This window comes from Leptospira kmetyi serovar Malaysia str. Bejo-Iso9, from assembly GCF_000243735.2.
Lineage (GTDB): Bacteria > Spirochaetota > Leptospiria > Leptospirales > Leptospiraceae > Leptospira > Leptospira kmetyi.
In genome coordinates, this window is the sequence record NZ_AHMP02000003.1 from 114,196 (window position 1) to 229,538 (window position 115,343).

Sequence of the window (115,343 nt, forward strand, 5' to 3'; positions counted from 1 at the left end):
TTCGCCGGACGTCGTGGATCGTCTTCTCGAACAAAAGAACGAAAACTTTTCCGAGTTCAAACACGTATGCGTGATGTTCTTGGATATCCGTAACTTCACTCGATTCTCCGAAAAAAGATCTCCGGGAGAAGTGATCGATTATTTAAACTACATCTTTTCCCATTTGATCGATATCGTGAATATGAACAACGGTATGATCAATAAATTTCTCGGAGACGGTTTTATGGCGGTCTTCGGCGCGCCGATTTCGGACGGAGGAAACGACGTTAAGAACGCGGTGATGGCTTCCTTGGAACTGTTGAAGAAGGTCGAGTTTTTGAATCAGGAAGGAAAAATTCCAGAAACACAGATCGGAATCGGTTTGCATTCCGGCGAAGCGATGACGGGTAACGTTGGTTCCGAAGCGAGAAAGGAATATACGATCATCGGAGACGTGGTCAATCTCGCTTCGAGAGTCGAATCCTTAAACAAGGAATTCGGAACGAAACTTCTCGTAACACAAGCGGTTTACGAAGAGGTCAAAGCGAACGTTCCGGGAAGACATTTATCTTCCATTCAAGTTAAGGGAAGGGAACAACCCGTAGACGTCTACGAGTTGGGTAAGGTTTAAGTTTCGATTTAGTTCATCCAGAACTCGAGGAATTCTTTTTGATGTTTGACCGGATTCCATTCTATGATTTGGTATTCGGCGACTCCGTTCGTATAAAACGGATCCTGATGACAGAAGTCTTCGAGTTCTTTGCGGGACTGCGCTCTCGCGATCAGAATTCCTCCGGTTCTCGGTTCCTGTGGCCCGGACGCGAGCAACATTTTTCGTTCGAACCCTTTGGACAAATGTTCCCTGTGTATGACGACGTATTGATCCACCGTTTCGATCGGCGTAAGATAACGAAGAACTACGATAAACTGTTTCATGTTATTACCAGGATTTTCTAAGCTCATGAAATTTGCAAACTTGTCGTAGTTCCTACGATCCGCCGTGAAATTTTTTGGCGCCCCACCCTAGTTTTGGGTGGGGGGTGCGGAGGTGGGAACGTTCGTGCCGATTCCCCTCTATCAGAAAAATCTCCGGTCTACAATCGCAAAACGTAGATCTTGTCGGAACCTTTTGCAAATTTTTCGATTTTAAGTTTTCTATTGAGACTGCGAAGATCCTTTGTTGGTTTTTAAATTTTTAGGAAAGGGAAGAATTCTTTCCGCTTTTCAAAATTCTTCCGATGATTTTTCGAACCGCAAAAACGGAAAAAGAAATCGTTAGAAGAGGAATCCAAACGACCGAAAGTTCCGATTTTAAAACCGCGATTCCGCGTTCGGTTAAGAAGTTTTTGACTCCGATGGGCGAAACCCGGATCGGTCTTTGTTCGAAAAAAAATCTTTCGGAAGAATAGGGGATGAGAAACCCGACTCCGAGTCCGCCGCTCGTCATCGCGTCGAGAACTCCGTGAGAAAGAATCGAAACGAATAAAAACGAAAGTATGATTTCCATTCTCGCCTGAAACCAACGAACGAGAATACACGCGAATACGCTCCAAGAAAACGCGAACAAAACGGAATGACTGAATCCGCGATGGCCCCAATCACTTTCATAGGGGATTCCGAATTTAAACGCGATCACGTCCGCGTCGGGGAGAATCGAAAAAAGGATTCCGATTAGAACCAAACGAATCGGAATGAATTTATTTCCGAACGCGATCCAGAACGAAATCGGAACCGCGGTATGCGTCATGATCGTCGGCATTCTTTATAACCTCGTATCCATCGGATGATGAAACTAGTTTTCGCAAAAGCCCGAATTCGTATTTCTTTTTTTGAAAAACGTCTCCGAAACGCAAATCCGATACCAATAGTGTCGAAAATGGGAAAATCGTTCCTCCTCGGTCGTTTCGAAAATTCTTCCCTTCTTTAAAATCTTAGGACCCGTTTTGACTTTTCCATTTGACCGAAAAGTGAGTCTGCAAAACTGTACGTATAAAACCCGATCCGATACGATTCATTTTCGGAACGGAAGTAGGATTCAAAGATGAGCGATAACCTGAAAAAAAGAAGTTCTATGACGACCGACGGAGACAACCGCGCTCCGAACCGTGCGATGCTTCGCGCAGTCGGTTTTACGGATGAAGACTTTCACAAACCGATGATCGGAATCGCTTCCACTTGGAGCGAAATTACTCCCTGCAATATTCATATCAATCGTCTCGCAGAAAAAGTCAAGGAAGGAGTCCGCACCGCAGGAGGAGTTCCCCAAATTTACGGAACGATCACCGTTTCCGACGGAATCATGATGGGACACGAAGGAATGCACTTCTCCCTTCCTTCCCGAGAAGTGATCGCGGATTCGATCGAGATCGTTTCCAACGCGATGAGACACGACGGTGTGATCGCGATCGGCGGTTGCGATAAGAACATGCCCGGTTGTTTGATGGCCCTTTGTAGAATCGACGTTCCCTCCATCTTCGTTTACGGCGGAACGATTCTTCCCGGTAACTGCGACGGACACGACGTGGATATCGTTTCGGTTTTCGAAGCCGTCGGTCAGATGAACGCGGGAAAAATTTCCAGAGAACAATTTGTCCGTGTGGAACAAAGCGCGATCCCGGGCGCGGGAAGTTGCGGCGGAATGTATACCGCAAACACGATGTCTTCCGCGATCGAAGCGTTGGGTATGAGTTTGCCGGGTTCGGCTTCCATGCCCGCTGTGAGTTCCAGAAAATCGGACGATTGTTTCGAGGCCGGTAAGGCTTTGATCGAACTCATCAAAAAGAACATCACACCGAAACAAATTCTCACCAAAAAGGCGTTTGAAAACGCGATTACCGTAGTTCTAGTGTTAGGCGGTTCTACGAACGCGGTTCTTCACTTGATCGCGATCGCAAAAGAGATCGGCGTGGATCTGACTCTCGAAGACTTCGATCGTATCAGTAAAAAAACTCCGCACCTCGCTGACTTAAAACCGGGCGGTAAATACGCGATGACCGATCTCGACAAAGTCGGCGGCGTTCACGGCGTTATGAAATATCTTTTAAAGGAAGGAATGCTCCACGGAGATTGTTTGACCGTTACCGGTAAAACAATCGCTGAAAATCTAAAGGACATGCCGGATCTCGTTCCGAATCAGACCATCGTTCGCAAAAGATCCGAGGCTCTGCATCCTTCCGGTCCTCTCGTGATCTTAAAAGGAAACCTCGCCCCCGACGGAGCAGTTGCGAAGATCTCGGGTTTGAAAAAAATTTCCATAACTGGTCCCGCGAAAGTGTTCGAGTCCGAAGACGATTGTTTTCAGGCGATCATGAGCGATCAGATCAAAGCGGGCGACGTGATCATCATTCGTTACGAGGGTCCGAAGGGCGGTCCGGGTATGAGAGAGATGCTCGCGGTCACTTCCGCACTCGTGGGTAAGGGGCTCGGAGAGGATGTCGGTTTAATGACGGACGGAAGATTCAGCGGAGGGACTCACGGTCTTGTTGTCGGTCACATTTCTCCCGAAGCGTTCGACGGAGGTCCGATCGCGATCGTTCAAAACGGAGATACGGTGACCATCGATTCCACGAAGAATCTTCTTCAGGTGGAAATCTCTCAGGAAGAAATCGACAAACGTTTGAAATCCTGGAAACCGATCGAGCCGAGATATAAATCCGGAGTTCTCGCAAAATACGTTAAACTCGTTCAATCGGCGACTAACGGAGCGATTACGAACCTACTTTGAAAACGATCTATCTTGCAGGACCGGAAGTTTTCTTACCGGACGCTTTTGCGGTTTTGCAAGATAGAAAATCCCTCTGTACGTCCTTCGGTTTTAACGCATTTTCCCCCTTCGATTCCGACATTCCTCCCGATCTCAAAAAAGACAAAGACCTTGCACGAAGAATTTTTTTCGGCAATCTCGATCTGATCCGTAAATCCGATATCGTATTAGCGAATTGTAATCCGTTTCGAGGTCCTCTCGTGGACGACGGCACCGCGTTCGAGATCGGTTTTGCCTTTTCTTCGGGTAAGAAAATCTATGGTTATACGAAGGAGATTCTTCCTCTTCCCGAAATCGTAAAAAAGAAAATTCCGGTCTCGCCGCATTCTTCCGGTTATGAGATCGACTCCGACGGTTTTTTGTTAAACGAAGACTTCGGTAACTGTCTCAATCTGATGTTGGAATATTCGATCGAAAAATCGGGCGGACTTCTTGTGGAAGGCGGATTCGAGGATTGTTTAAAACGAATCGCGGAAAGGGAGAATCGTTAGGAATGCTTTTAGAGATTTTGTAGTGTTTTGCTTAGAAAAGCCGAGGTTTACCCTATGTCAGATCCAAAAAATGAAATTCAATACCCTATTAAAGGGTTTTTAATATGTTTAGTGATTGGAATATTGTTTTTGTTCGTTTCAATTTTAGTGGTGGTCTTGAATTGGAATCAATTCAGTGACTTTGCGATTACGGATTTAGACTTTCTTTTTTTCAGTCTGCTATGCTTTTACGGAGCTTGGGTCAATTTTTTAAGATACGAATATCAACCGGGACAATCCATAAAAATAAAACGAGCTTTGTTGAGCCAAGAGTTATAAAATTGAATGATATTTTAGGATGGGATTTTGTCGATGTGGGTTATGGAAGGTCTGTTACTTTTTATTTGAATCGAAATGAAAAATATAAGATTTCCATAGAGGGAGATCCTTGCATCAATATGACCGAATCCATAATATCTGATATTATTGAATCTAGAAAATTTGATTTTTATCGTGGTGTTGAAAATCACGGCGTAAACCACGATACACTTCTAACTTCTTACAAAATATTTGGAAACATGTTCGAGTTTAAAAGATTTAGTAAATCTCAAGTGATTTATTTTGCAGAATGCAAGGATCTTGAGTTAGTCAATAATGGAGGGAGAATTGTGGTTTCTTTTACGACAAAAGGAAAAGAATACGTTCTTAACTCTTTTTCTTTTAGAAAGAATATGCTTTTATTTGAATATTTAGTAAATAAATTGAATAATGTGCCGGTTTAAATGTGGATTGTTTCACGTTTTTTGAAGCTTAACTTAAGGTATGTTGGTTCGGGATTGTGTTGTTTTTGATTTTCTATCCCTTAGTTTATAATAGTGAAGATTTAATGTGTTCTTAATTTAGGTGGTTTTTGCGTAAATGATGTCTTTAATAGAATATAATAAATATCTTTTTTCGAAAATTAATAATATAGGTGAATCCGAAAAATTAATTAAAGAAAGTTGCAATGCGATTTTATTGCTTGCATTAGTGCAGTTTTTGTTTCTTTTTCTTGAGGGCGTCACCCCTGGTGTAATCGTTGAAATAGTCTTAAACGTAATGACGGGATTGTTGGTGAGAAAGTATAAAACCATATTTCCTTCGGCGATTTTTTTGATAGTTTATACGGTTGCTCTTGTTATTAGTTTTGCGAGTGGAAAGGCTTTTGAAGTTTCACAAAGACTAAATACATTATTGTTTGTTATACTAATTACGATCGGTATCGTATTGGTTCGCGCTGTATATTTTAGAAATAATTATTTCAAGATTCGGTATGAAATAGGTAAAATTTTGATTCGAATTGTATTTTCCGTTGTCTTATTCGTGGCGACTGGATTGATTCTGGTTCTTTTGTCCGTATTTTTCGGCTATGAAGGTCCGAGTGCTGGACAGGAATTTTTGGCAACAGAGTATTTTTTTGCAACTTTAATATTTTCTTTAATGATATTGTTTGGTGGATTGTTTCCTTATTATAGTTCACAAAATGCTTAGAGAACAGTCTTAATAAAGACGTTAAGAAGCGTTTTTGACATCTCCCGTTTCCAAAATTGCGATCGTTTTTTTCGATAACAGATACCGATAATCCTTCAATAAAGACGGAATATATCGTTTTCTGCATATTCCTGCATCGTAAACCTGCCGATTGTTTGCGGAACGTTTGAGAAGTTCCTTGATCTGAGACTTTTTCATTTGAGACACATAAGGGAGAATCAGCTGAAAGTTTTTTTCGGCCTGCCGGAACGAATGCGACTTTCCGATCAGATCCACGATCAGATTCGTTCCGAACGAAAAATTACAGCGAATGATTCCGGGGATAAGGTCGCAGATGGAAAGAGTTTCCTCTCGGACTTTTGCGGATTGTGTTTTGCCCACGAAACCTTTCGGAATCGTCCCGTCCAAGGAAAGAAACACGAGGGTCATTTCCCGAAACGCGGCTATGCCCGCTTCCTGTTCGCACCAGGGAGAAGTTTCGTAATCCTTGCTGAGAAGCGCGACAAAAAGATCCGATCGTTTCAATTCGTTTAGAATCACGCTCTGCCATTCGGAGGAGACTTGAATGTCTTCGTGCGCGAGAAAGGATTCGATACCGAAACGATCGAGTATGTTTTGGATTTTGGCCGCGACGTATTTGTCTAAGGTGGAGTAACTGATAAAGGCTTTCATTTTTCGACACTCTTACGAACGTTTCATTCATGATACCCGTGTTAGCCGACAAATTTCGCATCCCTAATCCTTAGACAAGATTCGAGAGATGAAATGGATTCGACTAACTACGGATAAACGATCGTAGGAGCGTAAGGAGACGTAAGAAAGCCCGTCACATACTTCTGCGATATTGGCCGCCGACCTCGTAGAGCGCGTGTGTCATTTGTCCGAGGGAAACCTTTTTGGAAGTTTCCATCAGTTCCTCGAAGATGTTTCCGTTGGAAAGACTTGCCGTTTTCAATTTGCGAAGACGATCCTCGAGGTCGGTTTCGTTTCGTTTCTGAAATTCCTTCAGAGCTCCGATCTGGGCCTGCTTTTCCTCGTCCGTGGAACGGATCACTTCTTCCGGAATGATCGTGGGAGAGCCTTCCTTGCTTAAGAAAGTATTTACGCCGATCACAGGAAATTCTCCGTTGTGTTTTAGGGATTCGTAATATAAGGATTCTTCCTGAATCTTGTTTCTTTGATACATCATCTCCATCGCTCCGAGAACTCCGCCTCTTTCGGAAATTCTATGGAATTCTCCGAGAATGGCCTGTTCCACGAGATCGGTGAGTTCTTCGATGATAAAAGAACCCTGGCCTGGGTTTTCGTTTTTGGCGAGACCGAGTTCGCGGTTGATGATGAGCTGGATCGCCATCGCGCGCCGAACCGATTCTTCCGTGGGAGTTGTGATCGCCTCGTCGTATGCGTTCGTATGCAAAGAATTGCAATTATCGTAGATCGCATAGAGAGCTTGCAGAGTCGTTCGAATATCGTTGAACGCGATTTCCTGCGCGTGCAAGGACCTTCCCGAAGTTTGAATGTGATATTTGAGCATCGCCGAACGGTCGTTCGCTCCGTATTTATTCTTCATCGCCTTGGCCCAGATCCTTCTCGCGACTCTTCCGATCACCGCGTATTCGGGATCGATTCCGTTCGAAAAGAAAAAGGAAAGGTTCGGAGCGAAGTCGTCTATCTTCATTCCTCTGCTTAAGAAATATTCCACGTAGGTCAGACCGTTTGCAAGAGTGAACGCGACCTGAGTGATGGGGTTGGCTCCGGCTTCGGCGATATGATAACCCGAAATGGAAACCGAATAAAAGTTACGGACCTGATTGGTGATGAAGTATTGTTGAATATCCCCCATCATTTTTAATGCGAACTCGGTGGAGAAGATACAGGTGTTCTGCGCTTGATCCTCTTTGAGAATGTCCGCTTGTACGGTTCCTCGAACGACCTTTACGGTTTCCTTTTTTATGTTTTCATAAACTTCTTTTTCGAGAACCTCGTCTCCGGTCACGCCTAACAACATAAGACCGAGTCCGTCGTTTCCTTGCGGAATCGGAGCGTTGTATTTCGGAACCGGAAGATTCTTCGCTTTATAGATGGCTTCTATTTTTTGACGAACTTCTTTTTCCAGTCCGTTGGCTTTGATGTATTTTTCACAAGCCTGATCGATCGCGGTGTTCATAAAAAACGCGAGCACCATCGGCGCGGGTCCGTTGATCGTCATGGAGACCGAAGTCGTCGGATTGCAGAGATCGAAACCGGAATAGAGTTTTTTTGCGTCGTCCAAGGTCGCGATGCTGACTCCCGAGTTGCCGATCTTGCCGTAGATGTCCGGTCTTACGCCTGGATCTTCTCCGTATAAGGTGACGGAATCGAACGCGGTGGAAAGACGTTGTGCGGGCATTCCAAGGCTGACGTAATGAAAACGCGCGTTCGTTCTTTCGGGGCCGCCTTCTCCTGCGAACATACGAGTCGGGTCCTCTCCCGTTCTTTTAAACGGAAATACTCCCGCGGTGAACGGAAATTCTCCCGGAAAGTTTTCCTGAAGGGACCAACGTACGATTTCTCCCCAATCCTGAAACTTAGGAGTCGCCACTTTCGGAATTTTTAAATTGCTTAAGGAAAGGGAAGTGTTCGCAACCTTGATTTCCTTGTCGCGGACCTTATACGTGAAGTTTTCTCCCTGATAGTTTTTCAATTTTTCGTCCCAAGTGGAAAGAATTTTTTTGGCCTCGGGAGAAAGGGAGTTTTCAATTTTAGAATATTCTAATTCTAGAATATTCGTGTCCTGTCCGGCGCTCTTTAAAATTTCGATCGCGCCCTTGAGCTGAAACAGTTTTCTCGCTTTTTCCGATTCTTTTTCGGCGTTGCGGTCGTAACGATCGCATTCTTCGCGGATTTCCGCGAGATAACGCACGCGATCGGGTGGAATGATGAATATCTTTTCGCTCATTCCGTTCTCTTTTCCGTAAGAGGATTCCCAACCGAGATTCATCTTTTTGGAAAGCGCGCCGATTACGTTTCCGTACAGACCGTTGGTTCCGGGATCGTTGAACTGAGAAGCGATCGTTCCGAACACGGGCATCTCGTCCAAATTCTTATCGAAAAGTTGTCTGGATCTTTGGTATTGTTTTTTTACGTCTCGGAGAGCGTCGAGCGCTCCTCGTTTGTCGAACTTATTGATCGCGATCAGATCCGCGTAGTCGATCATGTCGATCTTTTCCAACTGCGTTGCCGCTCCGTATTCGGGAGTCATGACGTATAACGCGATATCCGCGACTTCCGTGATCTCCGAATCGCTCTGGCCGATCCCGGCGGTTTCCACGACGATCAGATCGAAACCCGCGCTTTTTAAAACGTCTATACTTCGTTTTACATTTTTGTTAAGCGCAATGTTCGCTTCTCTTGTCGCGAAGGATCTCATATAAACGCGTTCGTGAGAAATCGAATTCATCCGAATTCTATCTCCTAAGAGCGCGCCTCCGGTTTTTCTTTTGGACGGATCGACGGACAGGATCGCGATCGTTTTGTCCGGAAAGTCGATGAGAAATCTACGAACGAGTTCGTCCGTAAGAGACGATTTTCCCGCGCCTCCGGTTCCCGTGATTCCGAGAATCGGAACGGTTTTGGTTCCGGGTGGGAAATTCAATTTTTCGGTTAACGCCGATTTTTCGAGTTCCTCTCTTTCGAACGTGTTTTCGACAAGGGTGATCGTCTGCGCGATCGCCAACGGATTCTTATCCTTCAAGGAAGAATGAAGCGTTCCGTTGAACGTCAACGGCGGAATGAAGTCCGATTTGCGGATGAGATCGTTGATCATTCCCTGCAGACCGAGTTCTCTTCCGTCGTCCGGAGAATAGATGCGTGTGACTCCGTAGGCTTCGAGTTCTTTGATCTCGGAAGGAAGAATGGTTCCGCCTCCGCCTCCGAACACCTTGATATGACCCGCGCCTTTTTCCTTCAAAAGGTCTATCATATATTTGAAATATTCCACGTGGCCGCCCTGATAACTCGTGATCGCGATTCCCTGCGCGTCCTCTTGGATCGCACATTCCACGATTTCGCTCACGGAACGGTTGTGGCCCAGGTGGATCACTTCCACTCCGGACGCCTGGAGAATTCTTCTCATGATATTGATCGAAGCGTCGTGTCCGTCGAAGAGGGAGGCCGCCGTGATAAAACGGACCTTGTGTCGTGGGGTATAAATTTGCGTTTCCATATAGATTCTTCTATTCTAAAATTATAAAATTCTAATTTAGCTTTCCGGCGTATCGATGAGTTTTCTCACCCGATTCTCCAGTTCCTCGGTCACCATCTTTGCGGCTTTTTTCAAAGGTTCCTTCGGAAAATCCTTCGGGTAGATCGGCTTACCGATGTTATACGTGATTTTCGCGCCGAAGGCCTTGCCGGTTAAAAAGGCCTCGGGTTTCATCATTCTCCAAGCGCCATTGATCGCGCTCGGTATGATCGGAACTCCCGCGCGAATCGCGAGTTTCGCAGAAAGCGCCTTGAAGGATCCGGGCGTTACGCTTTCGGTTCGGGTCCCTTGCGGATAAACCGAAATCAATTCTCCCTTTTGAATGAGTTCGACCATATAGTTTTCCAGGTCTTCGTAGTAGACCGCGGCGGACTTCGCGTCCTTCACGTTATGCGCTCTTAGGATGGGATGGCCGCCCCAGTGCATGAGTTGTTTTCCCTGCATATCTCCGAGTGCGTTCAAAGCGGCGACGAGGGTTTGTTTCATCAGGCTCAACGGGAAATTGTTCAAGGGAGAAGCGGGGTTGTTTAGGAAGTCCAGAACGGTTTCCTGCGGATGAAACAATTCGTATTTTCCGAGATAAATCACTTTTCTTAAAACGGAGGTTCCCTGTACGATTACATCCAGGTTGTCCGTATGATTCGAAATCAGAACGGCGCCTCCCGTTTCAGGAACGTTTTCAAGACCCGTAACTTCCACCGAATACACAAGGTGAAGAAGCGTTTTTAAAAATTGTTTCACGGGTTCTCTTGGAATCAGAAAGAGGCTGTCAAGAAGGTCGGATTCTGTTTGGGTTTCCATCAAGGTCTGCTTTTCGAACGAGTGTTCAATAAATATTGGATTTAGAATTCATTGTACCGAATGGAATCGAATCCATCAAGTTGGATTTTTCGGTTCCGAATGCGAGTTTATAAAGAACCTGTCCTCCAACGGGGACAAAACCTTACCGCTTGATTTTTTTGATAAAGTATCATTCGGTTTTAGGACGCGCCGTAATCAAAGTTAGGAGACATTGCGAGATGAGCGGAAATATAAGTTGGTTTCAGGATTCGTTTTGGTTCGGCGAAACGTTTTTACAATCGTTGCGGGGATCTTCTTTGGATCCGATCTTTGCTCCGATCACGTTGGTCTTTCATCATCTGGGCGGAAATACTTTCTTTATGATTCTTCTTTCCACCGTTTACGTTTTTCTAAATCGCAAACTCGGAATCCGACTCGGTGTGGGTTTGCTTACGACCGGAATCGTCAACGGAATCGCCAAGGCCTTGTTGGAAAGTCCGAGACCCACGCTTCCTTGGATGGGGCCGGGGGACTTAACCGAATTTTCGTACGGATTTCCATCGGGACACGTTCAAACATCGGTGGTGATTTGGGGTCTGCTCTTTCTTCACGTAAAAAACAAAACGATCCGAACGTTGGCCGTTCTCATTCTTCTTTTTATGCCTTTTTCCAGAATGTTCGCGGGAGTTCACTTTGCGGGAGATACGTTGGGAGGTTTTATCCTCGGTTTGCTCTCTTTGGTTTTGATCGAAATTTTATTTCGTTCCTTTCCCGAGTTGGAATCTCCGAAGCCGTTCGAGTCTCAGAATTTTTCGAATACGAAAACGATTTCTTTGATCGTGGTCGTATTGACTTTGCCTTCGGTGCTTCTGCATTCTCATTCGGATTCTTTGGAAAAAATAAAGTCGTACGAAAACGTGATTTCCGCGAGCGGCGCCTTGGGCGGATTTACGATCGGAATTCTTTTGTCCAAGTTTTATTCCTTGGATTGGAATAGAGCGGATTCTTTTTCGGAAACGATTCGAAGAGCGGCGGTTTTGATTTTGGGAATACTCGTTTTTTATATTCTTCCCGGCATCGTCGTTCAAAAGCTGTTTCCCGAAAATCCGGTTGCAAGATACCTCAGGTACGGGATCGTTAGCAGTTACATCGCTTTTTTCTCGGTATATATTTTGGATCGTTGGAAGGGAAAAGCCGATTTAAAAAAATAGAATGGCGAATCTCTCGGGGAAGATGCAAAAAATTTCGAACCTTTTGGTTCAGTTCCGTAAATCCGGAATGTTCAAGTCTTCCCTTTTTGTAAGTGTATCCAAGGCGATCTCTTCCTTACTCAACCTCGTGTTTATGGTTTATTCCGTAAACATACTCACAAAAAGCGAGAACGGACTTTTTCAATACTACGCCGGATTTCTTCCCGTGTTGCTTGCGATCGCCGAGTTCGGACTTCCCGCGGCTCTCGTAAAATTTTTAGCGCCCGTAACCGAGAACAAACAAAAGATCGGAATTCTTTTGTCCTCTTCGATGCTCATCAAACTCGGCGCGCTCGGAGCCCTGGCCTTGATCAGTTTGATCGGAGCGGTTTTGTTGAAGGAAAGTTCGGTCGTGGTCGCGTTACTCGTGCTTGGAAGTTTTATACTTTCCTTCAATTCGTTTTTTGAAAGTATCTTTATCTGTTTCGGAAATTATATCTCTTTGTCGTTTTGGAATCCTCTTCCGAATTTAATCCGACTTCTGGTTTTATACGGAGCCGATCATTTGAGCGAACGCGCTCTCGGTCATTTGGACATACTCGCGATCTTCACCGCTTCTCCTATGTTCGTATTGGTTTTGTTCTTTTTCGTCTTTCCGAGAAAACAACTCTATTGGAGCGGAGAAAAAAACGGAATTCTGGAGATGACTTCCACGCTGACTTCGTTCAACGGGTACGCGTTTCTCGCGTCCATCTTCGCGATGATCTCGGATCGAATGGAAATTTTCTTTTTGAAGTGGTATCATTCTCAGGAATCGGCCGCCGTCTACGGAACCGCCTTACAGTTGTTCAGCGGCTTTGTGATTTTGTTTTCCGTCATCAATTCATTGATCTATCCGAAACTTTCCAGGCTCGTCGATTCGGAAGAATTTCCCAAGTTTCTCTGGAAATCCGTGTTGCTCGCGGTGGGAATGGCGGTTCTTTTATCACCCGGATTTTTTCTCGCGGAATGGATTTTAAATCTTCTCTTTCGCGGAAAATACGCGGATTCGATCGGGGTTTTTCAAATCCTCTATCCGAACTATATGTTGCAGTTGGTTTTTTCTCCTCTCGGGATCGCCTTATTCGCGTTAGGTCAACCGAGAATGCTCGCGTTTCTCGCGCTTCTCCGTCTTGTCTGCGGATTGGTGCTCGCCAATCTTTTGATTCCCGAATACGGACCGACGGGCGCGGCTTCTTCTTACTTTTTGGGACAGATCGTATCTTGGTTGATCTTGACGGGATACTTTTTAGCCTTCTTTCGAAGATGATCCGGCGGCGATTTCTTTTTAAAAATTGCAAGGGCGATTCCGCAGAGCGGACCGGGCTCTCCGCTTCGGACAATAAATTTCAAAACGGTCGAAAATTGCAATGCGGAGAAAAAAGAAATTTATTGTCCCCGCCTCGATCCCTATCGCGTCAAAATCAAAAACTTCAATCCGTATTTCCGGCTCGAATTGTATTTTCTTTTATTGTTATATTCCAAATATTGCAAGTTTCCGTAGGAGCGGAATCCTACTCGCGATATAAACTCGACGATTTGTTGCTTCTGAAGGACGGAAAAAAGGAACTGACCGGAAAGGGAAGATTCGACGAAACCGAAAAGGAAATCGAAACCAAACCCGGAAGCTTTTACTTCAACGCGACGGGGCTTTACAGAGGTTTGACCCAAAAGGGAGGAACCCAGGAAGAACAGGCAGATCGAAGTTTTTCCAGAGGAATCGCAAGTCCCGAAGTCGGTTTTCGAAACAAGGGAGAACGAGTTTATCATAAAATTCTAATATCTCCTTTTTTGCAATATGAGGAAAACGTAAACGGAACCAAAACGACGACAAGAGGTGCGGACGGAGAATTGTTGTGGGTCACAGGTTGGGAATCACCGTCGCTCCGGGTCGGGATCGAAGCGGGAAGGGGCTATCAACGACTCGATCGAAACGGATTTTTATTCGTAGGATTTTTAAACTACGGAGAATTTCAATTTCACTGGAAACCCGTCGGGATCACCGCGTCCGCGATCGGAGCGCAACTTCAAAATTCTCCCTTATATACGGAACGGGATCGGAACGAATCGCCTCGGCGGATTTCCGGCGGAAGCGTTCAGGTTCTTGAGAATTCCATAGTTCAGAATTTTAGAATATTCTACTATTTGTATAAGGAGTCCAGACAGGAAATCGTAAAAGGCGATCTGTTTTTAAACGCGTCGCCTTTTCGGCCCTACGGACAGTTTCAATACTACGGTTTTGAATTTGCGAGCGCGAAATTTTTCGGGTTGAGGTTCGATGCGGACGCGATTCACGTAACCGGCTCGAGACAGTACGGACTCGACGCGTATCGAAGTTATCAAACCTCGCAATCCACGAACGCTAATTTGTTCGGAACAAAACTCGTATGGGAAAGACCCGAAGCCTCTTACTTTTTGGGAGGATTTTATTCTTCCAAGGACGGAGACCTGAGAACGGACCGAAACTCGGACGGATACGCGGGAATTCGAACGGATCCGAGAGGATACGGGGGAAAAACTTCTTTCCTGTTGATGGAAAGTCTTCTATTGCAGGACGGCGCCGTTTTTTCGGAGGACGGAACCGCTTCCAAACCGAATTTCGAGAACAAGGGAATTCGTCTGGTTCAACTCGGAATCCAAAAAAGCTGGGAACAAAAATGGACGGCCCAAGGAATGATCCTTTCTTCCTCGTCACCGATGGGTCACGGTTGGGAAGGGATTCTTACCGGCGGTTATCAATCCGAATATTCGTATATTCTAATGAGCTTATCCTATGCGTACGTCGATCCGCAACGAGAAAAAAGGATTCTTTTCGAAGAATGGAGAACCAAGGAAGAGATCCGGGAATATTCGAGAATTTATCTTTCAGCCGGTGTTTACTTTTGAAGGAGTTTGAAGCGCCTTCTTCAACGTTTTGCTGAAACTCACTTCGTTTCCGACTTCGTTGTAAACGAGTTCGTCCACATTCATTCTCACCAAAAAAATTCCGCGGCCCGAAAGATGACTCGCGTTCGGATCGGTGACCGGATCTGGAACCTTAGCCGGATCGAAACCCGCTCCGTGGTCCTTTAGAGAAACGTAAACCTTTTGATTTTCGAAACTGATCTCGAGTTGAACGGATTCGTTCAACGCCTCGCAGATCCGATCCACGTGATCGAAGTAGTTCACTTCCGAGGAAAGAAGTTTCGATTTGTTTTCGTAGTTGATCCCCGCAGATCCGTGTTCGATCGAGTTTCCGAGAAGTTCGTATAAGGCGAGTTTGATCGCGAGAATATCGTCCGTATGAATTCCAGGAATCAAGGAAATGGAACGCATCACCAAGTTCACGTATTGGTTCAGATTTTTAAGACTGGGTTTGATCGAAAACTGTTGTCTGGACTGAGTGAGTTGAAAATGATTTTTGCCGATCAGTTCCTGACTGGAAATAAATAAATTCTCGAATTTTTGCAGAGAATGGCGGATCGCGTCCATCCGGAAGGGTTTGATAAAAAAGTCGACGGCGCCGAGTCTCAGCGCTCGGATCGAAACGTCTATGTCCTGATTTCCGGTGATAACGATAAAAGGAGTGTTGACTCCTATGTCTCTCAATTTGGAGATAAAGTCGATTCCGCTCATCTTAGGAAGACGAACGTCGGTTACGATCAGATCGAAACTTTTATTTTTGCAGATTTCAAGAGCTTCTTCGGCGGTTCCCGCCAAGGTAAGATCGTGAAAGGTTCCGAATATTTCTCGGAACAAGTCTCGGATCACTTCTTCGTCGTCTAAAAAAAGAATTCGCATTGGATCTACCGTTCTCAAACATTACATTTCCCGAATAGATCCGTCAAGAGATTATCAGTCTAAATTGTCTAGTTTGTCCAGGTTATAATTTGAGAGAATTTTCTGATTCAGGCTTTGGAGTTGTTCTTTTTCAAACGTCGCAATCCGATTTCCTGAAAAACGAAATACGATATGTTCGTCTCGATTCTCCTTTAGAATTTCCTTAAGATCGGAAAGAGAACGAACCGCTTTGTCGTTCACCGATTCCAAAATCTGATCCTGAAAATCGTGAAAGCCCTGATTGGAAGAATCCGGAAACACTCTGCTGATGAATACGAGTCGATTTTTTTCGGGATGAATCTTCTTGTTGAACGATTCGTAGAGATACAGAAGTTTTTTATCCGAATTCTCGCGGTATTTATCGCCCGATTCCTTCAAATACGCGCCTGTAAGTTCCGTGAAAAAAAGTCCGCCGCTGATCAGATAAGCCGGCGGTTTGGTTCCGGACTTGGAAGGGATAAAGAAAAATTCTTCGGTATAACTTTTTAAGGAGTAGGTGATCTCGCGTCGTTTTCCGGCGCGAAACACTCCGAGAGTCACCGAGGTTCCGGGAAGCGCAATATGATGATTTTTGAATAGGATTCTGGAAAGAATTTCCTGTTTATCCGGTTGATGCGAAAATCCCTGACCGTTGATGCTATAGATCGCGTCGCCCGGAAATAAGTTGTGAACCGGACCGACTCCTGGTAAAACCTCGGAAACGACCACCCCGTACGAAGAATCCGGAAAATAAAATTTTCTTTCGGGAACCGTAAGCGCGTCGTCAAAGGAGAATCCGGGATGTGAAATCGGATTGCTCGAAGCTCCGTTTACGAACGCGGAAAGATATTCGGAAGGAACGTTCCAACGTCCGTCCGAATAACCGCAAATTATGTTTTTTGAATATAAGAATTTTCTTTCTCCGCCTTCTTCCCTGGATTGTCTGCTCATCCTAAGGATCGAGTTGGAAAAGTCGGGATGACTCCATTCCAATTTCGGAAAAAAGCCGGAACAAGAGGAATGATGGGTTCCTCCCAGATGAACCTTTCGTTTCGAAGAGAATTTTCCCTTATGAGAAAAAAGAGCGAGGCCGGTTTCGGGATCGTGTTTGAAAATATACAAACGTGTTCCAGGTCTTGTATCCGGATTCATTTCGGAAAAAAGAGGAAGTTCGCCCGGAGGCAAAAGCGCGAGTAAAAAGTCGGGATCGACGACAACGGCCGGAACCTTTCTTTCATAATATGAACCCTTTTGCCAAGGATTCTGATGCGAGAATTTTCTAAAATGTACGAGGATCGTTTCCGCTTCGAGAGACGCGGGCGCGATAAAACCCGAAATCAAAACCGCGACCGCGGAGATTTGGAAAAAAGAAAATGCGCGTTTCAACCAAGTGGAAATCATTCGTCCGCCTCCGCGTCGAAGCGTTTTTTAATGCGAACATTGATTTTGTCGATCGTATCCTGATCGATTACGATCGGAAGATTGAACCCTCTGAATTTCAAAGTGATCGTTCCTCCGTAGAATTTTTTCCAAAGCGATTTGAAATCGTCCAGATTGGAAGGGGTTCTATCGTTGATGGATTCCAAAATCTTATAACGATAACCCGCGTATTTCGAGTTCAACGGATCGGGATAAATTCCCGAAAGGATGATGTCCCTTTCCGTAAAACGATACAACTCGTCTTGGATGTAATAACTGTAATGATAACGAAGAGAACTTTCGAGACGTTTGGAATCTCCGCCTGCAAGCGCTCGGTTGACGGGTTGAAACAAAAAACCGCCCGATAAAAAACTCGCGTTGGTTCCTTGTTGTCTGTAAAGATCCATCGTCGGAACGCGTTTGAGAGTTCCTTCGACTTTGTAGTTTTTGCCGTTTCGATAAAAGAAAATCTTAACCTGATCTCCGATGAACTTGTTTTCGATCATCTCGCCGATAAAACCGCCGCCGCCACTCGCGTCCATGATCCCGCCTTCGTCGTTGAGATAGGATTCGTCGATCTTATAAACGAAGTCTTCCGGTTTTAAAAGATCCGAAAAGGAAGAATCGGGATAAACCGTATTGATCAGAATTCCGTTCAAACCTTCCGGAATTTTAAGATACGATTTTAAGGAGGAAGAATAACCGTTTTGAAAACTAAAACCCGGAAACGGAAACCCGTGATACGTTTCGTCTTCCACGTCCTTTAGAAAATGATTGATGATCTCCGGAGGAATCAAATACGCGATGTTCCCTTGGGATTGACTGACTTGAAACGTGATTCCGGCGACTTTTCCGTTTTGAATCGCGGGACCGCCCGAATAACCGGGAACGATGTTCGCGTTTACCCGGATCGCCTTTCTATAATCCAAACCGGTAAAGGAATAACGGATTCTTTCCAGTCTGGAAACATTACCGTTTTCTAATGTGATATTGTCGTCCCCGCCGGGATAACCGAGAATCAAAAGATTGCTTCCGAGCGCGGGAGAAGAATCTCCGATCTCCAGAGGTTCGACGCCGTTGAAAAATTCTTCCTCTTCCACTTTTAAGATCGCGAGATCGCAGTCGAATCCGAGGTATTGAACGCTCGCCTTATAAAACTTGCTGGAGTTAAAATGTTTCACCTTCAGATAACCCGAGTTGGAAACCACGTGCGCGTTGGTAAGAATCCGATTTCCCGCGATGACCATACCCGTACCTGCGTCGCGATTGATGGACTTATCGGAATAACCGGTCGAATCCTCTTTTTCGGAGAACGTGTCGCTTCGGATGATGACGACGCTGTCGAGCAAAGCCTTCAGATCCGCGGAATTCCCGTTCTGCGCCGAAAGGGCGGAGCCGAAAAAAACGCTTAATAAAATTAGAATATTCTGAAACGATTTATTCATTGTAGATTTCCGCTTCCTGTTCCCAGAGGATTTTATCCGCCTCGATGGAATGGATTTTGAGTTTTCCTAAATACTTTGCGCCTTCCTGAATCTGATCGCTGTCCTTGTCGTCCAAGCGGATCTTTCCCAAAAAGTCGGAGCGAATCCGTATAAAAGAATAAGGCGAAGAGGGAACACAACTCGCTTGAAAGGAATAATAAACCGCCTTTTCCCAATAAAAGTCCGAATCCTTTTTCAAAAAGATCAACGGACAATTCGAATCGAAAAAAATTTCCTTTCCGCTTTTCAAATCCCGTTTGGCCGGATGTTTGGCGATGCTTAAAAAATAACGAAGACCGAAGTTGTCCTTGTATTCTTTGGGAGGTTGGGGGCGGATCGGGTCCTTGTCCTTCTTACCCTGTTTTTTAAAATCCAAGGAAGAATCTTCCCTATACCATTCTCCATAAGAAGGTTTTACTTCTAAGAATACTTTCTTGCCGATCTCCAAAACTTCTCCGAACGAAATTCGAACGGAAGAATTTTTCCAAAACTCCGTTCCCGTTCCTAGATAAATAAATCCAGGCCATTTTTGATCCTTACAATGATAAGAAAGATAAACCACCTTTTCGAAACGACCGGTTTCTTCGAAGCCGCAGGACTTGGGAGGCTCAAAGGAAGAATATCGGGAACGAAACGAACGCGCCAAGGACGACGAAGGATGTTTTTGAAATTCCTTTAAGAAAGAATGAAAGTGTTCCGAAAACGAATCCGAAGATTCGTTTTCGGCGCGGAGGTTTCCGATTGAAAAAAACGAAAGAGCGAGAACGAACGCGCAGACAAACCGAATCGTCCGCGGGACATCGGGAAAAAATCGGGACAAAGTACAGTCTTTCCTGAGTTCTCTTCTCATTGTTTAGAATATCGGCCCTTCGCCCCCCCGATGTTGAATGCTTCCTTAGAAAGAAACGCTTGGAAATCTTTTCCGAATCCGGTTCGGGGAAGAATTCTCGTTTTCATTTTTATAAAGTCTTATGTCCCAAATTTACGATGTTTTTTAAAAAAAAGTACATCGGAATTCTCAGGCTAAAAATAATGGTTAAATTCTGAGAATGACTCATTTCGAATCGATAGGGTAGGTTTGCTTGTCCAGCTGGAATTTTATAAAAACTGAATTGAACGATAAGGATTTTTTAATCGATTGCCGCTCGGCTTCCGGTTATCAGGAATCTACTCTGAAAGGAGCGTATAGTTTTCCTTTTATCAAAAAGGCTTTCGCTTCGGATCCGGAATCTCAAAAGAAGATGACCGGTCCGTTGGAAGAAATTTTAAAGCTCGTACAAAAAGACGGCTCGACTCGGGTGATCGCCTTCGACGAAGGAATGGGAATGTTCGCTTCGAGAATGGTATATCTTTTGAGAGCGGCCGGTTTTCAAAACGCGTTCTTATACGGAAACCGTTGGCCCGTGGAAGGAACCGCTCAAGAAAAAGGTTCCAAGGAAATGGAAATCGGACCCGGAGATAAACCGAAAAAACTCGAAGGCGTAGTGGACAAGGCCTTTCTCGAGAAAAATTTAACCCGACTTCAGATTTTCGATACGAGAACCCAGGAAGAATACGAAGGAAAACTTCCGAGACTCACCGCGCCCGAACCGGGATCGTTATGCGGTCGTTTGCCCGGAGCTTTTCTTTGGGACTGGAGAATTCTATACGACGGTCAAGGCAACCTGATCGAAAAAACCCAATTCAATAAAAAGTTGAGATCCTTTCCGTTTATGCCGGAAAGAACCACCGTGATCTACGATTACAACGGAGCGAGATCCTCTCTTTTGGCTTTGATGTTAAAAGAAGTGGGATATCTGGACGTTCATACATACCAAGGTTCTTGGTTTGAATGGAGAAGATCCAGTCTTCCCAAACAAGCGGTTTCGGTTTACGGACAAGCCGGAGCGGGCGGCGCGGCTCCGAGAGTCGGCGGCGTGGATCGTAAATAAATTCTTTTTCGTTTTCAAAAGAAGACGAACCCAAATCAAAAGATCGAAAACTGAACAAACGTTCCAAGGAACGTTTGACTTTCGGAAACTTTCTCTTTCTTCAATAAGAACTCGCTTTTTCGGAGGAACCTTGTAATTCGGTATCTATTCGTTTTATAAGGAGAACTGAATGTTCTTACGATGGGTTGTATTGATTTTCTTTTCCTTGGGAATTCTCGTTTGTTCCGGACCATTTTCCAATTACACAAAAATCTCACTTCCCGTTGAAAAAGAATTCTCCTTCGGGAAAGGATATCGAACGATTCAAAAAGAAAACGTTCTGGAAATCCGTTCCTCTTCGGGAAGTTTTCTCGAACTTTCCCTCACAAAACCGTTTTTATCCGCGGCCAAAGGCCAACAAAACGTAAAATCCAAATTCGCGACCTTCCACATAAAGGATCAGATCTCCGCTTTCTGCGATTCTCAGAGTATCGAAAAGATTCTTCCGTCCGCGATCGATCTGAAGATCGCCGGAAGATTGGAAGGAAAGGATTGTTCTTCCGCTTACGAGGTCGTATTTCGTCCGTTAGACGAAACCTCTCTGGAATTTAAGATCAAGATCGAGAATTCTTCCCTGAATCGGACTTACTTGAGAATCGCTTCGGACGAAACCGAAAATATTTTCGGACTCGGGGAACAGTTCAGTCATTTGAATCTCAAGGGCAAAACACCGTTTTTGTTAAGCGAAGAGCAGGGAATCGGAAGAGGGGATCAACCGATCACCGCGGGCGCGAACCTTACGGCGGGCGCGGGTGGAAACGAATATTCCACATACGCTCCGATTCCGTTTTTTCTGACTTCCAAAAACAGATCCGTGTATTTTGAAAATTCGTCTTATTCTAAGTTTGATTTTTCCGAGCCCGATTCGATTACGATCGAGTTTCGTGAGAACGGTCTTGCGGGAAGAATTTGGAAGGATTCTTCCCCGGTGCGTCTCGTTCAAAAATTCACCGAAGCGACGGGAAGAGTTCCCGAACTTCCGGATTGGGCGTACGGAACCTGGCTCGGAGTTCAAGGCGGAAAGGAAACCGTTCTCAAACACATCGAATCCGCAAAGAAGGAAGGCAATCCGATCACGGCGCTTTGGATTCAGGATTGGGTGGGAAGAAGAAAGACGAGCTTCGGTTCTCAACTTTGGTGGAGATGGATCGCGGACGAAACTTCCTATCCCGATTTCAAAAAATTCTGCGCCGATCTGAACGCACAAGGAATTCATGTATTAGGATATTTGAATCCTTTTTTGGCTACGGAAGGACCTCTTTATACGGAAGCGGTTCAGAAAGGTTATCTCGTAAAGGACCCAAACGGAAAGGATTATGAAATTCAAACCGCGGGATTTCCGGCGGTACTTTTGGATCTTACGAATCCGGAAGCCGTAAAGTGGATTCAAAACGTAATCCAGAAAAATATGATCGGAGTTGGACTTTCCGGTTGGATGGCCGATTTCGGAGAATGGCTTCCTCTCGACGCAAAACTGCATTCCGGAATTTCCGCCGAGGTTTACCATAACGTGTATCCCGCGGAATGGGCGAGGATCAACCGCGAGGCGATCCGCAAAGCGGGCAAGGAAGGAAAGATCGTATTCTTTACAAGATCTGGTTTCAGCGGATCCATGAAACATTCGACTCTCTTTTGGGAAGGGGATCAGATGGTGAGTTGGGGGGAACACGACGGAATCGTCTCCGCGGTCACGGGACTTTTATCGGGCGGACTCAGCGGAATCTCTCTCAATCACAGCGATATCGGCGGATACACAACGATCAACAATCCGATTCGAAACTATCATCGTTCCAAAGAACTTTTTTTGCGTTGGGGGGAATTGAACGTATTCAGTCCGGTTTTTAGAACACACGAAGGAAACCGTCCCGAAAAAAATCATCAACCGTATACGGACGAAGAAACCGTAAAAGAATTCGCGAGATACGCGAAGATGCACTTCGCATTGAAAGATTATCTCAAATCCCTCGTAACGGAAGCTTCGAAAACGGGACTTCCGGTCGTTCGTCCTTTGTATCTGCACTATGCAAACGACGATCGAACTCATTCTATCCAAAGGGAGTTTTTACTCGGAGAGGACCTTTTGGTTCTTCCCGTTTTGGAAAGGGGAGAATCCTCCGTTTCCGGTTATCTTCCCGAGGGAGAATGGGAACATCTCTGGACCGGAAAAACTTTTCTCGGTAAAAGCGAAGTCGACGTAGAAGCGCCGTTAGGCGCGCCCGCGATTTTCTTAAAGAAGAACGGGGCTTGGTATGGAAAGTTGAAGGCGGCTCTTCTTCCGTTCAAACGATAAGAGATCGTGGTGATCGAGAACGGCAAATGGATCGTTCGTCGAAAACATTGAGTCTAAGAATAGAATGAAACCTTCCACCGGCGATATCCCCGAATACCCGATCGTTTTCTTTGACGGAGTATGCAATCTTTGTAATGCGGCCGTTTTATTCTTCATCGATGCGAACGCCCGCAAAAATCTGAAGTTTGCGAGTCTTCAATCGGAAGCTGCGGCGCGGATTCTCGGGAAAAAAACGGAACTTGGAGAATCGCCGAACTCGGTTTTGTTTTTGGAGAACGGAATTCTCCACCAAAAGTCGAACGCGGTTTTGAAAATCTGCGCTCATCTTTCGTTTCCCTGGAGAATTCTTCCTTTCTTTCGTTGGATTCCGGGCGGGATTCGAGATTTCGTCTATGATTGGATCGCAAGAAATCGTTATCGATGGTTCGGACGTTTGGACGCTTGTCGTATGCCCGATCCGAGCTTAAAATCCAGGTTTTTGGAAGAATAATAACAGAACGTACGACCCGCTCTTGTTGCGGTGCAAAATTTTTTTCCCGAGAATGTGGGAACTCATACGCGATCGATGCTCGGTCCGTGTCCTCATCGGAAAATGTAGGAACTACTACATTTCCAAATAAGAATCCATTCTCAGTAATCATGGCCTCGGACCACCGAAAACGTAAAAAATCGCCTAAAAGAATAAAATATCGAAAATTCAGATAAAAATAAACAAAAACCATTCTAAACTATTCAATATCTTCCATTTTCACTTTGGAAATTCCGACGAAAAATCCTTGAATGGAATCCCGAAACGAGAAGACTGACTTCAGAAGTTGTTTTCCGTTGCCGACGTTCAATTTAGGTCTCGGGATTCCGAGGTTTTTGTTGGCGACATATTTTGGAATAAACGAAATGAAAAGAAAAACTGGCTACATTCTGGCGGGATTGCTTGTTCTCGTTCTATTTTTCAGCATTAAATCCTTTGCCAACACCAATCTCGAAGAAATCAAACTCGATAACCAATATCTTCAGACTTACAGAGGTCTGGAAGGAATTTGGATCGTTCCGAACCGCGTTAAGGAATCCGTAGGCGATCTCGTTCATAACTTCGGAACCACGGAACACGAGATCAAACGGGTCAACGGGATCCCGGACAACGAAAGAATTCCCGTAAACGAACCCGTATTCTTCCCTTACAACGATAACTTTACGAGAAGCCTTCTTCTCGAAGACAAAGGACGCGAAATTCTCCGCACCGATCAAAGAGAATTCATTTGGCCGATCAGCTTTAAACATTCTTTCGTGACTTCCCGTTTGGGAAGAAGATGGAACGCGATGCATTCCGGCGTGGACATCGCTTGTCCGACCGGTTCGATCGTGATCGCGGCGGCGGACGGAATCGTTTTAGAATCTAAAAAAGACGGCGGCTACGGAAACAAGGTCCTTCTTTCTCATCCGGGAATCAACGGAATCAATACTCTTTACGCTCACAATTCTCTTCTTTACGTAAAAGAAGGGGACAAGGTGAAGAAAGGGCAGATTATCGCGCTTTCCGGTAACACGGGACATACGACCGGTCCTCATTTGCACTTCGAAGTTCGTTATCAGAATGTCGTATTAAATCCGGAACACTATCTTCCGGTTTTTCAATCTTCTTCCGAGGCTCGTGTGGCGATCGCCCGGGAGACAATCGAACAGTAAGTGTCGATTACGCGGGATTTTTGGAATCCGCCTATCTATGAAATTCTTTCCCGGAAGGAACCCGGGAAAGCAGCATTCGATTTTGATAATACTCTTGTAAGAAACGATTTCGGCGAAGCCGTGATGGAACTTTTTCTTTCCGAAGGAGTTCCCGCTTACAAAGGCGATCTTTCCGAATTTTTTCCAAGGGAGAATGTCGAGGAAATCTTAGAGATCCGTTTTCGAGATTCTTCCCGGTTTCGTTCTTTGGTTCTTTCCGAATACGAATCGATCCAATCCAAGTCCGGACTTGAGGCTTCGTATCGCTGGAGCTCTTGGATTTTTTCGGGACATTCTCCGGAAGAATTGAAAAAAATCTCCAAACAGGTTTGGAACGATCACGCTTCCGATCCGGGTTCTCATTCCGTAAAAATTTACAAACCGATGAAGGAACTCGTGGATCATCTTCTTTCCGGAGGTTGGGACGTTTGGATCGTAACCGCTTCTCCTCAGGAGATCATCGCGTCCGTTTCTCCTTTGTTCGGAATTCCGGAAGAACGCGTTTTGGGTATGAATCTTCTTTTGGAAAACGGAATTCATTCTTCGAAGATCGTCGAACCGTTCACCTACGGAACGGGAAAGGTGGAAAGGCTCAAGGCCGCGACGGGTGCGTTTGCGGATCTTGCGTTTGGGGATTCGATCAACGATTTTCCTTTGCTCGAATCGGCTAAAGGAGCGGGAATCTTTTTGGATCGAGGCAAGGGAGTCGTTCCTCCGAAGTCGACCAAGATTCAATCCATCGGAGAATGGGCCGTTTTGGATCGCATTTCCGTTTAAAAAAACATTCAATTTTCAGAATATTCTAAAAAATGAAATCTTACGAAAAAGGAACGCTCGTATTAGTCTCGGTTTCCCTGGGAAATCCCGGAGATATGACCTTCCGGGCTAAGGAACTTTTGGAACGTTCCGATTTGGTCATCGGGGAAGAATCCAGAACGACTTCCACTCTTCTTAAATCTTTTTCCATCGTAAAAGAATTTCTACTTTGTAACGAACATACTACCTCCGAAGAAATCGTAAGTCTCGGTGAAACCGTGATGAATTCGAATCTTACGGTTTTGATTTCCGACGCGGGAACTCCCGGTATCGAAGATCCGGGCCGAGAACTCGTTCAGGAAGTTTTGAGAAGGGGCGGTCGCGTTCAAAGCGCTCCCGGAGCGATCGCGTTCGGAGCGGCTTTGAGTATTTCCGGTTTTAAGATTTCTCCGTTTACGTTTTGCGGTTTTTTTTCCCGAGAATCCGCGGATCGTAAAAAGGAATTGGAACGTTATCTGAAACCGGGTCATACGATCGTGTTTTACGAAACGCCTTATCGGTATAAGGCGGTGCTTCACGATCTCGACGCGGTTCTCAAGGAAACCGCAGACGAACGCCAGATTTTTCTTTGTCTGGATTTGACTCTGGAATCCGAGTTCCAATTTCGCGGAAAACTAGGGGAACTTTTGAAAATCGCGGACAACCTTCCGAAAGGAAATCCGGTGATCGTGGTTTCTCAGAGAAGGGGAAAATCGCAGTTGAAATCTCATTCTAAGGAAGAGAAAAAATCGACGAGGTTTTTCTCGAAGGATCGTAAAAAACCGAATTCAAAATCGTTCGGAAAGGGCGATTCAAAAAATTCTTCGAAAGGTTTTCCGGGAGAAAAATAAAAGACCGATTCGAATATTATAAATCCAGCATGTCGATCGTCTTTAGGAATTTCGATCGATCGTTAAAGATGGATTCGGAGAGCGGAAACGGGGAAATGTCCGAAATCCTTTGACAAGGATCCGAAGGTTTTGATGAGAACGCGGTTATATTTTGAGTTTGTATTGCCGGTAAGAAGCCTACTTGTTTGGAACCGGTTTTTGTATTGGAGAAGTTTGAGATTAAGATTTTTACTTTTTTATCTTTCAAAACGTTGATTCTAAAACTTCCGTCTGAGCCTACATTCGCATAACTCGTCCCGTAGTAATCGAGCCCGATCGATTGAACTGAAAAGTTCTGACTATTCTTCGCATCCACTTTTCCTTCGAGGCAAGTGAATTCCGGTTTCGGTTTGTCGAAATTCCACCAGCCGGAAGATTGAATCTTGGAATAGATCTGAATAGGAAATCTTTCGATCGATGTTTCGAAATTTTCTCTGGCTCCATTCGTCTTACGAGTCGTATCGGTAGAAACTAAGTTCCAGGTTCCTTTGGAAAAGCGATAGACGTTGGAATCCGTCGGGTCCGCTAAGGATTGGACCTCCACGGTAAGAGATTTTTTGGGTTCGATTCGGTTTCCTCCTTCGTCATAAAAGGCGAGATAAAACATGCCCGTGGATTCTAAAAGAAGATTTGGCCCTATCTGCGTGGGGATTCCCGCAAAGAGAAAATCCGCATGGTTGTTCAAGATTGTGATCCTTGCTTCCACTTTTTGAGAATTGGAAAAGGCGCCCGCGGGGATTTTGAGTCTTAAATCTCCCGCGTCTAAAATCGTTTCTTGATAAGAAAAAAAGGATTCGATAAACGGCTTTAAAATCGAAAAACCTAACGAACTTACGTTCGAAGAAGATTTGGATATTTCCCAACGATCTTCTTGATTTGCTATGATTCGATTTCTCTCTTCCTGACTCAATGAAGGATTGCTCGGATCTTCTTGTGCCTTAATTCCCGCGACGACGAACAACGGAATGAAGAATAGAGATGAGACGTACGTTGAAAATCGATTCATAAGAAGGCTATCGATTTTTTATTCAACTAACTTTAGGCTCGTGCTCTTTAAAATTTCCGCAAATATTCGGGCATTTCCGGAAGCGAGGTTTCCGTCCAGTTCCAAGCGCCGACCAAAGAAACGATCGGAGCGGGTTCCCCGTTTAAGATCCGGACCAAAGCGTCCTTTAGATCGTCCGAAGACGTTAGACGAAACGGAATTCCCGGAAAACGATCCAGAAAGGATTTTTCTTCCTGTTTGGCGACGTATTCTAAAAAGAAATCCGGAAAACTTAGACCCGATTCTTTTTGAAGTTTCAAAAGGTTTTGTAGATCCTTGTCCTGGGATTTTTTTCCCATTCTTTGGAGAATGATCGTAATCCCGCGAACGCTCTGACTAAAAAAAGAACCGGCTCGAATGATCTTTCTTTGCTTCGGTTTTTCCAAAGCCCATTCTTCCATTTTCTTTTTTACAAAAGCGAGAGAACCGTAGAACGGTTGTAGATGAGGTCTGTAATAATACGCGGAATAGCCCACGGTCAACGTCGGTTTTAGTTTTTCTTCGACCGCGATCATCGGATCCACACAGAACTTCAAGGCGTCTTTGACGTCCTGTTCCGGAGTTTCCGAAACGGGATAGCCGAGGTTTCCTCTCGCGGGCGTATAAACAAAAAGATCGAATTTGAATATTCCATTTTTTGCAAGTTCTTCGTAAAGACGAGAAAGCGAACGATTCGGATCGTCCAAGTTGATTTCGGTGATCGTTAGATCCACATCCTGTAAGGGAGAATCCTTACTCGTAGTCGCCACGATCTTCCAAGTTTCGTTTTTGGATTTCGCGTATTCCCGGATGGCGTGAACGGCGCTCTGTCCAGCGACCCCGCTCGTTCCGATGATCAATGCGTAATGATTCTCCATAGGTTTCTCCCGTCGGGAGGAAACCATCTCTTAAGTGCCGTTCTTTGTCTTTCTATTTTACGGAGAATTTTGAAAAAACGGAAGAATCCAAAACGATCCCGTCTAGGAATTTTTGAAAGTCGGAAGGAGGAGGGCAAAAAATTCTTTCCTCTTTTTCATCCTGCGTCCGAAAGGAAATCTCTAACGCGTGTAAGAGGGAACGTTTCGCATGGGGTGTTCTTTTGTTTTCGATCGAAGCTCCGTAGACGAGGTCCCCCAAAATCGGATGACCTTTTTCGCTCAGATGAAATCGGATCTGATGTCTTCTTCCCGTATGAAGTTTGGCGAGAAGAACGGAATATCCGTCCCGTTTTTCGTTTTTGAGAGTGATGAATTCGGTGATTGCCTTGTCTCCGCCCGAAAAAACCTTTCTGACTTTTTTATTTCCGTCCTTGATATAACAGGTTTCCGTAAAGTGTTTTTCCTCGACGATGCCGGAACATACGCAGAGATAAATTTTTTCGGAGGCCTTGATAATCGCGTCGGCTTCCTTGTTCTTATCCGGATCCTTGCAGAAAAAAACGAGACCGCTCGTATCCAGATCCAAACGGTTTACGGTTCTTAAGTATTCGAGGGAAAGTTGCGCTTGAAGACGATCGGTGAAATTCTCCCGTTTGGAATCCTTGGTCGCGTGTACGGGAATTCCGGGAGGTTTTTCCGCGATCAGATAAGAATCGGTTTCGTAGAATATTCTAATATTCGAATGTTTTTCAGGCATTCTTCTGTCTTAAATCCAATAGGGAACTTCTGAAGTTTTTTTCGTCCTGAAGAATGGAGAAAAAAAGTTTGTCCGTGGATTCCACGATATGAACCGCCTTACCTACGAGTTCTTTTCCTTCCGAGGTCAGAAAAAGACAGTTCGCTCTGGAATCTTCGGGGTCGGGTTGTCTTGTCAGGAGTTTTTTGGCTTCGAGACTTCTCAAAACCTTGGAGGTCATCATCACGTCCGTTTTGGCGTGTTCGGCGAGGCGAACCTGAGTCGCCTTTTGTGATGCCTCTTCGAACCAAGCCAGACTCGCCAACAACACAAATTGAACGTGTGTTAGGTCCAAGGCCAATAGATTCTCCCGAATTCTCTTTTGCCATAGATTGGTGATCTGCCAAAAGAGAAATCCTGTGCTTTCTTCCGCCTTGGATTCTGTGAATATGGATTTCGGTTTCATTGCCTTTTTCTCGGGCTAGGTTTCATTCTATTTTTTTAATCCCCGATTGTAAAGTTGGAATGTATGCTTCCTTTCCGATTTTCAAGACGGATTTCTGTATCTTTGGCATGGATTTTTAATACGAAGGGTTAAAATTTGCGGGCGGAATTCGGTTTATTCTTTTTTCTGAAAAAAGAATTTTGGAAATGGGTTATATTATAAAGAGACAATTATGAAAAAAGATATTTCCATTTTGTTTTCAGTTCTCTGGTTATTATCCTCTTGCGCCTCGGCCGATAAATTCAGTCTGGATACCTCGAATCCTTTGGCGCTTTTGGTTCAAATCGCGTGGAGCGTAAATTCCGTTCCTTCCACCTCGAATACGATTCATTTCGTGGCAGTGGGAGAAAAATGCTCCTCCTGGACGAGCAAGGACGGGAAGACTTGGACTTACAGCAATTCTAAATTCTCCGGTTGTACCGACGGCTCCGTCAATTCGATCGCTTTCGGAAACGGAACCTGGGTGGCCGTCGGCGCGTTGAACGCGAACGGCGGTTGTGGAATCTGGTCGAGCAAGGACGCGGACACTTGGACCGCCGCTTCTTGTGCGCCCAATCCTTCTCCGCCGAACGGAACTTCCGCGCTTCACAACTTGAATACGATCGTTTATGCCGGTACGAATTTTATCGCGGGAGGTCCGCATAACTATTCCACAACGGGCGTGGGTTTTTTCGGTCAGATTTCAAGCAACGGATCGACTTGGCAGTATCTTTCTCTTACAGACGGTTCCACCTATATCGGTTCGGATTATCTTTATTCTTCTTCGTATAACAGCGTTTCGTCGGAGATTTATTTTAGCGGAATCCACAACGTGAATCCGGAAGTCGTAAAACTTACGGTTCCTTCTTTGACTCAAACCTCGGTTTCGGTCAACATGCCTTCTTCGAGTTACGGAGTTCTCGCACTTAAGTCCGGTAAGATTCTTTTGTATGGAGACGACAACTATACGAACCCGACCGTAGGTATGGTGAAGATCGGAACTCCGATCACATCTCTGGGAAGTACGGCGTCCGCCAACACAGGCGTGGGAAGTCATATCAATGTCGCCGTGGAAGGAAAGGATAAGATCGTCATTCTCGGGAATCAATGTAAGATGGATTACTACAGTCTGACCGCTCAGGTTTGGCACGTAGGAGCCGCTCCCGATATGGTCGGATGTTCTCGTCTGGACTGGATGTCCCTTTCCTACAATTCCACGTTAGATCTTTTTGTAGCGGGAGCGAAGGTGGCCGGAACCGTTCCGACCGCGTTTGCTTATTCCACAACCGGTCTTCCCTCCGATTGGACCTTAGTCACTCAAACCGATGCGGGATCGCCCGGTCCAGGTATATTAGGAATCGCTACACAATAAAAATCTGATTTTATATCTCTTTTCCGAAGTCGGTTTATTCCGTTTCATATGACGTTGGTTCCCGACGTTTCGATTTGGATGTCTGCCCGATCGTTCCGTTTGTTATAGGATATAGAGACCGAAACGGATTGTTTTGTAAAAGGAATCCGCAAAACGATACCTGTGGTAACGTTCCGTTTTCGGTTGAACGGGAGCGTCCAGTGAGCGTCAGATATTCTTCCTTTTTATTCTTTATGGGATTTTTAACCCAATGCGCCCAAGCGGATAAGTTCAGTTTGGACGCTTCCAATCCTATGGCGCTTTTAGGACAGATCAGTTGGAGCGTAAGTCATACTCCCGTAAACTCGGGCGCCGGAGTGACCGGAACGCAGTTTGTCGCGGTGGGGGAGGGTTGTTCTTCATGGATTTCTGAAGACGGAATTTCCTGGAAATACAGTTCCACTCGATTTCCGGGATGTAATACGGGAGGTTCCGTAAGAGGAGTCGTATACGGAAAAGGAACCTGGATCGCGGTGGGAACCTTGGACGCTCCGAACACCTGCGGGATTTGGTCGAGCCAAGACGACGCGCTGAGTTGGAGTTTGCATGCTTGTGATCCCGGTCTTGTGAATTCCGTTCCGACCGTAAAGGCTTTGTACGGGATCGCATTCGGAGCGAATCAGTTTTGGGCCATAGGAGGACACAACGCCGCCGGAACCGGATCCGATTATTTCGGACAACGTTCTTCGGACGGAATTCACTGGCAGTATTTCGGAGTGACGGACGGTTCCACCTATATATTAGCGGATTATTATAATACGGTTTCGTATAACGCGGCGGACTCCAAGGTTTATTTCAGCGGGGTTCACAGCGTAAATTATGAATTTGCGACGCTTGAGCTTCCTTCTTTTACGGATACGCCCGTCAATCTTTCGATGAGCAGCTCGAACAATCAAGTGATGGCCTTGAAGTCGGGACAGGTCATGGTATACGGAGACAACGATTACTTGAATCCCACTTCGTCGAACGTTAAGATTTTTTCCTCCGCTACTTTGGATTCTTCCGCGGTAAGCGCTTCCCAGACCGCCATTCAAGTTCACGCGAGCATCGCCGTCGAGGGTAAGGATAGAATTTTATTGTTCGGGAATTCCTGTTCTATGGATTATTATCAATTCGGTTTAAACGTCTGGCACCCTTCGAGCGGTAGCGTCGTAAGCGGTTGTTCGTCCAAAAATCTATTGGGTGCGGCTTACAACTCGGCGCTCGATCGTTACGTTGTAACGGGAACTTCCAACTTCTTCGCGTATTCCACAAGCGGTTTACCGTCCGCTTGGACCGCGGTCGTTCCGAGCCTCGGAGGAGAATCCGCTCGAAACGCAAACGCGGTCGCTTCCAAACAATGACGGAAGCTTGCGATTAAAAACGAAACAAACGCCTAATCGGAATTAGGCGGCTTCGGCGAGTTTCGCAAGATTTTTCATCGCGCCCGGAAGTTCTTCTCGGATTTTATTTCCGATCACTCTGGAAAATAAAAAAGAAAGAGGGCCGGTAAACGTTACCGTGTGGATGAACCTGCTTCCGTTTGCTAAGGGAAGAATTTCGTGTCTGAATTCCAACTTACAAAGAGGAAGATTGGTGAGATCGGAAAAGAATTCTTTTTCGCGGACCTCTGTCAGTTTGAACCAAGTTTTGGGACCGCCCTTCGGTTTCAGCATTCCCTTGCTTCCCACTTTGAATTCTCCCTCTAAAAAAGAATCTTCCACCTCGTGATCCCAGGTTTTCCAATTGGATACGTCTTGGTAGACTTTCCAAAGTTTTGCCGGGTTGGCTTGGGTGATTTCTTCGTGTTGTATGCGTTTCATTTTCTTTCTTCCTTTTGAAATAATAACTAAATTTATAATAATCATGATTATTAATCAAGTCTATTTTTTTCACATCGGGAGTTTTAGATTGACAGAATTCTGCTATATTAGACAAAAAAAGTGAAATGAACCCAGCTATGGATGAATTGGAAGCAGGGAAAGAATCTCCCTCCAGCGAACATATCACAGAAGTCGTCAAAGAAAATCTCAAACTCATTCGCCATACAAAAGGGTTTTCCCTGGATAAACTGGCGTCCCGATGCGGGGTCAGTCGCGCGATGCTTTCGCAAATCGAGCAAGGAAAGAGCGTTCCGACCATTTCAGTACTTTGGAAGATCGCAAACGGTTTGAACGTTCCTTTTAGCGAACTCTTAAAAGAAAAAGGCACCGAAGGTGTGATCGTGATGAAGGCGGAAAACACAAAGGTTTTGTTTTCCAGTTCGAAAGTCTTTTCAAGCCGCGCTCTTTTCCCTTATAACGGAAATCGCAAAACCGAATTTTACGAACTCATTTTAAAACCCGGCGGAATCGAAGTCGCCGAATCCCATCAATCGGGAACCACCGAAAACATCGTAGTCGTTTCCGGTAAACTTCGTCTTCGAGTCGGAGAGAAAGTAGTGGAACTGGAACCGAAAGATTCCGTTTTTTTCAGAGCCGATATTCCGCACGAATATTCCAATCCGACCGATCAGGAAACCCTGATGTATCTCGTGATGGATTATAGGGACGAAATCAACTAAGTCCTAAAAAAGATCTTTTCATTCTTTGTCTGCAAGGGAGAATCCTTCGGATAATTCCTTTTAGGACTTGCAAAGAATGATGAAACTTTTCGTTTTCCGGGAACGTTTTCCTGTTTCGATCCGATTCGATTTTCCTAGAACCGCCCTATTCCATTTCGTTTTTTCTTTTTTCTTCGGCGTTCTCGGAGTTTCACAAACGTTTGCGGAAAGTATTTCTTATTCTCCGCCGCCGGATCCTTCCGATTCGATTTACGCGGAACAAATCTCTTGTCATCCGAACGACTGCATCACTTTAAAACTCGAAGACATTCTTGCCGAAGGAGTTAAGTCCAAGATCTCCGATCTCATGTCGCAGAACGCCGGAAAAATTTTGATCGATACTTCCAATTCTCCCCGAAAGATCGATTCCGAAGATCTAGACGATATCAGAACCGTTCTCGAAGAAATTTCAAAACGAGACGGAAAGGTCGCGATCGAAAAACTGCATATCGCGATCCGAGCGTTTCAACTTCCCGATCCTCCCTTTTTGAAGGACGTCGGCTTCGTAGGCTGGGACGTTTTCAAAAGAATTTATAAAAAAGTCTATTACAGAAGAACTTCCGATTATCACGCGAAGGTTTTGTATCATCCCGAAAACCTGAACATCTTTCTCGTTTATTTCGTTCACCGCAAATACGGAGATATCTGTAACACCGTTTTTTCAAGTTGTAACGAAATCGAATATCTGGATGACGATACGTTCGACTTACAGCTTTCCGGCGCGCTCAAGGAATCGAGGGAAAAAAAAGTTCCCGTCAAAGTCGCGTTTCGTCAAACTCCGGCTCTCCTTCCCGAAGCGAAGATCGATCTGGATTATTTAAAGGGAGTCAATCGTTCCGCTCGGATCTACAAATGGATGGCGGCCAGTAAGGAAAGGGAAGTCAAACCCGTCACCAAGTCTCGGTTTCTCGTTTTTCAAGCGGTGGTCACCGCGATCGATTATTCTTTGACCGTGTATGACATGATTTCTTCCTTAATTATGTATAAGCCCGCGACCGAAAGAAAGATCGAAGTGAATTACGTAGATACGGATCAGGGAAAGAAGATCGATTCCGTGATCTTTCTTCCGCCCGACGAGGAAAAAAAATGATCGATTCCTTGGAAATGCGCAGAAGAATTCAGAAAAACGTTTAGGATCTTTTTTGAATATCAAAGCCATTATTTTCGATTACGACGACACGTTGGTTCAGACTCGAAAGGTGCGTTATAAAACCTTAAAGTCTCTCGCATTCGAAAAATTTAATTTCGAACTGAAGGACTCTAAGATCGACGAGGCCTGGGGTTTGCCCGGAGACGATTTTTTAAGAAAGGTCTACGGAGAGTATTCTCGGGACCTGGAATCTCTTTGGGAATCGTACAATACATTCTGCGAACGAGATCCGAATCTTGTGTTCGACGGAGTCAACGAGTTCATTCGGGACCACGGTTCCATTCTCCCTTTGGGAATCTTATCCTCTTCGAGCGGAAGAAGGGTTTTGAAAGAAATCGAGTCGATGGAATTTTCAAAGGATTCTTTTTTTGCGGTTCAAACCGCGGAAGATACGAAGGTGCATAAACCCGACCCGGCGGTCTTTTTGCCGATTTTGGAAACCACAAAACGAATGAATCTGGATCCTTCTTCCATTCTGTACGTGGGAGATACGATCGGAGATCGGATCGCTTCGGAGAAAGCGGGTCTTCTTTTTTTAGGAATGGCGCACGAGGAAAAAACGGAGGATCTTTTTCGATCGTCTAACATCGATTTTGTGAGTTCTTTCGCCGAACTTCGCGATAAAATTCGTTCGTTTTAATGCGAAACCCGTATCGTTCGATTTAAAAAGAGGGGAAGGCGGCGCGAGCCCGAAGGAAAACGCCTCCCTTCTTTCGAAGAGAGGCGACGTTCTTCTTAACGAAAGAATATAAAGGTCAACAAAATGAATGTCGGGATCAATATTCCGAAAGAGTAAAGAACGTATCCGCCGAAACTCGGCATCTTCACGTGATTCTCTTCCGCAACCGATTTCACCATAAAGTTCGGTGCGTTTCCGATATAAGTCAAAGCTCCCATAAACACGGCTCCCACTGAAATCGCTTTCAAGATGTTTTCCGCGTGTGCGTCCGCAAGAATCTGCGCGACGTCCGTCATTCCCAAAGTTCCTTTCGCTAAGGATAAGAATGTTAGATACGTCGGAGCGTTATCCAAAACTCCCGAGAACAATCCGGTTACCCAGAAGAACTGCCAGGTTTCGGTTACGCCCAATTCTTTTCCGTGGTGTTCCAAAAGAATCAACGCAGGAATCATCGTGATGAAAATTCCGATAAACAAATACGCGACCTCTTGGATCGGATGTAAGGTGAACTTGTTGTGTTCTCTTACGTGACCTTTGGTCGTTAACTTGGAAAGAACGATCAATCCCACGAGAACCCCTTCGCGGATGAACGCGAGATACGGATTTTCCGCGATCGCAGGAATGTAGTTTTGATTTAAGAAAGCCACGGACAAAACGATCCCGAGCAACCAGATGAAGTTCACCTGACCTTCGAGACTGATCTTTTCGCGATGAACGTGATCCTTTTTGATGTCTTTGGAAGTTTCCTTTTTATACGCGAACGTATCCCAAACGAAGTAAATGACCAAAAGAAGAATTCCCGCAACGAGTAACTCCGGTAAAAGTTTAAACGTCCAGGTAAAAGGAACTCCGATCAGATAACCGAGGAACAAGGGAGGATCTCCCAGCGGGGTTAAGGAACCGCCGATGTTGGAAACCAAAAAGATAAAGAAGATAACCGTGTGAACTACGTGTTTTCTTTCCGAGTTCGTTTTTAAAATCGGACGGATCAGAAGCATGGAAGCTCCGGTTGTTCCGATAAACGAAGCGAGAAAGGTTCCGATGATGAGGAAGATCGTGTTGTTTAACGGAGTCGCTTCGATATCTCCTTTCAAACGGATTCCGCCCGAGATATAAAAGAGCGAACCGAGAAGAATGATAAACGGAACATACTCGAAAACAAGCGTGTGAACGATCTTGCCGAACCAACCGTGAAGAACCAAAATGATAAACGAAATCGCTCCCAACGCGAGCGCGAGAATCAGTTTGTTCGTATTGCTTTCCCACCAATGAGAGGTCGTATGCGAAACGATCGGTAAAAGTGCGATGCTCAAAAGCATAAGAACGAACGGAATTACGCTCCAATACGGAAGGTCTTCGCCGAGGACTTCGTGATGGCCGGAGGAAGCCTCTTCGGCATGAGAAGAATCATGAGCCTCTGTGGTCTGAACCGGGGTTTGTGTTTCCCCGGCCGGTTCGTCCGCTAAAAGCGCGGTCGCCGGTAAGGTCAGAAGGATCGCCAGAAGGACGGATGTTAGTTTTTGTTTCATTGCTCGTATCATCTGAAGAATTTTTAGACATTCTCGGGACTTGGAAGAAAGAGTTAAAGTAAAAAGACTTTCTCCGGCTTTTTTTTCCCGCGTTATGACATTGTATTTTGCGAACTTTTTTAGATTGCAGAATTTTTCAAGAAAGAGATGCTTTCCTGAGAACTCCTCGAATAAAATTGTGCGAAAACGCGGTTTGAGGATGTCTTATGGATAGAAGGGTTTCCCGAACGGGATTCTAAGAAGTATGGAAGCGTTGTTTGCAAAAAAAGTCTGTCTTACTCCGGTCGAAATCGAACAGAGATTGAAGTCCGTTTCTATCCAACCCACGATGCAGAGAATTTCGATCTGTCAGTATGTTCTTTGCGAGGCCGATCATCCCACCGCGGAAGAGGTCAAAGAATGGGTCGATAGTCGATCTTTCAAGATGAGTTTGGCGACCGTCTACAACACGTTAAACATTCTTGTTGCGGCGGGGCTTCTCCGCGAATTCAAATTCTCCTGTCTGGGCAAATCCGTATACGACAGCAATATCGTGGATCACTATCATTTCTTCGATGAAAAAAGCGGGAAGTTTCACGATATAGATCCTTCTTTACTTTCCCTCAGCTCTAAACTTCCGCCCGAGTTTTTGGTCGACAAGACCGACATTCTCCTGACCGGAAATCTGACACGCGATCCATAGAGAGCGTGTCAGCCAACGAGTACCGAAAGCGTTACGAGTGGCTTTCATGCAAGGCATGGAAAATTAATGCGGTCTGTCGAGCGCCCCGTAGGAAGCGAGACGCTGAGTTTAGAGAGCGCGTTATTCCAACGAATGCTGAAAAAACGTTCTGAGTGATTTTCCAAGAAACGAAGAAAACTCAAAAGCCGCGATCAGAGATTGATCGCTTCTCCGAGGGAAGCTCCGAAAGACTCCATTACGGTTTCTGAAAGTGTTGGATGCGCGAAGATCGTGGATGCGATTTCCTTTGCAGTCAATTCTTGCGTAATTCCCAAAGCGACAGCCGGTAAAAGTTCCGTTACGCCGGGGCCGATCAAATGCGCTCCCAAAATTTCACCCGAAGATTTATCGATGACGACTTTCGTAAAACCGCCCGCGTCTCCCATCGCCTGCGCTCTTCCGCTCGCGATAAAGGGAAACTTTCCGACGCTGATCGTATAACCCATGTCAGTCGCTTTTTTTTCGGTGAGACCGATGGATGCAACTTCGGGATGACAATAGGTGCAACCCGGAATCGCGTTGTAGTCGATCGGAATATAATCGAGACGATGCGGATTTCCCGCGTGAATTGAAATCGCTTCCGCGGCTTTGATTCCTTCCATGGAAGCTACGTGCGCCAGAAGAGGAGGGCCGTTGCAATCTCCGATCGCATAGATATGAGAGACGCTCGTTTTGTATTTCGTATCCGTTTTTACAAAACCCTTTTGTAAAAAGATTCCGATCTCTTCCAAGTTCATCGAGTCCGTGTTCGGAACAAGACCGATGGAAACGAGAATTTTTTCCGCCTCGAAAGATTCACCCGTGGGCGGAAGATTGTTTCCTTTGAGAAGAACTTTGACTTTTCCGTTTTCCAGTTTCGGTTCGGAAACGCCGACTCCGGTGAGAACCCGGATTCCTCTTTTGAGAAATGATTTTTCCAAGAACGAAGAAATTTCCCGATCTTCCACGGGAAGAATCTGATCGAGCATTTCGACTAACGTTACTTTGGTGCCCATCGCCGCGTAAAAATCGGCGAACTCCACTCCGATCGCGCCCGCGCCAACGATCAAAAGGGATTCCGGAATTTTTTCCTGAATCATCGCGGTCTTGGAGGAAAGAACCGTTTGTCCGTCGAAGGGCAAACCCGGAAGTTCACGCGCGCGCGCTCCCGTCGCGAGGATAAAATATTTGGAAGTGATTTCTTCTTTGGAAGTATCGGGAAGCCAAATCGTATTCGAATCTTTGAATACTGCGGTTCCTTTTTTACGGGTGATCTTATTTTTGTTTAAGAGGAATTCGACGCCGTTTGCCATCGTGTCCGCGACTTTTCGAGAACGCGATATGATGGAAGGAAAATCCGGTTTTGCGCCGGAAAGATCGATTCCGAATTCTTTTGCGGAATGTATCTTTTCCAAAAGATGAGCCGATTCCAAAAGAGCCTTCGTGGGAATACAACCCCAGTTCAAACAGATTCCTCCGGGTCTTTCCTTTTCGATGACACAAACGTTCATTCCCAATTGAGCGCCTCGGATTGCGGCGACATAGCCGCCCGGTCCCGCGCCGATGACGGTAAGATCGTAGGATTCTGGCATAAAATTCTCCGGAACTATTAGAGTCTAGTTCGGAAAGGTTCGGCAAGAATTATTTTAAAAAACGAAATTAAGGTGAAGCTAATGCATCTTTGAAACATTTTTATAACGTGTTATAAAAGTGTTTTTTTAAGAATCGTTTCAGCCCAAAGGAACGTTTGTTCTGCGAGCAGAACCGCTTCCATATATTCTTTTTCAAAAATTTCCTCATAATCTCCCGGATAACGGGTCGATACGGCGTAATCGGTAAGAATGGGTAGCTCTTCAAAAAAAATGGGTCTTTCGATTTCTTTCGGTAAGGATGAAATTAAATTTTTGATATTATGAGTGAACTCGAATTGGGTTTGGTGTTGAATCAATACGGCCTTTAAGGATTTCTCGACGGCTTGTTGCGCGTGATAGCAAAGGGCATTGAGTAGGACTTCTTTTTGAACTCCCAATTTGGACAAAAGCAAATCGCTTTTTGCATGCGCCAACCAAGTTAAAGAGGAACTCGGATTTTCAGGCGGCATACAATTCTATCCCGTCTTTGAGCGCATGAAAGTAAACAAGATGGGGAATTTTAGAATAGTTTTCAAGAGTTTCTTCCGTAGCGACGATTAGGTCGTACGGTTTGTTTATATTTTCGATTTTTCGATATAGGAGTTGCGCGGTTTCTCGTTTTTTAGTTCCTTTCGGCATTACGATCAGAATGTCGTAATCGCTTTGATCGTTCGAAGAACCCGTAGCCCGCGAGCCGAAAAGAATTATTTTCAACGGACTTACGAGTGAAACGATTTGATTTTTCAGATTTTCTAAGTCCCGATCCATAGGTCAATTTTTCCATATCGGATTTAAAAAATCAAGTCATTGGCGGCAACGAAGAATGCGATCTGAATCGAGATAAAACGAATATTCGGAGGCTACGGTTTTCTTTTTACTCTAAGCGCTCTTTTTTTTCAAAACGAGAATCATTCTTCCCGCCGAATTCTTAAACTTGGTTTCGTTAAAACCGGAATAGACGTGCATGATATCGAACTTATGCCTGAGAATCATTCTTTCGATTTCGGGAAGATAGAAAACGCGCATAACGTGTTTGTCCCGAATTTCTCTCGTGTTGATCTGGTAGATATAATTCACTTCTACCATCGTCGAGGTATCGGCCCTGACCAGACGAAAGCCCCTGTTTCTTTGAATCGTCGCGTTTTGGGATTTGATCTGAGCGACCGGAGTGATCGGTTTTCTTTTGATCGTCCGCAGAGGTTCCGCGTTCCAAACTTCCAAAATCGCAAGACCGGCGGGTTTCAAATTTTGTTCGATGAGTTTGAGGGTCGCGTCGATCTCCTCGTTCGTTAAAAGATAGTTAAACGAACCGAAAAGACTGATCACACAATCCAAAAGAACGCCGGATTGATACGTCTGCATAGGCGCGACGTCGAACTTACAATGAGAATATCTTTTTTTGGCGACGTCTATCATTCTCGAGGAAGCGTCGATTCCCTTGGGTCTGTAACCGAGGGATTGAAAGTAACGGACGTGTTCTCCCGTTCCACAACCCATATCGAGAATGGTCATGATTCTATGTTTGCGGAAAAGGCGATCCAAAAACTTGGCTTCGGAATCGATCTTGCGCGCGGGCTTTTCGATATCAAAGTAGAATTCTGCGAGTTCGTTGTACAACTTCATAAAAAATCGGTTTAGAGGTCTTGGAATCTGCCCGTTAAATATATTAACGGCAGTCCGCTTATGAAAATCCAATATTTCGGAATCATTTTCGTTTTTTTTAATTGTTCTCTCGGTTTTCTGGAAAGACAGACGAGCGCGACCAAAACCCTCTTTACCGGCGACACTTTGATTTTAAGCGGAATTTCGATTTCACTTTTGTTTTTGTTCGGTTTGGTCCTTAAGGAAAGCGTTCAAAAATCGGCGAACTCGGAAACGACTTCCCAAAAGTCTCAGACTTTTTTCGAAACGGAAACGAAGACGGACAAAAAAATCGAAACGACAACGGGAACGCAAGCCCGCTTAGAAGACGCGAATCTACGACAAAGCGCGACAACGTTTCGTTCCGAAAGAATCCAAAGAACACCGGCCCGAGTCGTTTGGAAACGGGAAGTGCCCACACATCCCGAGTTGATTCTCGCACACGGAAAATTTTTGGAACAACTGGGGGCTCATCTCAGCGGTGCGGAAATTTATTTTTTAAGCGGAAACGTTTCCATTCTTTTGGCTTCTCGAAAGGGAAAGTTGTTTCATCTTCCGGAATCGCCCGAGGAAATCGAGTTGTCCGAAAAAAATCAGGAAGAGATTCAAGAGGGGAGAATCTGCTTTTCAAACGAATCGGCGCTGATCCCGTTATCGACCGGAATTTTACCGTTCGGATATCTGAAGGTTTCCTTAAACGAATGGAACCGATTGAATCCGAGAGAATTCCAAACCTGGAAAGAGGAATACGAGGAACAGGTCTCGATTCAATTCGAATCCTCCGATCCCGAAACCGGTTTCGGAAATCTGCACGCCTTCGAGCTGGATAAGCTCCGAGCACATGAGAATATTCTAATTTTTGCAAGTATTCTGACCGATTCTCCGCATCCATATATTCTTAAATGGATTTCGCTATGGACTACCAAGATTCTGAAAAAACAGGTTCGATTCTATAGAATCCGAAAGGATCGGGTTTCCTTTTTTATCTCCGCGGAAGAATGGGAAATCTTCGCTAAAAATCTAAAGGAATTGATCGAATCCCTGCAAAAGGAAAGTCACCGAGTGGATATCAACTTGGGAGTTTCCATTTTGGAAGAGAGCCGGGAAGAATGGATTTCCAACGCGAGAAAGGCTCTCGCTCTGTCGATCGAACAAGGGCCGAACCGGTATATCTGTCTGTGAGCATCGATCCTTTACTCGACGAAAAATTCATCCTAACGATCTCTCAGATCTTTCCGGAATATTTGGATAAGACGTTGAACGTTACCGCGATCCGCGAAGCCTTCGGCCCTTCCAAAAACGAAGGACTCTGTTACGAGAACTGCACGATGGTCGAGTTCAAAGGGGAAATCGAAGGAAAGTTATTTCTTGCTATGGACGGTTATACGAAACTGAAACTGCTTCCGATGATCGCAAGATCGTTTCATATCGATCCGACCGTGAGAGCGGATGCGCCTTCCATTTTGATGGAGTTCGCCAATCAGATCTGCGGTCTTTTGATCTCGGAGATGAGACTCGGAAGATTCGAAAGCGATCTTCTTCCGCCGGAGATTTTAAATCACAAACTTATACCGATCGATCTCGAATCGTATCGACAATATATTCTGATCTATTTCATCAAAGATTCTCAGGCGAAACAATATCTGGGGAGAGTTTATCTCATCCTTTTGATGAAAAAATTTTAGAACGCCGAATCTTCTTAAGCCGGGACCCTTCAAAAAATCGCGTCCAAGATAAAAATGTGGTAGAGATTTTTACCGGACTTTAAAAAACTTTTATGTCCATGAATTCTTTCGACGTACTGCGCGGACTTCCGTTTTTGATCGACTTTTCCGGAATCAAAAAACCGAAACAAGCGCGCATAACGGAAATCCTTCTCGACTTACCGAACTCCGTTTCTTTAAGAACGAAAGTTCTCGAACAAGGGAAGAATTCTTCGGCGCCGATCGTTTATCTACAGCACGGAATGAGCTTTAAAGGAATCGACGATCCTAGAATTCTCGCGCTCGGAAACAACCTCGCCAATCGCGGCTTTAAGGTTTATCTTCCCGAACTTCCCGAAGTAAAAGGATTGTTGATCCGTTCCGAAACGGTCTCGAACATTCGCTCCGCGTTTTTAAGAATCCATTCTTTGGAAAAGAAATCTTTGTCCTATCTTTCCGCGAGTTTTTCGGCTGGAATGGGCTTTGTCGCATTAGCAAATTCGGAATGTCAGAACGCTCTCACCTCAGCGCTTTTGATCGGTGGGTATTCCAACTTCGGTAAAACGTTTCCGTTCGTATTAAAGAATTACGAAATAGAAAGTTACGCGGTGAACGTGATGTTGTACAATTACGTTCATCTCATACGATCCAAACCGGAAGGTTTAAAGGAATACTTTTTGGAATCCGCTTTGGACAACGGGTTGTCGAGAGAAGGGGACGCGCTTCGTGGTCCGAAAATTCTCGCTTCGTTAAGCGAAGACGATCGAACCTTTGTGGCCGAGTTTTTGGAAAGCTCCGATTTTAGAATGAAAGCCTCGCTCGCAATCAAGTCCGCCGTAGGCGAACCCTTTGTGGAAGAAACTTCGCCCGAATTCTTTTCCGATCGTTTTACCAAACCTTGCTTCTTACTGCACGGAGACGACGATCCCGTGATTTCTCCGCAAGAATCCAAGGATCTACGCGACTTGATTCTTAAGAATGGAAATCGAGATGTTTCCTTTTTGGAAACAAGTCTATTGACGCACGGGGATCATCTTCCGTTTTACACCCGTTTGTCGGAGATTCTTCCCATGGCGGAGTTCTGGGGAGATTATATTTTTTCCGCGAACCCTTGATTTCCGTCGTGGTTTTTTAAAATAGGCTTCGTCTCATACCCCGCCGAATCGGACTTTGTCTTCCTTGTTTCCATCGAATGTCCGTTCGCAAATGGTACAAAAAACGGGCAAGTTTTGTGAGGAAATTTCTTCCTGAGCTTGTTGATTGAAATGAGACCTTTTTTTTATTGATGATTTCAGCGAATTATAAGTAAAAAAAAGTTTCATTTCAAGGGAACCTTATATACTACATTAAGTTCCTTCTCTTTAGGTCGAAATTAAAAAGAGAAACGGATCTTGGTCCATGACTGAAAGATTGAAATATTATGAATGCGAACGACGAATCTATGAATACACCCACACCAGAATCCCAAATCTCTCCCGTTTCCGTTGAGTCCGCTATTACCATAGGCGTCTCACCGGATCAACTCTCCGCGATCATGACCGTCAGACCTTACAATCTGAAAGGTGAAACCGTATCCAAGGATAAACTTTGGAGCATCGTCCTCGAGTGGGGGATCCACAGAGAACGGATGTTAGTCGACGAGATCCGAAGAGTTCTTTCTCTTTTGGACGAAGCGGGTAAACGAGGGGACTTCACTCCCATCAAGGTTGAAATCGCAAAGGGCGTGGCCCCGACTCCGGGTGAAAACGGTTGGGTTCGTTTTTATCATCCGATGGCGAAACGAGTCAAACTACTCGAAGACGGTAGAGCGGATTTCAGAAACATAGATCGTTATATCAACGTAAAGATCGGAGAAAAACTCGCGACTAAGTTCGAAGGAATTCCCGGTAATCCGGGCTTCGATGTTTTCGGAAACATCATTCCCGCTCCCGCGATCAAACGTCCGAAGCTCGTGATCGGCAAGAACATCGAGGAACGAACCGGTTTGGAAGACGGAAAAGAACTTCAAGAATACTTCGCTTCCAGCAACGGAGTGATCTTCGTCACCGAAACTTCGATCAACGTTTCTCCAGAACTCCAAATCGCGGGGAACGTGGGACTTGCAACGGGGAACATTCAGTTTGAAGGAAACGTAATCGTTCGAGGGGATATCGAACCAGGCTCCGTCGTGGAATGTACGGGCTCGCTTGTGATCTACGGAAATTTGGAAAGCAATACGGTGAAGGTCGGTCAGGATCTGATCGTTCACGGCGGGATCAAAGGCTCCGGAACGGAAATCATTCAAGTTACGGGAAGAATTCAAGCGAAGTTTATCGAGAATGCGCATCTTGAAACGGAAGGCGATATCATCATCGAAGGTGCGATTTTGAATTCTACGGTCGATACGTTGGGTTCCGTCATTCTCAGCGGATCCAACGGCAACTTGGTTTCCAGCAAGGTGAGAACCAACGAAGGAATTTCGGTCGTCTCTTTGGGTTCGAGCGCGGAGTTGGACGTTTCGATCGAACTCGGATTTCATTTTAAGAATGATCGTTCCTTTCAAGAGATCAGCAGAAAGATTCAGATGGGCGAAAAGGAGATGGAAAAGATTCTCCCCAAGATCCAACAGATCAAACACATGGTGCAACGTTCTCGGGGAAATCTTCCCGAAGACAAGAAGGCCGCGTTTAAAACCGTGTTCGAGGATTATAATAAGAAATTAAAGATTTTGAATATGCTAAAATTCAAACAGGACAGTTTGAAAAGCGCGCGTTTTAATCCGGGCTCCGTTCGTCTTGCGGTTCAAAAGGGAGCGTTTCCCGGAGCCGTGATTCATTATAGAAGACAAATCGAGAAGATCACCAAGTTTCAATCTTCCTTTATGATGGTCTTTGAACCGGGGCAGGACAAGGCGATGATGGTGGCTCTTCAGACAAAATGATTTGTAGAGACGTCGTCTTGTTGGAAAGCGACGACGTTCTTGGAATTGTGGGAGCTCCTACAAATTCTTTCGTAAGATTTTGCTTTGGAGGAAGGAGGATTTTCTGATATGGAAAAATGTCTGACTTCTCCCACCACCTCACCCCCCACCCAAAGACAGGGAGGGGCGAACTTTGTATTCCGATAAGATTGTCGTAACTCCGACAATCGGATCGAATCGAATCAAAAGTCGAAACGACTCTTTCAACCCGAGAAAATCTTTCTTAAATTCTCTTCGGTCACCGGAGAAACGATTCCTTTCTCCGTGATGATCCCCGTAATCAAGGACGCGGGCGTCACGTCAAAGGAAGGATTGAGCGCCTTCATGCCGTTCGGTGCGATCACGCCCTCGGTCAAAAAAGGTCTACCGTCCGCATTCTTTAAAAAACCGAAGGAAGTGACTTCTTCTTCCTTTCTCATTTCAATCGGGATATGACTTCCGTCCGGAATTCTAAAATCCATACTCTTCGCGGTGGCCGCGACGTAAAAGGGAACACCGTGGTGTTTGGCTACGATCGCCAAAGGATAAGTTCCGATCTTATTGGCCGTGTCTCCGTTGGAAGCGATTCTGTCCGCACCCACGATCACCGCGTCGATCTTTCTCGAAGACATTACCCAACCGGCCATGTTATCGGTGATGAGATACGCGGGAATTCCTTCTTCCTTCAATTCCCAGGCGGTAAGACGAGCCCCTTGTAAATAAGGTCTTGTTTCGTCCGCAAACACGGTCAAAGAATGTCCCGCGTCCCGGAGCGTTCGTATAACACCTAACGCCGTCCCGTGACCGGCGGTTGCGAGCGCGCCGGTATTACAATGGGTGATGATGTTTAAGGAAGAAGGGGACTTCGGAAACAAGGACAAAGCGTTTTTGGAAAGAGTGAGGTTGTTCTCCAAATCCTCATCGAGCATAAAAAGAGCGAAATCTTCCGCGCCCTTTTGCAGATCCCGCAAACTAAAGGAAGAATATTCGGCTTCGGGAAAACGGGCGCTGAACTCTTCGATTGCAAGTCTTAGGTTGACCGCGGTGGGTCTGGATTCCAAAAGTTCATCGAGTTTTTTTTTCAGTTCGATCAAAGTCGGTTTGGAAGAAAGTCCGTTTAAATACAAAGTGATCCCGAACGCGCCGGTGATCGCGATCGCGGGTGCGCCTCGCACGACCATTTCACGGATTGCAAAGATACAATCTTCCATCGTTTTCGCGTGGATGAACGAAGTCGTGCCGGGCAGAACTCTTTGATCCAAAAGAATGAGTTCTTTGTTTTTCCAAAGAATTGGTTTTAATCCTGATTCCTGCATTTTTTTCTTCCCGGCGCTAAAGGATGAGGCCCGATTTTTCGATTTAAAGAATGTGATTGAAAAATCATTCTCCTTCTCCCGGAGAATGAGGAAACCCGGGGTGAATTTTTGCCCCGGCTTTGCCTGCTTGACTCTCTGACCACAGTTCGTATTCTATCCAATATGGCAAAAAGAAAATACCGAAACGGACTATCGCTTTTCGGTTATTCCATTTTTCATCCGATCAATCTGTTTTTAATCGCAAACGTCCTCATTTATATTCTTCAGCTTTTTGCCGGTGGAACCGGAATCTTGGAATACTACTTCGCGTTAACCCCTTCTCGGGTTTTTCACGGTTATTACTGGCAGATTTTTTCATACGGATTTTTACACGAGGCGTATGGAACTCCTTTCATTCATCTTTTTTTCAACATGTATGTTTTCGTAATGTTCGGCGGTCTGATTTGTAAATACATTCCCGCTTGGAAGTTTACGATCGTATACGTCGCGTCCATCCTGATGGGCGGCATCGCCGTTTTACTCGCGCCCTTGTTCGTCGAAGTTTTGGGAATTCATTATCCCATGGATCTTTTTCAGACGACCACGCTCGGAGCGAGCGGAGGAGTTACGGGCATTCTCGTTTTATTCGGAATTCTTTTTCCCGAAACCGAAGTCTTTCTGATCTTTTTTAGAATGAAGGCCCGTTATGCGGCTTGGATCTTCGTGGGCGGCGGATTTGTCGCGGACGTCATTTCGGTTTATTATTTCCATTCTCCCTTTGTGGTGAGCAACTCCTGTCATTTGGGCGGAGCGGTGGGAGCGACCCTGGTCGCGCCTTGGATTTTAAAGGGGAATTTTTTCGACTCCGGAAATATCTTTCCAAAACCGGAAATCAAAGAGGAACCTTCGCCGAAACCGCAAAGCCGTTCCTTGTCCGAGGATTTGGATTCTCAAACCAGAAAGAACCGAGATCTGTTAGGCGAACTTGCAAGGAAGAATTCCTTTTCGGAGAAGGAAACATTTCTGACTCCTTTGCAACAAACGAACGTGAATTTATGTCCTCCGCCGACCTTCCAGCCCGAGGATCCTTTTTGTCTACGTTGTGAGTGGCTTCCGAATTGTTCCTTACGCAAGTTGAGAATGGATCAAGAATCAGGTAATTAATTGTTTCCAAATTCCTTTTTTGCCCGACACGATTAAAAGATACTTTTTTTATAATAAAATCCGTCTTATAAAGTGTTAGTACTAGAAGGGAGAAGGAATTCTTCCGATAAGAAGTTATAGATAAACGAATTCAAAGATAGGGTGTGATCGTGACTCAGAATAAAAAGAGCGCTTTGTTTGATATCTTAAAACGCGAAAAACTCGAGAAGCTGTTGAAGAAGGATTCTTCTCCGAAAACGAGCGCGCCGAAAGAATCTTCCTCCGCTCCCGCCGATGCGACTTCCGAAAAAACTTCGGATAAAAAGGATTCGCAGGTTTCCAAAATCTACAAGGCCATGGACGAGGTGAAACTCGATATCCGTTATTATTTTTTAGAGGACGAATACAGGGACAAGATCGCCGCGATTTATATGAAAAGCGAGGCCCAGTTGGACAGACTCGGGATCGAACCCAGAAAGTATTTGGATTACGCCCGAGAAAGTTTCGATCGTTACAAACAACTCGATAAAAAGATGCCTCTCGAACCGATGAACAAAAAATCCTGGGATCACGTCGAAAAAAGTTTAAACGAACTGATCTCGAAACTTTTGGAAAAGTTCGTTAAATAAAATCGATTTCCAGAATCGATCGGAGTTCGCCGAACTCATAAAAAAAGCCGCAATCGCTTGCGGCTTTTTTAATACTTTAAAAAATTCTAAACTAAGATCAGTTGAAGAATCTTTTGTTCGCTTCTTCCGGAATGGAAATTCCCGTAAGTTTCGCTTTTTGAATGATTTCCCAGAAGTATCTGTAAGTCGCACGGTCGTGAAGATCGCCCGCGTATTGGATCGGTCCCCATTCCGCGTTTTGCGCTTGGATGAGAATTTCCGCTGCGGTTTGAACTTCGCTGTAATCCGGAGCCATCGCGTCGAGGATCGCTTGGATCTGAGTCGGGTAGATGGACCACATTCTTAAGAAACCGAAATCGTCATGGGCGCGTTTTGCGTCCTTGTAAGTTTGATACTGATTTTTAAGATCGAGGGTTACGTTGTGCGCCGGAATCACTCCGTTTGCAAGAGCGGCCGCAACGAGGTTCGCCTTTCCTCTTCTTAAAAGTTCGTGATCGAACTGACCCGGGCTTTTCATACAAGAAGCGGGAATCGCTCCGTGGTGTCCCGAGATGAAGTCCATTAAACCGAAGTCAAGAACTTGCAACCAAGGAAGAGCCGCGATCTTTTCGATTTCTTGAAGAGCTCCGTTGGTTTCGATCAATACGTGAATCGGAATTTCTCTTTTGATTCCCGCTTTTTGAACCGCTTTTTGGATATAAGTGATCATTTCCTCAACCTGAGCCGCGCGGGTCGGTTTCGGAATGGTGATGTATGCGATTTTTTCTCCGGCTCCCGGAACGATGATGTCTACGTCTTGTTTCCAGAACGCGTTTGTGTAATCGTGAATTCTCACTCCGCTCATTTTGTGTTTGTTGAGCTCGCTGTTTTGAAGACGAACGATCAGTTCCGCGTGTTCTTTTTCTTTCCCGGTTTGTGCTCCGTCTTCGCAGTCCATAGTGATATCGAAAAGACCGCCGAGTTTGTTCTGGAGTTCTAACGCTTTTGTAATCAGCTTTTCGGAACCTGCGAAGTGTTCACAGGCAGGAATGATAGGGAAAGGCTTTTCTCCTTCGAAGAGCGCCTCTCTTGGATGAGTCAATTTAGACATAGAGATACCTTTTATTCTTATTTCGAGCCTGCAAGTGAGGGTGAAAAGGCTCTAAATACAGGTTTAGAAAGATGGGGCCTCTGGTAAACCGATTTTCCTGAGATCAAGCCTCAAGAAGTTTTAGAATGACCGCTTTTTGGGCGTCCAGACGATTCTCGGCTTGTTGAAAGATGATGGATTGGCGACTGAGAACCACGTCTCTTGTGATCTCGTAACCCGCGTGGATCGGCATATCGTGCATCACTTTTGCGTTTGTTTTTTCCATCAGGGAAGAATTGATCTGATAAGGCATCATCAATTCCATTCTCTGCTTCTTCTTATCCGAATATGAAGGATCGTTGAAGAATTCCATATCCAACCAAGTGTCCGTGTAAACGTAGTCCGCGTCCTTTACGGCCTTTTCAAGGTTGTTTTCCCAAGCGAGAGTGCCTTTGGATTTCGCTCTTTCCACGGTGGGTTCGTGTATGTTTTCTTTTTCCGCGATCGGAGTCGCGAGAGTAAGATGAATTCCAAGAGCCGCAGTGATTCCGATGAGAGAATTGACGACGTTGTTGTGAACGCCGACGTAGGTCAGCCGGACTTCGTTTAACGGGCGCTCGGGTTTATCGAGTGCGATCGTCATTACGTCCGCAAGAGATTGACAAGGATGAAACATATTGTCGCAACCGTTGATGACCGGAACCTGAGAACCGTTCTTCATGGAAAGAAGATCCTCGTGTTTTTTCAAACGGGCCATGATGACGGAAACGTTTCTGGAAAGATAACGCGCTTCCAGATCGATATCGGAAAGTTGAAAGTTAGACGCCATCCAATCCAAATAGATTCCGTGACCTCCCATTTCGGTCATCGCGACTTCGAAGGAAACCCTGGTTCTTGTGGATGTTTTCTGAAAGAGCATCGCTAGGGAGCGACCGCTGAGATGTCCCGCGTAATTGACGCGATTCTTCTTTACGTGGATCGCAAAGTGGAGCAGATCCAAAATCTCGGAATCCGACCAATCTTCCCAGGAAATGAGATGTTTCACGTTACTTTCAGACATACGACTTTATGTACAGAAAACAAAACGGAACCTGTTTCGTAAATGAAAATAGCTAAGCGCCGACCCGTAGGAATACGTTCGTGAACTTAAAAAATAGGGGCTTGAAAGCCCCATAGAGGTTCATGGTTTTTCGGGGATAAATGCGATGGAGAAACCGAGCGCACTCGGCAAACTTAGTTTAGCTCGGTGAACTCAAGCGCCGTCGAAACTCAGCGGATCTTATCTCTAAACTCAAATCTCACTTCCTATAAGTCGTTCGATAGATCGGCATCCAGGTCGCGAGGGCGGGACAAATATCAAAGGTAAGAATTTAAGATCAGGACGCGAGTTCTAGAGCGATCAGTAAATCGGGAAAGCGAGTCCTTTGGGTGAATAGAATTCCGAGAATAAATCCTTTTCCGTCGGGACGAGCCACCTGTCTTTGAAGACTTCCTTGAAAACGAAACTGAAGATTCAAACCGGGAGAATCGATCTGACCGCTCACGGGAGAACCTTGGAGAAGGTTCAATTCTTCCGTGGAGGAAATCGTAATTCCTTCTTCCTTGAGTTTTAGAATTTCGAACGAATCTTTGAGTCCGTCTATTTGTAATTTTAATCTTTGAAGATCTCTTGATGGGCTAAGGGGAATCCCTTCCATACGTTCACCTGTCCTTTGAATCTGGGGAGAATATAGAGCATTCCTATTACATTCGATTTACCCGAACAATACGAACGGGTAAAAAGGTCGGTTTAATTGCTGACAGTCGGCTTCGGAAAGAAAACTTGGAAAGAGGGCGGAACAAAGCAGTGAGCGAGACAGTAGCACAAAAACCGAATCAATCCATCGAGGAAGAAACTCGAAGAAGGAGAACCTTCGCGATCATCGCTCACCCCGACGCGGGTAAAACGACTCTTACCGAAAAACTTCTTTTATACGGAGGTGCGATCCAACTCGCGGGAGCCGTTAAGGCGCGTAAGAATCGTAAGGCCGCAACCTCCGACTGGATGGAGATGGAAAAGGAAAAAGGGATTTCCATCACTTCCGCCGCGCTTCAGTTCGAATACAGCGGACATGTTCTCAATTTATTGGATACTCCCGGTCACGAAGATTTTTCCGAAGACACGTATCGAACCTTGATCGCCGCCGATACTGCGGTGATGGTGCTCGACGCGGGGAAAGGGGTGGAACCTCAGACGATCAAACTCTTTAAGGTTTGTAGGGATCGTGGAATTCCGATCGTAACGTTCATCAACAAGATGGACAGACCGACTAAAAATCTTTTCGTTCTTTTGGACGAGATCGAAAAGGTGCTCGGCATCGCCGCGGTTCCTATGGTATGGCCGATCGGAACCGGAGTGGATTTCAGCGGAGTGTATTCCCGCAAAGACAAGTCCATTCTTACCTATGATAAAACTCCGGGAGGAAGTCAGAAGTCTTCCTTTCAAACCTCGGGCGTCAACGATCCAGAACTCGATTCCCGTTTTGAAGACTGGGTCATCAAATCCTTTCGGGAAGAATTGGAACTCGTTGAAGGCGGAATTTCGGAATTCAGTCAGGAAGATTTTTTGGAATCGAAAATCACTCCGGTCTTTTTCGGTTCCGCCGTGAACAACTTCGGAATTCAATTGTTTCTCGACGAATTTATCAAGATCGCTCCACCTCCGTTATTCTTTCCTTTGAAGGACGGTTCCCGTTTGGATCCGATCACAACTCCGTTCAGCGGATTTATCTTTAAGGTTCAGGCGAACATGAACCGTCAACATCGGGATCGAATCGCTTTCTTACGCGTGACCTCGGGCAAGTTTGAAAGAGGGCTTAACGTGCTTCACGGAAGACTCGGCAAGTCCGTAAAACTTTCTTCTTCCTTTGCGTTTTTCGGTCAGGATCGAAACACCGTAGACGAAGCGTATCCGGGCGATATCATCGGGCTTGTCAATCCGGGAACGTATGCGATCGGAGATATCGTCGCGACTTCGAAGGTTCCCGATCTCAAAGGACTTCCCGTGTTTGCACCGGAGTTGTTCGCTACGATTTCCTCTTCCGATACGGCGAGTATGAAAAGTTTTCGAAAAGGAATCGACCAGCTTGCGGAAGAGGGGATTCTTCATTTGTTTTCTTCTCAGACGATCGGGGGAGGTTTACCGATCATCGGCGCGATGGGCCAACTTCAGTTCGAGGTTTTTCGAAGGAGACTTTTAGACGAATACAACGCTCCTTCCACGATCACCATTCTTCCTTACGCGATTTCTTGTTGGATCGGCCAAGAGGATCTGGCGAAGGTTCCTTCTTCCGCAAACCTGGTTACGGACCGAGGCGGACGCGCGGCGCTTTTGTTTGATACGGAATGGGACAAGGGCTACTTTCAAAAGAAGAATCCGGAGATAACCCTTTTGGATTATCCTCCGAGCGCTTGATTCCGATCGATCGTTCAGAATCTAAATTTTGCTTTTTTAAAAAAGTCATCTGCGTGGTAAGAATCCGATTCTTTTCGGAGTCATACATTCTGTATTTGCACCAGATGTCTTTGAGGCGAAGAGACTTTCGAAGTCACTTCGCCTGTTTTTTTGTACGGATGAGAAGTTCGAATCTTATTTTGAAAGGTTCCATTCGATTGAAAACGACGTCTTGATCCACTCACGTAAGAATCAACTTTATGCGTTATGCGGATTTTAGAAACTCACGAATTTCATTTTGCGCGGACCGATTGCGATGGTATTTCGCTTGGTTTTGGATGTTCGAAAAAGCGAGCGCAAAATCTTTTTCTCCGATCGATTGAATGAGATATCCCTCTTTCCAAAATTTCTTTTTTCCTAAGACTCGGGAAGAATATCCCTTCAAATGTCTCACCGTGTTGGAAATTGTAATCGTCGGGGGAATGGAAAGTAGCACATGAATGTGATTCTTGAATCCGTTTACCAAATACAATTTCAGATTCAATTCTTCCGCTTTTTCGCGGAAAAGAATTCGAATCCGTATGATGAGTAACGGATTCAACCACGGGTTGTACGATTTCGTGGCGAACATCAAGTGATAATCGTTTCGATATTCGGAATGCGTGAGACGTGATTTTCTTTTTATTTTGTCGAGCTTGATAATTTTCATCGAGACCTCCCGGACTTGAAGTCCCAACCCATTCGAATAAAACGATAAAGTCAACGAGATGCACGCTTTGTTTCAAAGAATTTTCAAAACTTTCTCCTTTTGCGCAAATTTTGCGATCTATGGGAGAAATAAACTTTTGTCTTTGAAAAACGAAAGCGACCTATTGAAAGTCCGTTAAAAAATCCGAATTTGCGATTTAGAAATCTGGATTCGATTTCACAGAAAAGAATGAGCTCCTACATTTTTCAAAGGAGGCGGACCGAAATCGATGCAAAACAAAAAAGCCGGGTTTGAAAGCCCGGCTTTTTAGGATCTTTTCGAAGCCCGCGGTCTTGTACGCCGCGCGGCTTTAAAAAGAATCTACTTTCAGTAATTCTAAATTAGAATTCGTTACTGGAGGTTATCCGCAACCAACTCCGCAATGTCTTTTACCTTTACTTCTTCGATCTTTCCTTCGTGTTTTACCCCGTCGGTAATCATGGTCACGCAGAAAGGACAAGCCGTTGCGATCGTGGTCGCTCCGGTATCCAGAAGTTGTTTGGTTCTCTTGACGTTGACACGGTCGTTGTTTTGCTCTTCCATCCACATCTGAGCTCCACCGGCTCCACAACAAAGCCCCTTTGTGTGGTGATCGGAAGGTTCGGCGAGTTTTCCACCGGCAACTTTTTTAACCACGTCTCTCGGGTTTTCGTAGTTGTCGTTGTAACGGCCGATGTAGCAGGAATCGTGATACGTGTATTTTCCGGAAGAAGCGTCTTCCGCGGTTTTCACGTCGAGTTTTTTGTCCTTAACAAGTTCGTTGATGAACTCGGAGTGGTGAACCACTTCGAAGTTTCCGCCGAACTGAGGATATTCGTTTTTGATTGTGTTGTAGCAGTGTGGACAAGCGGTTACCACTTTTTTCACGTTGTATCCGTTCATCGTGTCCACGTTCGCTTGTGCGAGGGTTTGGTAGAGATATTCGTTACCGCCTCTTCTCGCTGAGTCTCCGGAACAGTTTTCTTCGGTTCCGAGGATACCGAACTTCACGTCCGCCTTCTGGAGAATTTTTACGAAAGACTTAGCGATGCTTTTGTTTCTTTCGTCGAAAGCGCCCGCACATCCTACCCAATAAAGGACGTCTACGTTTGCGTCTTCCGCCATGGTTTTAACGCCAAGACCTTCCGCCCAATCCGCTCTTGTGTGAGCTCCAACGCCCCAAGGGTTCGAGTTGTTTTCCATGTTTACGAATGCGTTTTGCAATTCCACAGGGAACTTGGATTCCGCGAGAACCAAGTGTCTTCTCATTTCCATGATCGCGTTGACTTGGTTGTTTCCAACGGGACAAGCTTCCACGCAAGCGTAGCAAGTAGTGCAACCCCAAAGGGCTTCTTCCGAAAGACCTTCGTAGCTGTTGATGACTCCTGTGTCCAGAGCGGCAACTTTTTCAGCCGCGGCGGCCGCGTCGGATTCTTCGCTTCTGATCTTAGCGACTTCCGGCATTTTATCGAGAAGTGCATGTTTCAGATCCGCGATAATCATCTTAGGGTTCAGAACCTTTCCGGTTCTGTTTGCAGGACACTGAACTTGGCAACGACCGCATTCGATACAAGACATACCGTCGAGAAGGTTCGGCCAAGGAAAGTCTTCCACACGGTTCACACCCCAGACCACATTCTCATCTTCCAAGTTGATTTTGGAAAGAGCTCCTTTCGGAGTATCGGATTGAAGGAAGTAGTTGAACGGAGCGAAGATCAAGTGCGCGTGTTTGGAAGTCGGCACATAAAGCATGAATGCGAAAACGGAAAGAATGTGAGCCCACCACATAATCTGAACGACTAAGTCCGCAGTGGAATATTCCACACCGATCGATTTCCAAACGGCTCCGATTCCGACAGCGATAAAGGAAGCGTTTTCAGTAGGACTGTCGTAAACCGCTCCCACCGCTTTTGCGCCTTCGCCCAAAAGAGTGGAGATCATTAGAATGGAAATCATGGAGATTACGATTGCGGAAGCCGGAGAATGAACGTCCAGGCCTTTCGCTTTCTGAATCCATCTTCTCCAAGCAAAGAATCCGAGACCGATTAAAACAAGAATTGAAACGACTTGTACGATGGACTCGTAGAGATGTCCCGCGTGTTCTCCGAACAAGAAACCGACTAAGGAGAATTTATACGGATCATCCATTCCGTATCCGATCAGACCGGCGATCATCTGGCTTGTCGTGTGAATCGTATACGTTATGAAACCGTAAAAGACAAACGCGTGCATGATACCGCGGACAGGCTCTTTGAAATTCTTTTTCTGAAGAATTACGTTTTGAATAAAGCTATTGATTCGGAACGCCCAGTTCGGGTTTTCCAAAAAGTTTTCGGTTCCTGCGGCCTTTCTCGCGCTGAAAATCAGATTGAGGCGATAGAGAATCGCACGGATAAAAACTACATTCGCGATTACGAATAAGATGGTGAAGATTAGATGAAAGGCGATTTGTGAAATTGCCATATGGATGAGTTACCCTTTCTTGTGGATTGGTGAATGATTTACAGCATAGGAATCGAGAAGCTCCCTGTCGAGGAATTTTCAAATGAGAGGATCGAAGGTAGAACGATCGTTCTTGAGATTGAAACTCAACGATGAACTGGTCGGACCTACGCCGGAGCGTGGGAACTACAACATTCTCTCCAAAAACGAGCTTGCATCTATTTGAGACAAAGTCTCTTTTAGATAAGAATCACCTTCCCAAAGAATTCTTTCCTGAAAGCGAAACATCCGACGAGATCGAAAACGAGGTCGTCTTTGACCTACATAGACTCGAGGAAACTCGAAAAAAAGAAGATGCAAAATAAAGAATCAGTCCAAAGATTGAAGGGTGATCTTTTTTAAATTTCGCAACTCATAAGGAGCAACAGTGGCCTCTATCTTTTCATCTCAACCCACCGACAAGATTCTCGAAAAAGCCTTGGACGGAAATCGGATTTCTCCGGAGGAAGCTCTGACTCTGTATCGGGAAGGCGATCATCTCAAAATCATGGCGACGGCTCGTACTCTGAGAGAGAAAATTCTCCCGCATACATACGCGAGTTATACGATGTTTCGCGTCGTCAACTACACGAACTATTGCAACGTGGAATGTAGCTTTTGTTCCTTTATGGACGAGATCGGAAACGGTAAGGGTTACGTTCTTTCCGCCGAAGAAATTCTCGAGAAGATGGACTACGCGGTCGGAGAAGGCGCGGACCAAATGTTTCTCCAAGGCGGGGTTTATCCCGATCTTCCTTTCGATTATTATCTGAACGTAATCTCGTCGGTGAAAAAGAAATATCCGGACATGCACATCCGCGCGTTTTCTCCGGTGGAAATCATCAACTTGGAAAAGATCACCGGACTTCCTTTGAAGGAGGTCCTACAAATTCTGAAACAAGCGGGACTGGATTCGGTACCGGGTGCGGGAGCGGAAATTCTCACGGACAGAATGAGAAACATCATTTCTCCGAAAAAAGCGACCACGGAAGAATGGGTGCGCGCGATGGAAACCTGTCACGAAGCCGGACTTCCGGGAAGCGCGAACATCGTATTCGGCTCGGAAGAAACGCAGGAAGAAGTGATCGAACATCTAAGCGTTGTGCGAAATCTCCAAGATCGCACCGGCGGATTCTTATCCTTTATCCCTTGGACCTTTCAACCGCAGACAAAACGTTTTAAGGTGCGGGCCGTTTCCACGCAGGAATATCTCAAGGTCCTCGGAATCTGCCGGATTTTTCTGGATAATATTCCTCATATCGAAACTTCCGTGATGGTTCTCGGAAAAGGCGTCGGACAACTGGCGCTCACGAGCGGCGCGGACGATATATCTTCCGTAGTCATCGAGGAAAACGTGCTTCGTTCTTACGGACTCAAAACCGAAAAAGAAGCGATCAAGTTTTTAAAGGAAGGAGGGTTCGTTCCGAAACGAAGAGACCTTCTTTACAACTACGATCGATATAAGAATGAACTCGCGCAAACTCTTTGATTTCGGTTTGCGGATTCTAATTTCAGAGAAAGAAAGTTTTTAGAGGATAGGATGATCAAAATTATAAACTTTACACTGGTGTTTTTGATGGCGCTTGCGGCCTGTACCAAACAGATCCACGAAAGGGTTCATATGGATACGGGTGTGACCGTGGAAACCCTCGGACCTCATAAATACAAACTCGTCGCGATCGGCGGCGCTTCCTCAGCGTCCGTGGAAGAAAACGATCTATTCAAAATGAAGAATACTTCCTGTACCGCTGCCAAGTCCGTCGCGGCCAGAAAATTGGAAGAGTTAGAGCCGGAACAAAAGAACCGTCTTTTCTTTATGGAAGCGGTGACCACGCGGCATATTGACGACGGCGCGTATTGCGAAATTACGTATCACTACGAACTTCCCGTTCCTAAGAAACAGTAGTCGAAGACCCGGAAATTTCTTTCGGAAAATAACGAACGGGTTCGATAAAGGAAACCCGGTTTCGTCCTTTCTTTTTCGATTCGTAAAGAGCCGAGTCGATGGAATGATAGATATCGTCGAAACTGAATTCTTCCTCGGGCCCGAAGATACAAGCCCCGATCGAAACGGTGATCTTTACCGGTTCGCCGTTTTTGGTCCGATACGAAAGTTCCTTTTCCGCGACGTCCGTTCTCAACTTTTCGCAGAGAAGCGCGAGATCTTCCTTTTTGATCGCGTCGAGAAGAATACAAAATTCGTCCCCTCCGATTCTCGAACAGATGTCCGTCGCCCTGACTCTTTGTTTCATCACTTCGGAAATCGATCTCAACGCGGAATCTCCCGCCAAATGTCCGTACGAATCGTTGATCTCTTTCAGATAATCCATATCAAGAATGATCATCGCGAGGGAGAATTTATAACGTTGCGCTCTCTTTAAAAAAAGTTCGAACTGTTCGATCAGATATCTACGATTGTAAAGTCTCGTGAGTTCGTCCACCTTCGAGATCTTTTCGATCTGAATGTTCTTATCCCGAAGTTTGCTCACCGCTTTTTGGAGTTTTTTCTTGGCGCGGTGATCCATCACCCTCCAAAAATTGATGAGAAGATTTCCGAACACGCCCGTAAAAAGATAAATCAGAACGTTTGCGAAGTCGTGTTGCAAGGCTTTCGCGTTGCCCGTAAGAGTCGTACACAAAACCAAAGAAAAATAGAAGAGCGCGTTGAAAAAAATCACCGTGGTTCCCGTGAACCAAAGAAGAATGTTCCCGCTCACGACCAAGGTCGTATAAAAATGGAAGTAAAGACCCATTCTTTCCGAATCCAAAAAGACGTAAGGGAGAATGGAAAACACGATCGCACCCGAGGAAAGAATGCTATATCGTTCGATTCTCTTACGAAAAAAAGTTTTCCATTTTATAAGTAGAAATGCGAAAAAACTGGAAAGCCCAACGACCGTTAATCGCGAATAAACCAGGATCCGATTTTCTTCTCCGAGAGGGGATGCGCCGTCCGGAACCAAAGCAGAAAGAATGCTGATCCCGACGCAGAAAAAAAAGTAGATCACGGTCGCCCTTCGGATATCGGGCTGGTAGATTCTCAGATAATCGTCGGGAAACGGATTGAAAAAAACTCTCCGAGCGAGGAGTTTTATTTTTTGATTGTTGCCCAATGAGAATCTCATGTGTTTTGCAAAGGATCGGAAAGGATCTCGCTCCCCATTTTAAAAACGGTTCTGTTTAAACAATCAGGATTTACAATCCCGATTGCGACGATTCCTTCGGTTTGCCTCTACTCGTTGTTTGACGATTAAAAAACGACGATCTTTCTAGGGTTTTTGGTAAGAAGAGTGGGTAACGGCATTCCTTCTCCGCCGAGAGAACGTACGAATTTTCCGTTGATTCTGAGCTGAACTCCCCGAATCGGAAGGTTTTCGATCAGACTGTATGTGAGCTGGTCGATTCTATCCTTTAAAATTTCCGGACCCGCGCCTTTTTCCAAATCGTTGCTCAGGGAAAGTTTGAGAACTCCGTCCTCGATTCTATAATCTCCGTCGTAACGCAGACCTTGCGGAATCGAGTTTAAGATTCCCTGATCCTTTTCCTGAGAAACCGGTCCCGCGATCAGGGAGTTTAACACGAGTTTGACCCGATCTCCTCCCTTGGAAAGTCGTAAGACCTTTACGAGTCTGGAATGGCTTTTGCTTCCTTTGCCGTAGAACTTTAAGAAGTATAAGGACAATTCTCCCTTATCCGAAGGAACGGGCGTCGTCGCCGCGGAAGAATGAGCTTCGGATTCTTTTTCCGAATGCGAAGACGAAACCGGAGGTTCCACCACGGGAACGAGATTGTCTTCGTTCAAATCCTCTTCGATCGCGTTCGAGTTATCGGACGAGGTTTGTACGTCTCCGTTCTGAAGAAGTTCTCCGAGAATTTCATCCTCGGCTTGATCCATCATTTCTTTGTGGTTCAGATTTCCTTTCGAAGAAGAAGGGGATTCGACTCCCATCTTACCGATGTTTCTAAAACCTTGAAACCCCGAGGCGGAAAGGGAAAATCCGGACCCTGTGCTTTTATCCAAAAGCACTAACGTAAAAATAATTCCGGTGAGAATGAAGATTAGATTTTTTCTTTTTTCGGAATCCGGCACACTCTCATTTTCGGAAAAAAACGAGATTCTATGCAGGCAAAAATCTACAGGATTGCGGTCAGATCCGAAAGGTTTTTGAGCTCGACTTCGAAATCCGGGATTTCTCCGGCGGGGGCGTGCCCGTACGCGCAAAAGGCAAAGGGGCATCCGTTTTGACGGGCCGCTTCGTGATCCGAAAGTCTGTCTCCGATCATGAGAATTTTATCCGGTTCCAAACCGTAGAGTTTTACGTATTCCTTTAAAATTCCGCCCTTGGTTTTGATCCGTTCGTTGTCTAGGACCAAAATCGGATCGAAGAAGGGAAGAACTCCCGCGACTTCCAAGATCGTTTCGACATAGGCTCTGCGTCCGTTGGAGGCGGCCAAAATTCGAAAACCTTTTCTCGAAAGCGTTTCGATGGTTTCTTTTACGGCGGGGTAGAATTCTCCCTCGCCTTTGCGGATTCTTTCGCAGAGAAAACGCAAAACCGAATCGGAAATGCTATCTCTTTGTTCCTCGGTGAGCTGGGGCAAAAGATTGATAAAGATGGTCTTGACCGGTTTTCCGATTTCCATCATGATTCTTTCGCGAGAAGGAAGTTCGATCGGGATTCCCGAGGTTTTTGAAAAATTAGAGATCGAATCTCTGTAAACTTCGAGTATGATTTCTTCGGAGGAAAACAAGGTTCCGTCCACGTCGAATGCAAGAGCTTGCAGGGAATCGCCGGAAAATTCAGTCATCGAAGGACAGTTTCTGAAAACGGGTCGTTTTGGCATTTTCTTTTTCCCTTTGCTTGATTTTCCTCGGACGCGGAGAAAATAGGAAGAACCTCTTATGAAGACTTCGGACCCGAATTCGATCGAACTCCCATCCTCGGGAGAATGTTTGACCCGCAGGTCCGAATTGTTTTCTTCCTTTGACTGGACCGATTACAAGGCGCAGTTGCAGCATAGAGTCAAAGGTTCCGATCTCGGACGTTACTTCGTATTAACGGAAAGCGAAAAAATCGGAATCGAAGACACGATTCGGCTCAACGTTTCGGCGACGCCATATTACATTTCTCTTACGAACCCGGAGGATCCGAACGATCCCATCCGAAAGATGATCATTCCGAGAGAAGCGGAATCCGTTTTTTCACCGGAAGAATCCCCCGATCCTTTGCACGAGGAAAGATTGTCTCCCGTAAAAGGGCTGACTCATATGTATCCGGATCGTGTTCTTCTTTTTACCAATCACGAATGTTCCGTGTATTGCAGACATTGTATGAGAGGACGTAAGGTTTCCGATTCCAAGGAAAGAATGCTCACGACGGATTTGGAAGCGGCCTTCGATTATATCGAATCGCATCCCGAGATTTCCGATGTCGTATTATCGGGAGGAGATCCGTTGAATCTTTCCGATTCCAAGATCGATTGGATTTTGGAAAGGTTGGAAAGAATCGATCACGTAAAAATCTGCAGACTCGGAACGAGAAACCCGGTCACTCTTCCGTTTCGAATCACATCCGAACTTTGTAATATCATCGAATCGCACAACACCGATCGACTTTCGATCTTCTGCAACACTCAGTTCAATCACGCCAGAGAATGTACGTCCGAGGCCAAAGAGGCGGTCCTAAAACTTTTGAAGGCCGGGGTCAGCGTCGGAAACCAATGTGTTCTTTTAAAAGGAATCAACGATTCCGGCGAAACTATGTTAGAACTTCATAAAAAGCTGTTGGAGTTGCGAATCCGCGCCTATTATATGTACGATCCGGAATTGATTCCGGGTTCGAGAGGATTTAGAACTCCTCTCGCAAAGGGAATCGAAATCATCTCCTATATGCGCGGAAAAATCGGAGGAATGGGAATTCCTTCCTTTGTGAACGATCTTCCCGGAGGCGGAGGAAAGATCACGTTGACTCCGGATTGGTATCTCGGTTTTTACAAACCGGAAAGAATGCACGTATTCCGTTCCGCGTTACGCGGAACCTATCACTTAAGCCCCGAACCTCCCGATTCGACGATGGAGGATTTTTATCCTTCGCTTTCCTCCGAAATCTGGGAGAGAATTTCACCGAACGCATTCGGAGCCAAAGAGAAAAAGTTTTTATGAACAAGGACGAAGGCAAAGGAAAGAATTTGCCGACTTCGGATCGAAGCGGAAGTCCGCGAAACGATTCGATTCCTACGGTTCTTGTCTACGCCGATCTTCACGAGTTCGAGGGAGAATTCCCGGAAATCTACAAACAGGAATGGGAATCCGCCAAATCCGTAAACGCGATCCTAAAATTGTTAAACGAACTTGGAGAAAATACGGAAACCGTTTTTACTCCCGAAGAACTTTCCAAAAATATAATGCGTTATTCCGACTTGGAGTTTCGGGAACGCCCCGTTCTGTTTCATCTGATGGAGGGTTTTCGTTCCAGAAATCGAGAGGCTTTGATCCCCGCGGTCGCGGAGATGTTCGGTTTTCCCCATACCGGATCGGACGCATACGCGCAAAACGTTTCTTTGGATAAGAATCTTACGAGGCTCTTTGCCGATTCGATCGGAGTTCCCACGGCGCCCGGATTTCGGATCCCATCGTCCTTAGACTTTGCGGTTCCCCAAGGATTCTCCTTTCCCGGTTTTTTAAAACCCGCCGGAGAAGGTTCCAGCCTCGGAATCGGGGAAGAAAGCGTCGTAGCCGACGAAAAGGATCTGCGTTCCAAGTTGTCCGTTAAACCTCCCGAATTTTTTCCGTATCTTTTGGAGGAATACTTAACAGGATTTGAATATACGATTTCCGTAATGGGTTCAGAAATCCTAGGTTATCGCGCGAGTTCCGCGGGACGATTGGTCTTACAAGACGATCTAAAGGTGGAGGATGTATACGGGGAAAAAACGAAATCCAAAAGTGTTATGCCCGAGACTCTCGTTTTCGATTGTGAAAACGATCTGCAAACATTCCTTCAGGAACAAAGTCTTCTTCTTTGCAAATCTCTCGGAACCTCCGGTCCCGCAAGACTCGATTGGAAAACGGATTCCTTAGGGAATCCTTTCTTTTTGGAAATCAATCTGACCCCGGGTTTGTCGCCGTTTTATTCCACCTTTCCGATTTGTTATCGTCAGAGCTTGGGGGACGAAAAAACCTTGTTTCAAGAGATTTTAAAAATAGCCCGTTCGGATTTTGAAACCGATCGGTTCGCTTATTCCAAAAAGAAAATCGGAAATTTCTTAACTCGTATATAAGATTCAGATATGCAAACCGTGCAGAACCTCAGCGCCGCTCAAACGTCCGTTTCTACTTCCACTTCCTTTCGTAATTCTTTGGAGGAATCGGTTCGCAATCATCCGGTTCTTACCTCCAATCGCTGGCTCGAACAAAAGGAAAGGAGAATGGAAAAACGGGACCTTCTTCTTTGGCTCAGACAAGAATACTTCGTGAGCGTGGACTTCGTGAATTGGTTTTTAAATACGGCCGCCGTTTCCGATTCCGTGGAAGCGAAGATCGTTCTCGTTCAAAATATCTGGGAAGAATTGGGAGAGGGGAAGGCCGAAGATTCTCACGTTCGTATTTTAAGTAAATTTCTTTCGGATATGGGAGAGGTCGTGGAGGACGGACATCGGCTTCCGGAAACGAAGGCGTATCTCGATCTGATGCAAAAAATCACGAGAACGGATTTTTATTCCGCTTTGGGCGCGCTCGGACCCGCCAACGAATACTTGCTAAAATTAGAATATTCCAGAATGTTTAAGTCTTATCGGGAATTAAAAGAGAGAACGATTCTCCCGGAGGGAAAATTCTTCCAAGTCAATTTGGACGCCGACGAATCTCACGCTGAAAAACTCTTTCGTTTGATCGAGGTCGTCGCCGATACGGAGGAGAAACGAAATCGTGTGATGGAAGGAAACCGTCTCGCGTTGGACGCAAGGCTCGTTTTTTACGAAGGTCTAACGGCTTTTCAAGGTCTTTAAAAGATTCATTCCGATCATTCCGAAAATCGGAATCAACGGAAGATAAAGAAGAGGCGCGAGCCATCTGTATCCTTTTAGAGAATGGCTGAGTTTTCGAACCGCAAAAAAACCGGGATATCTTCTTCCGTCCGCGATCATTTGCACGTTTCCTGCCGCGACGTTTTTATCCAAGGTCGGATGGAGTTCTTTCAATTCCTTTTCCGAAAAATCACGAAAGGATCTGAATCGGATCTGCGGATTTAAGTTCAGCGTTTGCAGTTTTGTCGCGAGGTTCGAGCAAAAGGGGCATTCTCCGTCGTATAAAAAAATCAAGGCATGCAAGTGTATTCACCTTTTTGAATGTATTTTTAAGAAGCGTTTGTTCGAAAAGAAGTCGAAGAACTTTTGTCGGAACTACGACGCTCTTTTTGTAAACGTCGGCCCCACCCGGATTTGGGTGGTGGGGTGAGGTGGCGGGCAAAATTCACGATAAAATCCGTATCATGGAAAAAATCTTTCCGCAAGAACAAATCGACTTTGTGGGAACTCCTACAAAGCGGCGCTTGTTCGTTTGAACGTTCGCTTTTTAAATTCAGCGGCTTACTTCCAGGGACATTCGCTTTTTAAACTCAGTGACTCGCTTCCAACGGGGCGCTCGATAAATCCTGAGGAAGGTTTCTTAAAAATTCGCAGATGCCGGGAATATGTTCTTCCTGAACGCCGATCCAAAAATAAATCCAGATTCCTTCCTTTTGCATACCGTCGCAAACCTTCATATACCATTTCGAGATCGTGTTTTCTTTTCTCGCTCTCCAAAATAAAATCGGAAACTTGCGGATCATCTCGTCCCAAATGTCCCTACCGACGCCTTCTCCTCTCGCGATTTCATCCACAGCAAATTTGGAAAGAAAGGTTCCGAACGGAGTGTTCTTAACGAGCGCGCAACCCTTGTATTCGGATTCGAGAATGATTCCCGCGAATTGTTGAGTCCAAAAATTCTCCTTCAGAGATCTTTGAAACGCCTTCTCGATCAAACGGTTTATCTTGTCCGGCGAGACGGAGTTTACGTCTTCGATAAAGTCGATCCGGTTCTTTTTTCTGAGAAGGGTTCCGCTTCCTTTGATCGTGAATAATTCTTTGAGAAGCGCGGAAGCGGAAGTGATCGCGATTCCGAATTCCTTGTTCTTTACATTTTTATAAAGTTCTAAACAAGATTCCAGAAGAACCTCGTCTTCACGATCCGCCTTCACGGAAGAATCCACGTCGTAGATCGAAATTTTATTTCCCGAAGAGTAGATTCCGCCTCTGGAATAAAGATGAACGAGTTTGTTCGTATTCAGAGTGGAACAAAGTTTTGTTAGGAATGAAAAGAGGGCGGGACCTTTTTCTTCCGCCACAAAGACCGGAAGTTTTTTCTCCGCGAGGGCCGAACTCACCGCGCCCGATAAATCCTGGGGATGTCTGAATAATTTTCCGGGAAGAATGGAAGAGGATTCTTCCTTGTTCTGATTTCTGTAAAACAGATTGGTGTAAGAGATCCCGTCCTTGTCTAAAACGACTACGGGATAAAGATCGAGTTTGTGAAGCAATTTCAGATTGTAGAGAAGCGCTTCCGCGGATTCCATTAAGGTTCCGGAATCCGCGTAGATGACCGCGAATTTTTCGGGTTCGATCGAACGGAAGAGTTTTAAAAATTGAAACGAATCCTTGGTGTTCTCTGTGACTTCTAAAAGTTTAAGGAGAATTTCCTGATGTTTCATTCTTTTTCGATTCGATTATTTGCCCAGAGTGTAGGCAACCAATTTTCCTTTGAGCTTGCCGATCGTCAGGGATTGTTCCTTATCTTTTTTCAGTTTTAAAAAACCGAGAAGCGAAGTGTCCCCGCAAACAAGCGCGAGAACGTTCCCCGCAAAGTGGTCCTTGAGTTTTTTTCCCCAGGCGATATAGATTTCCTTGGCTTCTTCCTTGGTGCCCAAACGGACTCCGTACGGAGGATTGGTCACGATAAACCCGCCGGAAATTTTTTTCTCGTTTTCGGAAAGGGTCGCGTCGGATTCGAAAAACTCGATGAGATGGTCCACTCCCGCGTTCCTTGCGTTGAGCCTTGCGAGTCCGAGCGTCTTTTCGTCCAGATCGGACGCGAAGATCTTCGCTTCGGAACGATTCGCATTCTCCTTTAAACTCGGTTCGCCGAAAAGTTTTTTAAACGGAAGGGAAGAATCCAAACTTCTGTAATTCGTATAACCGCCGTATAAAAGTTTGAGAGCCGCTTCGATCACGACGGTTCCCGAACCGCAGAACGGATCGTATAACGGTGATTTGGCGTTCCATCCCGAATAACGGACCAGAGCCGACGCGAGAATTTCCCGCACCGGAGCTTCTCCTCCGATTCTTCCGTGACCTCTTTGTTGCAAAGGTTTCGTGTTCAGACCCAAGGAAAGTTTCGCGTGATCCGAATGAGAACGAAGATACAAAAGAAAATCCGGTTCGTCTCGGGAAACCTGCGGAGGTTCCTTTCCCTTGGAACGAAAACGATCGAAGATCGCGTCCTTCAACTTGTAAGTCGCATAACGTGAATCTTTGAGCGAATCCTTCGTGGTCGAATCGATTCGAAAGGAATGTTCCGGTCCGAAAATTTTTTCGAACGGAAATTGAAGAGCCTGATCGTAAAGATCCTCGGGACTTTCCACTCTCCAATACTTTAAAGAAACGCTGATCCCGGACGCGATTCCCGTGGAAAGAATGAATTCCTTCAACGACTTTGCGGGTCCTTGAAAGAAAACTCCGCCCCTGTTTTCGGCCACGATCTTTAAACCCGCTTCTAAGATTTCCTCTCTTAAGAGACCGGAAAGACCGTCCGGACAAGACGCGTGATACTCGAACGAATCCGGTTTCGAAAAATCCCATTCCGATTTGGAAGGAGTTTCCTTTTTGAAGTTTCGATCGTTGCTACGGAAGTTTCCCTCCGGCTTTTTTACTTTCAACCGAAGGGATTTTTTAGGCGCGGGTTTTTTAAAGTTCGTCACTCGATTTGTTGCGCAAGATAGTTTTCGACGCCGATCTGACGGATGATTTCTTGTTGAGATTCGATCCAGTCGATATGTTCCTCTTCGGACACGAGAATCTTTTCGAAAAGTTCTCTGGTTCCGTTATCGTTGTTCTTAACGGCGATCGCGATTCCTCGGTTGAATCTTTCCACGGCCGCGTATTCCAGTTCGAGATCCACTTTCAAAATTTCTTCTATGTTTTTTCCGACGCTGATCTTCATGTATCTTTGAAGGTCGGGAACTCCGTCCAGATAAAGAATCCGATCGATGATCTCGTCCGCGTGTTTCATCTCGTCGATGGATTCGTGTTTCATAAAGTCCGCGAGTTTTTTAAAACCCCAGTTCTTGTTCATCTTCGCGTGAATAAAATATTGATTGATTGCTGTGAGTTCAGCGGAAAGAACTTCGCCAAGAATCTCAAGTACTTCTTTGTTTCCTTTCATCGTATTCCCCCTTGTATCCATTCAGTATAAAAATCATTCTTAATTTTGCAAGGATAGTTTATAAACTCCGATGAAAAGTCGTATGATGCGCGTTATTTAATTTTTTTTGATTTTCAATCTCACAATTTTCAAAAACATAGACTCTAATGTCTTCATCCGTTTTCATCGTCGATTCCGAACTCAGCCGTTTCGGAAAGACGGATCTTGATTATCATTCTCTTTCTTATCAAACCGCGCGTCGACTTTTGGAAAGAAATTTTGAGTTTGAACCTCAATTTCTTATTTTCGCCGCGATGGCTCCCGAACGTTATACGGGTGAAATTTTTCTTCCCGCAAGAATCAAAGAAAGTTTAGGTTTAAAGAATCTTTTTACGATTCGTACCGAAACCGCTTCTTCTTCCGGAGCGAGCGCGCTTCATACGGCGACTTATCTTTTGAGATCGGGCGCGTTTCAAAGAGGAATCGTGATCGCAACCGAAGTGATGAGCCGTCTCGAACGAGAACAGAACAATCTTCTTTTGGGAAGCGTGTTGTCTCAGCTTCAAAAAGGTTTTGCGATGTCTATGGCGCAGGGCGGGGGAATGATCGCGACGCGTTATCTGCACGAGCACGGATACGATCGAAAGGATCTTTATATTCTTTCCAAAAAGTTGCACGACAACGGATTGAAAAACGAAAAGGCCCATATCCGAAAGAATATTACGGAAGAAGAATATTTTAATTCTCCGTTGTTCACAAGTCCGCTTTGTCTGTACGATATCTCGCCTCTTTCCGACGGAAGTTGTGCGATTCTTTTGAGCTCCGATAAACCGAAGTCTTCGAATGCGCTCGAGGTTCAGGGAATCGGTCATGGGATCGGAAATCTTTCTTCCGCGCCGGGAGCCTTGAGTTTTCCTTCGAGCGTTTCCGCGTTTGCGGGCGCTTACAAAGAAGCGGATTTAAAACCGGAACAGATTCATATCGCGGAACTGCACGACGCGTTCACTCCGTTTGAATTGATCGGAGCCGAGGACGCGGGACTTTTTCCAAGGGGAAAGGCTTTGCGTTATGTTCGGGAAGGCAAAACTCATCCGGACGGACAACTTCCGATCAACGCTTCGGGCGGTTTGAAAACGAGAGGACATCCGGTGGGAGTTTCCGGTCTCGCGCAGATCGCCGAATTACAGACCTGGATGTACAAAGAGGATCGTTTTCAAAACGGTCTCGCTCTTTCGATCGGCGGTTTGGGCGTGAACAATTTTGCTACGATTCTTTCCAAAGTTTAGAACGGAATTTGACAGTGAACGAAAAAATACTTCTGATTCAGACCGCGTTTTTAGGGGATCTGATCCTAACGACTTCCTTCTTTCGGGAAGTCAAAAAGAAATATCCGAACTCGAATCTTACGGTTGTGGTCAACAAAGGAACCGAGTCCGTACTCGAAGCCAATCCTCATATAGACAGGTTGATTCCTTTGGATAAAAAGGAATTCAAAAAATCGCTTTGGAAATTCTTTTCCTTTTTGTGGGGTCTTAGGAAAGAACGTTATACGCTTTGTCTGCTTCCCCATTTTTCGTTTCGTTCCACGCTGATGGGATTTGCGAGCGGCGCCAAGGTGAGAATCGGTTACGAGTCCGCGGGGTTTTCGTTTTTGTTGACCCAAAAAGTTCCGAGACCCATAAAAGGAATGCACGAGGTCGAAAAACTATTCTCGCTCTTATACAGAAAAGAAGAATATTCTAATATACCAAAACGTCCCGAACTTTTTTGGAAGGAAGAATCCGTCTTCCGCGTCCGCGTTCTGATGAAGGAACGCGGTCTCGAAACCGGAAACTTTATTTTGCTCGCGCCGAGTTCCGTTTGGGAAACGAAACGGTTGCCCGCTTTCAAGTTTCGAAGTCTGGGCGAACGTCTCGCAAAGGAAACCGGTAAGAAGGTGGTTCTGATCGGTTCCAAGGCCGACGTGGATCTTTGCGAAGAAGTCGGCGCCGGTTTCGGAATCAATCTTGCGGGTAAGACCAATCTTCCCGAACTTTCGTTTTTGGTTTCCAAGGCGGCGTTGATGGTCAGCAACGATTCTTCCCCGATTCATTTTGCGTCCGCGTTCAACATTCCCACGTTAGCCGTCTTTGGCGCGACCGTTCCGGACTTCGGTTATACTCCTCTTGCGGATGCTTCCTTTATCTCGGAGATCGCGGGACTTTATTGTCGTCCCTGCGGAATCCACGGAGGAAGGGTTTGTCCGGAAGGACATTTTCGTTGTATGATGGAACAGGACATCGACAAAATGTTCGAAACCGCAGTCCAATTAGAAAAAGGAAATTCAAAATGAATCGCAACGTTTATCAGGAAAGAATCTCGGAAGTCCAAAAAAAACTCAAAGAAGGAGAGGTTCTGATCGTTTTTGCGGCCTCTCATTTAATCCGAAACCGGGACGTCGATTATAAATTCCGTCAGGATTCGGACTTCTTTTATTTAACCGGCTTCGACGAGGCGGACGGTATTTTAATATTAAAGAATTCTTATAAAGCGATCTTTGTTCTTCCGAAGGATAAGGAAAAGGAGATCTGGACCGGAATTCGGATCGGAAAGGAAAAGGCCAAGGAACTTTTAAATCTCGACGAAACGTTCGATACGACCGAATGGGAATCCAAACTCGACGAAATTCTCGTCAATCAACACACTCTGTTTCATTTTTTCGGAAGGAATCTCGTTCGAGATACGAAACTCATCGAATGGATTCATTCCCTCAATCAAAGATCCAGAGAAGGTAAGTTCGGTCCGAGAAGAATCGAAAATCCCGATTTTCTGCATTGGATGAGAATGTTCAAATCTCCTTCCGAGATCGCGGCTTTACAGGAATCCGCGAGAATCACGGCGCTCGGTCACGAACGATTGATGAGCGAATCGAAACCCGGAATGTTCGAATACGAACTCGAAGCGATTCTCGAATCCGAATATCTCAAACACGGAGCCTGGGGCGGCGGTTACGGACATATCGTCGCGGGCGGGAAGAACGCTACGATTCTTCATTATACGTCTAACAACTGTCAGTTGAAGGACGGAGAGCTCGTGCTTGTGGACAGCGGAGCGGAAAAAGGATATTATACCGCGGACGTTACGAGAAATTTTCCAGTGGGTAAAAAATTCTCACCCGAACAAAAAGCGGTGTATGAAGTCGTTTTAAAAGCTCAGAAAGAAGCCGTTGCTGGCACGAAAGAAGGCGTAGAATTCGTCGCGATCCACAACCAAGCCGTAAAAACTCTCGTGGAGGGTTTAAAGGATCTCGGTCTTTTGGAAGGTTCCGTCGATTCCATTTTGGAACAAGGAACATTCAAAAAATATTATATGCATAGAACCAGTCATTATCTCGGTATGGACGTTCACGACGTGGGAACGTATTATCAAAACGGTTCCTCCAAAAAACTGGAGAACGGTCAAGTGATCACGATCGAACCCGGTCTTTATTTCGATCCGACCGATCTTGAAATCCCCGAAAAGTTTCGCGGAATCGGAATCCGAATCGAAGACGACGTTCTCGTACAAGGTGCAAGTCCCGTGAATCTGACGTCGATGATTCCCAAAGAAGTGGACGAGATCGAAGCAAGAAAGAATTGATCGAAGTTTTTAAGACGTTCCGCATCTTTTGCGTTTCGATCGTTCTAAAAACGCTTAGAAAAAGATTCCTATTTTATTAAACGACTTGTAAGTTTCCCAAAATTTTCTTTTTTTCCTTGTCGAAACCGGGAGAAACGTTAGTTGTATCGTTTCTTGGGGATTGAAAGAATTGTTCTTCTATTACCTTTCGTTATTATTCGTCTTTTTGATTACAAACCCGATTTTTTCGGAAACGATTCAAACGATTTCCACGTTAGACGAAGTGGTCAGTTTGGATTCGACCCGCGATCATAACTGGGAGATCGCCTTACAAAAGATCGATCCCGTTTCGTTTTCCTACTCGTTTTTAAACGGCAAAAAGAATTCGAACGTTCGTTTCGAGCCTTATAAAGCTCCGGGCGTTTACAAACTTCCGGACGAATCGATCGAAACCGTAACCATCGTAAAAAAATTCATCGCTCCCAAAGAATGGAAAACGACGGCCGTCGCCGTTCGTCTGGGAACTCTGACCGATAAGGACAAAACGTATTTCAACGGAGTTTTGATCGGCGCGACGGGCGATATGAATTCGGTTTATCCGCAAGCCTACGATAAGATTCGAATCTATCCGATTCCGAACGAACTCATCCGAAAGGGAGAGACGAACATTCTCGTCGTCGAAGTAAAAAAGTTTTTCAAACGGGAAGTCGGAATCGAACAGGATCGAACCGCGATCGGGGACGCTTCCTTGATGCAAAGGGAATTTCTCCGCGCCGAATACGTTAAGATTCTTTTACTGATGATCTATCTGACCGTGGGAGGTTATTTTCTTTTTTTATACGTTCGAAGACGCACCGATCGGGAGAATCTTTACTACGGTCTTTTCACCATTCTTCTTGTCGTTTATCAATTTTTGAGAAATCAGATCAAATACGATCTCGGAATCGAATTCATCTATATGAAGAAGTTGGAATATATCATTCTGACGATTTTGGTTCCCATTTTCGCGAATTTCATCCGGGTTTATTTTAAGTATTCGAGAAACTTCCTTTTGAACGTTTTGGACGCGGTTTATGTCTGTTTTACGCTTTTTTACGTCCTTTCCAACAACGTAATCCATTACAATATTCTAAACAAACACGTGGTTCAATACGGTTGGATTCTTTACGTTGGAATCGTTCTGTATTTTCTGATCAGCCGCATGATGACGAAGGATCGGGACGCGCTTCTCATTTTGATCGGAGTGGTCGTGACTACGCTCGCGGCGGTTTTGGACACGCTCGGCGCGCGCAACGTGATCGTTTTTCCGAGAATCGTTGGTTACGCGTTTCTCTTTTTTATCCTAAGCATCGCGACCATTCTCGCCAATAAGTTCGTTCGTTTGAACGAAGAGGTGGAGGAACTCAACGAGGATCTCGAAAAAAAAGTGGAACAGCGTACGGAAGAATTGAAACTTTCGCTGGAGCAGGTCAATCGTCTTAAGATTCAACAGGACGCGGATTATTTTTTGACTTCGCTTCTGATCAATCCTCTTTCCTCCAATAAGAATACGAGCGAAGTCGTTCGAACCGAATTTTATACGAAACAGAAAAAATCCTTCGAGTTTAAGAATAAGACCTACGAGATCGGAGGAGACATTCTGATTTCGGGTAACGTGGAATTGAACGGAAAAAAATACGTCGTTTTCGTCAACGGAGACGCGATGGGAAAATCCATCCAAGGCGCGGGAGGCGCGCTCGTGATGGGAACCGTATTCAACACCATTCTTACCCGATCGGGAATTCCCGCTCAACGAAACAAAAGTCCGGAGAAGTGGTTGGAAGAGGCGTTCCTCGAACTTCAAAAGATCTTCGAATCCTTCGACGGTTCCATGTATATCTCCATCGTTTTGGGTTTGGTGGAGGAGAATTCGGGTCTTCTGTATTATATCAACGCGGAACATCCTTGGACGGTTTTATACAGAGACGGAGTCGCTTCGTATATCGAAGAGGAATTGACTCTGAGAAAGATCGGGATTCCGGATAACGAACTGCATCTCGCGATCAAAAAATTTCAGATGCTTCCCGGAGATACGATTGTGATCGGTTCGGACGGAAGGGACGATCTTTTGATCGGGAACGCGGAGGATAGAATCATCAACGAGGATCAGAATCAATTTCTAAAAAGAGTGGAAGAGGGTTCTGCGGATCTTCGGGCCGTATATGATAAAATCCTAAAGTTCGGCGCGCTCGTGGACGACTTTACGCTTTTGAAGATCACCTATCATCCGGAACGTGCGGACGTTTTCAATCCTCGAAAGAATTCAGATTCCTACGAAGAGATTCTAAAAAAGGGAACTTCTTATCTGCAGAACAATCGGATTCGGGAAGGACTCGAACTTTTGGAACAGGCGCTTGAAATGAATCGAAAGGGAGAACACGTTCTCAAGATTTTAGGAAGATTTTATCTTAAGGAAAAGGATTACGCGAAATCGGTCGGTTACTGGGAAACCTTGACGGGAATCAATCCGGAATCCGCCGATTATCTGTATCATTCGTCTCTTTGTTATAAGATGCTCAAGTTCTATCAAAAGGCCGCCGAGATCGGGGAGCGGGCCTTTGTCCGCGATCCGGATTACGTTCGGAATCTGATCAATCTCGCAGATATATATAAAATTTTGAATATTCAAGATCGTGCGATCGATTTCGTTCGAAAGGCTCTTCTGATCGATCCCGAAAACTCAAAAGCCATCCAGGTAAAAAATTCACTCGAGTCCGGAAACTAAAACTTACTCCTCGTTCTTTCACGTCCGATTAATAAATTTCTGATTGTCCTTAGAACGGACTCGAAATTTATGACAATAGCGAACGTTTCTATTCCATAAAAACACACCGAACGTTTGTAGATAAATATTTTCTCGCAAATACGACTTTCTGCTTAGCATCGTCCGAGCGGAGCTTTCAAGCGAATTTTAAAATCGAGTCCTCGATTTCGTTCAAGGATTCGAAGGATTCTTTTTGAGTCGCGTTTTGTGGGAGATAGATAGAATGTCGGGTTTTCGTTTAAAGGTTATTTTCGCTCTTGTTTTGCTTTTTTGTTTTTTGACTGCAAGAGAAGTCTCTTCGGAGTCCATTCAAAAAATTGAATCCTTTGAAAACGTAACGAGTTTAAACTCCACCGAACTTTACGGTTGGGAAGTCAGCCTCGATCCGCTCGACCCCGTCGCTTTTTCCAAATCTTACTTAAACGGAAACAAAACGCAGAACTTCCGAACCGTAAAACATAAGATCCCCGGAATTTATATCCTGAAAGATTCCGATCCGAACACCAAGACCGCATTTCTCATTAAAAAATTCATCGCTCCCAAATCCTGGTCCGTCGCCGGGCTCGCCGTACGGCTCGGCGCGATTTCGGATAAGGACGAAACGTATCTGAACGGAGTTCTGATCGGAAAGACGGGAAACTTTCAAGAAGTCGACAGGCCCCAAGCCTACGATAAGATTCGAGTGTACTCCATTCCGACCGAGTTGATCGTAAAAGGAGGGGAGAATCTTTTGATCGTAAAGGTTCAGGGATTTTTTCCGAAAAAACTCGGGATCGAACAGGATCGAACCGAGATCGGAAACGCGTTTCTCGTATATAAGGATTTTTACGACGGAGAATATCTGAAGCTCGGTTTTTTGATCGTGTATTCCACGGTCGGATTTTTCTTTTTGTTTCTTTATCTGAGAAAAAGATCCAGTAAGGAGAATTTTTACTACGGTTTGTTCACCGTTCTTCTTGTAATATATCAGTTTTTAAGAAACCAGACCAAATACGATCTCGGAATCGAACTTATATACTTAAAGAAAATTGAATATATTGCGGTCGCATTTTTGATGCCGGTGGCGTATCGGTTCAACCGGTTCTACTTCAAGTTTCCGAAGGCCGCCGTTACGAACGTTCTGGACGTAATCTTTATTTTGATCGGTTGTTTTTATCTGATCTCGAACGACGTAAATCTTTTTAGTCAGGTGAACAAACACGTCGTTCAGATGTTGTATCTCCCCTACGTCGGTTACATGTTGTATTATCTGGTCAAACGTCTTATGGAAAAGGAAAAGGACGCGCTTCTGATTCTGATCGCCGTTTTGATCGTGGTGATCGCGTCCACGATCGACGCGTTGACGACTCGAAACGTCATTCTTTTTCCGAGACTTCTCGTTTATGCGTTTTTCGTTTTTATCCTGAGCGTTGCGACCATTCTCGCCAATCGTTACGTAAGTCTGAATCAGATCGTGGAAGAACTCAACGAGGATCTGGAAAAAAAAGTGATCCAAAGAACTCGGGAACTGAACGACACTCTGACCGAGGTGAAGAATCTAAAGGTTCAACAAGACGCGGATTACTTTCTCACGTCTTTGTTGATCAATCCTCTTTCAACGAACCACAACCGAAGTTCGGTGATCAAAACCGAGTTTTACACAAAACAGAAAAAGTCTTTCGAGTTTAAGAATCGAACCTACGAGATCGGGGGCGATATCAATATTTCCGGAAACGTCAAACTCGGAGAAACGCGTTATGCGGCCTTTGTCAACGGGGACGCGATGGGGAAATCCATCCAAGGCGCGGGAGGCGCGCTCGTAATGGGAACGGTTTTCAATTCCATTCTTGCGCGAACGATCAACACCGAATTGAATCTTTTAACACCCGAGTTATGGTTGAAACGAGCCTTCCAGGAATTACAAAGTATCTTCGAATCCTTTGACGGTTCCATGTATATCTCGGCGATTCTCGGTCTTGTGGAAGAGGAAAGCGGAAGACTTCTTTTTATCAACGCGGAACATCCGAACGCGGTTTTATATCGGGATAAAAAGGCGAGTTTTATAGAGGACGAGTTGGATCTGAGGAAGCTCGGAATTCCCGGCAACGAAACACTGTTTTCCGTCAAAGAATTTCAGATGGAGAACGGAGACGTTTTGATTCTCGGTTCGGACGGAAGAGACGATATTCTTTTGGGAATGGACGGAGATTCGCGGATTTTAAACGAGGACGAAACCGCTTTTTTAAAAAGAGTGGAAGAGGCCGACGCGGATTTGAATGAGATTCACGTTCGTATTTCCGAACACGGAGAATTGACGGACGATTTTACTTTATTAAAGATTTCGTATATTCCGGTTTTGGAAAACGGGAATTCGTATGGAGAGGATTATTTTCGTAAGGAATTGAAATCCGCAAAGGAATTTCTAAGAACGAACGAATATTCGAAGGCGATCGCCGTTTTGGAAAACGCGCAAAAGCTTAGAATTGCGGACGAGGAATCCTTATGGCTTCTCGGAAAAAGTTACCTGAAGGAAAAACAATTCGTGCGCGCGGAGAATTGTTTCAAACGTCTTCTGTTTATCAAACCGGAACAATCCGAATATCTGTATTATCTTTCGTATTGCGCCAAGGTCAACAAGAACTACGCCGAAGCGGTTGCGATCGGAGAAAAGCTGTTTTCCATGGAACCGGATCATATCCGAAACCTGGTGAATCTCGCGGATTTGTATCGTATGTTGAAGGACTTTAAATTGGCTGAGGAACTGGTCGGTCGCGCGCTCGACATCACGCCCGAATACGAACACGCACTTGCGGTAAAACGGGCGATCGGAAATACGAGCGCGGGAATCGCTTAGACCTTAGGTTTTAAAACACGAACCTTAAGTTGGATTAACCTAAGTCGGATTAATTTTCTTCGAGATAAATCCGGATCGCTTCCTTCAAAACGCTGAGTCCGATCGAAAGAGAATCCTCGTCTATATCGAACTTGGAACTGTGATGAGGATGGACAAAACCTTTCGCTTCGTTCATGGAACCCACGAAAAAATAACAACCGGGAACCTTCATCAAAAACGCGGAAAAATCCTCTCCGCCCATGGACTTCGTGTTCTCTTCGGTTACGCTTCCCGGGCCTAAAATGTTAAGCGAAGCTTTGCGGACCACGTTCGCCATATGAGAATCGTTGATCGTGGGTTGGTTCGTTCTTTCGTAATGAATTTCGACTTTGGCTCCGAGAGCGGACGCGATTCCGTTCACCACTCTTTCCAATTTACCGGGAACTTCTTCGAACATTTTTTTGGAATACGTTCTTACGGTTCCTTTGAGTTCCGCGGTCTCGGGGATCACGTTAAACGCGTTTCCCGCGTGAAAACTTCCCACGGTAACGACGCAGGAATCGAGAGGATCGGTGTTTCTGGAAACGATGGTTTGTAACGCGTTTACGATCTGCGCGCCGACCACGATCGGATCCACCGTGTGTTGCGGCATGGCGCCGTGGCCGCTGATTCCGGAAATTTTGATCGTGAACTCGTCGACCGCGGCCATCATCGGACCGTCCACGACTCCGACCTTGCCGACCGGGATATGATTCCAGACGTGAAGAGCGAGGGCCGCGTCTACTTTATACTTTTCTAATATTCCTTCCTCGATCATTTTGTCCGCGCCTTGTCCGCCTTCTTCCGCGGGTTGAAACACGAGCAAAACCTTTCCCTTGGGAAGAATGGATTTGATATCCTCTTTGATTTCCGTAGCGAGTCCCATCAGAATGGAAGTATGCGCGTCGTGACCGCAAGCGTGCATAACGCCGTCGTGAACGGATTTATAATCCTTATGAGATTCCTCGAAGATGGGAAGCGCGTCCATGTCCGCGCGGACGAGAAGCGTTTTTCCCGGTTTGCCGGAATCGATCCATGCGACAACGCCGGTTTGCGCGATCTTATCCTGAAAGGAAAGTCCGAGTCGTTTTAAGTGATCGATCACGAACCCCGAGGTTTGATTTTCCTCGTAACGAAGTTCGGGATGTTTGTGGATCTGTCTTCTGTAACGGATGAGTTCTTCGGTTCGGCCCGGGTTCACTGTGAGTTTCATACTACTTGGACCATTCTACCCTTGGGAACGGTTTTCGGAAAGAATTTTAGAAACTCAAATGACCCTGGAATATTCGGACAATTCGCGTTTCCACACCTGGGTTCCGCAGTAATGATCCCCTTCGGGACAATACGGTTTGACCTCTCCCTGAAGACGAACCCAACACGGAGCCTTGATCCATTTCGCGATCTGAGGATGAACCTTCATCACGTCCGTAAGTTCGTCTACGGAGGCTTGGAAAATTTCTTCCTGAGCGTTGTAACAGGTTCTGGATCTCCACTTATGATGAAGATTGAGAAGATCTCCGCTTTCGTAAAAACGGATCGGAAACGCGTTCGGCAAAAGATAGGTTCCGTATTCGGGAGAACCGCCCGCGTCGAGAAAACGATTCAACTTTTCGAAAATCTGATTCAATGCGGAGTCGTATTTCTCTTTGAGTTCGGGATATTTTTGAACCACAAGAGGAGTGATGTAATCCGGTTTTCCCGCGTATTGCGACATGAGAACCGGTCTTCCGCCGGGCACCATTCTATGACGCTGATCCTGGCTGTCCGCGGTGTGCGAAATTCTTTTTTGAAAAGAATATTGAACGTTAAAAAGCGCTCTTGTGATCGGGCTCATCGAACTTTCGTTCAACGTGGAAGTAAGATGTCGATTCTTAGCCGGATTCAAAACGAGATCGATCGCGTCCTGATCGTTCAAAGACGATTTAGGAATTCCTAATATGGATCGAACCGATTGTGCGAGAATTTCCGGGCCGTTCGAAGAATGAGAAACGAGTTTGGAATATCTTCCTCCGAGTTCGTCGTCGAATTCTTTTACGAAAGCGGACGCTACTTCGGGATGATATTCGCGTTTGCCCGAACCGAACATGGAATCGAAGTATTTATATTCCGTGGTTTCTTCGAGAGGAATCGGATCGTCCATCTCGTCGGCATAAAGAGGATCGATCGAACGAACCTGATCGACCATCTCCGTAACGACCGCTCTTTGTTCTTCGGGAACGTCGTAGGAGTTCATCAGTCTGTAATAACGATGAAGGGTCAGACCGTTGATGGAATGATAGAGATACGTATACGTTCCGAGCGGTAGCAGATAACGTGCCACTTCTAGACATTTCTTTTTGATCGGCGCCTGCCACTTATCGGGATAATTCGCGCGGGCCTTGTATATGTTGAAGTATTCTTCTTGGATGTAAGGATGTAAGGTTTCCGTGTAAGTAAAATACGCCTGACTTGCGAAGTCCACTGCGTCGAGATACAGTTCCAACAGCTTTCCGCTGAGTTCCGACGGAACGTAGTAATTCTCCTTTTTGACTTCCACATATCTTTGGGAAACCTGTTCGGAGTTGTAAAACGGGTGAGAATGTAAAAAGGACCAAACGAATTGTCTCGAGACCTTGTCGAGGGTAAAGATGAATTGCGGATGTTGACGCGTCGTAAGATGTCCGGCCTTTTTGGTGGACTTGGCTACGCGATCCCGGATCTCGATCGACTTTTCCGACGCGGTCATGTCGGAAGGAAGTAGGATTCCCTTGGATGAATAGCAGGTTCTGGCCGTCGCGATAGCGAGATTGAACGGATCCTTGCTATGATCCAGAAGTGAAACGATCGGTTTTTGGGCTAACATCGGGGTCTCCGGGCGGGACGGACTATGTCCCGTGTAGAACTATCCTGAGGGGTGAAAGTTCGGAGAAAACTCTTTTTTTGGATATCGAGCGACCTGACGAACTTCCTAGGAAGTGAGTCGCTGATTTTAAGAAGCGAAATAATCGGGAGAACTGCTAATCGAAGGATCTTTTTTAACCCGGACTTCGCTCTATCTCCCGTAAATTTCCTTTCTGTGGCCGATCGGTCTTGGATTTTGGGTGAGATTTTGAATGATCTGGATCCGAGAGTCGGCGATGTTTCGAAGAACGTTGTCCGGTTGCGTTTCATCTCTTCGCGCGTTTTCGATTTCGATTCCGAATGCGCGCTTGGATGGAAAAAACTATTTTTCGTTTTCGGAATCTATTTCTTTTTAACCTTCTTGGATTTTGGTCCGCCTTTCTTTTTCGGATCCTTCTTCTTTTCAACGTCCCAAGAATCTTCTTCCGTGACGATTTCTCTCGGTTCGACTTGCGAGTGAGAATGGTCCGCGTGAGCGTCCAACCATTCGCTGTTGTCGTGCGAGAAATTTTGTCCGTGATTTCCGAAGGCTCGTTTTTCCAAAAGTTTCCGTTTGGCCGATTTTCTTTTTTCCTGACTTTCGTAAAGGTTCAAAAGATATTCCATTACGATCGGAAGGAGAACCCGCGAGAATACGGTCGCGACGATGACCCCGAAAATAACCACGGTCGCAAGAGGTCTTTGCACTTCCGCGCCCGCCATCGTGGAAATCGCCATCGGAATAAACCCGACCGCCGCGATGATCTCGGTCGTCATTACAGGACGAAGGGAATGGATTCCCGCGAGATAAACCGCGTCGCTGATCGAAGCTCCCTTTTCCAATTCTTCCCTGAGAGTGGAAGCGTAAACGACTCCGTTCAAAACGGCGATCCCGCTTACCGCGATAAAACCCACTCCCGCCGGAATACTAAACGGAAGACCGCGTAACACAAGACCGATGATTCCTCCCGAAACCGCAAGAGGAACGACGATAAAGACGCCTAACGCGTAGTAGATGCTTCCGAACGCGGCCATAAGCATAAAGAAGATGATCGCGAGCGCGATCGGAACGACCAACGTGAGTCGCTCTTTGGCTCGTGTGAAGTTCTCGAACTGACCGCCCCAATCGGTCCTATAACCGGGGGGAAGATTCTTTTCGATTTCCGCGGTCGCTTTTTGCGCTTCGTTTACGAAACCGACGAGGTCTCTTCCTCGAATGTTGGTTTCCACCATGATTCTTCTTTTGAGAGATTCTCTATAAATCGCGGCGGGACCTTCTACGAGTTTGATCTCCGCGACCTGAGCGAGAGGCACCGTGGAACCCGAAGAAGTAAAGACCGGAATATTCTCCACTTGTTCCAAATCGGTCGCGTCGATTTTCAAACGGACCACAAGATCGAATCGTTTAAAACCTTCGAACACCTTTCCGGTGTTTCTTCCGAGACGAAGCGCTTCCACCGTCGCGAGAATTTCCTCGGCTTGCACTCCGTAACGAGCCATGTTTTCCCGATCGACTTTGATTTCCACAAGAGGAAGACCGAGAACTCTTTGCACGCGCAAGTCCGCGACGCCGGGAACGGTTTTCAATTTGCCCGCGAACTGAGCGGCGATGTCCTTGAGTTTTACGAGATCGTCCCCGTAGATTTTGATGACCACATCGGCTTTGGATCCGGAAAGAAGAGCGTTGACCCGGTTCTCGATCGGCTGAGACAAACTGATCGTACTCGAAGGAATGAACTTGAGAATTTCGTCCTTCATCTTGTTCATCAGTTCGTCCCGATCGTCCGCGCTCGTCCATTCCTTGCGGGGTTTGAGCTTGACCATCGCTTCGCCTTCGTCCGTTCCCACGGGTTCCGCGGCGGATTCTCCCCGGCCCATTCTAGAAACGACGCTGATCACTTCGGGAAATTTTTTTAAGACCGCTTCCATATCGGAGTTCGTATCTCTGGAATAGTTGATCGAAGTGGAAGGAAGACGTTTGATATCGACCGCGATTTCTCCCTCGTCGATTCTCGGTAAGAATTCGGAACCCAACGTGGTTCCGATTAACAACGCGAAGACGACGATTCCGATTCCCGCGTAACAGAATTCCTTTTTGCGGGACATACCGAAATCCAAAAGCAGTTTGTATTTTTCCGTGATGATGTCCCAGTATTTGCTGTGATGAAAAACCGGATCCTTAAAGATGATGCTTGCCGCGGCGGGAAAGGTGGTGAGGGAGAATAGAAGCGCGGCCGCAAGCGCGAGCGCGACGGTGATCGCCATCGGCTTGAACATTCTTCCTTCCACGCCTTCCAAACTCATCAGTGGGAGATACACGAGAAGAATGATCGCAACCGAAAACGTAGCGGCTCGACCGACTCGAACGCATGCGTCCGTGATGATCTCTTCCGCGGCGAGTTCTCTGTCTTCGAGTTTTGTCTGCATCTCGTAGAAGGAACGTTTCAAAATAAAACCGTGAAGAATCGATTCGAGCATCACGATCGTTCCGTCGACTAACAACCCGAAGTCGAGCGCTCCGAGGGACATCAGATTTCCCACGATCCCGAACGCGTTCATAAAAATCGTAGCGACGAGCATAGGAATCGGAATCGCCAAAGCGACGAGTAACGCGCCCTTTACCGTACCGAGCGCGAGAATCAAAACGATGACCACGAGCACGGCGGCTTCCGCCAAATTGGTGAAGATGGTGCTTAACGTTCTTCCGATAAACTCGGAACGATCGTAGAAGGTTTCGATCTTCATACCGGGCGGAAGCCTTTCCCGAATTTCTTCGATTCTTACCTTAACCCGTTTTACGACCTCGAGGGAGTTCTGACCCATGAGCATCATGGCCGTGGCTCCGACCACTTCTCCCTTGGAATCCTTTGTGACGAGACCGAAACGAAGAGCCGGACCGATTTCTACTTCGGCGATCTGACCTAGCAAAAGAGGAATTCCATCCCCTGCGGTTGTGACCGCGGTGTTCTTCAGATCTTCGATGGATGTATACTGACTTTCTCCTCGGATGACGATCTGTTCCGAGTTTTTGGAGATATAACCGCCGCCCGTGTTTTGGTTCGCCGATTCGAGTTTATCATAAATTTGTGATAGAGTTAGGTTGTGAACCGCGAGTCTTCTCGGATCGATCTTTACCTGATACTGACGCACCTGACCGCCGATGATGTTTACGTCGATGATTCCTTCCACGGACTTCACGTCTCTCGAAAGTTCCCAGTCCATATACGTTCTGAGTTCCTCCGGAGAATGTCTGTCAGACGTTAATACGAACTCGTAGATATCCCCGAGACCGGTCGCGATCGGAGAAAGTTCCGGTCTTCCGTAACCGGGAGGAATGATCGCTTCGGCTTGTTTGATTCTTTCGTTCACGAGTTGTCTCGCGAAGTAGATATCGGTTCCGTCCTTAAAGATCACCGTCACCGAACTCACACCCGTTCTCGAGATCGAACGGATTTCGGTGATGTTCGGAAGCCCGGTGAATTCCATCTCGATCGGATACGTGATGAACTGTTCCACTTCGAGAGGAGAAAGCCCGGGAGAAGTCGTGACCGCGGAAACCTGAACGTTGGTCACGTCGGGGATCGCGTCGATGGAAAGAAAGAATGCGTTGTAGATCCCTACGAGCGTAACCATGAAGGTCAACACCAACACGAGGGCTCTGTTTTTTATGGAAGTGCGGATCAGTTTATCTATCATGTTTGCGAACGGAATTCAAAAATCTGTCGATATGGACAGGAAAGCCGTTTTAGGTCCGGGATGAAAGGTTTTTTTGGGAAGAATCTTGAACGAAGGAAAGAGAAGATTTTTTTATAATTTCGAAACTTTGTTCGAAGAGAAAGGTCGGGTCGAAACGGAATTTTTTCGGAAGTGGAAAGAGTCTATTCGTTTTGCAAAGAGCGGGATTTGTAATCAATATGCAAAAAAAGGAATAGAATTCCATACTCGAAACACAACCAGACGAAGGAATCCCGATACGGAACCGCGGAGTAGGTCGAATACGAAAAAAAGATCAGAAAGGACCATACGATCGGATAAACGTTCCCGGAAAAAATCGAAGCGACGAGCAACGGAAGAATATACCACGGATGAACCGTAGTCGAAAACAAAAGAAAGATCAGATAGATCGTTTCGATCGCCGCAAACGATGGTTTGAAACCGATCGTATCCCGTTTTTGAAACGAAAAAAAAGAAATCGCGACTAACGTGAACGCTCCGCAGATTTTTCCGGCCGCGTAAAAGTTTTCTCCGATGACCCGCAAAAATTCGCGAAGAACGTAATACGCGCTTCCGTTGAATTCGAAAAGCTGGAAAAAAACGCCCAAACCGTCCGCTTCTTGTTTGAGAATTCCTTCTCCCCAAAAGAAAAATGAAAAGGCGACTAACGCAATTCCCGCAAGAACCGAAACGAGAACGAAGATTTTTTTGCGTTTCCAAAATACAAAAAGGAAGAATGGAAGGAGGATGAGCGGCGTGATCTTTGTCAAAATTCCGCAGAGAAAAAAGAATCCGAACTTCAAGAAGTCTGCGACCCGATCCGATTCCGTCCATCGAACCGCAAACTCGACCGACGCGATCAGAAAAAATAAAAGAATCGATTCGGGATGCGCGTTCCCGGCGATTTCCAAAAGAACCAAAGGGTTCAACCAATAGATCAAAGAAAAAACGGCGGGAATTTTTCTTTTACGAAAAATCGAAAGTAAAAACCAAAGAACGCCGAGTTCGGACAAAAGAAGAAAACATTTCCAGATCAGAATTCCGATCGAAACCTTTTTCCAAAAAAGCATTCCACACGCGGAGATCCAAAAAAGAAACTGAAGGATCTGCGGATAAACGGAATAAAATTTTAAGGAATTCATTTCGATTAACAATTCCAAGAAGATCGCTCCGGTTTCCGGAGGCGCGTAGATCCACGAGAATTCTTTCGGTAAAAAGGAAAACGGAGAAAGTCCCTGCGTTCCAAGAAGACCGTCCCATAAAAAACGGTACACGTCTTCCGAAAGGATCGGATCGGAAAACAAAAGAACGACCCGGATCGTCAGACCGAAAAAGATCCAAAATCGAAACGGAATATTCAAAATATTGAATGTTTTAAGATGGCTTGAAAGTCGAAGGGCTTGTTCTCGGACGAACGAACTTGCTAAAAATTCTCCCGGAAACCGATCCGACCGAACTTTGGAAACGATGTCCTTCCAAAAGTCGGAACAACGACGTCCGAATCTTTCGGGAAAGGATTTTGTTCCGACCAAGATCCAAACATATCCGACAAATGCGGAAAGGATCGAAAGTAGCAAAAGGGTAAGATTTTTTCTTTCGCCGAAATATTGAAAGACGAGCATCGGCGAGAAAAGAACGGAAAAAACAAAAAGATAAAAAACGATTCCCGCAGATCCGAGTTTCATTTCGTAAATTGAAGTTTGCCGATCGTGTAAAGAATTTTCCAGCCCGCTCGTATGGAACCGAGAACGGTTCCGCTGACCTTGGAAGAACCGATTCTTTTTTTATAACTCACGCCGATCTCGGCGCATCGTAAACCGTATTTGGCCGCTTTCACTTGCATTTCCACAGTCCAACCGAAATTCCGATCTTGCATATTCAATTTTCTTAAAGAATCGGACCGAATCAAACGAAAGGGACCCAAATCCGTAAAACGAATTCCGTATAAAATCCGAATCAAAGTCGTGGAAAGCCAGTTTCCGAATTTTTGCACGGGCAACAAAGAACCCTTTTCCGATTTTCCCAAGGTTCTCGAACCGATCACAAGATCCGCTTGAGAATCGAAAAGTCTTCCGAGCAAAAGAACCAGCTCCGAAGGAGAATCCGAATAATCCGCGTCGAGAAACGCGATCAGATCGGGAGGATCGGAAGACTGGAAAATTCTTTCCAAACCTTTGAGACAAGCCGCGCCGTAACCGCGTTCGCCTTCATACAAAACGGTGGCCCCGTGCGAAGACGCAACCGAAGCGGTGGCGTCCTTGGAACCGTTGTCGATCACGATGATTTCCCTAAGATTCAATTCTCCGATCGCGTGCAGATCCTTTAGAACGAAGGGAAGGGACTTTTCCTCGTTTAACGCCGGTATGACGACGCTGATCGAGGGTGAATTCACAACGAACCTTGTTTAGAAATTTTGAATAGAGTTTCCCGGGACGAAACCGAGGTTTTCTTCGTATTTAAGTCGGTTTTGGATTCGTAAAACAGATTTGCAAACGGATAAAAGGATTCGATTCGTTCGAGTTTGGATCCGATTTCTTTGGAAGCGAGTTTGGAATTTTTTTTCATGTGTTCCGCGTTTTCTTTTGTTAAACGAACGTGTTTGATTCTGATAAAACCGAAACGGACGTTTTCCTTTTCCTTCCAATGCAAACTCAGATCGATCTTTCTTTTTTCACCCGAACGGATTCGATTGTCCGCGACGAGTTTCGCTTCCGGATACCATTCCCAGGTTTGTCCGATTCGAATCGTTTCCTTAGAAATTTCGCGGCCCGCTTCGTTTAACAAAATCGCTTCCACAAGAACGTGTCTTTCCGGATCTCCGGTCGGAACGGAATGCCCCGCAAATTTATTTTCCAATTCGAGTCGAACCCGGATCGAACGATTTGTAAAATCTTTTTCGGACCAAGTCGGTTCCCCGGTTTCCAGACCGGCCTTGTAATCTCCGTTCCATTGAGGTTCGAACAACTCGAACGTCTTCGGAACGCCGCCTCCGATAAACGTATGTCGATGCGAATCCCTCGGGCCGTTCGGAAAAGAATTCGGAACGATTTTACGATTTAAGGAAGGCATGTGACAACTAACGCAATCCTCTTTGCCGTAGTGGAGACTTTCCTTAAATTCTTCTCCGGTTTTAAAATAACAAACCAGGGAAGAATTGAGTTTATATTCCTGATTGTGGCAATCGTTGCAACGGGAATGAAGCGCTTCTTTGTCCTTCGTAACTGGATGAGGCGCGTTCGCTCCCGTAGGCCCGACGAGGATCGTGTTGCCGTTCGAATCGGATTTGAGATGACAGGTTCCGCAACTGACTCCTTCCTTTTCCCAGTTCGCATTAAATTTCGGGTTCGAAACGAGAACCGGTTTGAACACGTCTCCTTCCGAAAGATGGGTCGCGATCTCTTTTCTTTGACCGCTGAGCGGAATATGACAGTTCAAACAAAGCCATTGCGGAGAATTCGGTTTGGTCAACTCGGATTGAAATTGCAGGTCGCTGAACGCGTTTGCGTGTGTGGAAGTTTTCCATTCCCGGTAATGATCTTCGTGGCATTGCCCGCAGTCCTTTGCGGTCAAACCTCCGATTCCAGGAAGGGATTCTCCCACGACGACCGGTTTTGCCCAGGCTCGGCCGGGAAAACGATCTTCGACGGGGATTTTATCCGAGGTTCTGCCGCATACGAAAACACAAACGACCGTCGTCAAAATCGAAACAAGGATCGTAATTCTTCTATCTAATTTAAGAATATTCAAAAAATATAAAATTCCAAGGCTTTTTACTTACGAACGAGCGGGAAATCCTTTTCATTGCCCGAGGACCATTCCCACATCGAACCCGCGTAATTTTTCGCGTTGTAACCCTCGTTTCTGAGAATGGTGGTCACCCAGGCCGAGCGGATTCCTCCCGTACAGTAGGAAATCACGACGCTGTCTCGGGCGATCCCGAGTTCCTTGATCTTTTCCGAAATTTTTTCGGAGGAAAGAAGGGCGCCGTCTTCGTTTAACAGGTTTTTATAATATAAATGTTTTGCGCCGGGAATATGGCCGCCTCTGGATTCTCCGTAAGGGGTTTCACCCTGAAATTCCCTGTCTTCTCTCGTATCCAAGAACACATAACGTTTATTTTTGAGATTCGATCGGATCTCGGACGAGGTAGCGCTTAATTCGGAATCGAGTTGGATCTTAAAGGAACCGGTTTCTTTCGGTTCGCCCGAATTGGAAACGGGAGCGCCTAACCTCTTTAAGGCGGAATAACCTCCGTCCACAAGAAACGCAGAATGATGACCGAGGGAACGCAACATCCAAACGATTCTTCCGTCCTCTCCCCAGTTGTTTTTGGTTTCGCTTATCACCAATACGGGACGGTTGTTTCGAATTCCGTAGGCTTCCAACTTCTTTTTGATCACTTCCACGGGAAGCAGGTTGCCCTTGTGAGGAAGTTCGGAAACGGAAAATTCTTCCCAGGAAACGAAACGGGAACCGGTAATATGTTCCCGGAAAAATACGGAGCGGGGTCTCGTGTCCAGGACCAGACTTTCGGAAAGAATCGCTCTTGCTTCACCTGGGGTTAAAATCCAGGACTCGGATCTTTGGGCCCCGAGAAAAGAAGGGAGGATTAAAATGAATCCAAATAAAATGTGTTTGAGTTTCATCGCTTTCAGGGACCTTTTCAAGAAGAAGCTCATCTTCTTATAACTTAGAATAAAAAAGAATCTGGATTCTTTTGGAAAACATTGGAAAAAATTCGAAAATTCCTAGCAAGTCAAAAATTCAATATAACAGAAAATTTAATGTTATAGTAAAATAATTAAGTTATTGCAGAAAATAAAGACGATTGTTTGGTTGAAAGCAAGGTCTATACTATAGATCTGTCGTTATCCAAGAGGAGGAATCTATGATTCAAATCGGCAATTTTCCGGATTCGGTCAACGAATACGCGGCTCGATCCGTAGCCGGTCTCGTTTTTATTCTTACGCTAGCAACACTTTTGACCCAATCGGTTTGGTTGAATCTGGCGCTGCTCTACGGATTTACGGCGAGGGTTTTGTACGGGCCAAAATTTTCTCTCTTTGCGAAGATAGCAATTCATGGTATCGTACCTATGTTGAAACTGGGAAACAAAACGACGGCGGGACCGCCGAAACGATTCGCGCAATCGATCGGATTTTTGTTTAGCCTGACGTCGTTGATCCTTTTGGTTTTCGGTCAGATTTTTGCGTTTCAGATCGTGCTTGGAATTCTTTTGTTTTTCGCGGCCTTGGAATCCTTTGTCGGATTCTGCGCGGGATGTTTCGTGTTCGGATATCTGATGCGATGGGGAATTATTCCGGAGGAAGTATGCGAGAAGTGCAACAATCTCACTTTTGCTCCCAAAAAAAGCGAAGGATAACTCAAAGTCGAATGCAAAAAAGCTAAATTAGAATTTTATAAAATTATTAAAAAGGAATTACAATGTCTAAAGAGTCCTACTACGTACCGGAAGACCTCAAAAAATTCGGAAACATCGGCGAATTTCAGCCTAATCTCGCGAAAAAGTTTTTCGAATACTACGGAGACGTCTTCGCGGAGGGGGCCTTAACCGCTCGCGAAAAATCCTTAATCGCATTGGCGGTGTCGCACGCGATTCAATGTCCTTATTGTATAGACGCATATACGACCGACACTCTGGAAAAAGGTGTGAGCGAAGCTGGTCTTATGGAAGCGGTTCACGTCGCGGCGGCGATTCGGGGTGGGGCTTCTTTGGTTCATTCCGTTCAGATGATGAATAAGGTCAAAGAACTCGGAATGTAATTCGTCCCGAAAGGAGAAAGAGCACATAACGTGAAATCCTTACAATCCAGAGGAAGCGAACTCGTTTCTCCCGAAAGACAGTTTCAAGTATTGAAGGAGGTATTCTTTCATAAGAATCTTCCTTCCTTTGCGGACCAGTTGAAGAATTCGGGAGTGGGCGCTCTTCGTCCCGTTTCCACCGAAATTTTTCAGATGAATCTCGGAAAACTCTGCAATCAAACCTGCAAACACTGTCACGTGGACGCGGGTCCCGATCGAAAAGAGATCATGAGCAAGGAAACGATGCTTCATTGTTTGAGCGTTCTTGCGACCAGTCCGATTTCGACCGTGGATTTGACCGGCGGGGCGCCCGAGATGAATCCCGAGTTTCGATGGCTCGTAACCGAACTTCGTAAGCTGAATAAGAAGGTTATGGTTCGTTGTAATCTCACCATTCTTCTTGCCGGAGAAAAATACAGAAGTCTTCCCGAGTTCTACGCGGAACAAAAGGTCGAGGTAGTATCCAGTCTTCCTTATTTCGAAAAAAGAAGAACGGACGCGCAAAGAGGGGACGGAGTTTTCGAAAAGTCCATCGAAGCATTGCAAAAGTTGAATTCTCTCGGATACGGAGTTCCCGATTCGGGTTTGATTTTGAATCTCGTATACAATCCTGCGGGAGCGTTTTTGCCCGGATCTCAAGCCACTCTGGAAAATGAGTTTAAGAATTCATTGTATAAGCAATTTGGAATACAGTTCAATTCTCTTTTTACGATCACGAATATGCCCATCTCGAGATATCTGGAATATCTGCAGGAAAGCGGGAATTTGGAAGGTTATCTGGAAAAGCTTGTAACATCCTATAACCCGGTCGCGGCGCAGGGTGTTATGTGCAGGAATACGCTGAGCGTCGGATACGACGGTTCTCTTTACGATTGCGATTTCAATCAGATGTTGGAAATGAAAGTCGAAGGAAAAATTCAAAACATCCGAGACTACGACGCGAACGCATTGGAACAAAGAAACATTCGGGTTTACGAACACTGTTACGGTTGTACGGCGGGCGCGGGTTCGAGTTGCGGCGGCGCGACCGCCTGAAGCAAGGGAGAATATTCGGCTTCGATCCATCCTTCTTCGTTTTTAAAAAGTTTCGTGATTTTTTCCAGGTTTAAGAATTTTTCCTGTTTGGTGACCACTTGAGTTTGCAGGTTCTGATTGAAATGAAGAAACGGTTTTCCTTCTTTTTGCCTTGTATCGACGAAAAGATCGTGAGCTTGTTTTCTTTTGTCGACGATTCCGTTGAGTTCGTCCTTCAAAGAGGAAAAGTTTTCGAACGAGTTCTGAAGCAAACTCGAATCGAGATCGAACCCGACGGAGTTTCTGCAATTGCCGATCGCGGCGAGAGTTGTCGTTCCGGTTCCGAGAAACGGATCCAGAACCAAATCTCCTTTTAGGGAATACATCAGTATGATTCTGTTGGCGAGTTCGAAGGGATACGCGGCGCTTCTTTCGCGTCCCGCAAACGAGTTCAATCCCTGTTTTTTTCCTTTAAAGTCCCAAACGTCCGTGAACCAGGAATTTCTTTCCTCCCAGAAGAACGCGCTTTCCGCTCTGGAGAGTTTGTCCGACTTTGTGACGAACTTTCGTTTGTTATTTTTTCTGAATATTAGAATATGTTCATGTTCTAAAGTGACGTACGCTCCCGCGGGAAGCATCCCCGAACCGAGAAACTTATTGGGAGAATTGGTCTGCTTTCTCCAAAGGATTCCGGGAAGACTTTGGAAACCGATCGAATTGCAACTCCTGAGAATTCTCGCATGATTCATAAAAATCTGAAAACCGAGAGAAGTGTTTCTGGTCGCGTCGCCGATATTGACGACGAGAAAACCTCCGTCCTTCAAAACGCGAAAGGATTCTTTCCAAACTCGATCGAGTTCAAGATGCATTCTTTCGTAAGAATCGTTCGGATCGTTTTGAAAGCGTGCGCGGATCTCGGAAGAAAAACCGAAAAAGAGTTCGTCCCACATTTCGATCATGGGATACGGGGGAGAGGTCAAAACGAGATCCACCGATTCCGATTCCAAGGGAAAGGTTTCCCGAGAATCTCTGCGTTCCATTTTATGAATCGTTCGCTTCATGATCTATACAATAGAATTCGACGATCCTCGTTCTCTGTCCACTCAAAACGATCGTGGAAACGGAAACCTTTTCGATTTCGTTTTGATACGATCGCCGGATTCGTTTCTTGGATCCTTTATATCGTTTTGTTTTTGTATTGGGGTAAGGCCTCCGGTAAAACGGATCTGATTCTTTTTCTCGGAGTTTATGTTCTTCTTTTTGCAATTTCGTTTTATCCTTTATGGAAAGGCGCGCGCAGGGAAGGAGAGGCGTCTCGGCTTGAACGAAGATCGAAAAATCCAGAGATTTGGTTCTGGGGTTTACTATTTCGCATAACGTGTATTTTTGTTTTTCCGGTTTGGGAGGACGATTGGGCGCGTTTTCTTTGGGACGGTTTTGTGACGTTGGAAACGGGAACACCGTACGGAAAACCTCCTTCGATCTTTTTTTTAGAATCGAATTTGCCCGCTTGGAGCGCGGAAATTCTGAGTAGAATCAATCATCCCGACGTTCCCACGATTTACGGACCGGTTCTGGAAGTATTGTTTGCCGTGTCCGCGTTTTGTTTTCCGGGTTCCTTGTTCGGATTAAAAATATTCTATCTCGGGGTCGAAACCGGGTTTTGGTATTTTTTACAAAAACACATTCCAAGAAAAGAATTTAGAATTCTTTACTGGTGTCCTCTTCTTGTGATCGAAACGTTTGCACAAGCACATCCGGATTTTTTGGGTTTGCTTCTTATGGCGGGCGCATCCGTTCTTCATTCTCAAAAAAAGAATCTGGGTTCGGGAATTCTATTGGGGCTTGCCTGTGGAGTAAAAACGTTCGGATGGATCTTGTTTCCGTTTTTTCTCACAGATAAAACCCGAATCCGGTTTCTGTTCGGTTTTGTGAGCGCGTTCGCTTTGCCCTATCTTTTCTTTTGGTCGCGAGGCGGAGTCGGCGGTGACGGGCTTCTTGCGTTCTTGCAAGGATGGGAATTCAACGCTTCCTTTTATTCTTTGTTTAAAATTCCGTTTGCCGTTTTTTTTTCGGAGCCTTCTCTATGGGCGGGAGTTTTGTGTTTGGGTCTTTGGGGAATATTCGGAATTATGAATATTCTTTCCCACAAGAACGGAAACACCAAAGCGATCTCGAATTGTTTTCTTTGGTTTTTTCTTTTTTCTCCGGTCGTCAATTCCTGGTATTTGCTATGGGCGCTCTTTCATTGGGTTCGATATCCGATTCTTCCCGGGATCATTTTTTTAGGCGCGGTTCCTCTTTCGTATATAAGCGGGAGAACTCTTTTTGCAGAAGGTCCGCAACTGCAACTCTATGAAAATCCAATTTCTGTTCGTATTTTGGAATATTCTTTGGTCTTTCTGGGGATCGTTGTACAAGTTATTTGGCAAAAAGCTCAAAATAATAAGCAATAAATCCAATATATATATCATATGTGTATGTTATATTGAAATATCGATTGACTTTCTAATATCTTGGACGAGATTTCTAATTGGTAGATCTCAATGGGATCTGCCCTAACTCTAACTTTCTCTGAAAAAGACCCTATTCTATCCCGGGATTCCCGGGTTTTTTTTAGAATCGACAGGTGGTGTTCCGTTGCAAACGATTATGGCTCGCAGTTTAGAAAATCAAAATATATCAAATCCACCCGAAAAAGCGCCGGATGATTTTTTGACCAGTTTTCTGGGTGATAAGATTCGAAAGCGCAGACTGGAACTCGGTCTTTCCATGGAAAAGGTCGCGCAGATCGCTCAGGTAAGCCGGGGCATGTTGGGTCTGATCGAGACCGGTAAAACGACCCCGAGCATTGCCATTCTTTGGAAATTGTCCAAGGCGTTGCGGACTCAGGTTGCGGAATTCTTGCCCGATTTCTCTTTACACGGGCCGAAAATCCTCAGAAAGGAAGAATCTAAAATTCTCTCCCTACACAAGGATAAACTCAGCGCTCGTGTTTTGCATCAGGACACGGAAAATCGGATCGAATTTTTGGAAGTCACTTTGGCTCCCGGAAGTTTTCCTCCTCCTACCTGGTTTCAAAAACAAAAGATTCAAACGGTTTCTCTGGTTCAGGGCGAAGTAGGTTTCGTTTTTGCCGGGAAGAAAAATCTACTCTCTCCGGGTGATACCGCAGTTTTTCTCGCACAAGATCTCCAAGAAATTTTCAATCCTTCCGCATCCAAAGCCGTTCTGTTTTGGATCAGCTCCACTGCTAATTTATAAATCCGTTGCGTTAGTCGCTCTTTGCAAATTATATTGAACAGCTTGTAAACAAGCTTGTTCGATATAATAAATATTAATTCCGTTAAAGCAGAATTACATTGATGTTCAAACGAACCTTTCAATTGTTGGGTTAAACCTTTGGGAATTAGAAACCCCGTAGGAAAGAAAACTAACGTAAGGAAATAACCATGAAAGGCAAACTTGGATTATTCGGAATTGTGCTGGCTCTCGCGGGGTTTCTTGGAACCTGTAAGCCATCCGAAGATAAAAACGATAACAACATTCTTTTCGCGCTCGCGGCGATTGCGGCTAACGGAGTCAAAGTCAACACCGCGGCGGAACTCGCGGTCGAGTCGAACGATAACTACGACAAAAACGAATACGGTTTGGTGACGGCGACGACGATCAAACGATGGAGAAGCGATTGGGCCAATCAAAAACCGGCTTCGATTTCGGGTAACTTGATCATTCTTCAATCGACTCAAGGTTCGGTTGCGGGTCAGGAATTTGTTAAACCGACATCGGGTGTGTATGTTTATTCTTGGCCGAACGGCGGCGGAACCGATATCAACTTCAGACAAAAAAGAAACAACGGTCTTTTTGAAAACGTTCAAACGGGTCTTCCCGACGGAGCGAGAACCGATCTTTTCTTAAAGTTATATCGGATCGACTTATCCAAGGATCTCGTAGTATTCGCTTCGGGTCAGGACACAGGCGCGGGAACCGCCGCGAGTCCTAAAGGCGGAACGTATCAAACTCTCGGAAGAGGTTACTATTGGCTTCGTTATTGGGGAGCGGATTCGAAACACGTTGCCGTACTCGACGGTCCGATCGATACACAATTCTCCGCCGCTGAGTTGACGGCATCCGGTTCTGAAAGTTTACCTCCGAACGACGGAACCTATTCGGTTAAGAATTTAAGAAACGTGGACAACTCTGTTCTCGTTCAACCCGTCGAGAACGTCATCAAGATCGTTCGTAATCCGAATTCTCACGGAGTCAGCGGTCTTACTTCCTCGGTTTTTATCGCGGACGCAAGGCACAACACGACTTCCACCGAAAGAGAATTTGTCGGTACCGCGGATGGAACAGGCGCGAACGAAGTCGAATCGGGTAAGAAGGCTCTCACGGAAGGACATCTTAAGGGCGCGTTTTTCGCTCCTTGGCTTCAAGTGATCGACCAGACCACGGGGAGGTATAAATCCAAAGCCGCGTTAGCCGCTCTTTGGTCCAATCCTTCCGGCTGGGGACACGCGGAAAACGGTTCCGTAAGCGGGTATCAACAAGGTCAAACCTATCTTCACTATTGCAGAACGAACGCAAGATCCATGGTCACAGGACTTTCCACTTTTGTAATATTAGGAAGACCTACCGTATTCTACGAGAATTCCTTCATCGAATGGAACGGACTTTCGGCGAATCATCCCGATCCGACCAAAAGAACGCTTCCTTCCGGATCTCCTTTCGCTACGGACACGGTGGATTTAACCGTGAGCACCGGCGGAACGGGCGGAGGACCTACCTTCAACGCGGCGAACGCGGCGAATTATAAGGCGGTCGTCAATCCGAACGCGACGACTTCCCGTCAGACCTTGATCGACGATTGGAACTATAAAATCCAATAATCGTTGTTAGGCGATTTTGATGAGAACGGCGCCTCTTAAGAGGCGTCGTTCCTAAACTTAAAACAGAAAATCATTCGGAGAAACAGAAGTGAGACAAATCGTAATTTTAACTTTGATATTCGGCTTAACCAGCCTTTGGACCGGAACGTCTTATGCGTCCGGAGGTTTTAGCGGCGGAGGCGTGGCCCAGATCCCAAAAGGAAAGGACCGCGAAAAATACCATCTCGGTAAATCGGTATACAACCGAGAAATCGAAATTCCCGCAGGGGCGGATCCATCCAAAATACAACCGCAAAAGATCCGTTTGGAATATCTCCAAGGATCCCTCCCCAACAGCGAAAAACAAAGAGTAAATCTGGAGGAGCTTGCAGGCAAGTTGACTCCGGAACAGTTGGACGCTTTGGAATACTTCGTGAGTGTCCGTTTTAACGTGAGACTGGAAGAAAAGAAGGAATGATTCGGATTTCTTCCGCGCCTCCGTTTTAAAACACATTTAGTTTTTATTATATTAGGTATTTAGAATGAATTATAAGATTCTATGGGCGACCTTTTTGCTTACGGCCGCCTCGGCCCTGAACGCACAACAGGCATGGTCTCCGTACGAAAGACAGCTTTGGCTGAGGACGATTTTTATACACTCGGAATACGATTCCGCGTTTCTTGCAAACACAAAGGCGAATTACGACGACAACATTCGGATCAACACCGGAAACATCGTACTTGAATACGGTATCACGGATCGGCTTACGATCGATTTCGGAACCGGCTTCGGTAAATTGGGTAGGGCCAAACTCGTGGATCGTTACGGAGGTCTGATGCAGATTCCCGAAAGCCCGGACAAATACGGTTACTTGGATACCAGATTCGGAATTCGTTATAAGATTCTGGACGAGTTCGATCATGACAAGTGGTGGATTCCCACGATCTCCGTACGTGCGGGCGCGATCAAAAAAGGGGATTACGATCGTAACCCTCAATCTCTCGGAGACGGCGCAAGCGGAGGAGAACTCAACGTGTATCTCGCGAAAGATTTCGACTTTCACGGACTCGGTGCGCTTGGAGAACTCAGCTATCGAAAAAGGGAGAATCCGGTTCCCGAAGACGTTCTCTATTACGCCGGTCTCTACTTAAGATTTTTTGAAAGTTTCTTTTTTACGGTCGGAGCGAGAGGACAAAAAGGACAAGGAGGTTACGCGTTTGCTGACCCGAGACAAGCCCCTCCTTTGAACTATCTCAATCTTACCGTTCCCGATACGATTCCGGGAGTCAATCTATACGATCTCTGGATTCAAAAGGAACGCCCCGCTTGGGGAAGAAGGGAGGACTATCACAACGCGGAGGCTTCCTTGGGATTTACGGATTCGTACGGAAACTTCTACAACCTGTATTATTCCCAGACATACGCGGGTTACAACACGGCAAAACTTCAGACGATCGGGTTTATCGTAAATTTCCCGTTCAACTTATAGGAGCGACAAAAATGAGAATTCAAAAATTACTATATTCTATATTGGTCATATTCTTTGTTTTGTCCGGTTGTAAGGATAAGTCGAGCAATTACGATTTTATACCGGCCGCGTTTAAGATTCATCTTCCGATTATTTTGAAGGTCAATACCGCCGAGGAATTGGCGAGTCCTTCCGCTGAGGATTACAATCAAAACGATTTCGGTCTGGTGACTTATACGACGATCAACCGTTGGACTCAGGATTGGCCGAATCGAAAACCGGCGGGCGTTTACGGAAAGTTGTTCATCTTTCAAGTGCAGACGAGCGGAGTTCCTTCGGGTCAGTATATCTTTCCGAAGGCCGGAAGCGGTGTGAGCGTTTATCTTTTATCGGACGCGGATACGATCTTCGGTCAAACTCGAAACAACGGAGTGATCGACACGGAGACGATGGTTCCACAAGGATCTCAGATCGATTCTTTCCTGAAAAAATACGGGATCGATCTGCAAACGGATCTTGTGGTTTTTGCGGCGGACACTCCGACTTCTTCCAATCTGCAACAATCTCTTCGAGGATGGTATGCGCTTCGTTATTGGGGAGCACCCGCAAAGAGTTTAGCGATTTTGAATGGAGCCGTTTCGTATCACGCGTCTCAAGGAAATTTCTTTACGACCGTTTCCGTTTCCGCAATCAATCCGAGCGGAGGTAAGGGCGTTCAGACTCTTTTGACGGACAACACGATCTTACAATCGACTCTTGCGGACGTGCTTCACATTGTAAGAGGAGGGAACACGAATTTTTTGAAGGTGACTCCGATTCCGAGCAAGGGAGTTTTTATCGTGGATGCAAGATCGGCAGCGGAGTATGGAGGAACCGCTTCGAGCACGACGGGTCCTTCGGGAAAAACATGCGCGACTCCGCCTTGTGTGACTCCGATCGAAGGTCATATCAAAGGCGCCGCGAACATTCCGTTTGCGAATTTGCTCGTCGATACGACGGTGAGTTTTCAGTTTAAAACGAAGTCACAGATCAAAAGCGTATTCGAGGCCGCGGGGTATCAAAGCGGACAGACCGTGATCACGTATTGCAGGACCAACGTCCGGTCCACGATCACCGGATTTGCCGCGATCTCCATCATCGGAGTTCCGACCCGTTATTACGACGGATCTTGGATAGAATGGGGTTCACTTGCGACCGACAATCGAAATATCAGCGACGATCAAAAATGGTCCAACCTCGCCGCGGTTTCTCCTTGGAGAACCAACGTGAGCGCGGTTACGGATAACCTGACTTTAAACCCGGATGCGAACGTAGCGAAATACAGTTTTACCACGGCTCAATCTTTTTCCAGAGGTTCCAGTCAGTTAATCGACGAGGATAAAACCTATCTCATCACTACGAGTGGTTCCGGTTCGGGGAGCGGCGGAGGTGGCGGCGGCAGTTCGGGATCGGGAGGCGGAGGAGGCGGAAACGCTTGCGGAGGCTGAGATCGCACCGAATCTTCCATTCCGGTTTAAAAAACGTAAGAATACTTTGGATTTTTATAATATTCTTAAGTTGTAAAAAAGAATTTTTGGAGTCGCATTGGGCGACTCCAATTTCTTTCCAGGGGGAGCCGCCTTCGCATTATTCCGAACTGGAAAAAAGATTGGACCCGGAAAATTGCGGGACCTGTCACAAAGAACAATACGAAGCGTGGAGCGAAAGTTTTCATTCGAAAGCGAGCGGACCCGGTTTGCAATGGCAGTTAAAACGGATCGGCATCGAAGAATCCTCTTCCTGTTTTGCCTGCCATTCTCCCTTGATCGAAACGCAGAACTATCTTCGGGAATCCAAGTTCGGACTCTCAAAGAACCCGAGCGAAGTTTTATCGTATTTAAAAAAGGAAACGGTGGAGCGCGGAATTTCCTGCGCGTCTTGTCATGTTCGCAATCAGGTTCGTTACGGACCCCCGCCTCGAGAAGACAAACGGAACCGTTCTTCTTCGGGGTATAAGCCGCACGGAGGTTTTGTGGTTCAGAAAGAATTCGAATCTTCTCGCTTCTGTGTTTCTTGTCACGAAACTCCGGAATACGGAAAACCGGTAAACGGAAAAAGAATGATGGAAACCTATGCGGAATGGGAACAAAGCCGATATGCGAAAGAACAAATCACATGCCAAAATTGTCATATGCCCGATCGTTCTCATACCTGGAGGGGAATCCACGATCCTGTAATGACGGCTAACGCGGTGGCTTCCTCGCTCGGTTTTAAAAAGATCGAGGGAGAATGGTATGTCTACGCTTCCTTAAAAAATACGGGGGCGGGGCATCGGTTTCCGACGTATTCCGTTCCGAAAGTGTTTCTTTATTTATCCTTGTATGAAAACGGAAAACAAAAACGGATTCTTGCCGAAAAAACGATCGGAAGAGTGACGGATCTCGATCTGCAACACGAATTCGAAGACACTCGTCTCTTGCCGGACGAAGAAGTCGTTTTAAAAGAGCGTCTAACGTCAGAGGAATTTAAAACTCGTAAGGAGATTCGATTTATTGCGATCGTGGAGCCGGACGAGTTTTACGTTCGTATGTTTCAACACAACTGGGATCGCCGCAAAGAATTCGGAATTGAAGGCCGAGAGGAAAAACAATTGGAAGAGGCTTTGAAAAAGGCGAAGTCGACGCGTTATGTGCTATTTGAAAAGAAAATTCAGACTTCCTCTTTTACGGAGGGATTCTTTTCTTCGGATCTAAGCGTTTCAAAATAAGAATCGGAGATCGGAAATTCGATTCTAAAACAAGCGCCCACTGCGGACGAAACGAGTTCGATCGTACCGTCGTATTTTTCCACGATCCGTTTGCAGATATCCAAACCCAAACCGATTCCTTCTCCCTGTTCCTTAGTGGAAAAGAAAGGATCGAAGATCTTCGATTGGATTTCTTTCGGAATTCCCGGTCCGTTGTCCTGAAAGAAAATTTGAATCCGATTTCGATCGGCGATCACGGAGCCGTAGATATCCACGTTTCCGTTTCCTTCCGTAGCTTGAACCGCGTTTAGAATCATATGCGTCCAAACCTGATTGATCTCTTCCGGATCACAATCGATCGGAGGAAGATTGGCAAGATTCAAACGAAGAACCGTATCTCTTAGGGAAAGTTTCAGATTGCTGTCCAAAACCTTTTGAATCGATTTTTCGATCGGAATCGGAGTAGGAGAACGGTTCGAGGAAAGGGAAGAATAGGAACTGAGCGCGAACACGGTCTTTCTCGTTTTTTCAACCGAAAGACGCATAACGCTGATGTTTCTTAGGAAAGAAAGCGTGGAATCGATAAAACCCAAAAGTTCGAACACGTCCGGATGATTCAAAAACGGGGACCATCGTTCATGAACGTCCTGAAGTCCGAGTTCGGTCAAAAGGATCGAAATCCGTTCCGCGTGGAGAATATGATAAAAATTTAATGTTTTTTCCAGGGACTTTGCCTGTTGTCTCATCTTGAAACCGAGAGGAGGTTCCTGGGAATCCATGGCGATCGCATAGATTTCAAAAAAGGAATTCCGGTCCTCTTCGTTCAATCGGGGAATCGTGACCGAAACCTGAAAAATCTTATTCTGAAAGGATTGGGAAACGGCTTCTATGGTTTGTAAACCTGCTTTGATCGCTCCGAGAGGATTGTTGATCTCGTGCGCGATGCTCGTTACGAGTTGTCCGAGGCTCGCCCATTTTTCGGAAGAGATCAGTTTGTTCTGCGCGTTTTTCAGTTCCTGAAGAGCGTCTTCGAGTTCTTTTTTTTGGATCTCGATGATTCGAGTTCGCATTAAAATTTCGCCGTTCGCCTTTCTCAAATCCTCGGCTTGTCTCCAATCGGTTACGTCGAAAACGATTCCGGATAAGGTTCCCGAAAGTTTTTCGTCCTTGGGAGGTTCGGACATTCCCCATCCGCCTCTGGCTCGGAACCAACGAACTCCTTCGGGAAGAACGTTCGGAAAAAGGATCTCGATCTCGTTCGAATTTCCGTATACGAATTTTTGAACGTAACGAACCATCTCCATTCTTTGCGCGCGATGAAATCGTTTTAGAAAATCGCGGATTCTCATCTTTCTCGTTTCATCCACGGATAAACCGGAGATTTCCCCTTCGGGAAAGAATACGATTCCGCTTTTAAAGTCGAGCTCCCAAGTCGCCATACCCGCGCCGAGCAGGGCCATTCTCAGCTTCTGATTGTTTTTACCGATGATCGTATTCGAAAGTTGTAATTCCGCTAAGACGTTTTTTAAACTTCTCCGCATCGAATCGAGGGAATGAACCAGGGTCCCCAACTCGTTGTCCTCGGTGGGAGGAATCGCCGCGTTCAGATTTCCCTTTTCGATCTCCTTTGAAAACGCTTCCGCTTTGGAAAGTCCGTTTAAAAACCATTTTTTTAATGCGAAGTTGAGAAAACCCAGAGCGAACAACGAAAACAAAAACGTAAGAATCGCGTTTTTTAAAATCAAACCGGCGAGTTCCTCGTAAAATATCGAATGGGGAATTCCCACTTCGATAAAGAGCTCGGTTCCCGAGTTCGAAAAACGCATCGGAAGAATCGCCCTGTAATACCGTTCTTCGTCGAAGGTGGACGCGGTTTTCACTTCATTCTTCAGAAAATCGGAGGAATGCAAAGGAGGTTCTTCGCCCAAAGGAGGAGGAAGAGAGCTGAAATCGGGAAAGATGATTCTCGCGTAACCCTTTCCTTGTAAGGGCTTGAAGGACTTTATCTTTTCGGAAAAATCTTTCAACGTAAAGTCGATCCCGAGTACTCCCGCAAAAACTCCGTTTCGAATCACGGGCGTGATCAAGGAAACGATCCAGATTCTATGACCGCCCGCGTAATAAAGATAAGGGCTCATCACTACGTCGCGTTTCGTTTTTTTAGGAGTGAAATAATACGTCGTTTCGCTCGTATCTTTTTCGAAGTTCACGTTCACGTCCACGGTGAGTTCCGTGGAAGACTTGGATTTGTTCACGTAGTAGATCAATCTTCCCGTGGAGTCGTGGCCGAACGTATTTTTATACCGCGCGTCCATACCGTCGAACGCGTTCGGTTCGAAGATCGTCCAAGTTCCGAAAACGAGATCGTTCTCCCGCGTAAGTCCTTTTAAAAGTTCGAGGATTTCGGCCCGGTTTTGTTTGGAGGTTTGAACCACGTCCTTGATTCCGATCAGACGATCGAAGGGTCTTCCGAAAGAACTTTCCACTTCCCTTTGGATTCGAAGCGATTCGATGAGAACGATTCTTCTTTCGTCCTTTTTAAACTCAGTATACGTAAGGATCGATTGGGCGATCGTGATGAGCAGAAACGCAAACAACACGGCGCCGGAAAGATACAGTGTGATTTTTTTTCGGAGACTCATCAGAGTTCTTTTTCAATTCCTGGAAGATCGTAGATTTTCACGGGAATTCGACGAATGTAAAATCATTTTCGGGACGAGGTATGATTTTATCTCGTTTAAGGGGAAAAGGGCAAGCCCGTTTTCGGACGGACGGGCTTCTTTTCAAAAGAATCGATTAGCTTTCCAGCAAGGAACCGTCGACGGAACGGATCAAAAGAAGTCCGCCGCCCTTAGGAAGCTCGTTGACTCGGAACTCCGGATGATTTTCCCAGATATCCAAATCGCATAAGATCAGATCGAATTGTTTCCAATCCGCGGAACCCGTCTCGGAGGAAAGAATTTTCACCTTATCCTTTTTCAGACTTTGTTTGATCCGAGTCGGAATCTCATTCACCGAACCGTTTAAGTCCACGATGGATAGTTTAGAATTATAATTCGCCGCCAAACGTTTCGCGATCTGCAGTAGTTCGAGATCCTTTTCTCTTCCGAAAAGAATGTGAATGTTTTTCACGTCTTCGAGTTGGGAGGAGAAAAGAATTCCCGCGTTGCAATCGGTTTCGTTCAGAATGGTTCGGATCTTTCCGCCGAGAATATCGTCCGAAAAAAACGAACGAGCCGCTCCGATCAAAAGAAGTCCGTAATTTCCTTCGTCCACGATTCGAATGATGTCCTTCGTGATGTTTGTGGAAGTTTTATAAATCGTTTTTAGATTTATGTTCAAGTCCCGGGATAGTTCCTTCATCGGAGTAAAACTGGACGATTCGTATTTTTCCGCGTGTGTTTCGGATATATTAGAATCCGGTGATAGATGGACCGCGGTGACCTCTCTTTCCTTTTTCTTCTCCGGAAAAAGTCCGTAGGCGATCTTTAAAAGTTCCAAACCTCTGGAATGTTGCGCGAAAGAGATGAGCATCCCCGATGTGTTCGCTCCGAGTTTGGCTCCTAATTCGTTCTTTGCAAAAAAACGCTCCACAAGTTTGAGTCCGGGTCCGGTCATCACCGTGGTCGTTAACGCCATAAGAACCATCATGGAAAAAATTTCCTCGGACAAAACCCCTAGATCGTAACCGATGTTGAGTACGATCAATTCCATCAGACCGCGCGTGTTCATCAGCATTCCGATCGCAAGAGAATCCTTCCAATTCTTTCCGGACAAACGGGACGCGATCGCGCTTCCGCCTAACTTACCGAGTACGGCAACGAAAAGAATCACGAAAAAGATCGGCCACAAACCGGAACTGGATAAAAGACCGAACTTCGTTCTGAGACCGGTGAACGCGAAAAAAAGAGGAAGTAAAACGGTAAGACTGAAGTCCTCGATCTTATCGACTAAGTTGCTTCTCAGTTCCTTTTTGTCGGGCATAACGACGCCCGCAAGAAATGCGCCGAAGAGCGCGTGGATTCCGATCGCTTCGGTGACCCAAGCCGAAAGAAAGATGAACAAAAAGAAAAACGCCGTGATCGTTTTGGTCATCGATTCTTTGGTCGTGTATAAGTTTCCCGCTCGTTTCATCAAAGGGAGAATTCCCTTCCACATCAAAAGCATATAAGAAAGGGACATGACGATCATGAGAATTCCGGAAGAAAAGGATCCTGCGTTTACGATCGTAACCACGATCGCAAGAACGCACCAAGCCGTGACGTCGTCCGCGGCCGCGGCCGTAAGGGCAAGGCTGCCTAACGTGGTTTTGGTGAGACCTTTTTCCAGGATGATTCTCGCCAAAACCGGAAAGGCGGTGATGCTCATTCCGATTCCCATAAAAAGACAAAACGCGATGAAGTCCACGCCCTGAGGAGCCAAAGGAACGTAGATAAAATACGCAAGACCCGCGCCCAATAAAAACGGAAACATGATGCTCGAGTGGGATATTACGACGGCGGACTCCGCTTGGTTCCGGAGAATCTTAAGATCGAGTTCCATTCCGATCGTAAACATAAACAGCAAAAGACCGAGTTGGCTCAGGATCTGAAGCGTCGAAAGCGATTCCTTAGGAAACAAAAGCTGGAACCCTTCCGGAAAAACCAATCCGAGCAGGGAAGGACCCAAAAGAATCCCCGCGAGAATCTCCCCGATCACAGACGGTTGTCCGAGCATCGTGGATAATTTTCCGAATAAGCGAGAAGCGATGATGATCACGATCAACTGAAGCAACAATCTGGAAAGAGGTTGTTTGAGATGTCCCGAGAACATTTTTCCCACGGCCTCGACGTCCAAAAAGTCGGGTCTTTCAACCGGCTTAATGGAATTCTTTTGCGCTTGCGGATTTTTCTGAGCTTCGATTTGGGAAGAATGAAAACTTTCCTTTTCCAGTTCCAGGCTTTGTCCGAACTGAAGGATGAAGCCCAGAGAAATGATGAATAAGAAAATTAGAAAAATGTAAAATAGCGATATTTTTTTCATCGGGGAAACCCTCGTTTGAAGGCATTCTCCGATCGATTTCCCGTTTCGTCATTCAGATTTTTTAAACGACAAACGTCCTCCCGGATATGTTACGGGACGATCGATTCTTCCTGAAGAATTTTAGAAGCAAGCTTGGCCGCTTCCAAAGGAGTGGAGGGTTGTCCCACGACTCTCACTCTTGTAAGAAGAATCCACTGCACGTTCGATTTTTGAAACGAAGTCCAGAACCAAGAGTTCGCTTCGTCTTGCGTATAATGGAACGCCGAATCCGATTTGTAATCCTCCACGCCGTTCCAATCTCCCGTGAGATCGTGGCTCCCGCTCGCGTTCGAAAGGGAACCGGGGGTTCTTTTCAGAAGATTGAAAACGGTGGAGATCGTCTTATTGCGGAAAGGCGGGGCCGGTTCCTGAAGTCGGATTAATAAATCTGCGAATTCGGAAGGGGAAACGTTATACGAACCGTCGAGCCAAAAGGAATTCCGAGTCGAAGGAACCGGATTCGAAAACGCGCCCGTTTTTTCCAAAAGAGGTTTTCCCTTTTCGGGTCCGATATCGTTCCAGAGTTTCGTAAAATACCAATGCACCGAATATTCAAGTGCCGATTTTAAATTCTGATCCTTTTGCCATCGAATATACGGATGTCTCGTTTTATCCCAGAAAAAAAGGGATTGGTCTTCCTTGAGATAGCCGCTTTCCAAGGCGACTAAGGCGAGATAAGGATGAAACAGGGACGAAGGCGGGGTTTTGTAAAAACATTCATCTTTTTGAAAGTAGATTTTGTTTCTTGCGGTTTGGTTGATCAGGATCGCACAGAGAAACTTTCCTTCTCCGTTTAGATTTTTTTCGGAAAAAGGCATCGGAGGAAGGGAAGGAATTACCGGATCGCTTTTGCAGGAAAAAATCCAGACGAAAATGAGAACAAGGGATAAGAATGAATTCTTCACTTGAATTCAAGCGAATCAGTTCAAGAGAGAGATGCAAATCAAAATTAATGCGACCGGAATGTAAAAGAAGAAGAAATAAATCTTTCCGGCTTTCTTCCAAGGTTTTTCCATTTTGGGACGGAGGATTTCCAGAAGTTCTTTTTCGTCCGCTTGGTACAACTCGGAGGAATCGTTCATCCCGTAGATATGAGAAGCCAGACGTTTGAAGGTTTTTTCCCTGTGGACTTCCAAGTATTTTTTACTGATCGCGACGAGTTCTTCGTTCTTTGAAAACAGATTTCGAAACACGTTCGGAATCTCGTAAAACTTTCCGATCAGAAGACTTGAAAATCGCGTGAAAAGCCCCAGATAAAACAGAGAAGCGTATTTGACCGCCTCGAGTTTTAAACCGAAGACGATGATAAAACAAATCAGATACGCGCCGTAGCCTACGATCAATCCTGCTCTTCCTAAAAATCGGCTCCAAAAGACCTCTCGTTCGAATTCTAAATCCAGGGTTTCTAAGGACGGAAGCGCGCGTTTTGTATCTGTCATGGTAAATTCAAAAAAGAGAATATTCTCCCCTCTATCCATGCAAAATTGCGCCCGCTAAATGACAAGAAAATCGTTTTGCAGGAATTCTCGAAACTCCGGAGCGTCGCCCCGATTCTTTTGGATCGATATCGATTCCTCCCGAAATCCGAAGACGAATCTTTCGAATTCGGTGAGTGCCGTTTACCGAACGTCTTTTCGTTTTTATCTTTTGTCTATGTCGCATCCCGGCTTTTTAAGAATCTTTTTTCTTCACCTGGAATCCGAGGTTTAAACCGAAAATCTTTTCATACGAGGCTTCCTGGATGTCGATCGCACTCAAAAGAAAAGAAAGAAAAATTCAAACCGGAGAATTCTGGACTTCGCGCCAGAGACAATCTCATTCCATTCACTACAGCGTCAGTTACCGCGCCTCGTTCAAACCGGAACTTCCCGCGTTCTTTTTGGACAAATATCTTTCCAAACACAAAGGAGTCGTTCTCGATCCGTTCGGCGGAAGGGGAACCACTTCGATCCAAGCGAACTTGGAAGGTCATACCGCGATTCACAACGATATCAGTCCCATGTCCTTGTTTCTTGCAAAGTCGAGACAGACGATTCCTTCCATGGAAAGTATGGAAAAAATTTTGGATCGTCTGGATTTAAAAAAGAAAACCAAGGAAGAGAAAGAAGACAAGGATCTGCTCGCCTTTTATCACAAGGACACGTTAAACGAAATCAAGAACTTAAAAAGAATTCTTTCCCAGGATTCTTCTCCGGAAATTCAATACATCGGAGTTACGGCTCTTTCCAGACTGCACGGTCATAGCGACGGATTCTTTTCGGTGTACAGTTTTCCTCAGATTTCGATTCCTCCTTCCGCGCAAAAACGCAACAACGAAAAAAAGGGAGTCAAACCGGAATACAAGGAGATCAAATCCCGGATCTTGCAGAAGATGAAACGGGATTTAAAAACTCCTCTGCCTCCTTTTTATCACGAGTTCTCGGGAAGGAACCGTTATACGAACCATTCTTCCCTGCATCTGGAATCTCTCGAAGACAGCGTCGCGGATTTGGCCGTTACGTCTCCGCCTTTTCTCGATAAGGTGAACTACGAGGAAGACAACTGGCTTCGATATTGGTTTTTGGAAATCGAACTTCCCGATCATAAAAAGCCGAGTATCTTTTCGACGCTTTCGGCTTGGACCGATTTCATTCACGGAACCTTGGAAGAACTTTCCCGCGTTTTGAAGCCGGAAGGAGTTTGTGTGATGGAAGTGGGCGATATCAAAAAGGGCGCGACCGTCTTCAATTTGGATGAGTATGTGATTCAGGCGGCCAACGGCTCCGGTTTGGAATGGGAAACCACGTTTATCAACGATCAAAAGTTTACGAAACTTTCCAATTGTTGGAATGTTTCAAACAACGAGAAAGGAACGAATTCGAACCGCTGCGTCGTGTTTCGGAATTACAAGTAAAAAAGGAAACTGTAGGAACTCCCGCACGTTTTCAGGCCGCAACCGCTAACGCGGTCGCGCCACTTCGGGCTCGCGAAGTCTCGCTCGGTCTAAACGCGAGAAGGAATTTCCTAAAATTCGACTCGTACTTTGGATCGCGCGTTTAGACTAAACCCTGCGTGTCGCTTTCGGGTGTGGGAACTCCTACATTGTTCTTCGCTCGTCTCGACTTCGTCGAGAACCTTCGATAACGCTCCGCTATCTTCGGCTGTCTCGCTCCCTATGGGTCGCTCGACAACTCACACATTTTCCGAATTCTGTCGCTTTTTCCGCGAAAACCGGAGGATTCCTCTTCACCATTTTCTCAAAACGACCGACCTTCAAGGAAGAAAGAGGGTTACCGGAATATGATGCGCTCACTCTGGACGGCGGCAACGGGAATGATTGCCCAACAGTTTCATATCGATACGATATCGAACAACTTAGCAAACGTAAATACGACTGGATTTAAAAAGAACCGTGCGGATTTCGAAGATTTGGTTTATCAACACCAGGTTTTGGCCGGAACACCCGCCACATCGGTCAGCGAAATCCCGACCGGGGTCAACGTCGGTCACGGAGTAAGAGCCGCGGCTTCTCAAAAACTTTTTGAGATCGGTTCCTTTCAAGCGACCGGAAATAAATTGGATATGGCGATCACCGGAGAAATGGGATTTTTCAAAATCCAAATGCCGGACGGAAGTTTTGCGTTCAGCAGAGACGGATCCTTTAAGATCGACTCCAATCAACAAGTGGTGACGTCTAACGGATATCTTCTCGAGCCTCCTTTGATATTACCGGAAGGCGCGATCTTAAACACGCTCATGATCTCCGAACAGGGAGAAGTCACCGTAAAAGTGGGAGCGGATATCCGCCCCATCGTAATCGGACAAGTGGAATTATACCGTTTCGTAAACCCCGCCGGTCTACAAGCGATCGGAAAAAACTTATTTCAAGAAACCGTGGCTTCCGGCCCCGAAATTCCGGGAACGCCCGGAATGGAAGGATTCGGAAACGTCCTTCAGGGATTTTTGGAAATGAGTAACGTAAAGATCGTGGAAGAAATGGTGAACATGATCGTGGCTCAAAGGGCTTACGAATCCAACTCCAAGGCGATCCAAACCTCGGACAACATGTTGTCCACGGCCATTTCTCTCAAGAGATAAGAATTTTATAAATTTCTTATGAACCTTTTCCGGATTCTCCTTCCTCTTCTTTTGATTTTAAACCCTCTTTGGGGAAGAGGGGCGTCCGGAATTTATCTCAAAGGAAGAGCGATCGTGGAAGGGGAAGAAGTTCGACTTTCCTCGGTGGCTCGAATTCCGGACGGATTCGAGGATCGTGTCTTGATGAAGAATCTTACACATCCGATTTTCATTGGTTCCAAGGAGATCCAAAAAGTATACGCGGACTTGGATCCGATCGTAACCGGAAAGGAAACCCTGGTACTTCCACTCAATCACGCGTTGGAACCAAACGAGATCACGGATTCTCTTGCGGACGAAATCGGAAAAAAACATCCGAACGAAGAATTTCGTCTAACGTTCATCTCCGGAGAAACGAAGGTTCCTTCGGAAGGGGTTCAACTGCGCTGGGCCAATCTTTCCTCCCGTCTGCATCCGGGACAACTGATGGCTTCTCTCGAAATCTTTTTTCAAAACCAAAAGGTTCATACCTTAAGAATCCGTTTCCAAGTGGAACAAAAAGTGAAGGTGCTCAAAGCGAGCCGTCCTTTGAACAAGGGAATCAAACTTACCGCCGAGGATTTTAAGGAAGAGGAAACGTTGACCGACGAGGAGATTTTGGATTCTCCCGGCGCCGATCTGCTCGGTTCCACGCTTCTAAAGGATATGAACGACGGAGAAATCTTCCGTAAAAAACACGTCCGCAAAATCCAAGACGTTCAAAGAGGAGGGGAAATTCTGATGATCTATCACAAAGGAAGTCTCGTCCTCAAAACGAAGGTGAAGGCTCTCAGCTCCGGAAATATCGGCGAAGAAGTTCAAGTGACCACACATTCCAGAGAAGGTCAGATGAAGGTCAAGGTTGTGGACAAAAACACGGTGGTGACGGAATGAAAAACGGATCGAACGTTTCCGGTTTTGCGGATTATTGCTCGAGAAATTCTAAAATTCTTACCATAGGAATCGTATATTCTTTATTTATAATATTCTTTCTTTTATCCGGAAACGACTTCGGATTGGACGCACAGGACGCATCTCTCTGGACGGAAAAGAATCCGTATTCCGTGCGTCAAAGCATTAAGGTCGGTTCTCCCTTGTACGTCAAAATCAGAAACGGACTCCAAGCGGAGTTCGAACTCGAATCGAACGCGGACGAGACGATCACGCTGAAGTCGATGCCGGATAAAAAAATCATTCCCGATATGCCCTCGTATAACAACGATCGTACGATTACCCGCAAGAATAAGGGAAAGATCAAATCCTTCGGAAAGGTAAAGGGAAATCTTACCGCTCTTGTCACCGCGGTCGATCCGAACACCGGACTTTTGACGATCCAAGGTCAAAAGGTAAACGTAATCAACGGGGAGGAAAACAGTCTCGTTTTATCGGGAACCGTTTCTCCCGAGTTCGTGGAAAAGGATTCCTCGATCGACGCGGACAAAATCGCGAATCTTCAGGTGAACTTCAACGGAAGAATCAATCCGAAACAGGTCAATCCTCCGATCGCTCTCAAGTCGGTAACGAATCCGGACGGTTCGGTAACGATCAAAGCCGAACTTTCGGAAGAGGAAAAACAGAGACTGATTCTGAACCAACTCAACCGGCTTTTGGGAGAATCACAATGAAATTAAAATATTCCATTCTTTGCATGTTGTTGTTGGACGTGTTTTTGTTTTGTACGTCCGTGATCGTATTTTTGGCTTCGATCATTGCGCTCGCGTTTCCTTTTTCTTCCCTAAATGCGGCGGAACTTAGATTGAAGGACATCGCAAGAATCGAAGGAATCCGAGAAAATCAAATCGCGGGTTACGGAATCGTGGTCGGTCTTCCCGGAACGGGAGACAGTAAAACTCCGTTCACTTCGGAAAGTATGAAAAATTATTTGAAGAATCTCGGAGTGGAAGCGAACCTCAAACCGGATCAAACGCGAAACATCGCTTCAGTTTTGATCACGGCGACGATTCCCACCTACGCTAGAAAAGGCGATAAGTTAAACGTGGTCGTCTCTTCGATCGGAGACGCGAAGTCCCTCGAAGGCGGAGTTCTTTTACAATCTCCTTTGAAAACCGCGGGTGATAAAACCTTCGCAGTCGCATCGGGTGTGATTTCCTTCGGCGGAAGACAGGAACAAGAACGAGGAAACAGTGCGAGAGGAAATAAAAAAACGGTCGGAGTCGTTCACGGCGGAGCGATCGTAGAACAGGAACTCGATCAGAATTTTTACGCTTCGGAACGGGTTCAAATTCAACTGGAGAATCAGGACTTCACTACGTTAAACGCTGTGATCTCTCAGATTCGTTCCATTCTTCCCGGAAAACACGGGATCGGACCCGAGTCCGTGGTTCCCGTTTCTCCGACCGAAATCAATATCGTCCTCGGAAAAACGTTCGAAAACAAATCGGACTCGTTCTTATCTTTGTTAAGCGACATCGAAAATCTAAACGTGGAAACCCAAGTAAGACCCAAGGTCGTCATCAACGAAAGAACCGGCGTCATCGTGATGGGCGGAAACATAACGATCGAAGAAGTTGCGGTTTCCCGATCCGGACTGAACCTTTCCGTTACGGATAAAAATAGAAGACGCAACTGGCTCGGTAAGGAACAGGAACCTGTTAAAAGTTCGTTCTTAATCGAAGAATCCACGAGCGTAGGCGACGTGGTCGAAGCGCTCAACAAAGTGGGCGCGTCTACAAGAGACATCATAGCGATATTGGAAGCTCTTAAAAAGTCGGGCGCGTTACACGCGGAACTGGAGATACAGTGATGATCGATTCCATTCAAGATTATACGAACAGATTGAATCTCGTCGAGAAACCGGAAGTCAAAAGTCTTTTAAATTTCGAAAACGCGAACAAGAACAAAACGAATTCTTCCTTTCCGGATCTGCTTAGGGAAGAATTCAACGAAAAACTTTCCGGAAAGATCAGTTCTTCCGAGATCCGTCTTCCTCACAACATCAAGGAAGAAATTTCTGCCGATCCGTATCGTAAAAAACTATATTCAGCTTCCGTTGAATTCGAATCGATCTTCGTAAAGATGATGTTGACCGAAATGAAAAAGACCGTGGAGAAATCGGGTTTGATCGACGGCGGTCACGCGGAAGAGATCTTCGAGGACATGCTCTACGACGAATATTCAAAAAATCTTTCCTCGAATTCGTCCCTGGGGCTCGCGGAACAGATCTATCAATCCTTGTCCTCCAATCTTCCTCCGGTGAACCCGGCTCAGAGAACGGATCGCAAAGCCTAACCGCAGTTAGTCGATTAGATCGCTGAACTTGATTCCGTCCAGATCGTTCTGGAGTTTTTCTTCCGTCTTTTCGATCTTGGAATTCAAACTTCCCGGAAAAAGTTTCAGTTCCTTGTCTCCCGTTAAAAGAGGTTCGGGAATTTTTCGGTAAACGTCTCCCACGCTTAGATCCGCGGGTGCGACGATCGGAACAAATTCGTTCTTCCTCGTCTCGGATAAGAATTCGAGTTCGCATAATTTTTTCGTAAGAACCGGAATCTCCTCCTCCTTCAATCGGGAAACCGAGGCGAGTTCCAAGGAAGAAGAGGGGATCTTCTTTTCCTTTTGGATCTTATACGCGGACTTTAAGGTGAGAATCAGTTTTCGGAACTCGTTGCTGGAAGAAGTATGCATCTCTTCCAAAGAATGAAGCGGAGCGAGATAACGTTCCCTGAATTGAAGAGACGCGGTGATCTCCGCTCCGAACAGGACGATTAAAGAAAGTGAATATACTCCCAAAAGAAAGATCGGTATGGCGGCTAACGCCTTGTAGATGATCATCGTCGTTTCGCTGAACGAGGAAAGATACACTTGAAATCCCCAGAGAAAGATCAAAAAGATGATCCCCGTCACCGCGGCGCCGACGGCCGAAGCCTTCAACGGAACCTTCGTATTCGGGATCAGGGAGTAAAGACTCAGGAAAAAAAGCCAGATCCCCGAAAGAGGAAATAAAATTCTCAGGAAAGAATAGATCGAAAATACGCTGTCTCCTCCGGTTACCACGGTCGTCGTAAACTTTTGATCCTTGGATTCCGTGACGCTGATCGTGCGATATTCTCCCACGTTGAGCATTTTGATCTTTCCGTTTTCCTTTCTTTCCAAAAGAAGATTGGCCCAGATCTTTCCGTTCATCGGAGTATAAAACGGATTCCAATGATCTCCTCCGTCCGTGGAGATAAGAATATGTCCGAGACTGTCCATAAGAAACAGTTCCATCATATCGGTTCCAAAGAAGGACCAGACTCGGATGAAGTTGTATCGTTTATGACTGAGTTCGATCCAACTGTTTCCACCGTCGCGAGAACGGTATAAAATCCCTCTTTCTCCCGCCAAAAAGATCTCTCCGTTTTCGGCTCTATGAATATCATGAAATGCTAAATGAGTCAGACGGTTCGGATAAAAGTTAAAACCTCCGTCGTTGCTCGTCCATACGGTTCCCGATTCGTCGGCGATATATCCGTTCAAAGGATCGGGAAAATAAACCTTGGACGCGTTCATTTTGAGTCTGTCCTTGAAGATCGGCTTGAACGAGATTCCTTCGGGGATATAATGAAGAACTTCTCCGTTTTTGAATATAATAAAAATGTTATTTTGATTTACTACTTCTATGTCCTTGAGTTCCACGCCCTCGAAAGACGTCAGGGTCCAAACCGAAGATTCGATCGGTTTGATCAGAAGCGTTCCCCGGATCGAAAGGACGTAGATCATTCCTTCCTTGATTTTAATCCGAATGAAATCGGAAGAGCCGATATCCGGTTTTTTACAGAAGTCCAAACGACCGCCCAGGTTATCGAGACATTTCATGTTTTCGAAATCGATCTCGTCCTCTCGGATGGAGTATTCCTTTTTAAGATTGGAATCCATACGAAAGATCGTTCCGTTTTCTCCGCTGATCCAAATTTTACCGGACGGATCCCGTTCCATCGAGAAGTAATGCGGAGGTCTGAAAAAATCGATCGTCTTTTCGGCGACTCCTTCTCCGATAACAAAAAGAAGAGGGCCGATCGCCAAAACGAAAAAGTAAAACACCAACTTTTGAAACAAGGATCGGCTCGAGCGAATCTTCCAAATTCCGTTGAACGCGTTTTCCAAAGAACGTAAAACCGCGGTCGCCGAAAAAACCAAAATCACAAAACCGATCGCGCCGATCTGAGTCGCGGTGTCGATGAGATCTCCGATCGTTTCCAAATACGTGTTGATGTCCACGTTGATATTGCTCTGTAGAATGAAGGTGTTGATCGTATCGAAAATTTCCTCTTTACGATTTTCCAAGCCGGAAGTGATCGTAATTAAGGACAAGGCGACCGTGAGCATGGGAATTAAGGACACGATCGTGGTGTAGGAAATTCCGGAGGCTTGCATCAGACAATCGTCTTTGATAAAACGATACGCGGACCCGACGATGATTCGGATGGAAAGAACGAAAATTCTTAAAAAACCTTTTTCGGGAATCTTATCCGAATCGGTGAGCCAACCCGGTTTTAAAAGATGTTGCATCGTTCATTCCGCCTTAAAGCTGTACAGAACCATGGACGAGGTCAAGGGTCTGTTTCGTTTTTTGAGTTTGCTTTTCCAGTGATAGACGCCGATTCGAATCCACTTCCAGTATTCTTTCCAGGAACGAAAACTTCCCCTGGACTTGAGCAGTTTTGCGAAGAGAGAAAAATCGACTCCGGGATAAGTGATATGATTCTTAAAACCGGATCGATCAAGAATTTTTTTCAAATTCGATTCCGAATAATAATAAAAATGTCCGGGTAGATAGTAATGATAAGACGGTCCCGCGTCGATCGCTTGCCAACCTTCGAAGTTCGCGGTTTGCAAAAGAAGAAGACCTCCCGGTTTTAGAATCCGATTCAATTTTTCGAATACTTTCGCCGGTTCGGAAAGATGTTCTATGACTTCGACGAGCGTAACGACGTCGAAAAAATTCTCGGGTAAATCCGCGTCCAAAAATTCTCCCTGATACACTTTCAATCCTCTGGATCTTGCGACCTCGGAAGAATAGGAAGAAATTTCCACACCCGTAACTCCGAAGCCCGCCTCTTTCGCGCAGTTTAAAAATCCGCCGAAGGAACATCCTATGTCCAAAAATTCTCCCTTTCGTTTGAATCGGCGTATGTTTCGGATGCGAGCCTTCCATACGTAACGATCGAACGTTTCCGTTTGTCTCTCGTCCCGATAGGAAAAATCCGCGTTTCCGGAATAGTATTCTTCGGTGTAAAGAGAGGAGGCTTCCGGTCGCGGATACTGGGTCTGAAGTCCGCAGAAATTACATAAGTATATTGGAATATTATAATTTTTAAATGAAGAATGGTATAAAAATTTCCAGTCTTTCGCCTGGCAGCAGGGGCAGGTTTCGTCTATAGTTTTGCCAGAAAAATCCAATGACAGATCCTTTCTTCCAATTTTCCGAGAGGGGTCCGTTCGGTGTAACCGAATTCGACTTCGGAGAATTCCTTTAAGTCTTCTTTCAATTCTTCCAACGTATAAAATCGGGAATAGGCTCCCTTTAAATCCTGTGTTTGGATCGTGTTTCCTTGCGCCTTCAAATGTGTGTCCCCGACCGCGCGCACGGATCCCGCGAGAAACCCGCCTTTTTTGAGGATTCTTTTTTGATCGGAGAGAATCGCTTGGGCCGCTTCGACGGAGTTGTAGTGGAGAACCCCCCAACTTACGATCACGTCGAAAAAATTCTCGTCGAACGGAAAAGGAGGTTTGTCGCTGAACGACGCTTTGACGAAAGGATACGTTTCTTGGATCGTCTTCACCGAGTT

At 45.7% G+C, this 115,343-nt stretch carries 100 protein-coding genes and 1 pseudogene (2 of these 101 only partly in view); 54 read left to right on the forward strand and 47 right to left on the reverse strand.

Going from position 1 to position 115,343, the window contains the following annotated elements; genetic code table 11:
• Window positions 1–610, forward strand: the final stretch of a protein-coding gene (locus tag LEP1GSC052_RS02970; RefSeq protein ID WP_020986523.1) for an adenylate/guanylate cyclase domain-containing protein. It extends 716 nt beyond the left edge of the window; only the last 610 of its 1,326 coding nucleotides appear in the window; its start codon lies off the left edge, out of view; its stop codon occupies window positions 608–610.
• Between the two features lie 8 nt (window positions 611–618).
• Here LEP1GSC052_RS02970 and LEP1GSC052_RS02975 read toward each other — a convergent pair whose 3' ends face one another.
• Together LEP1GSC052_RS02975 and LEP1GSC052_RS02980 are read right to left on the reverse strand one after the other, a co-directional pair.
• Window positions 619–915, reverse strand: a complete 297-nt coding sequence (locus LEP1GSC052_RS02975) for a YciI family protein (RefSeq protein ID WP_010574355.1) — start codon at window positions 913–915, stop codon at window positions 619–621.
• A 259-nt stretch (window positions 916–1,174) separates the two neighbouring features.
• On the reverse strand, window positions 1,175–1,738 hold the full coding sequence (locus LEP1GSC052_RS02980; protein ID WP_010574356.1) for a metal-dependent hydrolase: 564 nt from the start codon (window positions 1,736–1,738) through the stop codon (window positions 1,175–1,177).
• A gap of 282 nt (window positions 1,739–2,020) precedes the next feature.
• On the opposite strand from LEP1GSC052_RS02980, the gene ilvD reads away from it, so the two are divergent.
• The 4 genes from ilvD to LEP1GSC052_RS03005 all read left to right on the forward strand — a co-directional run bounded on the left by ilvD (window position 2,021) and on the right by LEP1GSC052_RS03005 (window position 5,742).
• Window positions 2,021–3,703: a dihydroxy-acid dehydratase gene (ilvD, locus tag LEP1GSC052_RS02985; protein ID WP_010574357.1), complete on the forward strand. Its 1,683-nt coding sequence runs from the start codon at window positions 2,021–2,023 to the stop codon at window positions 3,701–3,703.
• Window positions 3,700–4,233 carry a nucleoside 2-deoxyribosyltransferase gene (locus tag LEP1GSC052_RS02990; protein WP_010574358.1) on the forward strand — a complete coding sequence of 178 codons (534 nt, stop codon included), beginning with the start codon at window positions 3,700–3,702 and terminating at the stop codon, window positions 4,231–4,233. Before ilvD ends, LEP1GSC052_RS02990 begins: the two co-directional genes overlap by 4 nt.
• A 236-nt stretch (window positions 4,234–4,469) precedes the next feature.
• Window positions 4,470–4,994 carry a hypothetical protein gene (locus LEP1GSC052_RS03000; protein WP_156892099.1) on the forward strand — a complete coding sequence of 175 codons (525 nt, stop codon included), beginning with the start codon at window positions 4,470–4,472 and terminating at the stop codon, window positions 4,992–4,994.
• A 136-nt stretch (window positions 4,995–5,130) separates the two neighbouring features.
• Window positions 5,131–5,742, forward strand: coding sequence for a hypothetical protein (locus LEP1GSC052_RS03005; protein WP_020986310.1), 612 nt, complete (start codon window positions 5,131–5,133; stop codon window positions 5,740–5,742).
• A gap of 21 nt (window positions 5,743–5,763) precedes the next feature.
• Here the strand turns inward: LEP1GSC052_RS03005 and LEP1GSC052_RS03010 are convergent, their stop codons facing one another.
• From LEP1GSC052_RS03010 to LEP1GSC052_RS03020, 3 genes are all read right to left on the reverse strand, one after another.
• Window positions 5,764–6,414, reverse strand: a complete 651-nt coding sequence (locus tag LEP1GSC052_RS03010; RefSeq protein ID WP_010574361.1) for a toll/interleukin-1 receptor domain-containing protein — start codon at window positions 6,412–6,414, stop codon at window positions 5,764–5,766.
• Window positions 6,415–6,568: 154 nt separating this feature from the next.
• Complete coding sequence (locus LEP1GSC052_RS03015; RefSeq protein ID WP_020985877.1) at window positions 6,569–9,946, reverse strand: methylmalonyl-CoA mutase family protein; 3,378 nt, start codon at window positions 9,944–9,946, stop codon at window positions 6,569–6,571.
• Between the two features lie 36 nt (window positions 9,947–9,982).
• Entirely contained in the window at window positions 9,983–10,786 is an 804-nt protein-coding gene (locus LEP1GSC052_RS03020; RefSeq protein ID WP_010574362.1) for a lysophospholipid acyltransferase family protein, read from the reverse strand.
• Window positions 10,787–11,004: 218 nt separating this feature from the next.
• Here LEP1GSC052_RS03020 and LEP1GSC052_RS03025 point away from each other — a divergent pair, with 218 nt between their 5' ends.
• From LEP1GSC052_RS03025 to LEP1GSC052_RS03035, 3 genes are read left to right on the forward strand one after another with little or no spacing between them, the layout of a single operon-like run.
• Complete coding sequence (locus LEP1GSC052_RS03025) at window positions 11,005–11,976, forward strand: phosphatase PAP2 family protein (protein WP_010574363.1); 972 nt, start codon at window positions 11,005–11,007, stop codon at window positions 11,974–11,976.
• Window position 11,977: 1 nt separating this feature from the next.
• Window positions 11,978–13,264 carry an oligosaccharide flippase family protein gene (locus tag LEP1GSC052_RS03030; protein WP_010574364.1) on the forward strand — a complete coding sequence of 429 codons (1,287 nt, stop codon included), beginning with the start codon at window positions 11,978–11,980 and terminating at the stop codon, window positions 13,262–13,264.
• Entirely contained in the window at window positions 13,261–14,880 is a 1,620-nt protein-coding gene (locus LEP1GSC052_RS03035; protein ID WP_010574365.1) for a hypothetical protein, read from the forward strand. Before LEP1GSC052_RS03030 ends, LEP1GSC052_RS03035 begins: the two co-directional genes overlap by 4 nt.
• Here LEP1GSC052_RS03035 and LEP1GSC052_RS03040 read toward each other — a convergent pair.
• From LEP1GSC052_RS03040 to LEP1GSC052_RS03055, 4 genes are read right to left on the reverse strand one after another with little or no spacing between them, the layout of a single operon-like run.
• Window positions 14,860–15,774, reverse strand: coding sequence for an ATP-binding response regulator (locus tag LEP1GSC052_RS03040; protein ID WP_020985805.1), 915 nt, complete (start codon window positions 15,772–15,774; stop codon window positions 14,860–14,862). The genes LEP1GSC052_RS03035 and LEP1GSC052_RS03040 overlap by 21 nt on opposite strands.
• A 54-nt stretch (window positions 15,775–15,828) precedes the next feature.
• The gene (locus tag LEP1GSC052_RS03045; protein ID WP_010574367.1) at window positions 15,829–17,193 is read right to left on the reverse strand and encodes a PDZ domain-containing protein; all 1,365 of its coding nucleotides are present in this window, start codon (window positions 17,191–17,193) and stop codon (window positions 15,829–15,831) included.
• Window positions 17,190–18,656, reverse strand: coding sequence for a S1C family serine protease (locus LEP1GSC052_RS03050; RefSeq protein WP_010574368.1), 1,467 nt, complete (start codon window positions 18,654–18,656; stop codon window positions 17,190–17,192). The genes LEP1GSC052_RS03045 and LEP1GSC052_RS03050 overlap by 4 nt, the downstream gene beginning before the upstream one ends.
• Entirely contained in the window at window positions 18,649–19,545 is an 897-nt protein-coding gene (locus LEP1GSC052_RS03055) for an LIC11113 family protein (RefSeq protein ID WP_040912798.1), read from the reverse strand. Before LEP1GSC052_RS03055 ends, LEP1GSC052_RS03050 begins: the two co-directional genes overlap by 8 nt.
• Here LEP1GSC052_RS03055 and LEP1GSC052_RS21620 point away from each other — a divergent pair.
• From LEP1GSC052_RS21620 to rsmI, 7 genes are all read left to right on the forward strand, one after another.
• Window positions 19,495–19,722, forward strand: a complete 228-nt coding sequence (locus LEP1GSC052_RS21620; RefSeq protein WP_244265292.1) for a hypothetical protein — start codon at window positions 19,495–19,497, stop codon at window positions 19,720–19,722. The two genes, LEP1GSC052_RS03055 and LEP1GSC052_RS21620, sit on opposite strands and share 51 nt — an antisense overlap.
• A 55-nt stretch (window positions 19,723–19,777) precedes the next feature.
• Entirely contained in the window at window positions 19,778–20,626 is an 849-nt protein-coding gene (locus tag LEP1GSC052_RS03060) for a sulfurtransferase (RefSeq protein WP_020986547.1), read from the forward strand.
• 169 nt (window positions 20,627–20,795) lie between these two features.
• A complete protein-coding gene (locus tag LEP1GSC052_RS03065) occupies window positions 20,796–22,955 on the forward strand; it encodes an alpha-glucosidase (RefSeq protein WP_020986344.1) in 2,160 nt (719 codons plus the stop codon).
• A gap of 64 nt (window positions 22,956–23,019) precedes the next feature.
• Window positions 23,020–23,445 carry a thiol-disulfide oxidoreductase DCC family protein gene (locus LEP1GSC052_RS03070; protein ID WP_010572092.1) on the forward strand — a complete coding sequence of 142 codons (426 nt, stop codon included), beginning with the start codon at window positions 23,020–23,022 and terminating at the stop codon, window positions 23,443–23,445.
• A 404-nt stretch (window positions 23,446–23,849) separates the two neighbouring features.
• Window positions 23,850–24,638 carry a M23 family metallopeptidase gene (locus tag LEP1GSC052_RS03075; protein ID WP_020985657.1) on the forward strand — a complete coding sequence of 263 codons (789 nt, stop codon included), beginning with the start codon at window positions 23,850–23,852 and terminating at the stop codon, window positions 24,636–24,638.
• Window positions 24,639–25,454, forward strand: coding sequence for an HAD family hydrolase (locus LEP1GSC052_RS03080; RefSeq protein ID WP_010572094.1), 816 nt, complete (start codon window positions 24,639–24,641; stop codon window positions 25,452–25,454).
• Between the two features lie 32 nt (window positions 25,455–25,486).
• Window positions 25,487–26,323 carry a 16S rRNA (cytidine(1402)-2'-O)-methyltransferase gene (gene rsmI / locus LEP1GSC052_RS03085; protein WP_010572095.1) on the forward strand — a complete coding sequence of 279 codons (837 nt, stop codon included), beginning with the start codon at window positions 25,487–25,489 and terminating at the stop codon, window positions 26,321–26,323.
• Between the two features lie 16 nt (window positions 26,324–26,339).
• Here rsmI and LEP1GSC052_RS03090 read toward each other — a convergent pair whose 3' ends face one another.
• Genes LEP1GSC052_RS03090 through LEP1GSC052_RS03105 form a run of 4 tightly spaced genes read right to left on the reverse strand, consistent with a single transcriptional unit; the run spans window position 26,340 to window position 29,466 of the window.
• Window positions 26,340–27,368: a hypothetical protein gene (locus LEP1GSC052_RS03090; RefSeq protein WP_020985651.1), complete on the reverse strand. Its 1,029-nt coding sequence runs from the start codon at window positions 27,366–27,368 to the stop codon at window positions 26,340–26,342.
• Between the two features lie 47 nt (window positions 27,369–27,415).
• The gene (locus LEP1GSC052_RS03095) at window positions 27,416–28,264 is read right to left on the reverse strand and encodes a hypothetical protein (RefSeq protein ID WP_010574373.1); all 849 of its coding nucleotides are present in this window, start codon (window positions 28,262–28,264) and stop codon (window positions 27,416–27,418) included.
• Window positions 28,265–28,316: 52 nt separating this feature from the next.
• A complete protein-coding gene (locus tag LEP1GSC052_RS03100) occupies window positions 28,317–29,021 on the reverse strand; it encodes an RluA family pseudouridine synthase (RefSeq protein ID WP_020985681.1) in 705 nt (234 codons plus the stop codon).
• Window positions 29,014–29,466 (reverse strand): MarR family winged helix-turn-helix transcriptional regulator, encoded by a 453-nt coding sequence (locus tag LEP1GSC052_RS03105; protein ID WP_010574375.1) that lies wholly within the window; start codon window positions 29,464–29,466, stop codon window positions 29,014–29,016. The genes LEP1GSC052_RS03100 and LEP1GSC052_RS03105 overlap by 8 nt, the downstream gene beginning before the upstream one ends.
• Window positions 29,467–29,677: 211 nt before the next feature.
• Between LEP1GSC052_RS03105 and LEP1GSC052_RS03110 the strand changes: the two genes are divergently transcribed.
• Window positions 29,678–30,856, forward strand: a complete 1,179-nt coding sequence (locus LEP1GSC052_RS03110) for a hypothetical protein (protein WP_020986150.1) — start codon at window positions 29,678–29,680, stop codon at window positions 30,854–30,856.
• A 200-nt stretch (window positions 30,857–31,056) separates the two neighbouring features.
• Window positions 31,057–32,238, forward strand: coding sequence for a hypothetical protein (locus LEP1GSC052_RS03115; protein ID WP_020986243.1), 1,182 nt, complete (start codon window positions 31,057–31,059; stop codon window positions 32,236–32,238).
• A 42-nt stretch (window positions 32,239–32,280) separates the two neighbouring features.
• Here the strand turns inward: LEP1GSC052_RS03115 and LEP1GSC052_RS03120 are convergent, their stop codons facing one another.
• Complete coding sequence (locus LEP1GSC052_RS03120; protein WP_010574379.1) at window positions 32,281–32,697, reverse strand: SRPBCC family protein; 417 nt, start codon at window positions 32,695–32,697, stop codon at window positions 32,281–32,283.
• 125 nt (window positions 32,698–32,822) lie between these two features.
• On the opposite strand from LEP1GSC052_RS03120, the gene LEP1GSC052_RS03125 reads away from it, so the two are divergent.
• From LEP1GSC052_RS03125 to LEP1GSC052_RS03135, 3 genes are all read left to right on the forward strand, one after another.
• On the forward strand, window positions 32,823–33,437 hold the full coding sequence (locus LEP1GSC052_RS03125; protein ID WP_100736888.1) for a helix-turn-helix domain-containing protein: 615 nt from the start codon (window positions 32,823–32,825) through the stop codon (window positions 33,435–33,437).
• 79 nt (window positions 33,438–33,516) lie between these two features.
• On the forward strand, window positions 33,517–34,566 hold the full coding sequence (locus LEP1GSC052_RS03130) for a hypothetical protein (RefSeq protein WP_051185354.1): 1,050 nt from the start codon (window positions 33,517–33,519) through the stop codon (window positions 34,564–34,566).
• A gap of 52 nt (window positions 34,567–34,618) precedes the next feature.
• Window positions 34,619–35,266, forward strand: a complete 648-nt coding sequence (locus LEP1GSC052_RS03135) for an HAD family hydrolase (RefSeq protein WP_020985690.1) — start codon at window positions 34,619–34,621, stop codon at window positions 35,264–35,266.
• A gap of 95 nt (window positions 35,267–35,361) precedes the next feature.
• Here the strand turns inward: LEP1GSC052_RS03135 and LEP1GSC052_RS03140 are convergent, their stop codons facing one another.
• Window positions 35,362–36,834, reverse strand: coding sequence for a sodium:proton antiporter (locus LEP1GSC052_RS03140; protein ID WP_010574382.1), 1,473 nt, complete (start codon window positions 36,832–36,834; stop codon window positions 35,362–35,364).
• A 244-nt stretch (window positions 36,835–37,078) separates the two neighbouring features.
• Here LEP1GSC052_RS03140 and perRB point away from each other — a divergent pair, with 244 nt between their 5' ends.
• Window positions 37,079–37,516, forward strand: a complete 438-nt coding sequence (gene perRB, locus LEP1GSC052_RS03145; RefSeq protein WP_010574383.1) for a peroxide-responsive transcriptional repressor PerRB — start codon at window positions 37,079–37,081, stop codon at window positions 37,514–37,516.
• A 191-nt stretch (window positions 37,517–37,707) separates the two neighbouring features.
• Here the strand turns inward: perRB and lpdA are convergent, their stop codons facing one another.
• The 4 genes from lpdA to LEP1GSC052_RS03165 all read right to left on the reverse strand — a co-directional run bounded on the left by lpdA (window position 37,708) and on the right by LEP1GSC052_RS03165 (window position 40,788).
• Window positions 37,708–39,126, reverse strand: coding sequence for a dihydrolipoyl dehydrogenase (gene lpdA / locus LEP1GSC052_RS03150; RefSeq protein ID WP_010574384.1), 1,419 nt, complete (start codon window positions 39,124–39,126; stop codon window positions 37,708–37,710).
• A 110-nt stretch (window positions 39,127–39,236) separates the two neighbouring features.
• A complete protein-coding gene (locus LEP1GSC052_RS03155; RefSeq protein WP_010574385.1) occupies window positions 39,237–39,635 on the reverse strand; it encodes a HEPN domain-containing protein in 399 nt (132 codons plus the stop codon).
• Window positions 39,625–39,933, reverse strand: a complete 309-nt coding sequence (locus LEP1GSC052_RS03160) for a nucleotidyltransferase domain-containing protein (RefSeq protein ID WP_010574386.1) — start codon at window positions 39,931–39,933, stop codon at window positions 39,625–39,627. The genes LEP1GSC052_RS03155 and LEP1GSC052_RS03160 overlap by 11 nt, the downstream gene beginning before the upstream one ends.
• A 111-nt stretch (window positions 39,934–40,044) precedes the next feature.
• Window positions 40,045–40,788: a class I SAM-dependent DNA methyltransferase gene (locus LEP1GSC052_RS03165; protein ID WP_010574387.1), complete on the reverse strand. Its 744-nt coding sequence runs from the start codon at window positions 40,786–40,788 to the stop codon at window positions 40,045–40,047.
• Window positions 40,789–40,848: 60 nt separating this feature from the next.
• On the opposite strand from LEP1GSC052_RS03165, the gene LEP1GSC052_RS03170 reads away from it, so the two are divergent.
• The 4 genes from LEP1GSC052_RS03170 to LEP1GSC052_RS03185 all read left to right on the forward strand — a co-directional run bounded on the left by LEP1GSC052_RS03170 (window position 40,849) and on the right by LEP1GSC052_RS03185 (window position 45,429).
• Complete coding sequence (locus tag LEP1GSC052_RS03170) at window positions 40,849–41,988, forward strand: nucleotidyl cyclase domain-containing protein (RefSeq protein ID WP_020986753.1); 1,140 nt, start codon at window positions 40,849–40,851, stop codon at window positions 41,986–41,988.
• Window positions 41,979–42,491, forward strand: a complete 513-nt coding sequence (locus LEP1GSC052_RS03175) for a chemotaxis protein CheX (protein WP_040913248.1) — start codon at window positions 41,979–41,981, stop codon at window positions 42,489–42,491. Before LEP1GSC052_RS03170 ends, LEP1GSC052_RS03175 begins: the two co-directional genes overlap by 10 nt.
• Before the next feature lie 92 nt (window positions 42,492–42,583).
• The gene (locus LEP1GSC052_RS03180; protein ID WP_010574390.1) at window positions 42,584–43,624 is read left to right on the forward strand and encodes an alpha/beta hydrolase family protein; all 1,041 of its coding nucleotides are present in this window, start codon (window positions 42,584–42,586) and stop codon (window positions 43,622–43,624) included.
• A gap of 305 nt (window positions 43,625–43,929) precedes the next feature.
• Complete coding sequence (locus LEP1GSC052_RS03185) at window positions 43,930–45,429, forward strand: DUF342 domain-containing protein (RefSeq protein ID WP_040912801.1); 1,500 nt, start codon at window positions 43,930–43,932, stop codon at window positions 45,427–45,429.
• A gap of 242 nt (window positions 45,430–45,671) precedes the next feature.
• Here LEP1GSC052_RS03185 and mtnA read toward each other — a convergent pair whose 3' ends face one another.
• Window positions 45,672–46,763 (reverse strand): S-methyl-5-thioribose-1-phosphate isomerase, encoded by a 1,092-nt coding sequence (mtnA, locus tag LEP1GSC052_RS03190; RefSeq protein ID WP_020986277.1) that lies wholly within the window; start codon window positions 46,761–46,763, stop codon window positions 45,672–45,674.
• A 162-nt stretch (window positions 46,764–46,925) separates the two neighbouring features.
• On the opposite strand from mtnA, the gene LEP1GSC052_RS03195 reads away from it, so the two are divergent.
• On the forward strand, window positions 46,926–47,906 hold the full coding sequence (locus LEP1GSC052_RS03195; RefSeq protein WP_010574392.1) for a rhomboid family intramembrane serine protease: 981 nt from the start codon (window positions 46,926–46,928) through the stop codon (window positions 47,904–47,906).
• A gap of 149 nt (window positions 47,907–48,055) precedes the next feature.
• On the forward strand, window positions 48,056–48,514 hold the full coding sequence (locus tag LEP1GSC052_RS03200) for an LIC11177 family protein (protein WP_040913249.1): 459 nt from the start codon (window positions 48,056–48,058) through the stop codon (window positions 48,512–48,514).
• Between the two features lie 97 nt (window positions 48,515–48,611).
• Here LEP1GSC052_RS03200 and LEP1GSC052_RS03205 read toward each other — a convergent pair whose 3' ends face one another.
• The 3 genes from LEP1GSC052_RS03205 to LEP1GSC052_RS03215 form a co-directional block, all read right to left on the reverse strand.
• Window positions 48,612–49,604 (reverse strand): HpcH/HpaI aldolase/citrate lyase family protein, encoded by a 993-nt coding sequence (locus LEP1GSC052_RS03205; protein WP_020986781.1) that lies wholly within the window; start codon window positions 49,602–49,604, stop codon window positions 48,612–48,614.
• 103 nt (window positions 49,605–49,707) lie between these two features.
• A complete protein-coding gene (locus tag LEP1GSC052_RS03210) occupies window positions 49,708–50,643 on the reverse strand; it encodes an ornithine carbamoyltransferase (RefSeq protein WP_040912802.1) in 936 nt (311 codons plus the stop codon).
• Between the two features lie 316 nt (window positions 50,644–50,959).
• Complete coding sequence (locus LEP1GSC052_RS03215) at window positions 50,960–51,280, reverse strand: hypothetical protein (RefSeq protein ID WP_010574395.1); 321 nt, start codon at window positions 51,278–51,280, stop codon at window positions 50,960–50,962.
• A gap of 149 nt (window positions 51,281–51,429) precedes the next feature.
• Between LEP1GSC052_RS03215 and LEP1GSC052_RS03220 the strand changes: the two genes are divergently transcribed.
• Entirely contained in the window at window positions 51,430–53,037 is a 1,608-nt protein-coding gene (locus LEP1GSC052_RS03220; RefSeq protein WP_240631058.1) for a peptide chain release factor 3, read from the forward strand.
• Between the two features lie 244 nt (window positions 53,038–53,281).
• On the opposite strand, the gene tnpA is transcribed toward LEP1GSC052_RS03220, so the two are convergent.
• Together tnpA and LEP1GSC052_RS03235 are read right to left on the reverse strand one after the other, a co-directional pair.
• On the reverse strand, window positions 53,282–53,725 hold the full coding sequence (tnpA, locus tag LEP1GSC052_RS03230) for an IS200/IS605 family transposase (RefSeq protein ID WP_010574396.1): 444 nt from the start codon (window positions 53,723–53,725) through the stop codon (window positions 53,282–53,284).
• 390 nt (window positions 53,726–54,115) lie between these two features.
• Entirely contained in the window at window positions 54,116–56,206 is a 2,091-nt protein-coding gene (locus LEP1GSC052_RS03235; RefSeq protein WP_020986135.1) for a heterodisulfide reductase-related iron-sulfur binding cluster, read from the reverse strand.
• A 406-nt stretch (window positions 56,207–56,612) separates the two neighbouring features.
• Here LEP1GSC052_RS03235 and mqnC point away from each other — a divergent pair, with 406 nt between their 5' ends.
• Both mqnC and LEP1GSC052_RS03245 read left to right on the forward strand, forming a co-directional pair.
• Window positions 56,613–57,713: a cyclic dehypoxanthinyl futalosine synthase gene (mqnC, locus tag LEP1GSC052_RS03240; protein WP_020986206.1), complete on the forward strand. Its 1,101-nt coding sequence runs from the start codon at window positions 56,613–56,615 to the stop codon at window positions 57,711–57,713.
• A gap of 51 nt (window positions 57,714–57,764) precedes the next feature.
• Window positions 57,765–58,130, forward strand: a complete 366-nt coding sequence (locus tag LEP1GSC052_RS03245) for an LIC11299 family lipoprotein (RefSeq protein WP_010574399.1) — start codon at window positions 57,765–57,767, stop codon at window positions 58,128–58,130.
• Here LEP1GSC052_RS03245 and LEP1GSC052_RS03250 read toward each other — a convergent pair.
• The 3 genes from LEP1GSC052_RS03250 to LEP1GSC052_RS03260 form a co-directional block, all read right to left on the reverse strand.
• Entirely contained in the window at window positions 58,117–59,349 is a 1,233-nt protein-coding gene (locus tag LEP1GSC052_RS03250; protein ID WP_020985801.1) for a GGDEF domain-containing protein, read from the reverse strand. The genes LEP1GSC052_RS03245 and LEP1GSC052_RS03250 overlap by 14 nt on opposite strands.
• A 125-nt stretch (window positions 59,350–59,474) precedes the next feature.
• The gene (locus tag LEP1GSC052_RS03255; protein WP_010574402.1) at window positions 59,475–60,314 is read right to left on the reverse strand and encodes a GerMN domain-containing protein; all 840 of its coding nucleotides are present in this window, start codon (window positions 60,312–60,314) and stop codon (window positions 59,475–59,477) included.
• A gap of 44 nt (window positions 60,315–60,358) precedes the next feature.
• Complete coding sequence (locus LEP1GSC052_RS03260; protein WP_040913250.1) at window positions 60,359–61,033, reverse strand: HAD family hydrolase; 675 nt, start codon at window positions 61,031–61,033, stop codon at window positions 60,359–60,361.
• Window positions 61,034–61,127: 94 nt separating this feature from the next.
• Between LEP1GSC052_RS03260 and LEP1GSC052_RS03265 the strand changes: the two genes are divergently transcribed.
• Genes LEP1GSC052_RS03265 through LEP1GSC052_RS03275 form a run of 3 tightly spaced genes read left to right on the forward strand, consistent with a single transcriptional unit; the run spans window position 61,128 to window position 64,231 of the window.
• Window positions 61,128–62,387 (forward strand): KamA family radical SAM protein, encoded by a 1,260-nt coding sequence (locus tag LEP1GSC052_RS03265; protein WP_010574404.1) that lies wholly within the window; start codon window positions 61,128–61,130, stop codon window positions 62,385–62,387.
• Window positions 62,384–63,505 carry a D-alanine--D-alanine ligase family protein gene (locus LEP1GSC052_RS03270; RefSeq protein WP_010574405.1) on the forward strand — a complete coding sequence of 374 codons (1,122 nt, stop codon included), beginning with the start codon at window positions 62,384–62,386 and terminating at the stop codon, window positions 63,503–63,505. The genes LEP1GSC052_RS03265 and LEP1GSC052_RS03270 overlap by 4 nt, the downstream gene beginning before the upstream one ends.
• 9 nt (window positions 63,506–63,514) lie before the next feature.
• Entirely contained in the window at window positions 63,515–64,231 is a 717-nt protein-coding gene (locus LEP1GSC052_RS03275; RefSeq protein ID WP_010574406.1) for an iron-containing redox enzyme family protein, read from the forward strand.
• Here LEP1GSC052_RS03275 and LEP1GSC052_RS03280 read toward each other — a convergent pair.
• From LEP1GSC052_RS03280 to bfr, 4 genes are all read right to left on the reverse strand, one after another.
• Window positions 64,208–64,552, reverse strand: coding sequence for a DCC1-like thiol-disulfide oxidoreductase family protein (locus LEP1GSC052_RS03280; protein ID WP_010574407.1), 345 nt, complete (start codon window positions 64,550–64,552; stop codon window positions 64,208–64,210). The two genes, LEP1GSC052_RS03275 and LEP1GSC052_RS03280, sit on opposite strands and share 24 nt — an antisense overlap.
• Before the next feature lie 287 nt (window positions 64,553–64,839).
• Entirely contained in the window at window positions 64,840–65,970 is a 1,131-nt protein-coding gene (locus tag LEP1GSC052_RS03285) for an acetylglutamate kinase (protein WP_010574408.1), read from the reverse strand.
• A 15-nt stretch (window positions 65,971–65,985) separates the two neighbouring features.
• A complete protein-coding gene (locus tag LEP1GSC052_RS03290; protein ID WP_010574409.1) occupies window positions 65,986–67,236 on the reverse strand; it encodes a THUMP domain-containing class I SAM-dependent RNA methyltransferase in 1,251 nt (416 codons plus the stop codon).
• Entirely contained in the window at window positions 67,233–67,700 is a 468-nt protein-coding gene (gene bfr / locus LEP1GSC052_RS03295) for a bacterioferritin (RefSeq protein ID WP_010574410.1), read from the reverse strand. Before bfr ends, LEP1GSC052_RS03290 begins: the two co-directional genes overlap by 4 nt.
• A gap of 146 nt (window positions 67,701–67,846) precedes the next feature.
• On the opposite strand from bfr, the gene LEP1GSC052_RS03300 reads away from it, so the two are divergent.
• The 5 genes and pseudogenes from LEP1GSC052_RS03300 to LEP1GSC052_RS03320 all read left to right on the forward strand — a co-directional run bounded on the left by LEP1GSC052_RS03300 (window position 67,847) and on the right by LEP1GSC052_RS03320 (window position 76,912).
• Window positions 67,847–68,965 (forward strand): thiolase family protein, encoded by a 1,119-nt coding sequence (locus LEP1GSC052_RS03300; protein ID WP_010574411.1) that lies wholly within the window; start codon window positions 67,847–67,849, stop codon window positions 68,963–68,965.
• Window positions 68,966–68,979: 14 nt separating this feature from the next.
• Window positions 68,980–70,011 (forward strand): glycosyltransferase family 9 protein, encoded by a 1,032-nt coding sequence (locus LEP1GSC052_RS03305; protein WP_010574412.1) that lies wholly within the window; start codon window positions 68,980–68,982, stop codon window positions 70,009–70,011.
• Entirely contained in the window at window positions 70,008–71,297 is a 1,290-nt protein-coding gene (locus tag LEP1GSC052_RS03310) for an aminopeptidase P N-terminal domain-containing protein (RefSeq protein WP_010574413.1), read from the forward strand. Before LEP1GSC052_RS03305 ends, LEP1GSC052_RS03310 begins: the two co-directional genes overlap by 4 nt.
• A gap of 193 nt (window positions 71,298–71,490) precedes the next feature.
• Window positions 71,491–73,548, forward strand: a pseudogene (locus tag LEP1GSC052_RS03315) (SpoIIE family protein phosphatase); the annotation flags it as partial.
• Between the two features lie 754 nt (window positions 73,549–74,302).
• A complete protein-coding gene (locus LEP1GSC052_RS03320) occupies window positions 74,303–76,912 on the forward strand; it encodes a SpoIIE family protein phosphatase (RefSeq protein ID WP_010574415.1) in 2,610 nt (869 codons plus the stop codon).
• Between the two features lie 49 nt (window positions 76,913–76,961).
• Here the strand turns inward: LEP1GSC052_RS03320 and LEP1GSC052_RS03325 are convergent, their stop codons facing one another.
• The 7 genes from LEP1GSC052_RS03325 to LEP1GSC052_RS03355 all read right to left on the reverse strand — a co-directional run bounded on the left by LEP1GSC052_RS03325 (window position 76,962) and on the right by LEP1GSC052_RS03355 (window position 88,149).
• Window positions 76,962–78,143 (reverse strand): M20 metallopeptidase family protein, encoded by a 1,182-nt coding sequence (locus LEP1GSC052_RS03325; protein WP_010574416.1) that lies wholly within the window; start codon window positions 78,141–78,143, stop codon window positions 76,962–76,964.
• Window positions 78,144–78,197: 54 nt separating this feature from the next.
• On the reverse strand, window positions 78,198–79,772 hold the full coding sequence (locus LEP1GSC052_RS03330) for an FAD-dependent thymidylate synthase (protein ID WP_010574417.1): 1,575 nt from the start codon (window positions 79,770–79,772) through the stop codon (window positions 78,198–78,200).
• Between the two features lie 380 nt (window positions 79,773–80,152).
• The gene (locus tag LEP1GSC052_RS03335; protein WP_010574418.1) at window positions 80,153–83,485 is read right to left on the reverse strand and encodes an efflux RND transporter permease subunit; all 3,333 of its coding nucleotides are present in this window, start codon (window positions 83,483–83,485) and stop codon (window positions 80,153–80,155) included.
• 182 nt (window positions 83,486–83,667) lie between these two features.
• Window positions 83,668–85,188, reverse strand: a complete 1,521-nt coding sequence (locus LEP1GSC052_RS03340) for an MptA/MptB family glycosyltransferase (RefSeq protein WP_020985896.1) — start codon at window positions 85,186–85,188, stop codon at window positions 83,668–83,670.
• Complete coding sequence (locus tag LEP1GSC052_RS03345) at window positions 85,185–85,895, reverse strand: glycosyltransferase family 2 protein (protein WP_010574420.1); 711 nt, start codon at window positions 85,893–85,895, stop codon at window positions 85,185–85,187. Before LEP1GSC052_RS03345 ends, LEP1GSC052_RS03340 begins: the two co-directional genes overlap by 4 nt.
• Window positions 85,892–87,250 (reverse strand): multiheme c-type cytochrome, encoded by a 1,359-nt coding sequence (locus LEP1GSC052_RS03350; protein WP_010574421.1) that lies wholly within the window; start codon window positions 87,248–87,250, stop codon window positions 85,892–85,894. Before LEP1GSC052_RS03350 ends, LEP1GSC052_RS03345 begins: the two co-directional genes overlap by 4 nt.
• Window positions 87,251–87,273: 23 nt before the next feature.
• Window positions 87,274–88,149 carry a sulfurtransferase gene (locus LEP1GSC052_RS03355; protein ID WP_040913256.1) on the reverse strand — a complete coding sequence of 292 codons (876 nt, stop codon included), beginning with the start codon at window positions 88,147–88,149 and terminating at the stop codon, window positions 87,274–87,276.
• Between the two features lie 242 nt (window positions 88,150–88,391).
• Here LEP1GSC052_RS03355 and LEP1GSC052_RS03360 point away from each other — a divergent pair, with 242 nt between their 5' ends.
• The 3 genes from LEP1GSC052_RS03360 (at window position 88,392) to arsS (ending at window position 90,361) form a co-directional block, all read left to right on the forward strand.
• Complete coding sequence (locus tag LEP1GSC052_RS03360) at window positions 88,392–88,886, forward strand: DUF4395 domain-containing protein (RefSeq protein ID WP_010574423.1); 495 nt, start codon at window positions 88,392–88,394, stop codon at window positions 88,884–88,886.
• Between the two features lie 62 nt (window positions 88,887–88,948).
• On the forward strand, window positions 88,949–89,287 hold the full coding sequence (locus LEP1GSC052_RS03365; RefSeq protein WP_010574424.1) for an arsenosugar biosynthesis-associated peroxidase-like protein: 339 nt from the start codon (window positions 88,949–88,951) through the stop codon (window positions 89,285–89,287).
• Window positions 89,288–89,317: 30 nt separating this feature from the next.
• Window positions 89,318–90,361, forward strand: coding sequence for an arsenosugar biosynthesis radical SAM (seleno)protein ArsS (gene arsS / locus LEP1GSC052_RS03370; protein ID WP_010574425.1), 1,044 nt, complete (start codon window positions 89,318–89,320; stop codon window positions 90,359–90,361).
• Here the strand turns inward: arsS and LEP1GSC052_RS03375 are convergent.
• The gene (locus tag LEP1GSC052_RS03375; protein ID WP_010574426.1) at window positions 90,310–91,401 is read right to left on the reverse strand and encodes a DNA-methyltransferase; all 1,092 of its coding nucleotides are present in this window, start codon (window positions 91,399–91,401) and stop codon (window positions 90,310–90,312) included. The two genes, arsS and LEP1GSC052_RS03375, sit on opposite strands and share 52 nt — an antisense overlap.
• Before the next feature lie 126 nt (window positions 91,402–91,527).
• On the opposite strand from LEP1GSC052_RS03375, the gene LEP1GSC052_RS03380 reads away from it, so the two are divergent.
• From LEP1GSC052_RS03380 to LEP1GSC052_RS03410, 7 genes are all read left to right on the forward strand, one after another.
• Entirely contained in the window at window positions 91,528–92,796 is a 1,269-nt protein-coding gene (locus LEP1GSC052_RS03380; RefSeq protein ID WP_040912805.1) for a glycosyltransferase 87 family protein, read from the forward strand.
• A 259-nt stretch (window positions 92,797–93,055) separates the two neighbouring features.
• The gene (locus LEP1GSC052_RS20675) at window positions 93,056–93,604 is read left to right on the forward strand and encodes a helix-turn-helix domain-containing protein (RefSeq protein WP_010574429.1); all 549 of its coding nucleotides are present in this window, start codon (window positions 93,056–93,058) and stop codon (window positions 93,602–93,604) included.
• A gap of 188 nt (window positions 93,605–93,792) precedes the next feature.
• Window positions 93,793–95,229 (forward strand): hypothetical protein, encoded by a 1,437-nt coding sequence (locus LEP1GSC052_RS03390; protein ID WP_020985666.1) that lies wholly within the window; start codon window positions 93,793–93,795, stop codon window positions 95,227–95,229.
• Window positions 95,230–95,317: 88 nt separating this feature from the next.
• Window positions 95,318–95,686: a hypothetical protein gene (locus LEP1GSC052_RS03395; RefSeq protein WP_010574430.1), complete on the forward strand. Its 369-nt coding sequence runs from the start codon at window positions 95,318–95,320 to the stop codon at window positions 95,684–95,686.
• A 64-nt stretch (window positions 95,687–95,750) separates the two neighbouring features.
• Window positions 95,751–96,698 carry a hypothetical protein gene (locus LEP1GSC052_RS03400; protein WP_020985576.1) on the forward strand — a complete coding sequence of 316 codons (948 nt, stop codon included), beginning with the start codon at window positions 95,751–95,753 and terminating at the stop codon, window positions 96,696–96,698.
• 11 nt (window positions 96,699–96,709) lie between these two features.
• A complete protein-coding gene (locus LEP1GSC052_RS03405) occupies window positions 96,710–98,164 on the forward strand; it encodes a rhodanese-like domain-containing protein (protein ID WP_010574433.1) in 1,455 nt (484 codons plus the stop codon).
• A gap of 161 nt (window positions 98,165–98,325) precedes the next feature.
• Entirely contained in the window at window positions 98,326–99,423 is a 1,098-nt protein-coding gene (locus tag LEP1GSC052_RS03410) for a multiheme c-type cytochrome (protein WP_167593875.1), read from the forward strand.
• On the opposite strand, the gene LEP1GSC052_RS03415 is transcribed toward LEP1GSC052_RS03410, so the two are convergent.
• The 4 genes from LEP1GSC052_RS03415 to LEP1GSC052_RS03430 form a co-directional block, all read right to left on the reverse strand.
• Window positions 99,366–102,044, reverse strand: a complete 2,679-nt coding sequence (locus LEP1GSC052_RS03415) for an ATP-binding protein (protein WP_010574435.1) — start codon at window positions 102,042–102,044, stop codon at window positions 99,366–99,368. The genes LEP1GSC052_RS03410 and LEP1GSC052_RS03415 overlap by 58 nt on opposite strands.
• Before the next feature lie 154 nt (window positions 102,045–102,198).
• On the reverse strand, window positions 102,199–104,424 hold the full coding sequence (locus LEP1GSC052_RS03420) for a cation:proton antiporter (RefSeq protein WP_010574436.1): 2,226 nt from the start codon (window positions 104,422–104,424) through the stop codon (window positions 102,199–102,201).
• An 89-nt stretch (window positions 104,425–104,513) separates the two neighbouring features.
• The gene (locus tag LEP1GSC052_RS03425) at window positions 104,514–105,368 is read right to left on the reverse strand and encodes a penicillin-binding transpeptidase domain-containing protein (RefSeq protein ID WP_010574437.1); all 855 of its coding nucleotides are present in this window, start codon (window positions 105,366–105,368) and stop codon (window positions 104,514–104,516) included.
• 15 nt (window positions 105,369–105,383) lie between these two features.
• Window positions 105,384–105,902 (reverse strand): hypothetical protein, encoded by a 519-nt coding sequence (locus LEP1GSC052_RS03430; protein WP_010574438.1) that lies wholly within the window; start codon window positions 105,900–105,902, stop codon window positions 105,384–105,386.
• A 302-nt stretch (window positions 105,903–106,204) separates the two neighbouring features.
• Between LEP1GSC052_RS03430 and LEP1GSC052_RS03440 the strand changes: the two genes are divergently transcribed.
• From LEP1GSC052_RS03440 to LEP1GSC052_RS03465, 6 genes are all read left to right on the forward strand, one after another.
• Complete coding sequence (locus LEP1GSC052_RS03440) at window positions 106,205–107,356, forward strand: DNA methylase (RefSeq protein WP_010574440.1); 1,152 nt, start codon at window positions 106,205–106,207, stop codon at window positions 107,354–107,356.
• Window positions 107,357–107,745: 389 nt separating this feature from the next.
• Entirely contained in the window at window positions 107,746–108,540 is a 795-nt protein-coding gene (gene flgG, locus LEP1GSC052_RS03445; protein ID WP_002619713.1) for a flagellar basal-body rod protein FlgG, read from the forward strand.
• An 18-nt stretch (window positions 108,541–108,558) separates the two neighbouring features.
• Window positions 108,559–109,452, forward strand: a complete 894-nt coding sequence (flgA, locus tag LEP1GSC052_RS03450; protein WP_010574441.1) for a flagellar basal body P-ring formation chaperone FlgA — start codon at window positions 108,559–108,561, stop codon at window positions 109,450–109,452.
• Entirely contained in the window at window positions 109,449–110,183 is a 735-nt protein-coding gene (locus tag LEP1GSC052_RS03455; protein ID WP_010574442.1) for a flagellar basal body L-ring protein FlgH, read from the forward strand. The genes flgA and LEP1GSC052_RS03455 overlap by 4 nt, the downstream gene beginning before the upstream one ends.
• A complete protein-coding gene (locus tag LEP1GSC052_RS03460; RefSeq protein WP_010574443.1) occupies window positions 110,180–111,322 on the forward strand; it encodes a flagellar basal body P-ring protein FlgI in 1,143 nt (380 codons plus the stop codon). Before LEP1GSC052_RS03455 ends, LEP1GSC052_RS03460 begins: the two co-directional genes overlap by 4 nt.
• Window positions 111,319–111,807, forward strand: a complete 489-nt coding sequence (locus LEP1GSC052_RS03465) for a rod-binding protein (RefSeq protein ID WP_020985978.1) — start codon at window positions 111,319–111,321, stop codon at window positions 111,805–111,807. Before LEP1GSC052_RS03460 ends, LEP1GSC052_RS03465 begins: the two co-directional genes overlap by 4 nt.
• A 6-nt stretch (window positions 111,808–111,813) precedes the next feature.
• Here the strand turns inward: LEP1GSC052_RS03465 and LEP1GSC052_RS03470 are convergent, their stop codons facing one another.
• The 3 genes in view from LEP1GSC052_RS03470 to LEP1GSC052_RS03480 are tightly spaced (at most 3 nt apart) and all read right to left on the reverse strand, a layout consistent with a single transcriptional unit that may run on beyond the window.
• Complete coding sequence (locus tag LEP1GSC052_RS03470) at window positions 111,814–114,063, reverse strand: YhjD/YihY/BrkB family envelope integrity protein (protein ID WP_020986189.1); 2,250 nt, start codon at window positions 114,061–114,063, stop codon at window positions 111,814–111,816.
• A gap of 3 nt (window positions 114,064–114,066) precedes the next feature.
• Window positions 114,067–114,954: a class I SAM-dependent methyltransferase gene (locus LEP1GSC052_RS03475; protein ID WP_010574445.1), complete on the reverse strand. Its 888-nt coding sequence runs from the start codon at window positions 114,952–114,954 to the stop codon at window positions 114,067–114,069.
• Window positions 114,930–115,343: the 3' portion of a class I SAM-dependent methyltransferase gene (locus LEP1GSC052_RS03480; RefSeq protein ID WP_010574446.1), read on the reverse strand. Its footprint extends 243 nt past the window's final position; only the last 414 of its 657 coding nucleotides appear in the window; its start codon lies beyond the right edge, outside the window — the gene reads right to left on this strand; it ends in the stop codon at window positions 114,930–114,932. Before LEP1GSC052_RS03480 ends, LEP1GSC052_RS03475 begins: the two co-directional genes overlap by 25 nt.

Coding starts and splice junctions, on each gene's coding strand:
- LEP1GSC052_RS02975 (WP_010574355.1), bottom strand. CDS start 915: ATGAAACAGTTTATCGTAGTTCTTCGTTATCTTACGCCGATCGAAACG.
- LEP1GSC052_RS02980 (WP_010574356.1), bottom strand. CDS start 1,738: ATGCCGACGATCATGACGCATACCGCGGTTCCGATTTCGTTCTGGATC.
- ilvD (WP_010574357.1), top strand. CDS start 2,021: ATGAGCGATAACCTGAAAAAAAGAAGTTCTATGACGACCGACGGAGAC.
- LEP1GSC052_RS03005 (WP_020986310.1), top strand. CDS start 5,131: ATGATGTCTTTAATAGAATATAATAAATATCTTTTTTCGAAAATTAAT.
- LEP1GSC052_RS03010 (WP_010574361.1), bottom strand. CDS start 6,414: ATGAAAGCCTTTATCAGTTACTCCACCTTAGACAAATACGTCGCGGCC.
- LEP1GSC052_RS03015 (WP_020985877.1), bottom strand. CDS start 9,946: ATGGAAACGCAAATTTATACCCCACGACACAAGGTCCGTTTTATCACG.
- LEP1GSC052_RS03020 (WP_010574362.1), bottom strand. CDS start 10,786: ATGGAAACCCAAACAGAATCCGACCTTCTTGACAGCCTCTTTCTGATT.
- LEP1GSC052_RS03025 (WP_010574363.1), top strand. CDS start 11,005: ATGAGCGGAAATATAAGTTGGTTTCAGGATTCGTTTTGGTTCGGCGAA.
- LEP1GSC052_RS03030 (WP_010574364.1), top strand. CDS start 11,978: ATGGCGAATCTCTCGGGGAAGATGCAAAAAATTTCGAACCTTTTGGTT.
- LEP1GSC052_RS03035 (WP_010574365.1), top strand. CDS start 13,261: ATGATCCGGCGGCGATTTCTTTTTAAAAATTGCAAGGGCGATTCCGCA.
- LEP1GSC052_RS03040 (WP_020985805.1), bottom strand. CDS start 15,774: ATGCGAATTCTTTTTTTAGACGACGAAGAAGTGATCCGAGACTTGTTC.
- LEP1GSC052_RS03045 (WP_010574367.1), bottom strand. CDS start 17,193: ATGATTTCCACTTGGTTGAAACGCGCATTTTCTTTTTTCCAAATCTCC.
- LEP1GSC052_RS03050 (WP_010574368.1), bottom strand. CDS start 18,656: ATGAATAAATCGTTTCAGAATATTCTAATTTTATTAAGCGTTTTTTTC.
- LEP1GSC052_RS03055 (WP_040912798.1), bottom strand. CDS start 19,545: ATGAGAAGAGAACTCAGGAAAGACTGTACTTTGTCCCGATTTTTTCCC.
- LEP1GSC052_RS03065 (WP_020986344.1), top strand. CDS start 20,796: ATGTTCTTACGATGGGTTGTATTGATTTTCTTTTCCTTGGGAATTCTC.
- LEP1GSC052_RS03070 (WP_010572092.1), top strand. CDS start 23,020: ATGAAACCTTCCACCGGCGATATCCCCGAATACCCGATCGTTTTCTTT.
- LEP1GSC052_RS03075 (WP_020985657.1), top strand. CDS start 23,850: ATGAAAAGAAAAACTGGCTACATTCTGGCGGGATTGCTTGTTCTCGTT.
- rsmI (WP_010572095.1), top strand. CDS start 25,487: ATGAAATCTTACGAAAAAGGAACGCTCGTATTAGTCTCGGTTTCCCTG.
- LEP1GSC052_RS03090 (WP_020985651.1), bottom strand. CDS start 27,368: ATGAATCGATTTTCAACGTACGTCTCATCTCTATTCTTCATTCCGTTG.
- LEP1GSC052_RS03095 (WP_010574373.1), bottom strand. CDS start 28,264: ATGGAGAATCATTACGCATTGATCATCGGAACGAGCGGGGTCGCTGGA.
- LEP1GSC052_RS03100 (WP_020985681.1), bottom strand. CDS start 29,021: ATGCCTGAAAAACATTCGAATATTAGAATATTCTACGAAACCGATTCT.
- LEP1GSC052_RS03105 (WP_010574375.1), bottom strand. CDS start 29,466: ATGAAACCGAAATCCATATTCACAGAATCCAAGGCGGAAGAAAGCACA.
- LEP1GSC052_RS03110 (WP_020986150.1), top strand. CDS start 29,678: ATGAAAAAAGATATTTCCATTTTGTTTTCAGTTCTCTGGTTATTATCC.
- LEP1GSC052_RS03120 (WP_010574379.1), bottom strand. CDS start 32,697: ATGAAACGCATACAACACGAAGAAATCACCCAAGCCAACCCGGCAAAA.
- LEP1GSC052_RS03125 (WP_100736888.1), top strand. CDS start 32,823: ATGAACCCAGCTATGGATGAATTGGAAGCAGGGAAAGAATCTCCCTCC.
- LEP1GSC052_RS03130 (WP_051185354.1), top strand. CDS start 33,517: ATGAAACTTTTCGTTTTCCGGGAACGTTTTCCTGTTTCGATCCGATTC.
- LEP1GSC052_RS03140 (WP_010574382.1), bottom strand. CDS start 36,834: ATGAAACAAAAACTAACATCCGTCCTTCTGGCGATCCTTCTGACCTTA.
- perRB (WP_010574383.1), top strand. CDS start 37,079: ATGGAAGCGTTGTTTGCAAAAAAAGTCTGTCTTACTCCGGTCGAAATC.
- lpdA (WP_010574384.1), bottom strand. CDS start 39,126: ATGCCAGAATCCTACGATCTTACCGTCATCGGCGCGGGACCGGGCGGC.
- LEP1GSC052_RS03155 (WP_010574385.1), bottom strand. CDS start 39,635: ATGCCGCCTGAAAATCCGAGTTCCTCTTTAACTTGGTTGGCGCATGCA.
- LEP1GSC052_RS03160 (WP_010574386.1), bottom strand. CDS start 39,933: ATGGATCGGGACTTAGAAAATCTGAAAAATCAAATCGTTTCACTCGTA.
- LEP1GSC052_RS03165 (WP_010574387.1), bottom strand. CDS start 40,788: ATGAAGTTGTACAACGAACTCGCAGAATTCTACTTTGATATCGAAAAG.
- LEP1GSC052_RS03170 (WP_020986753.1), top strand. CDS start 40,849: ATGAAAATCCAATATTTCGGAATCATTTTCGTTTTTTTTAATTGTTCT.
- LEP1GSC052_RS03180 (WP_010574390.1), top strand. CDS start 42,584: ATGTCCATGAATTCTTTCGACGTACTGCGCGGACTTCCGTTTTTGATC.
- LEP1GSC052_RS03185 (WP_040912801.1), top strand. CDS start 43,930: ATGAATGCGAACGACGAATCTATGAATACACCCACACCAGAATCCCAA.
- mtnA (WP_020986277.1), bottom strand. CDS start 46,763: ATGCAGGAATCAGGATTAAAACCAATTCTTTGGAAAAACAAAGAACTC.
- LEP1GSC052_RS03195 (WP_010574392.1), top strand. CDS start 46,926: ATGGCAAAAAGAAAATACCGAAACGGACTATCGCTTTTCGGTTATTCC.
- LEP1GSC052_RS03205 (WP_020986781.1), bottom strand. CDS start 49,604: ATGTCTAAATTGACTCATCCAAGAGAGGCGCTCTTCGAAGGAGAAAAG.
- LEP1GSC052_RS03210 (WP_040912802.1), bottom strand. CDS start 50,643: ATGTCTGAAAGTAACGTGAAACATCTCATTTCCTGGGAAGATTGGTCG.
- LEP1GSC052_RS03215 (WP_010574395.1), bottom strand. CDS start 51,280: ATGGAAGGGATTCCCCTTAGCCCATCAAGAGATCTTCAAAGATTAAAA.
- tnpA (WP_010574396.1), bottom strand. CDS start 53,725: ATGAAAATTATCAAGCTCGACAAAATAAAAAGAAAATCACGTCTCACG.
- LEP1GSC052_RS03235 (WP_020986135.1), bottom strand. CDS start 56,206: ATGGCAATTTCACAAATCGCCTTTCATCTAATCTTCACCATCTTATTC.
- LEP1GSC052_RS03245 (WP_010574399.1), top strand. CDS start 57,765: ATGATCAAAATTATAAACTTTACACTGGTGTTTTTGATGGCGCTTGCG.
- LEP1GSC052_RS03250 (WP_020985801.1), bottom strand. CDS start 59,349: ATGAGATTCTCATTGGGCAACAATCAAAAAATAAAACTCCTCGCTCGG.
- LEP1GSC052_RS03260 (WP_040913250.1), bottom strand. CDS start 61,033: ATGACTGAATTTTCCGGCGATTCCCTGCAAGCTCTTGCATTCGACGTG.
- LEP1GSC052_RS03265 (WP_010574404.1), top strand. CDS start 61,128: ATGAAGACTTCGGACCCGAATTCGATCGAACTCCCATCCTCGGGAGAA.
- LEP1GSC052_RS03270 (WP_010574405.1), top strand. CDS start 62,384: ATGAACAAGGACGAAGGCAAAGGAAAGAATTTGCCGACTTCGGATCGA.
- LEP1GSC052_RS03275 (WP_010574406.1), top strand. CDS start 63,515: ATGCAAACCGTGCAGAACCTCAGCGCCGCTCAAACGTCCGTTTCTACT.
- LEP1GSC052_RS03285 (WP_010574408.1), bottom strand. CDS start 65,970: ATGAAACATCAGGAAATTCTCCTTAAACTTTTAGAAGTCACAGAGAAC.
- bfr (WP_010574410.1), bottom strand. CDS start 67,700: ATGAAAGGAAACAAAGAAGTACTTGAGATTCTTGGCGAAGTTCTTTCC.
- LEP1GSC052_RS03300 (WP_010574411.1), top strand. CDS start 67,847: ATGTCTTCATCCGTTTTCATCGTCGATTCCGAACTCAGCCGTTTCGGA.
- LEP1GSC052_RS03310 (WP_010574413.1), top strand. CDS start 70,008: ATGAATCGCAACGTTTATCAGGAAAGAATCTCGGAAGTCCAAAAAAAA.
- LEP1GSC052_RS03320 (WP_010574415.1), top strand. CDS start 74,303: ATGTCGGGTTTTCGTTTAAAGGTTATTTTCGCTCTTGTTTTGCTTTTT.
- LEP1GSC052_RS03325 (WP_010574416.1), bottom strand. CDS start 78,143: ATGAAACTCACAGTGAACCCGGGCCGAACCGAAGAACTCATCCGTTAC.
- LEP1GSC052_RS03330 (WP_010574417.1), bottom strand. CDS start 79,772: ATGTTAGCCCAAAAACCGATCGTTTCACTTCTGGATCATAGCAAGGAT.
- LEP1GSC052_RS03335 (WP_010574418.1), bottom strand. CDS start 83,485: ATGATAGATAAACTGATCCGCACTTCCATAAAAAACAGAGCCCTCGTG.
- LEP1GSC052_RS03340 (WP_020985896.1), bottom strand. CDS start 85,188: ATGAAACTCGGATCTGCGGGAATCGTTTTTTATCTTTTTGTTTTTTCC.
- LEP1GSC052_RS03355 (WP_040913256.1), bottom strand. CDS start 88,149: ATGAAACTCAAACACATTTTATTTGGATTCATTTTAATCCTCCCTTCT.
- LEP1GSC052_RS03360 (WP_010574423.1), top strand. CDS start 88,392: ATGATTCAAATCGGCAATTTTCCGGATTCGGTCAACGAATACGCGGCT.
- LEP1GSC052_RS03365 (WP_010574424.1), top strand. CDS start 88,949: ATGTCTAAAGAGTCCTACTACGTACCGGAAGACCTCAAAAAATTCGGA.
- LEP1GSC052_RS03375 (WP_010574426.1), bottom strand. CDS start 91,401: ATGAAGCGAACGATTCATAAAATGGAACGCAGAGATTCTCGGGAAACC.
- LEP1GSC052_RS03390 (WP_020985666.1), top strand. CDS start 93,793: ATGAAAGGCAAACTTGGATTATTCGGAATTGTGCTGGCTCTCGCGGGG.
- LEP1GSC052_RS03400 (WP_020985576.1), top strand. CDS start 95,751: ATGAATTATAAGATTCTATGGGCGACCTTTTTGCTTACGGCCGCCTCG.
- LEP1GSC052_RS03405 (WP_010574433.1), top strand. CDS start 96,710: ATGAGAATTCAAAAATTACTATATTCTATATTGGTCATATTCTTTGTT.
- LEP1GSC052_RS03415 (WP_010574435.1), bottom strand. CDS start 102,044: ATGAGTCTCCGAAAAAAAATCACACTGTATCTTTCCGGCGCCGTGTTG.
- LEP1GSC052_RS03420 (WP_010574436.1), bottom strand. CDS start 104,424: ATGAAAAAAATATCGCTATTTTACATTTTTCTAATTTTCTTATTCATC.
- LEP1GSC052_RS03430 (WP_010574438.1), bottom strand. CDS start 105,902: ATGACAGATACAAAACGCGCGCTTCCGTCCTTAGAAACCCTGGATTTA.
- LEP1GSC052_RS03440 (WP_010574440.1), top strand. CDS start 106,205: ATGTCGATCGCACTCAAAAGAAAAGAAAGAAAAATTCAAACCGGAGAA.
- flgG (WP_002619713.1), top strand. CDS start 107,746: ATGCGCTCACTCTGGACGGCGGCAACGGGAATGATTGCCCAACAGTTT.
- flgA (WP_010574441.1), top strand. CDS start 108,559: ATGAACCTTTTCCGGATTCTCCTTCCTCTTCTTTTGATTTTAAACCCT.
- LEP1GSC052_RS03455 (WP_010574442.1), top strand. CDS start 109,449: ATGAAAAACGGATCGAACGTTTCCGGTTTTGCGGATTATTGCTCGAGA.
- LEP1GSC052_RS03460 (WP_010574443.1), top strand. CDS start 110,180: ATGAAATTAAAATATTCCATTCTTTGCATGTTGTTGTTGGACGTGTTT.
- LEP1GSC052_RS03470 (WP_020986189.1), bottom strand. CDS start 114,063: ATGCAACATCTTTTAAAACCGGGTTGGCTCACCGATTCGGATAAGATT.